The organism is Gordonia sp. LUNF6, from assembly GCF_047041125.1.
Classification (GTDB): domain Bacteria; phylum Actinomycetota; class Actinomycetes; order Mycobacteriales; family Mycobacteriaceae; genus Gordonia; species Gordonia sihwensis.
The window spans coordinates 229,365-344,707 of the sequence record NZ_CP178181.1 but is presented as its reverse complement, the minus strand read 5'-3'; the positions used below and the strand labels follow the sequence as shown (position 1 = coordinate 344,707).

The following is a 115,343-nucleotide window of genomic DNA, read 5'->3' as shown; positions in this document are numbered from 1 at the left end:
CCGACGTCGGCTCTCGACATCGCCGGAGTCCGGTACCTTCCGCTGCGCCCCGAGGCAGGAATCGATCTGTCCGCGGCATGGATTCCCGAGCCGGCGTCTCCCGTCGTCGAGCGTGCGCTGACGGTCCTGCGGCGGATCGCCGCGGAGTGAGCCGGTACGAGGGCGCTGACGGTCCGCCCAATGGCGCCGGTTCGTCGTTCTAGGAACTTGTGCCGTATTCCACCGACGAGAAGGTCCCCGTCGCGAACGACGGGGACCTTCTCGGAGTGCGCCCGTAGGGATTCGAACCCCAAACCTTCTGATCCGTAGTCAGATGCTCTATCCGTTGAGCTACGGGCGCGTAGTGGATCTTGCGATCCGCACTTCTTCAATTGTACCGGGTGCGTGTCCCGGTCGGCGGAGGCGAGAGGATTTGAACCTCCGGTTCCACTTTCATGGAACAACTCATTAGCAGTGAGTCCCATTCGGCCGCTCTGGCACGCCTCCCTGGTGGAGTCCTTTCGGGCCGCCGGGGCAAAACATTACACAGAGGGAGCGTCGGGACGCAAATCGCCGACCGGATGAGCATCGACCCGCAGGTCAGACGTACATTTGAGGGGTGAGCATGCGAATCCGCCCCGATCTGGACACCCTGCCCGTCTACGTCCCCGGCAAGACCTTTCCGGGCGCGATCAAGCTCGCCAGCAATGAGGTGACCGACCCCCCGCTCCCCGGCGTGGCCGCTGCCATCGCCGAGGCCGCAGCGACGGCCAACCGCTACCCCGACAACGGGATGGTGGAGCTCACCGACGAACTGGCCAAGAGCCTGGGCGTGACCCCCGCGGAGATCCAGGTCGGCTGCGGATCGGTGATCCTCTGCCAGAACCTGATCACCGTCACCGCCGGCCCGGGCGACGAGGTGCTGTTCGGCTGGCGCTCGTTCGAGATGTACCCGGTGGCGACGCGCGTCGTCGGCGCCACCCCGGTCCAGATCCCGCTCACCGGCGACGCCGTGCACGACCTCGCAGCCATGGCGGGCGCGATCACCGACCGGACGCGCCTGATCTTCGTGTGCAACCCCAACAACCCGACCGGCACGGTGGTCGAGGCGCAGGCGCTGCGCGACTTCCTGGCCGCCGTGCCGTCAGACATCGTCGTCGCGCTCGACGAGGCCTACTTCGAGTACATGCGGCTGACCGGACCGTTCGCGTACGATGCCCTCGAACTGCGGCGCGAGTTCCCGAACCTGGTGGTCCTGCGCACCTTCTCGAAGGCGTACGGACTCGCCGGCCTGCGGGTCGGATACGCGGTCGGCGATCCGGAGGTGATCACCGCGCTCAACAAGGTGCACGTGCCGTTCACCGTCAGCAGTGTGGCCCAGTCCGCGGCCGTCGCCTCCCTGCGCGCACAGGACGAGCTGCTGGCACGGACCGACGCGGTGGTCGCCGAACGTGAACGCGTCACGGCACGACTGCGCGAGCTCGGCTACCGGGTACCCGATTCACAGGCGAACTTCGTGTGGCTGATGCTCGGCGACGACTCCATGCCGTTCGCGACCGAGTGCGCCGAGTCCGGGGTGATCGTCCGACCGTTCGCGGGCGACGGGGTGCGGGTCACCGTCACCCATCCCGCAGAGAACGACGCCTTCCTCACCTTCGCGGAGAAGTACGCCGGCGCGCGGTCAGAGTGAGGGCGCGATGGCGTTCCACGCCTCGGGCAGGTCGCGCTTCCAGTAGTCCCAGCTGTGCGTGCCGATCAGGCGGAATCCCGAGGTGAAGGGGATGTCGTTGGCGCGCAGCAGTGTCGCGAACTCGAGCGAGCAGCGGTTCGCGCCCACCTCCAGCGCCGAACCGGCAGCGATCTGCGCGTTCTCCGGGCCGTCCTTGGGGTCACGCTTGGCGGCCAGGTCGAGCGGTCCCACCGCACCCGAACCGGACGAGATGTACAACGCCTTCCCGCGCAGGGCGTCCAGCTTGTGGGCGGGATCGTGCTGCACCCAGTCCTTGGAGCCGGGCGCACCCCACATGTTGTCGGCGTTGGCGCCGCTCTTCGCGACGGTCGCGCGGACGTAGGCCTCGTTGGCCTGACCCGACACACGCGGGCAGCCGCTCATCGAGGCGACACCGCGGTACAGCTTGGGGTGGCGGGTGGCGAGGGCGAACGCCGACTGGCCGCCCATGGACAGACCCATCACCGCATTACGTCCGGACCCGCTGAACTTCGCGTCGATCACGGGCGGCAGCTCCTGCGTCAGGAAGGTCTCCCACTGAGGCTTGCCGAGCTTCTTGTCCGGCTTCTCCCAGTTGGTGTAGAAGCTGCCCGCTCCACCGGCAGGCAGGACGACGTTGACGTTGCGCCCGGCGAAGAACGACTCGGCGCCGCCCTTGGTGATCCAGTCGCTGACCTTGTCTCCGCCGTCCGCGCCGTCGAGCAGGTACACGGTGGGCCGCGGACCGGAGCCGCCGGGGCTGAGAACCGTGACCGGCACCGAGCCGTTCATCGCCGCCGACTTGACGGTGAGGTCCACCCGGTGAATGCTCCGAACCTTCTCCGCGACCACGTGCGCCCCCTTGGGAGCGGCGTTGACCGGTGCGGTCGACACCGACGCCAGCATGGCCGCAGCCGCGACGACAGACCCGGCGGTGACCAGCTTCAGTGACATACGATCGCACCACATGGTCGCCCAGCGTACCCGGCGAAAGTGTCGACCGTGTGAACGTCGATGCCGAGCAGCGTGCTGGGCCGGCACTAGGATCGGCGACATGACCGAGACCTCGACGCTGCCGGACGGCCGTCGCCACGCCTTCACCGCGCAGGTCCCCGTCAGGTGGTCGGACATGGACGCCTTCGGTCACGTCAACCATGCGCGGATGGTGACCCTCATGGAGGAGGCACGTATCCAGTGGCTCCTGAGCGCCGGGGACGACTACGCACCGCACATCAAGAGCGCGATGATCGTCCACGTCGACATCCGGTACCGAGCACAGCTGCACCACGACGATTCGCCGCTCCGGATCGGGATGTGGATCAAGGGTTTCCGATCGGTCGACTTCACGATCGGCTACGAGATCGCCGGCGCCGCCGCGCCCGCGGGGGCGCGCCCGGCGTGCGTCGCAACCACTCAGATGGCCGTCGTCGACATCGAGAAGCACAGTCTGCGGCGCCTGACCGCCGCCGAGAAGGACCGTCTGCGCGAGTGGACCCGCTCCTGAGACTCAGGGCTCGTACTTCTCCGGAAGCTGCGCGGGTGCCGCCGTGCCGAGCTGAGCGATGTTGCCCTGCAGGACGTCCCGGTAGATGCGCAGCTGTTCTTCGCCGCTGCGCACCTGCTGCGACAGCCTGCGGGAATGGTCCGCGGACAGTTCGCGGTCGCCGGAGCGCGAGAGCAGATGGTCGATGCGCGCGTCGATGGTGGTGGCACGGTCGAACTCGTTGAGCAGCCGCAACTCGACAGCCGCGGACTCGACGGTCGCACAGATGTCGATGAGAGCGTGGACGCGGTCGATCAGTTCGGTCCACACCGGCCGCAACGCCTCTTCGCGCTCTCTGATGTGGGCGACGAAGCCGGGATCGAAACCGCCGTTGTCCCGAGCGCGGTCGAGATCGACGCGCAACGCCCGCAGCGCCACGACGTCGGAGGCGATCTCGGCGAGTTCGGCGTGCAGGTTCACCTGCACCCGCTGCATCTCGAAGTGGTCCGACAGCCAGGCCGGGTTGGTCCGGATGCGGTCGTAGTAGTGGCCGGCGACGAACAGGAGTGCCTCGTAGCCGTCGGCGAAGCTCGAACCGCGCGACGAGTCCTGCGTGGTGGGCATGGTTCCGAAGACTTCGTCGGCCCAGTGCTCCACCTGCCTGCGTCCGGCGCGCCCGGCGACCTTGTCGACGATTCCCGCCACTTTGTCCAGGGCATCGGTGCCGGCCCAGCGGGCACCCGAGGTGGACAGGTTCGCCACCGGTGTGCAGAGCAGCCCGGCGAAGAGTTGCTCGCGCTCATCGACCTCGAGGTAGACGTTCTCGCGGCGTTCTCGGCGAATGGCCCGCATACCCGACGGAAAGACGCCCTTGCCGGTGACGACCGCGCGGTGCGCCTCGTCGCGCCGGCGGGTGAGCCCGGCCATCCGGGACCGGATGATCGGGACCACGACGCCCGGCAGCATCGTCGACGCCAGTTTGCGCTCGGCGTGCACGATTCCGCGCTGCACGCGCCGCAGTTCACTGAATCCCGACTGCGGAACCGGCATCGGCAGTCCCTGCGAGACGCGGCGGACCACCGTCGCCCGCGCGGTGGGCACGAGATAGCCGGCAGCGATGAGAATGCACGCGGTGTCGGACAGTTCCGCAGGCTGCCCGGGCACCCGCGCATCCGTCGTCCACTGACGGAGATCGGCTGCCGTGACAGCACGCTGCGGTGAGGTCATGGCGCCGATTCTACCCGCGGACCCCGACAGATCGCGTGGGAGAATCCCGCCACAGCGGGGCGGTGAGGCGATGCAGCGACCACGCGACGGGCACGCTGATGACACTGGTCACGACGAAGGCCGCGAGGGTGGATCCGGTGAAGACCGAGTACCCGAGAAGATCCATCGTGAACTCCAGCACCATCACGTGGACCAGGAAGAACTCGTAGGAGATCTCGCCGAACCACACCATCGGCCGACTGCCGCACACCCGGGACCACGCGTCGTCGCCGGGGCCGATCGCCAGGGGACCGACCAGACCCAGGGCCACCACCAGGTAGAGCGTGTGTTTGACGACCGTCGCTCCGGCGTCGGCCGGCACGATCGTCGGCTCTCCGGCGACCGCGCCGCCGCTGATCAGGAACGCACCGACCGCGACAGCGACGCTCGGGATCGCGGGCCACCGCGTCACCGTCCGGGCCAGGACGGCGAGCACCATCCCGCCGACGAACCAGCTCGCGAAGGCGGGCGGCCACATTCGCGCGGTGGGGTCGACGCCGTCGGACCCGTGCACCACCACCGTCCACAACGGCGAGACCAGCAGCAGCCCGCCCAGGCACACGAGCAGCAGGTCGGGCCGCCACCGATCGCGGCACACCAGATGCGCGATCGGCCACGCCACCAGCGGCAGCGCGATGTAATAGGCCACCTCCGCCGCCATGCTCCACATCTGGGTGAGGCCGGTGTGCAGGTGTCCGAGCCCGTACACCTGGGTGAATGTGAGGTTCCGCAGCAGGTCCGACCACCCCTGACCGAAGTCGGACGTGTCCGTGCGCACCAGGAAGATCGCGTACACCGCCAGCACCGTGACCCAGTAGGCGGGCACGATCCGCCGCACCCGATGCCATGTGTAGCGCCGCAGCCCCGGATACTCGGCCGGCGCTCCGGATTGCGTCTCCTGCAACGCCCGCACCCAGGGCGCGAACAGCAGGTAGCCGGAGAGGACGAAGAAGAGCGCGACGCCGACCTCGAAACGAGACAGCAACCGACCCACGTAGTCGTCGGTGTAGTGGCCGGTCCAGTACGCGGCGTGCGTGAGGCAGACCGACAGCGCGGCGACGGTCCGGACACCGGTCAGTGCGGGGACGCGGCGTCGCACCGGGGTCAGATCCAGCCCCGATCGCGTGCGATCCGCGCGGCCTCGGCCCGCGTCGACGCGCCGGTCTTGCCGATGGCCGACGACAGGTGATTGCGCACGGTGCCCGCCGAGAGGTGCACCTGCGACGCGATGGTCGCGACGGTCGCACCCGAGAGCGCGGCGGTGAGAACCTCGGTCTCGCGCGGAGTGAGCGGATTGTCACCGCTGGTGAGGCTCTCGGTGGCCAGCGTCGGATCGATGACGCGGAGCCCGGCGTGGACGCGTCGCACGGCGTCGGCCAGTTCGGCGGCGGGGGTGTCCTTGACGACGAATCCGGACGCACCGGCGTCCACCGCGCGGCGCAGGTATCCGGGCCGGCCGAAGGTGGTGACCACCAGCGAGCGGACTCCGGGCAGTTCCCGCGTGATGCGGGAGGCCGCCTCGATGCCGTCGGCCCCGGGCATCTCGATGTCGAGCAGGCACACCTGGGCGCCGCTGGACCGCGCCGCGTCCACCACCTCGTCTCCCCGGCCCACCTGCGCGACCACCGCGAGGTCGGGCTCGAGATCGAGCAACGCCGCGAGCGCACCGCGGACCAGTGCCTGGTCGTCGGCCAGCAGCAGTCGGATGGTCTCCACCGGTCCCCCTCTCGGAGAAGAACCTACCGTCCCTCGTCCACGCTCGCGGTCACCGTGGTGCCGGTGGCATCGGAATCGACCGTCAGGCGTCCGCCGCCGGCATCGACCCGTTCAGCGAGCCCGCGCAGGCCGTTCCCGAAGGTCAACAGCGGCGAGCCGTGACCGTTGTCGGCGACGGTCAGGCTGTGATCGGTGAGCGTCACGACGCATCGGGTGGCTCCGCTGTGGCGGACCACGTTCGTCACCGACTCGCGCAGCACCCATGCGAACAGCGCCGCGTGCGGACCGTCGTAGGCGTCCGGATCCGGCAGGTCGGCGTCGATCTCCGCCGCCGTCAGCGCGATCTCCGCGGCCGCGACCACACTCGGCAGTTCCGGCGCACGCAGGTTGCCGACCGTCGACCGGACCTCGGCGAGCGCCTGCCGGGCGAGCGCGTTCAGTTCCGCCATCTCCTGCTTCGCCCGCGCCGGATCGAGATCGACGAGCCGGCCCGCGAGCTCGGACTTCACCGAGATCACGGTCAGCGAGTGCCCCAGGATGTCGTGCACGTCGCGGGCCACGCGTTCGCGTTCGGCGACCACCGCGAGCTGCCCGTTCAGCTCCCGCTGGCGTTCGGCGGCGAGTTCCCGGTCGCGCTCGCCGTCGCGCATCACGCGCGAGAACCCCATCGTGATGCCGACGACCAGCAGGACGATCAGGAAGCCGCTGTCGAGCTCCCACCCGAACAATTCCGGTACGACCACCGCCGAGACGAGGACCGCCGCCACCCCGGCCAGCGAATACCCCACCCGCCACGGTGCCGCGAAGGCGACCGCCGCCATCACGAACGGCGCCAAGGAGAACGCGTCCGCGCGCAGCAGCGGCATCAGTCCGATCATCAGAACCGCGAGCAGGGCGATCGCGGCGTTGCGCGCCGGCGCGGAGCGGGGATCGCAGTCGAACATCGAGTACACGCACAGCAGCAGATAGACGACGACGAACACCGCGATGATCGCCAGGGCCAGAGCTTTCATCAGCCATCGCGCGTCGGCGGTGATGATCCCGGCGATCGGATACGCCATGAACAGCAGCCACACGGCCGCGAACAGCCAGCGCCCGCTCCGCCACGGTGAGGTGGGGGCGGGCGCTGCGGTCATCGGTTCCTCCAAACTGGTCCCGGCACGGCGCGAACTACTGCCTGCGCGTGCTGCGGTTGTAGAAGTAGCTTGCCGCAACGGCGAATGCGATGGCCCAGAAGGCGATGTTCGCGATGATCACCCACAGGGAGATCGGGGTGCCGTAGACGGTGACCCCGTGGTCGAGCGGGTACCGCGCCAGCGAGACGACGCCGAACATCGGGGTGAACTCGGCGATCCGCAGCATGGTTCCGTTCAGGGGGACGAAGACGTTGCCCGCGAAGGCCAGCAGCGCGAGCACGCCGCCGAGGGCCTGCATGGCGCCGTCGGACTTCAGAATGCTGCCCAGGGCCAGCCCCAGCGCCGCGAAGACGGCCGAGCCGAGCCACGCCAACACCAGGCACACCGCCCAGACTCCGACCGGGGCGGTGGCTCCGGAGATCGCGCCGACCACGGCCAGCAGCACCACCGGCAGTGCGCTCATGGTCAACGCGAGCGCGACCTTGGTCGAGACGTAACCGGCGGGCCGCAGCGGGGTCATCATCAGTGTGCGCGTCCAGCCGGCCTGCTGCTCGATGGAGACCGCGGCGGCGTTCGACGCCGCCGCCAGGACCGCGCCGTACAACGCCATGCCGACCAGGACGTAGAAGGCGACGTTGCCGCTGCCGACCGTCTCGGAACTCTTCTGGGTGGCGCCGAAGACGAGGTACAGGAGGGCGGGCATCGCGACCGTGAAGATCATCGCTCGCCGGTTCCGCAGAACGCGGCGGATGTCGTTACGGAGATAGACGGTCGACACGCTGCTCGCAGCGAGGGTGGAATTGAGACTCATGGCAATGCCTTTCAGGTCTCGGCGCGTCAGGCGCCGGTGGTCAGCGCGACGAACGCGTCTTCGAGGTTGTGGCTGGCGATCTCGAGGTCGCGGGCACGGGTGCTGGTCAGCAGGTGGCGGGCGAGGACGTCGGAGTTCTCGAGAGACAGATAGATCCGGCCGCCGCGCCGTTCGGTGATCTCCAGGTCCGGGAACACCCGTTGGAGACCGGGCACCGCGTCGTCGTCGAGGACGGCCGAGACGATGCGACGGCTGGCCCGGGCGCGGATGTCGGCGGTGGAGCCGTCCGCGACCACCCGGCCGCTCGCCATCATCACGATGCGGTCGGCGAAGGAGTCCGCCTCCTCCAGATAGTGGGTGGCGAACAGGACGGTGCGGCCGTGCTGGGCGTCGGCTCGCATGGCGGCCCAGAAGGTCCTGCGCGACTCCACGTCCATCCCGGCGGTCGGCTCGTCGAGGACGATGAGGTCGGGATCGGGCAGCAACGCCAGCGCGAACTTGAGTCGCTGCTGCTCACCGCCCGAGCACCGGGAGACCTTGCGAGCGCCGAGATCGGCGATGTCGGCACGGCGCATCACCTCGGGGATGTCGGCGGTGCGCCCGTGAAGCGCGGCGACCGTGGAGACGGTCTCGGCGACGGTGAAGTCGTCGAGCAGTCCGCCGGTCTGCATGACCGCGGCGATCCGGCCGGCGCGCGCCGCCTCGCGCGGATCGCGGCCGAAGACCCTCACCTCGCCGGAGTCGGGTGTGGTGAGGCCGAGGATCATGTCGATGGTGGTCGTCTTGCCCGCACCGTTGGGTCCGAGGAAGGCCACCACCTCGCCGGGCTGGATCTGAAGGTCGATGCCGTCGACGGCCTGGACGGTCTCGCCCTTCGAGCCGCGGAACCGCTTCGACAGGTCGGAGATGGCGATGGCCGGAACCGTCGACGCGGTTCGCGCTGGGGTGAGATGTCGCTGTGTCATGACATTCACTCTTCCGCCGGGGGACGCCGGTCACCCAGAGCGGATGTCATCGGTTCGCCATGACGTTTGTCATGGGCCCGGCACAACGCTTCGCGATCGCGGCAATCGGTGTAGCCCGGGCCGCCGACGGGGCCGGTCGTTGCCCGGGTCACACCGTGCAGGCACAATCGAAGGACGAGGACCTGCGAAAACAGTCGGGAGTTGAACGCGATGAGAGACGGCGCCGGCGTGTCGACTCGCGTCCGCCGTGCCTACGAGCAGTTCCTCGCCGGTGTCTCACCCGCCGACGACTCCGTGCGCTCGCTGGTCCGGGAATCGTGGGAGCGGTCCCGCAGCCGAGGAGTGGATCCCAGTGAGGTGGAACCCGGCCACGACGCCGGTGCCCCCATGTCGGGTGATGCCTTCGACGCCTACCGCTCGTCGCATCGGCTGGCGGCCGTGCGGCCGCTGGTGCAGTCGCTGATGCTCGACGACATCGCCGATTCCGGCGTGGTGGTCGCGCTCACCGACAACCAGGGCCGGCTTCTGTGGGTGGAGGGCGACCACGGCGCCCGTGACGCCGCGGCCCGCATCAACTTCGTCGAGGGCTCGGTGTGGAGCGAGGACACCGTCGGCACCAATGCGCCCGGACTCGCCCTGACGATGAATCGCGGTGTGCAGATCATCGGTCCGGAGCATTTCTCCGGTCCCGTCCAGAACTGGAACTGCGCCGCGGCCCCGGTGCATGATCCGGTGTCGGGCGAGCTGCTCGGCGTCGTCGACGTCACCGGCGGACCCGCGGCCGCGGCACCGTTCGCTCTCGCGGCGGTCCGATCGGTGGTCGCCGCGGTGGAGCGGGAACTGCAATCACGCACCGTCGACCTCGCCGCACCCGAGACCTTCGTCCGACCCGACACGCGCCCCCGGCTGACCGTGCTGATCGACGGCCCCGCCCACTGGCACGACGCCGCGGGCGCCGCCCGACCGCTGTCGCCGCGGCACGCGGAGATCCTGCTCCTGCTGCAGAGCTACCCCGAAGGCCTGGGCACCGAGCAACTCGCGACGATGCTCTCGGACGAGGGGCTCGGCGCGGTCACCGTGCGCGCCGAGATCTCGCGGCTGCGGCGCGACCTCGGCGATGTGATCGCCGCCCGCCCGTACCGGCTCACCGTCGACGCCGGCTCCGACGTCGACGAGTTGCGCGGGCTCATCGCCGCGGGCGATCTGACCGCGGCGGTCCGGGCGTTGGGGCGCGGCGGACTGCTGGCCGAGTCCCTCGCCCCCGGCGTGGTGGAACTGTTCGACGAAGTGCGCGAAGACCTGCGATCGCGCATGTTCGGCACCGGCGACCTCGTCGCACTGAACGCGTGGGTCGCCTCGCCGCACGGCCGGGACGACATCACCGCGTGGAACGCGCTCGCCCAGCGGCTCCCCGCCGGACATCCGCAGCGGGCGGTCGCACAGGGGCGGGTCCGGCTGCTCGATCGGCGGTTCGGAGTGCGGCGCTGAGGGCGCCGGGCGCACCCCGCGCCGCGATGCAACGCGACTGCAACCACATCACCCCTAGTGTGTGATTCACCTCACCGATTGAAGTGAATCCACGAAGGAGTGCAAGCATCATGACCGTCTTCGCAAAGCCCGGAGCCGACGGCTCGCTGATGAGCTACCAGTCCCGCTACGACAACTGGATCGGCGGCAAGTGGGTTCCGCCGGTGAAGGGGCAGTACTTCGAGAACCCGTCGCCCGTCGACGGCAAGACCTTCTGCGAGGTGGCCCGCTCCACCGCCGAGGACATCGATCTGGCGCTCGACGCCGCGCACGCCGCCGCACCGGCGTGGGGCAAGACGTCGGTCGCTGAGCGCGCCGCCGTCCTGAACAAGATCGCCGATCGCATGGAGGAGAACCTCGAGGCGATCGCCGTCGCCGAGTCGTGGGAGAACGGAAAGGCCGTCCGCGAGACACTCGCCGCCGACATCCCGTTGGCGATCGACCACTTCCGCTACTTCGCCGGCGCCATCCGCGCCCAGGAGGGCGGCATCTCCGAGATCGACAAGGACACCGTCGCCTACCACTTCCACGAGCCGCTGGGCGTCGTCGGTCAGATCATCCCGTGGAACTTCCCGATCCTGATGGCGACCTGGAAGCTGGCCCCGGCCCTGGCCGCGGGCAACGCGATCGTCATGAAGCCGGCGGAGCAGACCCCGGCGTCGATCCTGTACGTGATGAGCCTGATCGGCGATCTGCTGCCGGACGGCGTCGTGAACATCGTGAACGGTTTCGGCGTCGAGGCGGGCAAACCGCTCGCCTCGAGCAACCGCATCCGCAAGATCGCCTTCACCGGCGAGACCACCACCGGCCGCCTCATCATGCAGTACGCGTCGGAGAACCTGATCCCGGTGACCCTGGAGCTGGGCGGCAAGAGCCCGAACATCTTCTTCGAGGACGTGATGGCCTCCGACGACGGCTTCCTCGACCGCGCACTCGAGGGCTTCTCGATGTTCGCCCTGAACCAGGGCGAGGTGTGCACGTGCCCGAGCCGCGCGCTGGTGCAGAGCAGCATCTACGACGATTTCCTCGAGCGCGCCGTCGCCCGGGTCGCCGCCATCAAGCAGGGCAACCCGCTCGACACCGACACCATGATGGGCGCCCAGGCGAGCAACGATCAGTGGGAGAAGATCAAGTCGTACCTGGAGATCGGCAAGCAGGAGGGCGCCAAGGTGCTCACCGGCGGCGAGCCCGCCGATCTGGGCGGCGACCTCTCCGGTGGCTTCTACATCCAGCCGACCGTCTTCGGCGGCAAGAACGACATGCGGATCTTCCAGGAGGAGATCTTCGGACCGGTCCTGTCGGTGACCTCGTTCACCGATTACGACGACGCGCTCTCCATCGCCAACGACACGCTGTACGGCCTGGGCGCCGGCGTGTGGAGCCGCAACGGCGCCGTCGCCTACCGCGCGGGCCGCGACATCCAGGCCGGCCGGGTGTGGACCAACACCTACCACGACTACCCGGCGCACGCCGCCTTCGGCGGCTACAAGCAGTCGGGCGTCGGCCGCGAGAACCATCTGATGATGCTCAGCCACTACCAGCAGACCAAGAACCTGCTGGTCGGCTACGCGCAGAGCGCCAAGGGCTTCTTCTAAGCCGGCGTGCGATGAACGAGCCTGCAACCGTCGCGCGCGTGGTTGCCACCGACTCCGCCGTGGAGCTCCTGACCAAGCTGTCGGAGCTTCACGGCGGGCTCATGATCCATCAGTCGGGCGGATGCTGCGACGGCTCCGCTCCGATGTGCTACCCGGTCGGCGAGTATCGGGTCGGCCAGCGCGACGTGCTCGTCGGCGAGGTCGAACTGCCCGAACCGCTGCCCGCGGTGCGCATCTGGATCAACGGCGACCAGTTCGAACTGTGGAAGCACACGCAGCTGATCCTCGATGTGGTGCCCGGCCGCGGAGCCGGATTCTCCCTCGAAGCCCCCGAGGGCGTCCGGTTCCTGTCCCGATCGCGGGTGTTCACCGATGAGGAGAACGCCGCACTCGCGGATTCGCCGCCCCTGACCGGGGCAGACCTGGACGTGTAGCGGCGACCCGCAGAATTTTTGGCTCCCGGAACGGTCTCTGAGACCGTTCCGGGAGCCAAAGTTTTTCCGATCGGAGCTCACCCGGCGAGCAGCACCCCGCCGAGTGCCACACCGGCCACCAGGACGGTGGTCAGCGCCGCCTGGACGAAGGGGCGCCATCCCACCCTGCGCATGACCTCCATGCGGACGCCGAGTCCGAGAGCCGCCATCGCGATCGTCAGCAACACCACCTGCGCCTCGTGCCCCACGGAGATGACCGCCGAGGGCAGCACTCCGGTGGACCGCAGGATCGCGCACACGACGAATCCCACCACGAACAGCGGAACGATGGGAGGCCGCTTGCCCGCTACCCCGGTGGCGCGGCGCTGACGGATGCTCAGCACGGTGACGACCGGCGCGAGCATCATCACGCGGGCCAGCTTCACCACCACCGCGACGGTGAGCGCGCCTCCGCCGATCATCCCGCCGGCGGCCACCACCTGCGCCACCTCGTGGATCGAGCCGCCGGCCCACAGCCCCGCGACCTCGTCCGAGAGCCCCATCGCGTGGGAGAGCAGCGGGATCGCCGGAATCATCAGCGTTCCGAAGATGACGACGGTGCCGACCGCGGTGGCGGTGTCCTCGTCGTCGGCCTCCACCACGCCGTCGACCGCCGCGACCGCCGCCGCACCGCAGATCGACATGCCGCAGGCGATCAACAGCCGGCGGGCGAACGGAATGCCCAGCGCCCGTCCGATGAGCAGACCCCCGACGATGCCGCCGACGACGATCGCGACGACCACCAGAATCATCCCGAATCCGAGTCCGAGCACATCACCGAGAACCAATTGCAGCCCCAGCAGCGCGACACCGATGCGCAGCAGCGTCTTCGACGCCAGCGTCAGTCCGGGCGCCGCGGCGGCAGGCAGCCGGACCACGTTGGCGACCACCGCGCCGATCACGATGGCCAGCAGGAGCGGACTGACCGCAGGCAGGAGCATGGTGATGCCGGTGGCGGCGAGGGCGACCGCGCCGCAGATCAGCAGCCCCGGAACCACGGCGCGGGGATCGGGCCGGTCGCCTCTCCCGGACTTTCCGGCACGATGCAGTGTCTGAGTCATACCTCCACGGTCGGCGAACCGGAGGCGATCGGGAACCCGGAGATCCGATATGCAGACATATCAAATCGATATGGTCATGACCCCGTCCGTCTCGCTAAAGACTGGCCTCCCGGCCGAGCCGGGAGGCGAGCTTCTGCAGCATCAGCAGCCCGGCGCCCATCCGGTCGGCGAACTCCAGCAGCCGGTCGACGGCGGCCGAGTCGGGATTCTCCAGCCGGAAGGCCAGCAGCTCCCGGGCACCCGCGTGCATCACGCGCGCCGTCAGTTCCGGATCGAGCTGGTCGAGCCCGATGTCGGCGACGACCTCCGCCAGGTACTTCCGCACCCGCTCCTGCGACACTTCGAGCCGCCGGCCGAACTCGGCAGGCGCCCCCAGCGGGGGCGACAGAAACAGCCGCCAGCTCGCCGGATTCTCGTCGATCGCCTCGATCAGCCGCGCGAGCACCGCACGCAGTTGCTCGAGTCCGGCGAGACCCTCCGCGCTCGCGACAGCGGCCGCGAAGTCGGCCTGGTCTCGGTCGCCCTCGCGATCGACCAGCGCGACGAACAGTCCGGTGACGTCGCCGAACTGCTGATAGATCAGCGTCCGGTGCACTCCGGCCTCGTCGGCGATGCGGGCGGGGGTCGCGGCGTGAAAGCCCTCGCGGTCGACGATCGCGAGAGCGACGTCGAGAATCTGCTCACGCCGGGCCGCACCGCTCATCCGCCGACGCACGTTCTCCGAAGTCACCCTTGACATCGTAGTTCACACATTGTTAGTTAGTAACTAACAATTTGTTAGTTACCCCGGAGGGCCGCCGTGACCACCTATTACCCCGATCTCGCCGACGTGGTCCGCCGACAAGCCGACGCCCTGCCCGAGGTGTACGGCGACGTCGACTTCAGCGGCGTTCCCTACCGGTTCACCACTGACCCGGACGTCGAATCGGCACTACCGGCGTGGGTGGGCGGCCGGTCCCGCTACCTGTCGGACGAGCGAATCGTGGAGCTGATGACCACGTCGACGATGCTCGGCGACGTGGTCGCCGACAGGTATGCGGCGCTCGCGGCCGACCACAGCGTCTCGGAGCTGATCTCGATGCTCCGCACGGCGTGCCGCGAGGGGATCGACGCCGTCGAAGACGCGCCTTCCGAACTGGCGTCGTTCCTGGAAGCGATGGAGACCACCCCCGACTGGATCGATCTGGACCTGGTCGCCGAAGGCGCCCGCCTGTCGCGAGTGCCGTCCGCGCTGCTCTCGCCGTTCATCACCCGCGGGGCGTTCATCGCCACCTTCACGAATCTGTACGCCGCACTTCCGATGGTGATGACCGGCGCACTGACCGGCAAACGCGCGGCACGGCGGGTCAACGAGACGACGAGCTTCTTCGCGGTCACCACGCTGCCCGGCGCACTCGACCGCGACGGCGCGGGGTTCGAGGCCGCCGCGATGGTGCGACTGATGCATTCGATGGTGCGGTACAACGCCTTGCGCCGATCCGGAACCTGGGATGTCGACACCTACGGAATCCCGATCCCCCAACTCGATCAGGCACCGGCCGGTCTGATGGGCGCGTTCATCCTCGCCCAGCGCGCATTGCGACAGGGTCGCTCCGAGTTCACCCGGGCCGAGCGGGCGACGGTGGAGTTCCACCGGTACCGCTGCTTCCTGCTCGGGCTTCCCGAGGAACTGGTCCCCGCCACGCCCCGGGGAGTGGTCGACGTGTTCACCGGCCGCGCTGCGCTGCTGCGCGCCGGATTCGACGGCTCGTGCGCGTCACTGGTCTCGTCGACGATGAACGCCTACCTGCGCTCGGGACACACCGCCTTCGACCGTGCCGCCGAATCCGTCGAGCGCAGCTACAGCAAGATCGCGTTCATGATCGCGTTCTGCCAGGGGAATCGCCGTGCCGCGGCACGGATGGGCGTCGAGATCGCCGCCGCCGACTTCGCCAGGATCGCGGTCACCGCACCGTTCATCGTCGGTCGCCTCGCGGCCGCCCAGTACGCGACGCGGATCCCGTTCCTCGCCCCGCACGTCGACCGGTACGCGACGCGGATGGTCGAGCGACGGCTCGCCGACTACGGCAAGCCGGAGTTCCGGACCGACCACACCGAGTACGCCGTCGCGCACTGAACGATGCACGACCGCCGGCGCGACCGGGGTACTGTCCAGCCGTGGACTTGCGATCGATCGACCTGGGGGCGCTCGAGTTGCTCGTCGGAGTCGACGACCACGGCAGTCTGAGCGCGGCGGCCCGCGCGTTGCACGTCGCACAGCCCAATGCGTCACGGGCCATCGGGCGGCTGGAACGCCTGCTCGGCGTCCGTCTGCTCGATCGGGTCACCACCGGCTCCCGCCTCACCCCGGATGGGACCGTGCTGGTGCATTGGGCCCGACGCACCGTCGACGATGCGCGCGCACTGCTGGATGTGGCGGCCGGGCTGCTCAGCGATACCGCCGCCGAGGTGACCGTCGACGCCTCGATGACGGTCGCCGAACACCTGATGCCCCTGTGGCTCGGGACATTCCGCACCGACCATCCCGAGACCACCGTGCACCTGCGGGTCCGCAACTCCAGCGCGGTGTTCGAGGCCGTCGCCTCGGGCGCCTGCGACGTCGGCTTCGTCGAGAGCCCGTCGATTCCGTCCGGACTGCACAGCGCGGTGGTCGCGCGCGACCGCCTCGTGCTCGTCGTTCCGCCCGGCCACAAATGGTCGCGCCGTCGGCGCCCCATCGACATCGCCGAACTCGCCGCGACGCCGCTGCTGGTCCGCGAACCCGGATCGGGCACGCGCACGACACTGGAGGTGGCGTTGACCGGATACGACATCGCCCCGCCGATCCTCGAACTCGGCAGCAGCGCCGCGATCCGCACCGCGGTGGCCGGCGGGGTCGGCCCCGCCGTGCTCAGCACCCTCGCCGTCCAGGAGTCCGCGCGCAGCGGCGAGTTGCGCGTGATCGATGTGGACGGGCTCGATCTGACCCGGGAACTGCGCGCCGTGTGGCGACCGCCACGCACTCTCCAGGGCCCCGCGGCCGAACTCGTCCGGATCGCCCGCCGGTCGGCACAATAGATCCGTGACCGCCGACCAGCCCGGCTACGACGCCCTCGCCGACCTCTACGACAGAACGTTTCCGGATCCGTTTCAGACGGCGCTCGAGCGCCGGGCCGTCGACGCCTTCGCGGACATGGTGCTCGAGTCGCGGCCGGATGCGGGGGTCGTCGACGTCGGCTGCGGCACGGGCGGTGTCTCCGCGCATCTCGCCGGACGCGGGCTCAGCGTGTGCGGCGTCGATCCGAGCGCCGGAATGCTGGCGGTGGCCCGACGGAGGCACCCGCAGCTGACGCTCCGGACGGACGACGCCCGGCTGGTCACCGTCGACCTGTCACGGGTGGGCGGCGTCGTGGCGCGGCACAGCCTGATCCACGTACCTCCGGACGAGGTGCGCGAGATCCTCGTCGATTGGTCGGCACGACTGTCCGCCGGCGCCGTGGTGCTCATCTCGACGCAGGCCGCCGACGAGCCCGGTGTGCACGAATTCGATCACGCCGTCGCAAAGGCGTGGCGCTGGCATCCGGACGCGCTCGCCGACGCGGTCGTCGCGGCCGGCTTCGCGGAGATCTGGCGCACGGTGAGCCGAGCGGACGCCGACCACCGCTTCCCCGACGTCCATCTGGCGGCGCGGCGCCCATGACCGATCACGCTCCGGTCCCGCCGTCGCGACCGTCGGTCCGCGCACTACTCCTGTCGCGGCCGTCCACCCGTGGACGCTGGGCTCCGGCACTGCGCGGAGGGCTGGCCTTCCTGCTGCCCGCGCTGACGCTGTACGGGCTGGGATTCGAGCGAAACGCGGTCCTCGCCGCACTGGGCTCGTTCGCGCTGATGTACGGCGAACGTCGCCCGTACCGGATCAGGTGGCGGGTGAACCTCACCACGGGTCTGCTGCTGGTCGCCTCCGCGGCCCTGTTCGGCGCGCTCGGCTCATGGATGGGTCCGGGTGGATCGACGGCTCGCGAGATGACGATGGTCGGCGCGCTCGCGGCGCTCACCGCCGTCTCGGTATTCGGGGTGAACACCCTGCGTCTGGGGCCTCCCGGTCCGTTCTTCCTGGTCTTGGTCGGAGGTGTCGCCGTGGTCGTCTGCCGCGCCGGCGGCTCCGCCGCGACGGTGGCCCTGTGTACGGCCGCGGGCGCGGCCGCCGCGTTCATCGTCAGCATGTCGCCCGGACTGTGGCGCCCGCACGGACCCGAGATCGCCGCCACCGAGACCGCACTGGCCGAGGGCGAGCGCTTCCTCGCCGACAACCGCGAGCCCTCCCGCAGGCACAGTGTCGCGGCGTCGACGCTGAACGCGTGGTCGGTGCTGCACGACGCGGCGCAGATCGACGGCGATCTCGCACATCGTCTCTGGCTCACTCATCACCGCGTTCACGGCGCCGAGGCCGGCGCGCTGATGGCGCCGCTCCCCCGTCCCAGCATCGTGCACCGCCTCAGATTCGGAGCGCGCCTCGACAGCCACGCGACAGTGACGGCCACCCGGGCGACGGTGGCCACGCTGCTCGCGGGCGGGGTCTCGGTCCTCGCCGGCCTGGGACGCCCCGACTGGGCGATCATGGGCGCGGTCCTGGTGCTGCAGTTGGGGCCCGACCGTGTCCGCGGCGCGGTGCGCGGTGTGCACCGCGTGCTCGGAACGCTCGGCGGTCTGGCGATCTTCGCCGTGCTGCACACACTCGATCTGCACGTCGCCGCGCTGATCGTGGTGCTGGCCGTGCTGAACATCATGATCGAGCTGACCGTCACCACCAACTACGCGCTCGCGGTCACCTTCATCACGCCGCTCGCGCTGCTGATGGGAGCGCCGACTCAGCCGCTCGGCGAGCAGATGCTCTCACGCGTCATCGAGACCCTGTTGGGCGTCGCGTTCGCGGTGGCGACGATGTGGCTGCTGTTCCCGCGGATCCACCGCAGCACCCTCCGCTCCGCGGACGAGGCGGCCAGGGCGGCGTGTTCCGATGTGCTGAACCGGGCGAGCACGCATGTCCCCGCGTCGGCGTCCATGCGGGTGTCGCGGCGCGACCTCCAGTGGCAATTGCTGGAAGCCGAGCTGGCCGCGACCGACAGCGCGAACGACGAGCCCGCCTGGGCGTACCGCTACTGGCCCGCCCATGCGGCGGTCCGATCCGTGGGCTACGACACGCTCGGCGCCTGCTGGCGCGCCGGCCCCGACACCCTGATCGGCGAGACGATCCGCGCCGACCTCGCCGACCGCGTCACCGCGAGCCGCACGATCGGCCTCACCCCTCCCCCGACTGAGCGAGGCCCTGAACAGGCAGGTTGAGCAGCCTTCATATAGGCCAGTTGAGCGAGCGCAGCGAGTCGAAACCCTCCTGCCCCAGCGACCTCCAACAGGCCAGTTGAGCGACCTCCAACAGGCTGGTTGAGCAGGCTTCCACAGGCTGGTTGAGCGAGCGCAGCGAGTCGAAACCTACCGACCGCCACACCCCCACTCACCGACCCCCTCAGTACCCCGCATCCGGCTCGACCACCGCCAGCAGCTCCTCGCCCGCTTCGAACCGCCGGATGTTCTCCGCGAGGAAGGGCGCCATCTCGCGCGTGAGCCCGGACGCCGGATTGGCCACGTGCGGGGTGATGATGACGTTGGGCAGCGACCAGAGCGGATCGTCGTCCGCGGGCGGTTCCGGATCGGTGACGTCGAGCGCCGCGCCCGCGATCACTCCCTCCGACAACGCCCGGTGAAGAGCGGCCTGATCGATCAGCGGCCCGCGGGCGATGTTGACGACCCAGCTGTGCGGGTGCAGTCTGCCGAGGGTCTCGTCGTTGAGCAGGTGACGGGTATCCGGAGTGTCGGGTGCGGCGAGCACCACGTGGTCGGTACGCTCCCACACCTCGTCCATTCGGTCGGCGGGCAGCGTCAGCTCAGCGCCTTCGACGGCGCGACCGCTGCGGTTGACGGCGATCACCGAGGCGCCGCACGCCGCCAGACGCGGCGTCAGCTCGCGCCCGATCCCGCCCGCACCGATGATCGCGACCGTCGCACCCCGCAGTGTCCGGACGGCCGGGTCGATCCGTTCCTTCGCCCACCCGTCCCGGACCGCCGTGTTGATCTGCCGCAGCCCGGCCAACAGCAACGCGAGGGCGTGTTCGGCGACGCCCGCTGCGTAGAAGCCCGAGGCGTTGGTCCAGAGTCGACGGCCGTCCAAGACGCCGGCGTCGACGAAGCGTTCGATACCGGCGGTGCTGAGCGCCACCCAGCGGACGGCGTCGCCGAGTTGCGGGAAGCCGTCCGGCCCGCCGATCCAGACGAGAGCCTCGGCGTCGTCGAGCCCGGTCACCTCACTTCCGGCTCCGGTCACCGCCTCCGACAGGTGCCGGTCCACAACCGGTTCGATCGCGATCTTCACGAGCGCCTCCTCAATCTCCGGTCCCACGGTAGACCGAATGCTCTGTTCCGATCACGCGTGCCATTCGTTCGATTCACCATCGGCTCGCATGGCACACTTGCCCGGTCGATGCTGCGACCGAAAAGAGCACTTCATGGAGATGACGGAAATCGCCGGGTACAGGATCCTGCGCACTCTCGGCGCCGGCGGGATGGGACAGGTGTTTCTCGTCGAGCATCCCCGTCTGCCGCGTCGTGATGCATTGAAACTGCTCGACGCGGGTGTCTCGCGGAACAGCGAGTTCAAAGCCAGGTTCCAGCGTGAGGCGGATCTTCTGGCCCAACTGTCACACCCGAACATCGTTACGCTGTACGACCGCGGCGAGTACGACGGCCGTCTCTGGGCCACCATGGAGTTCGTCGAAGGCACCGATGCCGGCCAGTTGCTCGAATCGACTGGCCCGCTGTCGCCTACCCGAGTGATGTCTCTAGTCGCGAGCGCAGGGTCAGCGCTCGACTACGCGTGGCGTAAGCAGCGGATCACCCACCGCGACGTGAAGCCCGCGAACATCCTTCTCGCGATCGACGATCACGACACCGTCGAGGCAGTGAAGCTCGCCGATTTCGGCATCGCAAAAGCGGCCGAAGAGACGACGACCTTGACCTCCACCGGAATCACCGTCGGCACCTTGGCGTATATGAGCCCGGAAGCGATTGAGGGCGCGGAAATCGACAACCGATCAGACATCTACTCACTCGGTTGTACCGCGTTCCATTTGTTCTCTGGGCAGGCTCCCTTCACCGGTAAGACTATGACCGCGCTGATGTCGGCTCATTTGAACGGTGAGCCGCCCAGCCTTTCAAAGTTCGCCCCGCATCTGCCGGCGACGTTGGATTCGGTGTTCACTCGAGTCCTGTCGCGAGAGCCCGACTCGCGATACTCGAGTTGTGCCGAATTCGTGGCTGCGTTGTCCGATGCGCTGGATGGCAGAACAACGCCGCTGACCGGTCCGGCCTACGCCCAGACGATTGTCGGAACGCACTCGGTTCCAGGGCGCCATCCGCACCACCGATCGTCGTCGCGCCGGAACCGATGGATCACGGCGGTCTCGGCACTCGCCGCGACCGCGGTCCTCGCAGTCGGTGGAGCCGCCGCGTACGCGTACTTCCAGCAACGGGACGAGACGCCGACAGCTTCGGCACCCATCACACAGACCACGGTCACGACGCACGTCACATCCACGCCATCGACCACCACTGCTCCTGCGATCGCCACGGTCTACGAGCAGGTCACGCCGACCGAGGAGCCCGAACCCGTGACCGTCACGCCCGAACCCGTCGAAGGGCAGGAGTGCGGGTTGGATCAGTTCGGTGACATCTCCGCTGACGGCACACTGTTCTGCAGCGCAGAGAACGGCGCGTGGACCGACCGTACACACCAGTCTCGTCCTGCTGTGACGTACGGTACTGAGTGTTCCGAACCCGGGGCGCGCGCCCGGATCAGCGGTACCGACGCAATCGCAACCTGTGAGTCCGACACTGACGGGACTCCGACCTGGGGCTACTAGACTCCGACCCTCATCGTTACCGCCGACCGCGTCGTGCGGCCTTGCCGAAGCTATTGCCTGCGATCTTGCCCGCCGCCTCGCGGTTCGCCCGCTTGGCGGCAGCCTTCTCCTTCGCGGTCCGCTTGGGCTGCGGCTCCCTGCCGCGCGACGAGTTCGCCCCGCGACCACGGACGAGTCCGACGAATTCGTCGGCGAGCTGGGACGTGGGCGACGGCCAGACCAGTCCCACCCGGCTGACGGGGGCGTCGAGCAGCGGCCGGTAGACGAGGTCGCGGCGATGGTGCAGCCGGGCCAGCGACTGCGGCACGGCGAGCAGTCCGGTGCCGGCCGCCACGAGTTCGATCGCGTCGGCGGTGGTCGCCGGACGGTGGTCGAGCAACGGCCCGGGCCACCGATCCCAGGTGAGGGCGTCGTCGAGGGGCGACAGAAAGGTCTCGTCGGCGACGTCGTCGGCGCGCAACTCGTCCGTCAGGGTCAGGTAGTGGTCCTTCGGAACCACGACCACAGTGGTCTCGACGTACAGATCGATGGTGTGATGGGGTCCGGGATCGACGGCGTCGAGGGCCTCCGGCAAGCGTGTGACGGCCGCGTCGACCGCGCCGTCGGCGAGCAGCCGCACGCTGTCGGACACGCTGCACGCCACCAACTCGAGCGGCACGTCGGCGAACCGTTCGCGCCATTTGCGTTCCCATTTCGCCGGCGTGACGCCGGGGACGTACGCCAGACGGAAGCGGCGGTGCGCGGCGGCGTTCTCGGCCGAGTCGGGAGTCACGGGGAAAGACTATCGGGGCCGGGCGGTCACGCGCCGCGTCCGGCGACGGCGAGCAGCCGGTCGGCGGGGTGATCGGAGGCGGCGGGCAGCTCCGGACCGAACAACCCGAGCGCGCGAAGGTCCTCGATGATGGGCGTGCCCACATCGAGCAGGTGAGCGACCAGTTCCGCCGGGGGCGTCCATTCCACGCCGAGCGCGTCGGCGAGGTCCTTGCTGTGCAGGGTCAGTTCCAGCAGCCGCAAATGCATCAGCGAGGCGCCGGTGCGCCGCCCGGCCCGGTGATCGACCAGCGCGCTCAGATCCGCGTGCTCGGCCGCCTCCCGCAGTCGGTGCTCCTGTTCCCAGAAGCTGCCGACAGCATCGGCGCCGATGTAGTCGACACCGCGGGTAGCCGCCGTGTCCGCCGCGCTGCCGCCGTCGAGCAGGATGGCGTACCGCTGCGCACCGCCCGCGACATGGTCGACGAGCTGTCGGACCGTCCAGTCGCCGCAGCCGCCGGCGCGGTCGAGATCGCCGTCGACCCGCTCCAGCAACTCCACCCACAGCGTCTCCGCGGAACCGAGCAGTTCGTCGCCGGCCAGTGCTGCGACCACCTCGTCGGCGGTGCGCAGTTGCACGCCGATCGACTCCAGATCGGCCAGCCGAGCCGGCGTGACCTGCGAGGTCGCGTCGGAGATCAGGACGGTGCGGTAATCGAGTTCCGAGGCGTCGAAGAGGGTGGCCCGGGGGCAGTTGGGCAGATTGCAGCCCGCGACCACCACGGTGCTCACGTCGTGGTCACCGAGCAGCGAGTCGAGGGGCGTGCGGAAGAACGCCGACCACCGGGGCTTGTACACCACGTACTCCGCAGCGCCGATCTGCTGCACCGCACCGAATCGCAGTGAATCCCGATCGAACTCGACGGGACCGGGCAGCAGATCTGGGGGAATCTCAGCTCCCGGAGTGCCCGGCGCGACGACCGCGTCACCGGCCTCGACCGCGGCGCGCCGGAGCAGGTCGACGTCGCTCTCCCCCGGGCGGTACGACCGCACGATGTGGACCACCGGCCGGCCGAGCCGACGGAACTCCGCGACCGCCGCCGTCATCGCCGGCAGGGCCTCGCGCGTGCCCGGCACAGCAGCCGGGCCGTCGACGAAGTCCCGCTGGACGTCGATGAGCACCAGCGCCGCGTCGGCCCAGTCGGGAACGAGGTAGTCGGCCACGTCATCGATGGTCGCACAGCGCTGCGCAGAGCGTCAGTCGCCCGCCGGCAGCGGAATGTTCTGAAGGCGCAGCTGCCCGCGGGCGAGATCCTTGCCGGTGGCCTCGTCGCTGATCCGGACGAGCCAGAGCTGCTGCGTGCGGCCCTGAACGATCGGTTCGGCGACCACCCGCGCACGAGTGCCTCGCGACGACCGCAGGAAGTCCGTCGAATTGTTCAGCCCCACCGCGAACTGCCCGCGGTCGGCCACGGCCACGCTGGCGCCGATGCTGCCCGCGCTTTCGACGATGGCCGCGTACACGCCGCCGTGGACCACACCGAACGGCGTGTGGTGCCGCTCGTCGAGATCGGCGTATCCCTCCACGCGCGTGCCGGAGGCCTCGGTGACGACGAGGCCGGAAGCGTCCATGAACTCGCTCGACGTCGACGGAATCGGTGCGGTGTCGGTCATCGTGTCTCTCCTGCGATCGATGTCGGCGACACGTTGCCGCTGACTTCTGATAGAGAAGTTAGATCGCCGATCAACTGACTGTCAACATCGAAGCCAGCTAGACTGGCGACGTGGACTGGCTGGATTTCGACACCGACAACTGCTCCGTCCAGCGCACGCTCGACGTCATCGGCGACCGCTGGAGCGTGCTCGTGCTGCGCGAGGTATTCAATGGTGTGCGCCGGTTCGACCGCATCAAGCAGCACACCGGGATCTCCGACTCTGTCCTGTCCGACCGTCTGCGCAGGCTCCTCGACGCCGGCGTGCTGGTGGCCTCCGAGTATCGGGAGCCTGGGTCGCGGCGCCGGAAGGAGTATCGACTCACCGACGCCGGGCTCGACCTTCAGCCGGTGCTGATCTCCATGCTCCGGTGGGGCGACAAGCACCGCGCCGACCCGGCGGGCCCGTCGCTGAACGTGGTGCACCGCGGGTGCGGCGCTCCGGTGCGCACCGAGATCGTCTGCGACGCCGGGCACCCCGTGCCCCAGCGCGAGGTACGCAATGAACCGGGTCCGGGTGCGCGCAAGCGCGCCACCGGGCCCGTCGTCTGACGCATCCGCGCCGTCAGTCCTCTCCCAGCTCCGGCGGAGCGCTCCGATAGACCGGCGGCGTCTCCGACATCCGGATCGGATTGGCCACCGTCCTGACCGGCGCGTCGCGGCGCGGGTCGTCGACCTGCGCGATCGGTTCCAGTCCGAGCCGATCGGCCAATGCGAACGCCTCGGCGATGTCGTTGACCGGTCCGCATGGGACTCCGACCGCCGCGAATCGGGTGAACCAGCCGTCGGCGGTGTCGGCGCGCAGCAGCTCGGTGAGTTCGTCGATGAGCGACTCGCGATTGGCGACGCGGTCGGAGTTGGTGGCGAACCGCGGATCGTCGGCCATCCCGGGGGCGCCGAGTTCGGCGGTCAGCGCGGAGAACTGGCGGTCGTTGCCTACCGCGAGGATCAGGGGACGGTCGGCCGTCGGGAACGGCTGATACGGCACCACGCTCGGATGCATGTTGCCCATGGCCCGCGGGACCACACCCGCGCCGACGTATCCCGAACCCTGATTGGCCAGTGCCGACAGCAGCGACGACAGCAGGTTCACCTCCACCCGCTGCCCTCGGCCGGTGCGGTCACGGTGGCGCAGTGCCGACAGGATGCCGACGGCCGCGTGCAGACCGGTCACCACGTCGACCAGCGCGACGCCGACCTTCGTCGGCTCCTCCGGCGACGCGCCGGTGATGCTCATCAGACCGCCGACGGCCTGCACCAAGAGGTCGTATCCAGGCAGGTCGTTGTGTCCGCCGAAGCCGGTGATCGAGCAGTAGACGACGCCGGGGTTGACCGCGGCGACTTCGGAATAGCCCAGACCCAGCCGGTCCATGGCTCCCGGCAGGAAGTTCTCGACCACCACGTCGGCCCGTGCGACGAGGTCCCGAGCCGAGGCGAGGTCGTCGGCGTCGCGCAGATCGAGCGCGAGCGAGGACTTGTTGCGGTTCACCGCCTGGAAGTACGTCGCCTGCCCGCCCGCGTACGGCGGCCCCCACGACCGCGTGTCGTCACCCGATCCCGGCCGTTCGATCTTCACCACCTCGGCGCCGAGGTCGGCAAGGAGCATGGTCGCGTAGGGCCCGGCGAGCACTCGGCCGAAGTCGGCGATCAGCAGCCCGTCGAGGGCTCCGCCAGCGCCGTCGCCCGTCACCGGAAGGCGGCTTCGCCGGTCAGGGCGCGGCCGATGGTGAGCTGGTGGACCTCGGACGTGCCCTCGTAGGTGAGCACGGACTCGAGGTTGTTGGCATGCCGGATCACCGGGTACTCCAGGGTGATCCCGTTGGCGGCGAGGATGGTGCGGCATTCGCGGGCGATCTTGATCGCCTCCCGGCAGTTGTTGAGCTTTCCGAGACTCACCTGGGCCGGCTCCACCTCACCGGCGTCCTTGAGCCGGCCGAGCTGGTAGGCGAGCAGGTGTCCCTTACCGACCTCGAGTGCCATGTCGGCCAGTTTGGCCTGGGTGAGCTGGTAGGCGGCCAGCGGCTTGTCGAACACCCGGCGGGTCGACGCGTACTCGATCGCGGTCTCCAGGCAGTCGCGGGCGGCACCGATGGAGCCGAAGATGATCCCGAAGCGCGCCTCGTTGAGACAGCTCAGCGGACCGCTCAGACCCGCCGCCTCGGGCAGCATCGCCGATTCGGGCAGACGCACGTCCTCCAGGACCAGCTCCGAGGTCACCGATGCGCGTAGCGACATCTTGGCGCGGATCTCCGGCGCCGAGAATCCGGGCGTGTCGGTCGGGACGACGAAGCCGCGGATCCCCCGGGCGCCCTGCGCCAGGTCGGTCTTGGCCCACACCACCGCGACGTCGGCCACCGAACCGTTCGTGATCCACATCTTGGCGCCGTTGAGCACCCAGTCGGAGCCGTCGCGGACCGCCCGCGTGCGCATGCCGCCCGGATCGGACCCGAAATCCGGTTCGGTGAGCCCGAAGCAGCCGAGCGCGTCGCCCGCCGCCATCTGCGGCAGCCACTGCTGCTTCTGCTCATCACTGCCCCAGTGATGGATGGCGAACATCGCGAGCGAGCCCTGCACCGAGACCAGCGAACGGATGCCCGAGTCGATCGCCTCGAGTTCCAGGCACGCCAGGCCGTAGGTCACCGCACTCATCCCCGCACAGCCGTAACCGTCGAGGTGCATGCCGAGCACCCCGAGTCCGCCCAGTTCCTTGGCCAGTTCGCGCGCCGGGATCCGCGCCTCGTCGAACCAGCCCGCGATGTGCGGCCGGATCCTCTCCGCGCCGAACTTCCGGACGGTGTCGCGGATCGCCTTCTCCTCGTCGGAGAGCAGTCCGTCGAGGGCGAAGAGTTCGGTGACGGTGCGGGTGTCGGCCATGAGGATTCTCCTGAGTTCGGGGACGAGGTGGCTGCAATGCTTTGCGCAATCGATTGCATATGGTGGAGTGAGAGTATCCATCACGGCGGCGAGCCGTCAATGCCCATCGACGTCAATGCCCATCGACGAGGACCCACCCGATGACAGATCACTCCGGCCCGCGCCGCACGCGCCCGCCGACGATGAAAGAGATCGCCGAACGTGCCGGTGTGCACGTCTCCACGGTCTCGCGGGTACTGCGGCAGACCGAACCGGTCGACGGATGGTCCGAGGCGGCCAAGCGCGTCCGCGAGGTGGCGCAGGAACTCGGCTATCAGCCCAACCTGTGGGCCGCGAGCCTGCGCACCCGGCGCACCACGACCATCGGCGCGGTGATGCCGCGGCTCACCGACGGCGTGGTCGCGACCGTCTACCAGGGCGTGGAGCAGGCCGCACGCGAAGCCTCGTACTCGGTGCTCCTGTCCAGCCCGCCCGACGACCCCGACGCGCAGCGACAGGCGATCGAACTGCTCACGGGCCGTCAGGTGGACGGTCTGATCCTCAGCAGTCTGCACAGCCCGGCGGCCGAGTTCGTCCGCCGATTGAAGCTCACCGTCCCCGCGGTGGCGTTGAACCGCCATGCCGGGTCGGGCCTGCCCTTCGCCGGCGGCGACGACCGTCTCGGCGGCGCGCTCGCCGGGCGGCATCTGCTCGACTGCGGATACCGGCGCATCGCGGCGGTGGGCGGTCCACTGTTCGCGACGACCGGCCACGACCGGCTGTCGGGCTTCCTCGACGCGATGAGCGACGCGGGCGTCCGCATCCCCGACCATCGCATCGCGCACGCTCGAATGGATGTGCAGGGCGGGATCGACGCGGCCCGCTCACTGCTCACCCGCGACGACCGGCCCGACGCCGTCTTCTGCGTCAGCGACACCATGGCGATCGGCCTGCTCGGCGTGGCCCGCGACCTGCGTCTGTCCATCCCCGGCGATCTCGGCGTCGTCGGCTACAACGACATCCCGGTGGCCGCACAGCTCCCCGTCCCGCTGACCACCGTCGTCACGCCCGCACACGAGATCGGTGCAGCGGGAGTGCGCCTACTGCTCGGGATGGTCACCGGCACCGACCCCCAACCGGACGACGTCCGGCTCCCGGTCCGGTTGGTCGTGCGGGGGTCGACGGCGCAGCAGCGTTGACGGGTTCGTCGACGGGTGACATCACTGCCCGTAGCTGTATCGGAGCCCGGCGAAGAGCAACTCGTTGACTCGCTTGCGCATATGACCGGTCAACGATGCGTCCGGCACCTCGCCTGTGACATCGAGCCGCCACGTCAGCCGAGTCCCGCTGCCGCGCGAGGCGAGCTCGAACTCGATTCGGGCGTCCGGGCGCCTCTTCCAGATCGACGACCAGATCACCCGATGTTCGGAAGCGACGATCGTCACTCCTGGAACCGCTTCGTCGTCCAGGAGGCTCAGCCACGGACGCGCGGGCTGTCGTTTCGGATCGATCAAGTCCTCGAACACCGCCCGAGGCGGCGCCGGCAGGTCGCGGGTCCGCTCGCCGATGACGGTCCGAAGCGGCTCGATCACTCCGGACGGCCGTCACCGGGTGCGTCCTCCGACGCCGTCTTGATCCAAGCCAGCGTCGCGGACACGTGCTCGGAGAGTTCATCGGTATGGCGTTCGATACCGCCGAGCAGGACGCGGGCGAACAGCCGTGCGGTGGCCGACGCACCGTCGGGCATCTGGCGACGCTCGCGGAGCACGGTCCCGTCACCGTCGGCGGTCAAGGTGTAGGTCCACACCGCTCCGCTCGATCGCGTATGCCACGCGATCTCCCGGCCGATGTCGAACGTCGTCACGGTGTTGACCGTCGGCCAGAGCGCCAGACCGTTCCGGTTCCATCCGACGAACGTCTCGCCGGCGCGCAGCGGTCCGCGACGACGGCGGGTGGTGGCGAAGAGTTCCGGACTCGCCTGCGTCATCGTCCGGGGATCGATCAGCAGCGACCACACTCGATCAGGTGCCGCGTGGATGCGGATCGACTCGTCCAGGTCGCGCTCAGCACGTTCGGGGTTCACAGTTCGACCATAGAGCCCGCGAGCGCGGCGTTCAGTAGCAGAAGCCGCATTCACCCGATGTCGAGAGCACGGTGAAGCAGTTCGGGCACAGCTTGGGCTTGGGCTCTTCCGGCTTCGGGTCGGCTTTGGGTTTGGCCTTGGCCTTCTTCGGCTTCGGTTCGGCCGCGGCCGCGGGCTTCGTTCCCGGCGCAGCGGACTTGGCCGCCTTCGCCGGCGACTTGGCTGCCTTGGGCGGTCGTGCCGGACCGCGAGCGGCGCGCTTCTCCGCTACCCGGGGAGCCAGCGTCGGGCGGGCACCCGCCGGGATCGTCGCGCCGAAGAACTCGTAGCAGCGGAACCGCACATGCGCCGCATCCGAGTCGAGATCGGCGGGGACGGACCGGCCCGCGACACCGAGCGCATGCGCGTAAGCATCACCGGCTGTCTGGTCGAGCAGCACACACAGTGACGCCAGGAGCGGTTCGCCGTCGTCCTGCCCCTCGGTGACGGCGCCGAGGAGATCGGCGATCCACTTGCGCACCGGAGCGCCGGCCTTGATGCCGGTCTGGCTCTGAACCTGGAATCCCAGCTCAGCCTGGGTGATGAGGGAGCCGTACACGCGCGCGGTCTCGATCAAGGCCTCCCGGGCCGCGACGGCCCACGCGGCGAGGGCGTCGGAGAACGGAACGGGGATTTCGCCGGCCACCCGCCATGCGGGGACTCTCGTGTCGTCGTCGGAGTGCACCCGAAAACGCTACGGCGTCACGCCCCGATAGTCGAATCGCCGGTCCGGGCGGAGCAACACCGCTCGGACCGCCGGCGAAGACAATCCACAGTTGGAATCACTTCCATATTTGGATCTCATTCTATATCGTCGGAGCATGCCTCGAAATGATGCGACCTTTCCTTCGACCGGCGGGACCTGCGCCGGCTGGCTGTACGAGCCCGCCGACGCGGCCGGCACGCCCAGGCCGATCATCGTCATGGCGCACGGTCTCGCCGGCGTGAAGGAGATGCGGCTCGACGCCTTCGCGGACCGCTTCGCCGCCGCCGGATACCGATGCCTGGTCTTCGACTACCGGCACTTCGGCGCCAGTAGCGGTGTGCCACGCCAACTGCTCGACATCGGCAGCCAGCTCGACGACTGGCGCGCGGCGATCGCGTACGCGCGGACTCTGGACGACGTCGATCCCGAGCGGGTGGTGATCTGGGGCACGTCCTTCGGCGGCGGCCACGTGATCCATACCGCCGCGCGTGATCACCGCATCGCCGCAGTCATCGCGCAGTGCCCCTTCACCGACGGACTGGCGTCGTCGATGGCGATTCCGCCGGTCACATCCGCCAAGGTCACCGCACTCGCGGTGCGCGACCTGATCGGCGCCCGCCTCGGACGCACGCCGATCATGGTGCCTAGTTACGGGTGAAGCGCCCTGGGTTTCGTTCCGTGGTTACACGGTCGCGGGCGCGGTCGTCGTGGTGTGAGTGTAGGTCGCTTCGACGTTCGCCGGGGTGCGGTAGCCGAGAGCTTCGTGGAGCCGGGAGGTGTTCCACCAGTGGACCCAGAGCTCAACCTCGCTGACTGACTCCCAGATCCGCTTGGAGTAGATCAACTCCGCCTTGTATAGGCCGTTCACTGTCTCGGCCAGCGCGTTATCGTAGCTATCGCCGACGGTACCTACTGAAGCCGTAACTCCCGCGGCGAGCAGAGCGTCCGAATAGGCGAGCGAAACGTATTGACTACCCCTGTCGGAATGGTGGATCAATCCGCTTTCGTTCCTGCTCACCCCGGTGGACTGCAGTGCATGCTCCAGTGCGAGCAATGGCAGAGACTCCGTGTGGAGCGTGGGCGCGACCGCCCAGCCGACAATTCTGCGACTGAAGACATCGGTAACGAATGCGACGTAGCAGAACCCGGAGAGCATCCGGACGTAGGTGATGTCGGCGACCCAAAGCTGCTGCGGTCGATCCGCGACGAACCGCCGTTCAACGAGGTCCGGGCGCTGGTCATCTCCGTCTGCGGAGCAGGTGGTGACGGGCTTTCGACCTCGGCGAACGCCCTGCAGGCCGGCGATCTTCATCAGCCTCGCGACCTGGTCGCGACCGACGTTCCATCCTGCGTGGCGCATTGCGTGCCACATCTTCCGGACCCCATAGACGCTGTAGTTCGCCTGATGAATCCGCTGCACCTCCTCCGCCAGCATCTCGTCCCGAACGCTGCGAGCGGAGGCCGGCCTGTTCTTGGCAGCGCGGTATCCGCGGGAGGTGATGAACCCACATTCTGTCGCACTGAGGATGCGGCAGATGGCCTCGACCCCGAACTTCTCGCGATGCATGTCGACGAACGCGATCATTTCGTCGTGGGGCGGTCGAGTTCCGCTGCGAAAAACGCTGAGGCGGCCTTCAGGATCTCGTTCGCACGTCGCGCCTCGGCGAGCTCCCGCCGGAGACGGCGATTCTCCTCCTCGAGCGGCTCTCCCGGTCCGACCGGCTCGGTGGCGCCGTAGCGATTGCACCAGATCCGCAGCGTCTCTGTGCCGACACCGAGCTGCGGCGCGACGGCACGGATCGATGCTGCGCGAGGGCCGCCCTCGCGGGCTTGGCGGTCATAGACCATGCGCACGGCACGCTCACGCAGCTCTGGACTGAACTTCTTGGGCATACTCCGATTCTCCTTGCTGAGACTCGGAACGGAACCCAGGGCGCTTCACGGCATCCAACACGGATGGGGAGGCCGAAACCGGTAAACCACCCGACGCCACGCCCGAACCGTACACACATTCTGGCCTTTAACCCCCGTGGAACGCATGGTCACAGACCGACAAAAATACCCCCTGACCTGCGGTGCAGATCAGGGGATATGTGCGGAAGCGGAGGGATTTGAACCCCCGGTGGTTTTACCCACGCTCGCTTTCAAGGCGAGTGCATTCGGCCGCTCTGCCACGCTTCCCTGACCAGCAAGGGTACGTCAGAGTCCGGCCCTGTCGAGCACCACCCCGCTCCCTTCCCACAGGCCCGCCGCGCGAGCGGATCGAACGCGGGAACGACTGCGGTCCGGCCGGCAGGGTGTCCGCCCGACCGGCCGGACCGTCTGGCCTACACCGCCTCCGGGACCGCGACGCGCACGGGCGCGCCGGTGGCGGCCACCGCTTCGTCGGCGGTGACCCCGGGCGCCAGTTCCACCAGCTCCAGGCCGTCGTCGGTCACGTCGATCACCGCCAGGTCGGTGATGATGCGATCCACGACGCCGGCGCCGGTGAGCGGCAGGGAGTTCTCGACGAGGATCTTGGGCGAGCCGTCCTTGGCGCAGTGCTCCATGACGACGATCACCCGGCGCGCGCCGTGGACCAGGTCCATGGCCCCGCCCATGCCCTTGACCAGCTTGCCCGGCACCACCCAGTTGCTCAGGTCGCCGCGCTCGCTGACCTGCATGCCGCCCAGGATCGCGACGTCGACCTTGCCAGAGCGGATCATCCCGAAGCTCGTCGCCGAGTCGAAGAAGCTGGCGCCCGGGATCACCGTCACCGTCTCCTTGCCGGCGTTGATCAGGTCCGGGTCCTCGTCGCCGGCGAACGGGTACGGGCCGAGGCCGAGGATGCCGTTCTCGGACTGCATGACGATCTCCACCCCGGGCGCCACATGCCCCGGGACCAGGGTCGGCAGGCCGATGCCGAGGTTCACGTAGTCGCCGTCGGAGAGTTCGGCCGCGGCGCGCGCGGCCATCTGATCGCGGGTCCAGCTCATGCGGAGACCTCCTCCAGCTCGCGGACCGTGCGACGCTCGATGCCCTTGTCGGCCGCCTGGGCCACGGTCAACGGCAGCACGGCGTCGACGTAGATGCCCGGGAGATGGATCTCGTCCGGGTCGAGATCACCGGGATCGAGGATGTTCTCGACCTCGGCGACGGTGTACTTCGCCGCCATCGCACAGAGTGGGTTGAAGTTGCGCGACGCCTTGCGGAACACCAGGTTTCCGTGGCGATCACCCTTCCAGGCCCGCACGAGCGCGACGTCCGGGCGCAGCGCCTCCTCGAGCACGAACGTCCGCGGCGCTCCGTCCCAGACGAACTCCGCCTGTGGTTTCGGGGCCGACGCCACCGCCACCGCGCCGTCGGCGTCGTGCCGCAGCGGCAGGCCGCCGTCGGCCACCTGGGTCCCGACGCCGGTCTGGGTGTAGAAGGCGGCGATGCCCGCCCCGCCGGCACGCAGCCGTTCGGCAAGGGTTCCCTGCGGCGTCAGCTCGATCTCGACCTCGCCGGTGAGGTACTGGCGTTCGAGCTCCTTGTTCTCCCCCACGTACGAGGCGATCAGCCTGCGGATCTGCCGGTTCTCCAGCAGCAGCGAGTTGCCGATGCCCGGGATCCCGCAGTTGTTCGAGACCACGGTGAGGTCGCGAACGCCGGTGCGTGACAACGCCTCCAGCAACACCGCGGGGATGCCGCAGATACCGAAGCCACCGGAGGCCACCATCATCGAGTCCGATACCGCCGACACCGCGGCGTCGGCGGAGGGTGCGGTCTTGTCCATGTGTCCCCCTTCAGGCGAGTCGGGCCAGCTTCTCGAGCACCCGCTCGGGCTGTGCGGAGGCCGGGATGCCGGTGAGCAGCGCGTCACCGGCGGGGATCTCGTCGTCGTCGGACCAGAACCCCTCCGGCAGAAGTGAGATCGTGGTGCCGTCGCTCGTCTCGACCTGGTCGTCGGTGCGCAGGGCGACCACCCAGTCCAGGTGCGAGGCGATGTTGGTGATCGCGCTGTAGTCCGACACCGACTCGGGCTGGGCGATGGGATCGCCGACGCGAGCCCGGGCGTCGAGAATCACCAGTGCCACCGGGAGTTCCGAGAGTTTGCCGAGCCATTCGGCGATGTAGGTCGACGCCGTGTCGGCGCGATCCGGGTCGATCTCGTCCAGCCCGGTACCGGCGACACCGTGCGCACGACCGAGCCAGCGCGCCGGCGACGGGAGCGAGAGGACCAGCGGACGACGGGCCGCGTCGGCCAGCGTCTTGGCGGTGCGTTGCACACCCGCGACGCCGTCCTCGTCGGCCAGCAGGGTACGGAGCGCATACCCCGTGCGGGAGCGCGCGCCCATCGCGGCGACCAGTTCCGGATCGGCCGCCAGGTGCGCGCCCTGGACCGCGCCGACGTCGAGCCAGGTGGCGTCGGGATCGAGTAGGGCATGGACCTGGCCCTGGTGCCCGGTGAGTGCGGCCAGGTCGGCCCACGGGATCGGCTGCCCCTGGCGGATGACCGCGGTGGCGTAATCGGTGTGATCGATCAGGACCGGACGAGTGCGCCCACTGGCCGGCAAGGCGATCAGAGACTTCAGCGATGACATTGGTTTCTCCAGAATCGGTGTCGACCGGAAGGCCGGGTGCACCCGCGCGGGGTCACGGGTGCACCCGGCCGACCGGATCAGGCCAGTCGTCGGACGTTCTCGCCGTACTTCGACTCGAGCTCGGCGATCCGGGCCTCCAACTGTCCGATCTTGACCTCACGGCGGTCCGGGATCACGATCGGCGGCAGCTCGGCCAGCGGGGCGACCACGCGCTCGGGGCCGTCGATGGTGAAGACCGTGGCGGTCAGCTCCTCGACGTCTCCCCACGAGCCGTAGTAGTGGACGTCGGCCGGCGGCTCGTCCTGGACGAACTCCTTGCAGAACTCGTCGAAGGGCTTGCCGCGCTCCAGGCGCGCCTTGCGGGCGGCATCGCGCTTGGCGTTCGTCGCCTCGACGTCCAGGCGGAAGTTCACCGGGTCGTAGACCACGCCGAAGATGTCCTCGGCCACCTTCTGGGTGATGCGGCCCAGTTCGGCGTCGTGGACCACCGATTCGGGCAGACGCTCCAGCGGATCGCCGTAGCCGCCGCCGGCGCCCTGGCTGATCATGTACAGCTCGCCGTCCTTGGCCAGGTCGAACTGCAGGCCCATGTGGTAGGTCGAGTAGCGACCGTCCTCGAAGGGCTGCTCGTTCATGACCTTCTCGATCGACAGGTCGAACTTCTTCGGGTCCTTGCGGATGTGCTCGTAGACGTTCGTGCCCTTGACCATGCACAGCGGGTATGTGCCGCAACCGTATCCGCCGTACATGCCGTAGATCGAGGAGAACTTGGCGCCGGAGGTGACCGTCATGAAGCCCCACTGCGGGGTGCCCTCGGCGGCGACGATCATCTCGTAGCCCATGCCGCCGGTGAACTTGCCGAAGCCCATGTTGTCACGCACCAGTCGCTTGGAGACCAGCTGCATGAACGGGACCTCTTCCTCCATGACCTCCTGCTCGGCGGTGTCGGCCATCGCGCAGAACAGTGGCGAGACCGCGTCCTCACCGTCGCGGAAAGGCTTTGCGCCACCGGGCATGCCGTTCAGGTCGGCACACAGGTTGCCCACCATGTCGCCGTGCTGGGTGATGCCGCCCCACAGGAAGGTGTTGATCTGGTTGAACCAGTTGGCCACCACGTTGGAGTACTTGTTCGGCGTCGAGAAGCTCATCCGGCTGTAGAGCGCCTGGAAGGCCGAGAACCCGCGGAACGACGCCTGCAGCGACTGGCCCATCGGGGCGTCGTACGACGCGTCGGCCCAGGTCCCCTCGTCGGAGATGATCTCGATGCAGCTCATCGCCGAGGTGCAGCGCGGCAGGTCCGGCCACCAGAACGCCAGGATCGCCTGCATGAACATCGATTTCACCGAACACAGCGGCGAGTTGATGGCCCGGTTGAGGATCTCCGGCCCGGTCCCGCGCAGGTCCACGATCATCTTGTCGCCCTTGATCGTGATCTTGCAGGCGAACTTGATGAGGATGTTCTCCTTCAGCGTCGAGTCCATGAACTGGTCGAAGCGGTAGGTGCCGTCGGGCAATTCGCTGATCCGCCGGCGCACCTCGGCGTCGACGTCCTCGACCGTGACGCGCAGGGCCGCGACGAAGGTGTCGACACCGACCTCGTCGATCACCTTGTCGATGCGCTCCATGATCTTGCGGACCGCGGTGATCTTGACCTTCAGATCGGCCAGCTGCAGCTTGGGGTCGCGCACCGAGTGCTGCAGGAAGGTCAGCAGGTCCCGGCGCAGCTCGCCGCGCTCGACGATCTTGAACGGGCTCATCCGCAGGCCGTCGTCGAACGGGGTCTCCGAACCGGACGGCATGCCGCCGGGCTCGCAGGCGCCGTTCTCACCCTCGTGGATGGTGGCGGCCACCCAGGCGATGATCTCGCCGTCGCGGATGATCGGCATGATCATCGACTGATCGGTGTTGTGCACGTTCCCGAAACGCGCGTCGTTGTGGATGAAGCCGTCACCCTCGTGGACGCCCACCGTGGGCTCGTCCTTCCAGTACTTCATGATGTACCGAATCGGGTGGTGCAGGATCGCGCTGAACGCGATCACGCCGTGGCACGACAGGTAGGAGACGTCGCCGCTCGCGGTGTAGATCGCGGTGGTGAGGTCGCCCCACTTCGCGCCGGGTGCGGCGCCCTGGGCCTCGCACATCTCGTAACCCTCGTCGAGGGCGCCGGCGATGCGCTTGCGGATGCGCTCGACCTCGAGGCGGTCGACGCCGACGGCGATGGCCACCTCTTCGTGGTCGGTACGGGGCGCGATCGCATGGCTGCGCATGATCTCCGGGTCGGGCCCGAGGAACAGCGTGGTCTCGTCCATGAACTTGTCGACCCACTCCTGCTCCTGCGGGGTCAGGACGCGGCTGTCATGGTCGTGAACTGCGGTCATGATGAACTCTTCTCTCGCTTGGAATGGTTTGTGGCTCAGTCCTGCAGGAACCAGACGGCACCCTGGCGGGTGGGCTCGAGGCGCCACTCCGGTTCGACGAGGAACGTGGTGTTCTCGGTGGTGACGATCGCCGGGCCGTGGATGACGTGCTCGTGGGTGAGTGCGCCCTGGTCGTAGACCGGGGTGTCGAGCGCCTTGTCGTGTCCGATGAAGTGGACGTTGCGCCGGGCCACCGGGGTCGGCTCGGTGCGGTCGCCGCCGGCGTAGAGGGAGTCGAAGTTGACCACGTCGCCGTCGACGTAGGACGCCACCCGGATGGTGTTGCACCGGATTCCGGCCTCCGGCGCCGCCGAGGACGCGCCGAAGCGGTGGCTGTAGACGTCGCCGAAGGTCTTGATGATCTCCAGCACGTCACCGACGCCGTTGATGCGGCTGATGCCGTCGAGCGCCACCGCCTGGGTGAGCAGCTGATTGCCGTAACGCATGTCCACCTCGAGGCGGTACTTCACCTCATCGCCGTCGAATCCCTGGCGCACCAGGTCTTCTCGGCCGCGGGCCTCCAGCTCCTCGACCACGGCGTTGAACTCGTCGTACTTGTCGTACAGCGTGCGGGTGGTGGCGTTGTAGAAGGTGACGTGGACGCCACGCTCGTGGAAGTGCAGCTGCTTCATGTTGCCGGCGCCGCAGGCGGAGAACACCGACGAGAAGGGCGGGGCCAGGACCCGGCGGATGCCGGCGTGGCGGGCGATGCCGCATGCGTGCAGCGGGCCGTTGCCGCCGTAGGCGAGCATGGTGAAGTCCTCGGGGAGGTAGCCGCGCACGCGCAGCTCCTTCCCGATCCCGATCGCCATCTGCTCGTCGACGCTGTCCTTGATCACCCGGGCGATGTCGATGACGTCCATGTCCAGCGGATCGCACAGGGTGTCCTCGATCGCCTGGACCGAGCGCTTGGGGTTGAGCTTGATGTACCCGTTGGCGTAGTTCTCGGGGTCGAGGTAGCCGAGCAGCAGATCGGCGTCGGTGACGGTCGGCCGCAGGCCGCCCCGGTCGTAGCACGCCGGCCCCGGGTTCGAGCCCGCCGACTCCGGCCCGATCCTGATCGAGTTGTGGATGCGGTCGTAGCTGGCGATCGACCCGCCGCCGGCACCGAGGGTGTCGAGGTGGACCATCGGCACGCTGACCAGCCACCGATCGATGGTCGGCAGGAAGTCGTAGTGCTTGACGCCGCCCTCCGGCACCAGGCCGATGTCGAAGGAGGTGCCGCCCATGTCGGTGGAGATGACGTGGCCGAGCCCGGTCTCGGCGGAAAGGTGCTCGGCCGCACCGACACCCGCGATCGGACCGGAGTGGATGGTCTGCAGCGCGTCGGTGGAGTTCATCTGCGCCATGCCGCCCGAGTTGTGGATGACCAGCATCGGCTTGTCGTACCCGGAGTCGCGCAGGTTGTTCGACAGCTGCGACAGCGCGTGGAACATGATCTCGTGCAGGAAGCCGTCGATGATGGTCGACGTGGACCGCACGTACTCGCCCTTGCGGCCGGACACCTGATGGCCCAGCAGAACCGGGATGGCGCCGAGCTCGTGGGGCGGGAACTCGTCGAGGATGATCTCCTGGATCGCCAACTCGTGCACGGGATTCTCGGTGGCGTTGACCAGCGAGACGACGATGGCCTCGGCACCCTCGTTGACCAGCTCGCGCACCGTCTTGCGCACGTCCTCCGGGTCGAGCGGCGCGACGATCTTGCCGGCGGAGTTGATGCGCTCCTTGACCGAGCGGATCAGCTGACGGGGCACGATCGGGTCGGGACGCTCGGCGGCCGGCAGGTTCTGCTGCATGGTGTGGTCGAGGCCCTCGCCGTAGCCGCGGCCTCGAGACAGCGGGATGGTGTCCTCGAAGCCGTGGGTGACGATGGCCGCCACCTTCGGTCCCTTGCGCTCGATCAGTGCGTTGGTTCCGAGAGTCGTTGCGTAGCGGACGGAGTCGACCTCGCTGAGCACGGTGTCGCGGTCGAGGCCGGCCCGCTTGCAGGCCAGGTCGAGGGCCTCGTTGAAGCCGAGTGCCAGGTTGTGGTGGGTCGTCAGGGCCTTGGCGTCGACGTAGATGTCGTCCCAGACGAAGAAACAATCGGTGAAGGTACCGCCAATGTCGACGGATATGCGCTTCATGGTGCAGCTCCTATGTGGTGGGTCAGCGGATGTGGCCGATGGCCTTCAGTGCGGCGGTGTACTTCTGGGCGTCCTCGCCGGGTCCGTAGTTGAAGACCTCTTCGGGATCGACGCCGCGTTCCTCCCACTGCTTGCGCAGCGCGGCGACGTCGATGACCATGTCGACGGTCGGCGGATGGCCCGGCGGCAGGTACTCGACCTCGATCTGGGTGCCGCATCCGGGGCAGTAGTACTCCAGGATCCGGCAGTAGGTGGGGTCGGGGCTGAAGGTGTACTCGTAGCGCTCCGGGTCGATGATCGGCTGGTGGATCTCACGCGGATCACGGTCGTACACAAGCGTTCCCGGCTTGTAGTTGTCGTGGGCGGAGCCCATGTCGTGTTCACAGACCCGGCACACCCAGCGTTCGGTGTCCAGATCGATCACGAGGTACTCGGTCATGGGGACTCGCATCTCGAGTCCTCCTCTCAGATGTCGGTGTCTTTCAGGGCGGGGATGTCAGAGGGTGTCGTCGGTGAGGAGCAGGTCTCCGGCGGAGGTGACGCGGAACTGCCAGCCGGGCAGCACGCGGGCGGTGAAGAACGGGCCCTCGACGATGGCCGGCCCTTCGCCGGAGTTGCCGGGCGAGAGCTCGTCGAGCACGTGCACCGGCACCTCGTCGACCTGGTCGGCGCCGCTGCGCACCCGGCGGGTCCCGATGCTCGGCGCCGGGGTCGGGGTGACCTCGGTGTCGGCGGTCAGTTCCGGCTGGGACAGTTCGGCGGTGACGGTGAACCGCAGGGTCGCGAGCTGCTCGGGGTAGTCGACCGCGTCGCCGGGGATGTAGGGCCGCCGCTCGGCGATGTTGCCGTCGATCCCCTCGATGATCAGTTCGCTGGAGACCGTGCAATCGGCGAGGGCGTACCCCTCCTGGAACATGTCGCGCTCGGCCCGCTCGACCAGCTCGGCGTGGGTGGCCGCAGCTGCCTCGGTGGTGGCGACGGGGACCGTGACCTCGTAGGTCTTGCCCACGTTCGAGAACGAGATGCCCAGTGCGGAGAACACCGCGGCGGTGCGCGGGATCAGCACCCGCTTGACGCCCGCGACGCGCGCCGCGCCCGCGGCGCTCATCGGGCCGGCCCCGCCGAAGGCGGCGAGGGTGGTGTCGGCGTCGACCAGGTGGGAGAAGGAACCGGCGACGGCTTCGAAGTACGCCTGCTCCATCCGGACGAGGGCTTCTTCGAGGCCGACCCCGAGCGGCTCGGCGATGGTCTCGGTGATGACCGCCTTGGAACGCTCGGCGTCGAGCTTGAAGGTGCCGTCCAGGTAGGTGTCCGCGTCGAGCACGCCCAGCAGGAGGTTGACGTCGGTGATGGTCGCCTGCTTGCCGCCGAAACCGAAACAGGCGGGACCGGGTGCCGCGCCGACCGACTGCGGGCCGACCTGGATCTCGCCGTCGACCACCTGGATCACCGACGAGCCGCCGACGCCCTTGGAGTGGACCTCGCTCATCGGGTAGGAGATCGGCACGCCCTTGATCGAGCCGCGCTCGCGGGTGGCGACCTGCTCGCCCTCGACCACGCCGACGTCGGTGGTGGTGCCGCCGATGTCCATCATCACGACGCGGTTGAGTCCGTAGACCCGGGCCAGGGCAGCGGTGCCCTCGAGGCCGCCGCGCGGACCGGACGAGTAGGTCTTGAGTGCCACGGACTTGGCGACGCGGGAGGAGGCGCCGTCGTTGCGGTAGACCAGCAGCGGGTTGGCGACCTTGAAGTCCTTGAGCCGGCGTTCGGCGCCGTAGAGGAAACGCTCCATGGTCGGGTGCAGGAACGAGTTGATGACGCACGACCAGGTGCGGCGGGCGTCGTCGCGGTCGCCGGCGAGGTCCCAGCTGTAGATCACCGGGATCGACCCCAGCAGCTGGCGGGGGAACTTGCGGAGCAGGACGTTGCGCAGGCGGCGCTCGTCCTCGGGGTTGGCCGCGGTGACGACGACGCGCGCCGCGCCCAGGGTGGTGAGCCGGTTGACCGACTGGACCAGCTCGAATTCGAGGTTCTCGTCCTCGACGTCGACGGTCAGGTAGCGGTCGGCGATCAGGCCGTCCCACAGGTCGTTCTCCGCGTCGGACTTGCGCATCACCGTGTCGAGGTTCGACAGCGTGGTCAGGATGCCGATCATCGGTCCGCGGCGTTCGACCAGGGCGTTGGTGCCCTGGGTCGTCGAGTACCGGATGTGGTCGGTGGCGTGCAGGATCTTCTCGAGGTCGGCCTGCCCGTAGAGGGATTCCGACACCTTCTCGATGCCGCTGAACAGGCACTCGGACAGGTCGTGTGGCGTGGTCAGGGTCTTGGTGAAGGTGAAGCCCTGGCCGTCCCAGACACAGATGTCGGTCAGGGTTCCCCCGTTGTCGATGTTGATGAGTGTGGTCACTGGGGCGCACTCCTTGGTCCGGGAGTTCTCGATGGAACTCGGTTGGTGTGGACCCGGCGTCGTCGTCGGGTTCGGGAAGTGACGCAGACCATTGTGATGCGTGTCTCACACCCTCGACCTGTCCCAAGTTCGGACACTTTCGGGGTTGTGTCCCGCACCACAGGGATGATGGTTTAGTCATCTTCCGAGGAAGTGAGGAGACGAGCGTGCCCAACGCCACGAATCGAATGCTGCGAACCGCCGCGGCCAGGGCGGATTTCCTCGAATCGGGCAGATCAGGCTCAGCGGGCGTACCCGACATCGTGGCCGCCTCGTGGGAGCGCAGCCAGGCTGCCGGCGTCGACCACTCCCAGCCGTGCACCGACTTCAGCGACGAGATCGACAGCGGCTCCCTGCTGATGCGCTGCGCCCGCCCGGTCCTGCGCCAGCTGGGCACCGATGTCGGCGACACCCCGATGGTGATCGCGCTGACCGACAGCCGCGCCCGCGTGATCCAGCGGATCGACACCTCGGGCGCGGTCGGACGCCTCCTGGACCGGGTGAACTTCGCCCCCGGCTTCCGCTACTCGGAGGACTCGATGGGCACCAACGGGGTCGGCACCGTCTTCGAGGCAGGCCAGCCCATCAGCGTCGTCGGACCCGAACACTTCGCCGAGAACCTGCAGACCTTCGCCTGCACCGGCGCCCCGATCATCGACCCGGTGACCCGCCGCATCGAGGGCGTCCTGGACATCTCCACGCTGAGCACGGGCTGGAGCCCGCTGATGCACACCCTGGTCAAGGCGGCCGCCAAGGACATCGCGCGCAACCTGCTCCTGGACCGCAGCCAGTCCCAACAGGCGATCTTCGACACCTACATCCAGATCGACGCCAAGGCCGGACGCCAGGCGGTGCTCGCCTTCGGAGACTCGGTGTTCATGGCCAACGCCGCAGCTCAGGCACTGTTCTCCAGTGCCGAGCAGCAACTGTTGCGCGACCACGCGATCTTCATGATGGGCCGGCGGGACAAGGCCAGCGACACCATCGCCCTGCCCGACGACCGGCTGGTGACCCTGCGGGGAACCCGCATCCTGGTGGGCTCGGAGGTGGCCGGACTGGTGGTGATCGCCGAGATCGCCTCCGCCCCGCGCTTCGGCCTCCCCGGCAACTTCGACGAGCACGTGCTGCCGCAGATCGCCATCGCAGGACATTCGTCGTCGCGCGTGGTCGGGGACCTGACGCGTCAGCAGCACCAGAGCGTCGCGGTGGGCTCGACCCCGGCCTGGGTCAGAGCCTGCGAACAGGTGCGTCAGGTGCTGACCGAGAACCAACCCGCCGTGGTCATCGGCGAGAGCGGCTCGGGCAAGTTCACCCTGGTCGCCGAGATCTTCCACGACGCCTTCCCCGACGCCCGCAGCGTCAGCATCGACGCCTGCCAGATCGTCGACGAGGGTGACACCGACGTGGATCTGGGCACCATGCTCGCCGGCCAGGCCGGGCCGACCCTGTTCATCATCCGCAACATCGACCAGGCGAGTACCGAAGGCGCCGAACAGATCTCGAACATCCTCAGGGCGCTGGCCGAGCACGAGGAGCCGACGTGGTGCGTGGCGACGCTGTCGGACTCCTCGCTCGACTCGGACCTGCCGTTCCAGATGCTGCTGTCGCACTTCGAGGTCGCGATCACCGTCCCACCCCTGCGGTTGCGCACCGACGACCTGCCCCAGATCGTGGCCTCGGTCCTCCGGCAGATCGCCCCCGAGCGTCGTGTTCGCCTGAGCCCGGCGGCGATGCGTGTAGTGTCGCGATACTCGTGGCCGCGCAACGTCACCCAGCTGACCGAGGCCCTGCAGCATGCACTGCGCCAGCGCCCGGTGGGCGAGATCCAGGAGCAGGACCTCCCCGGGTACTGCCAGACCACGGTCTCGCACAACCTGACCCCGCTCGAGCAGGCCGAACGCGACGCGATCGTGGCCGCCCTGCGCGAGTTCGACGGCAACCGGGTGGCGGCGGCGGCCCACCTCGGGATGGCCCGTTCCAGCCTCTACCGCAAGCTCCGCACGTACGGGATCACCGCCTGACCCTCCTCCCCTCTGCGACGCGCCAAACAGCCACGTCATCCCGAAATACCCTGGGCGACGGCCCTTCCGGGACCCGTCGTCCAGGCGTCTCGGGAGTGGTCCGCGCTGTCCACGGCCCGAGGCTGTCCCAACTTGGGACACGGCGACCCCGGGACAGGCGGCTACCGTCACAGCCATGGCCGAGACCTTTGCTGCCCTGTGGAACCGAGCGGTCCGCGACCACGGTGCGCGCGAGTTCCTGGTGTTCCGGGATCTCGACGGCACCGTCTCCTCCTGTACCTACGACCGCTTCGACGACGTCGTGGGCCGGGTCGCGGCCACCCTGGCCGAGCGTGGCGTCGATGCCGACGCTCCCGTCCACGTGATGCTGCGCAACTGTCCGGCGTTCATCGCGATCTGGCTGGCCGCCGCTCGGCTCGGCGCCTGGTTCGTCCCGGTCGATCCCGGTTCGACCCCGCGCGACGTCGCCCGTCAGCTGCACCGCATCCGTCCCGCGGTGACGATCTGCGCCGAGGAGTTCGAGGAGACGGTCGCCGCCGGCGGCGCCGAGCAGGCGATCGCCCTCGCCGAGACCGCCGCCGACCTCCGGGACGGTTCGCCGCTGGTCGGTTCCGACCTGTGGCAGGAACCTGCGAGCGCGGCACCGGACGACCGGCTCGCGGTCATGTTCACCTCCGGCACCACCTCCGAGCCCAAGGGCGTGGTGCTCACCCAGGCGAACTACGCCCACGTCGGACGGACCATGGCCGACCTGGCACAACTCCGCCCGCATCATCGCTGGTACGTGGGCCTGCCGCTGTTCCACGCCAACGCGCAGTACTACTGCTTCGCCTCGGCGATCGCGACCGGCGCGTCGGTGGCCCTCACCGCACGGTTCACCGCGAGTCGCTGGCCGCACGAGGTCGACGAACTGCAGGCCACCCATGCCAGCCTGTTCGCCGCGCCGATCAGGATGATCCTCGCCCGACGCCGCGACGACGCGCCACGGCTGAGCCTGCACCATCTCTGGTTCGCCCAGAACCTGGCCCTGGGCCACTGGTCGGAGATGGCGAGGCTGTGCGGTGCCGCCCCGCGGCAGATCTACGGCATGACCGAGACCGTCGCCGTGGTCACCGCCAACGACCCCGATCGTCCCACCCATGACCGGATAGGACCAGAGATCAACGGTCGCGCAATCACTCTGATCGATCCGAACACCGGTCGACCGGCCGCCGACGGGGAGCCGGGCATCCTCACCGTGGCCGGGGTGCGGGGTCGCGACCTGTTCGCCGGTTACCTCGACAATCCCACCGCCGACGCCCGCGCCTTCGTCGACCTCGACGTGCCGACGCCCGACGCCGACCATGTGTGGTTCAGCACGGGTGACCTCGTACGGCGTTGCGACGACGGTCAATTGGCGTTCGTCGGACGCATCGACGACGTGGTCAAGGTGTCTGGCGAGAACGTCTCGCTGACCGAGATCGAGGCCGCACTCGCCGAGGCGCCCGGCGTCCTCGAGGCCGCGGTCCTCGCGATCGACGACCCGATCCGGGACCACGTTCCCGCCGCCTGGATCGTGCCGGCCGACAAGGACGTGCCGCCGTCGCCGGAACAGTTGCGGCAGTGGGCCGAACAGAACCTGCAACCCGCGGCGCGGCCGCGCCGGTGGACCGTCATCGACGAGTTGCCGCGCACCTCGGTGGGCAAGATCCGCCGTTTCCAACTCGCAGCACAGGAGAGAGCATGACCAGCACACGCATCGGCATCACCGGGGTGGGCCACACCCGCTTCGGCAAACTAGTCGACGACGACCTGTCCTCACTGGTGTCTGCGGTCACCACCGAGGCCTTGTCCGACGCGCAGGTCGACGCCGGCGAGGTCGACGAGGTCTTCGTCGCCCAGTTCAACAGCGGCCTCACCGATTTCGCCTTCCCGTCCTCCTTGCCGATGCGAGCCGCACCCAGCCTCTGGGGCAAGCCCATGACCCGGGTCGAGAACGCCTGCGCCTCGGGCACGGCCGCCGTCCACCAGGGCGTCAAGGCCATCCTGTCCGGGACGGCCGACACCGTGCTCGTGGTCGGCGTGGAGAAGATGACGCACGTCGACAACGCCACCGTCGGGCGTGCACTGCTCGGCGCCGACCCGCAGCGCGCCGGGACCGATTTCCCCGGCGGCTTCGTGGGCGTCTTCGCCGAGGTGGCAGATCAGTACGCCCGACGCCATGAGATCGACGACCTCGGCGACGTGCTCGGCCGGATCGCGGCGAAGAATCATGCCAACGGGTGCGCCAACCCCTGGGCACAGGTCCGCAAGGATCTCGGCGTCGAGTTCTGTTCGACCGTCTCCGAGCGCAATCCGGTGGTGGCCGGGCAGCTGCGCCGCACCGACTGCTCGCTCGTCAGCGACGGCGCCGCCGCGCTCGTCCTGCAACGGACCCCGTCGTCGGCACTGGCCTGGGTCGAGGGGTTCGCCCACGCCAACGACCACCTCGACGCCGACCGCCGCGACATCACCGACTTCGCCGCCGGCCGGCTGGCCACCCAGCGCGCCCTGGAGATGGCGAAGCTGTCCCTCACCGACATGTCACTCGCCGAGGTGCACGACTGTTTCACCATCGCCGAGCTCATCGTCTACGAGATGCTCGGCCTGACCGAACCGGGTCAGGGACGCCGCGCGATCGAGGAGGGGTGGACCGCCCGCGACGGCCGGTTGCCGGTCAACGTCTCCGGCGGACTCAAGGCGAAGGGACATCCGGTCGGCGCCACCGGCGTGTCCCAGCACGTGATCGGCGCACTCCAGCTGGCCGGTCGCGCCGGGGACATGCAGCTGCCCGACGCGCACCACGCGCTGGTCCACAACATGGGCGGCCTGGCCGTCGCCAACCACGTCACCGTGCTGGACGGTTCCTGACCGGGAAGATCGAAGGCCCCTCGGGCCCACACTCCGCTGTGGAACCATCGACACCGTGAAAGCCATCGTCGTCGAAGCCGAGAATCTGTCCCTGCAGGATGTCCCCGACCCGTCGCCGGCCGTCGGCGAGGTGGTCATCGACGTGGTCGCGGCGGGAGTGAATCGCTCTGACCTCCTCCAGCGCGCGGGCAACTATCCGCCACCGCCCGGGGCGTCAGAGATCATGGGCCTCGAGGTGTCCGGCAGGATCTCGGCGGTCGGGGAAGGGGTCTCGGGCTGGCAGGTGGGCGACGAGGTGTGCGCCCTCCTCGCCGGCGGCGGATATGCGGAGAAGGTCGCGGTGCCGGCAGAGCAGATGATGCAGGTGCCGCGCGGGGTCGACCTCGTCTCGGCCGCCGCGCTCCCCGAGGTCGCCTGCACCGTGTCGTCCAACGTCTTCGACACCGCGGGCCTGTCCACCGGGGAGCTGCTGCTGATCCATGGGGGTTCGAGCGGCATCGGCACCCATGCGACGCAGGTCGCGCACGCGATGGGTGCCCGGGTGGCGGTCACGGCCCGCAACCGCGAGAAGCTCGAGCGGTGCCAAGAGTTCGGCGCGGAGATCCTCATCGACTACACGAGCGAGGACTTCGCCGCAGTCATGAAGGAGCACGGCGGCGCCGACGTCATCCTCGACATCATCGGCGCGAGGTACCTGGCCTCGAACATCAAGGCGCTGGCCACCAACGGCCGCCTGGTCATCATCGGCATGCAGGGCGGCGCCAAGGCCGAACTGAACATCGGGCAACTGATGGCCAAGCGCGCGTCGGTCAGCGGCACCACCCTGCGTCCCCGCCCCGCCAGCGGCGGACCGGATTCGAAGGCCGCGGTGGTCACCGAGACCGTGGCACGCACCTGGCCGCTCATCGAGTCGGGCGACATCCGGCCGGTGATCGACTCCACCTTCCCGCTCGCGGAGGTCGATGCGGCGCACGCGCGCCTCGAATCCGGCGACGCCGTCGGCAAAGTGCTTCTGACCATCGCCTGACGGCCGCGGCGGCATCGCCCTTCGGCGTCAGTCCTCGGTCTCGGCGATGCGCGCGCCGAGGTTGCCGAAGAGCGTGCAGAGCTGCTCGAACTCCTCGGGAGTCAGTTGGTCGACGACGAGTCGGCGCACCGCCCGGTCACGCGTGTCGAGGATCGGCTTGAGCGCTTCCATACCCTCGTCGGTGATCTGCACCCACTTCTGACGGGCATCGTCCTCCACCGACTCCGCGCGCACCACGTAGCCGCGCTCCAGAAAGCGGCTGACCTGGCGCGACACCGTGCTGAGACCGATCTGGGTGGCATCGGCGAGATCGCTGATGCGCAGTTGCGGCGCGGACGCGAGAACCTCGAGCAGTCGCCAGTCCGCCGACGTCAGCGGCGCCGCACGGTCGATCTCGCGGAAGAACGCGCGGTACATCATCCAGCCGCCGCTCACGAACTGCTGCCACAGCTTCTGCTGCTCCGGCGTCAACGCAGGCCCATCAGCGCCGCGCTCAGCGAAATCGCCACCTTCCGGTTCCGCCAAGGTCGTGTCCTCCACCCTCATGAGATTCTCGATCGACCGCCACGACGAGTCACGGTCGGCCGATCACGACCCTACCGGCGGGTGCGCGGTGGCCAAACTCGACGTCCGCCGAACGGATCAACACCGTATGCGCGATCAGCCGAACGAGCCGAGCACCCTCACCAGCTGGTCTACCTCGTACGGAGTGGAGTACGGAGAGAGCCCCACCGTGACGGCGCCGCCGATCTCGTCGACGCCGATCGCCCCCAGCGCGCGGCTGGGAACCTCTGCCAGTGCGGCGATCCCGTTGTCGCTGAGCCGAACACAGACTTCAGTGGCCGGAACACCCTCGACGACGAAGCTGACCACGGGGACCCGGTGCACATCGGGCCCGATGACCCGCACGTTCGACAGATGCGACAGGGAGTTCACCAGGTAGTACAGCAGACGGTGCACGTACTCGAAGGTCGCGTCCATCGACGCGGTGATGCGTTCGCGGCGGGTGCCCGCAGCTGCTTGATCGAGGCCGGCGAGATACTCGATCGACGCGATCAACCCGGCGAGCAGGGCGCCCGGCAGCGGCTCGGGTTCGAGGCGTGCCGCGCCGGCGGCCTTCGGATTCATCGACACGCGGACCAGTGAGCCCAACTGCTCCGGATCGGCGAAGACGAGGGCGGCGACCCGCGGGCCGCCCCACCGCTCGGCGCTGACCAGCACCGCATCGGCGCCGAGCTCGTCCATCGACAGCGGCACATAGGGCGCCGCGGTGGTCGCGTCCACCAGAAGCCGGGCCCGCGCGGCGCGGGCGTGCCCGGCGATCGGACCGATATCGGTGATCGCGCCGTTCACCGACGAGGCGAGAGTGACTGCCACCAGTGAGGTGCGGTCGTCGATGATGTCGGCGAACTGCCAGGTCGGCAGGGTCCCGTCCTCCACGTCGATCTCCGCCCACCGGACCTGAGTCCCGTGGCGTGCCGCTCCGGTCAGCGCCGGCGTCAGAACGGCCTCGTCGTCAGACCGCGAGAGCACGATGTTCCGGTTCAGCCACGCGGACAGGGGCAACGCGTCGGCCAGCGCCGACATCAGCGCCGCTCGAGACGACCCCAGCACCACACCGGCGGGATCGGCGCCGAGCAGATCCGCGACCGCCCGCCGGGCGTTCTCGATCGTCTCCGCCGCTGCGCGAGCCTGGGGGCTACGACTGCCCGCGACCACCGGAAGCGACCGGAATCCGGTCGAGACGGCGGACGCCACCGAATCGGGGATCTGCATCCCGGTCTGCGGATCGAGGTAGATCCAGCCGTCCCCCAACGCGGGAAAGAGCCCCCTGACCGAGGCGACGTCGAACGGCATGCGCACAACGATACTGGCACCGAAAAGGCACAATGGACGCCATGCACCCCGCAATGTTCGGCTCCCCGACACCGGGCGGCCCAGACGACCAGCCCGATTCGGGCTTTCCCCAGCAGCAGTCCATCATCCTCCCCGGCGGACTGCCGTCGAACGAGGAGAGCCGCGATTCCGCGGACGACGACCAGCCCGGCACCGTCGCGTCGATGGTGGAACAGCCCGCGAAGGTGATGCGGATCGGGACGATGATCAAGCAGTTGCTCGAAGAGGTGCGCGCGGCTCCTCTCGACGACGCCAGCCGCAACCGGCTCGCGGAGATCCACCGCACGTCGATCGCCGAGCTCGCCGACGGGCTTGCGCCGGAGCTCCGTGACGAGCTCGACCGGCTGGCCCTGCCCTTCTCGGACGATGTGACCCCGTCTGACGCCGAGCTGCGGATCGCGCAGGCTCAGCTCGTCGGCTGGCTGGAGGGCCTGTTCCACGGCATCCAGACCGCGCTGTTCGCTCAGCAGATGGCCGCCCGCAGCCAACTCGAACAGATGCGCCAGGGCGCGCTGCCTCCGGGAGCTGTGCCACACGACGGGCACAGCACAGGTCAGTACCTCTGAGGCACTTGTATGCTGTGGCCTTGTGTCAGCCGTAGTCAATGACGGCGGAATCCCGCCCGCGCCCCAGGCCTCCGACTCGAAGACGTTCGGTCGTGGCTTCAAGGACCTCGTCGACGGGTTCCGCAACTCCGAGCTGTGGTTGCACCTCGGCTGGACCGACATCAAGCAGCGCTACAAGCGCTCGGTGCTCGGTCCGCTGTGGATCACGGTCGCCACCGGCGTCACCGCCGTCGCGATGGGAATCCTCTACGGCGAGCTGTTCCACCAGGACATCAAGGTCTTCCTGCCGTACGTGACCCTCGGCTTCATCTTCTGGGGCTTCATCGAGACCTCGATCCTCGACGGCTCGGTGGTCTTCTCCACCAATGAAGGACTGATCAAACAGCTCCCCGCGCCCACCAGCGTGCACGTGTACCGGGTGGTGTGGCGCAGCCTCATCATCTTCGCCCACAACATCGTGATCTATCTGATCCTGCTCGCGGTGTTCCCGCAGCCCCTGGGTTGGACGGTCCTGCTCGTCTTCCCCGCGCTGCTGCTGTACGCGCTGAACGCGGTCTGGACGACGATCGTCTTCGGCATCATGTCGACCCGGTTCCGCGACATCGGCCAGCTGCTGACCACCGCCGTCCGGCTCGTCTTCTTCATGACGCCGATCATCTGGTCGGCGCAGTCGCTCAGCAGCACCGGCGCCGACGAGTCGAGCCGGCTGAAGCTGGTGGAGCTGAACCCGATGTACCACTACCTGGAGATCGCGCGCGGCCCGCTGCTCGGCCAGCACGTCGCGCTGTACCACTGGCTGATCGTGATCGGTTGCACAGCCGTCGGCTGGACGGCAGCGATGTTCGTGATGCGCAACTACCGCGCCCGCGTGGCGTACTGGGTCTAGGAGGACCTGTGACAGCCAACACCGACATCCGCGTCGACACCTGGGACGCCTGCGTCGACTTCCCCATCTTCGACGCCAAGACGCGCTCCCTCAAAAAGGCGGTGATCGGCGCCGCCGGCGGCGTGATCGGCGCCAACAATTCCAAGACCGTCGTGGTCGAGGCCCTGCGCGACATCAACCTGCACCTGCAGCACGGCGATCGGGTCGGACTCGTCGGCCACAACGGCGCGGGAAAGTCGACACTGCTGCGTCTGCTCTCGGGTATCTACGAGCCGACCCGCGGATCGTGCCGCGTCACCGGCCGCGTGGCGCCCGTCTTCGACCTCGGCGTCGGCATGGACCCGGAGATCTCCGGGTACGAGAACATCATCATCCGCGGCATGTTCCTGGGGATGAGCCGCAAGGAGATGCTGAAGAAGACCGACGAGATCGCGGAGTTCTCCGAGCTCGGCGACTACCTCGAGATGCCCCTGCGCACCTACTCCACGGGCATGCGCGTGCGCCTGGCGCTGGGCGTGGTCACCAGCATCGATCCGGAGATCCTCATCCTCGACGAGGGGATCGGCGCGGTGGACGCGGAGTTCATGAAGAAGGCCCGCGTCCGGCTGCAGGCCCTGGTGGAGCGTTCGGGAATCCTGGTCTTCGCCAGCCATTCCAACGAGTTCCTCGCTCAGCTCTGCGACCGCGCGCTGTGGATCGACCACGGTCAGATCCGGATGGACGGCGGCATCGAAGAGGTCGTCGGCGCCTACGAGGGCCCCGACGCCGCGCAGCACGTGCGCAAAGTGCTCGACGAACTCGCCGACGAGCGCGACGGCGCCTCCGGCACCCCGGGTTCGGCGTGAGTGCGCCGACCGCCGAGATGGTCGTCGGCGTCGTCGTCACCCATAAGCGCCGCGAACTGCTCGCCGAATCCCTGAAGGTGCTGGCGGCGCAGGACCGGCCGCTCGACCACCTGATCGTCGTCGACAACGCCGCCGAGCCCGAGGTCGGCGAGCTCGTGGCGAGCCAGCCCGTGCCGACCACCTACCTGCCCTCGCGGCACAACCTCGGCGGTGCCGGCGGCTTCGCCCTCGGCATGCTGCACGCGCTGGCGCTGGGCGCCGACTGGGTCTGGTGCGCCGACGACGACGGCCGGCCGGAGGGTCCGGAGGTGCTCTCGACACTGCTGGACTGCGCTCGCCGCCACCGCCTCGGCCAGGTCTCCCCCGTGGTGGTGAACATCGACGCGCCCGACGACCTCGCCTTCCCGCTGCGCCGCGGTCTGGTGTGGCGGCGCAAGCGGTCGGAACTCTTCACCGATACCGAGACACCCGGTCACGACGATCTGCTGCCGGGCATCGCGTCGCTGATGAACGGTGCATTGTTCTCTGCGGACACCCTCGACGCGATCGGCGTCCCCGACCTCCGGCTGTTCTTCCGCGGCGACGAGGTGGAGATTCATCGACGCCTGGCACGTTCGGGGATCGGCTTCGGCACCTGTCTGACCACCGCCTATCTGCACCCCGACGGCAGCGACGAGTTCCGGCCGATCCTCGGAGGCCGGATGCACACGCAGTACCCCGACAACGAGGTGAAGCGGTTCTTCACCTACCGCAATCGCGGTTATCTGATGAGCCAGCCCGGCATGCGGAAGCTGCTTCCGCAGGAGTATGCGCGATTCGCGTGGTACTTCCTCGTGCAGCAGCGCGATCCGGCGGGGTTCCGCGAGTGGATGCGGCTGCGCCGCCTCGGTCGCGCGGAGCGGTTCGGCCGCCCCTGAGCCACGTGCGGAGGCGGATGGGCGGACCCGGTCGCCGGAGATCCGGAAACCTCGTCCCGCACTAGAACGTGTTCTAGTCTGGGGTCCATGCGATTCACCTTTGCCGAAGCGATGACCGACTACACCTACTATCCGGCGCTGGCGCAGGCGGCCGAGCGATCCGGGTTCGCGGGCATGACGATCCCCGACTCCCTCGCCTACCCCAAGGAATCGGACTCGGTGTACCCCTACACCCCGGACGGCAGGCGGGAGTTCCTCGAAGACAAGGACTTCATCGAGACCTTCATCCAGGCCGCCGCCCTCGGCGCCGTCACCAGCACCCTGCGCTTCCTGCCCTTCGTGCTCAAACTGCCCGTCCGACCGCCGGCACTCGTCGCCAAGCAGGCCGCGTCGGTGGCCTGCCTGACCGGCAACCGGCTCGCCCTGGGCGTCGGAACCAGCCCCTGGCGCGAGGACTACGACCTGATGGGCGTCGACTACGCCCGCCGCGGCAAGCGCATGGACGAATGCATGGACATCATCCGCGGCCTGACGACTCCCGGGTACTTCGAGTTCCACGGTGAGTTCTACGACATTCCCGAGATCAAGATGAGTCCGACACCCTCCGAGCCGATTCCGCTCCTGGTCGGCGGGCACGCCGACGCCGCACTGAAGCGAGCCGTGATCCGCGGCGACGGCTGGATGCACGGCGGCGGCGCCCCCGAGGAACTCGACGCTCTGATCGACAAGCTCGGCGCGATCCGCAAGGCCGAGGGCAAGGAGAACGATCCGTTCGAGATCCACGTGATCTCCCTGGATGCGTACACCGTCGACGGGTGCCGCCGCCTCGAGGACAAGGGCGTCACGGACGTGATCGTCGGGTTCCGGCTGCCCTACATCATGGGCCGCGACACCGAGCCGCTGGAGACCAAGATCGCGAATCTGGAGCGCTTCGGCGAGTCGGTGATCGCGAAAGTCAACGGGTGATCGCAGTCGTGCGACGGCCCCACCGGGCGCCGACCGGCCCCGAACCCGGCATTTTTCTGCTCCCTCGCACGTCAGGTACCTTATTCGAATGACCAGCCGTGAACTGACTCGCGCTGAGGCCATCGATCAGGCGATCGGAAAGGTCTTCACGACAGCCGACTACTACGAGGTGGGTCGCGAGAAGATCCGCGAATTCGCCCGCGCCCTGCACGACGACAACCCGCTTCACTGGGACGACGCCAAGGCCCGCGAAGGCGGGCACGCCGCGCTCGTCGCACCCCTGACGATCGTCGCCATCATGGGTGCCAAGGCGCAGGCCCAGCTCCTGGAGAAGGCCGTCCCCGGCGATCTGCTGAAGTCGGGCGTCCTGCAGATCGACCAGCGGTTCGCGTTCCACCGGCCGATCGAAGCCGGCGACCGGCTGTACTGCGACGTCTCCCTCGAGTCGTACCGCACCGTGGCGGGAGCCGACCTGTTCACTGTCAAGACCCTGGTCCGAGACATCGACAAGGGCGTGCTGCAGGAGTCGTGGACGTCGCTGGCCGGTCCCGGCGAGGACGCCGACCGTCTTCCCGACGACTTCGAGGAGATCGTCGACGGCATCATGTTCACCGGCGGCGACCGGCACGTGCAGCCGCTCAGCCCGGCCGAACCGGCGACGATCCCGCCCGAGTCGGATGTGCGTTGGACGACGATTCCGTTCGACTCGCTGACCGAGGGCATGGACCTGCCGGTCCGCGCGCAGCGCTTCACCCGCGGCGACGTCATCAACTACATCGGCGTATCCGGCGATCCGAACCCGATCCATCACAGCGCGAAGGTGGCGCAGGCCGCCGGGCTCGACACCGTGGTCGCGCAGGCGATGTTGACCCTCGGAACCGCCGCCGGTTACCTCACCTCGCAGGTGGGCGACCCCGCGGCCTTCCGCGACATGAGCGCACGGTTCACCAGCCCGGTCTACGTCCCGGCTCACGAACCGGCGGTCGTCGAATACACCGCGAAGGTCAAGTCGCTCGACCCCGAGACCCGTCGCGCCCTGATCGTCTTCGGCGCCAGCGTCAACGGGAAGCGCGTCTTCGGCCGCTGCACCGCGACCGTCCAGTTCGCCTGATCGTCTCAACGCTTATGCCGTATTCCGTTACCCGATTCGGGTAACGGAATACGGCATAAGAGTCTTGTTTGAGAGCTCGCAACGAGTCATTCGAACCGGTTCGTTATATATGCGGTTCCGGCCGTCGAACGCGTCCTGCCCGGCTCCGTCGTTGGCAATAATCGCGGCACAACGATCCCCGACACGGGCCCGGAATCGCCGCGGCCTGAGTCTGTGCTGAGCAGGAGTGCCCCATGTGCCAATTGTGTGACGGATCCGCGGAGTCGAACGAGCACGACTCGCGACCCGGAGTCAGCCGACGCTCATTGCTCGCAGGGCTGGGCGGACTGGTCGCACTCGGCGGAGTCGCGGCGTGCAGCGAAGGCGGCAGCCAGGCCGGTCCCTCCACTGTGCCGTCCAACGAAGGGGCCACGAAAGCACCCCTGGACGCGAGGCTGGCCGTAGTCCTGCTCGGCACCCAGGCCGGTCCGCCGATCGCGCCCGACCGCACAGGCATCTCCACCGCACTCGTCGTGGACGGTGCGACGTACGTCGTCGACTGCGGGAGGTCGTCAGCGACCCAGTACGTTCGCTCAAGCCTCCGACTCGAGCAACTCGAGGGCATCTTCCTGACCCATTTGCACGCCGACCACATCGCCGACTTCTACAATTTCTTCCTCTGCGGTGGCCACATCAAGAACATCGTCGGCGACACCATCGGTGAGCGAGTCCAGGTCTACGGTCCGGGCCCGGCCGGCGGACTTCCACCCAAGTTCGGCGGAGGTACCGCACCCGTCGTCGATCCCGCATCGCCCACGCCGGGGACTCGGGCGATGGTCGATCGACTGACCGAGGCCTACGCCTACAGCGACAACGTCTTCATGCGGGACATGACGGTCCGCGACATCCGGACTTTGATGGACGTCCACGAGATCGCCGTGCCGGACGTGGGCGCCTCGTACCAGAACACTGCGCCGACAATGAAGCCATTTCGCGTATACGAGGACGATCGCCTCCAGGTCAGCGGAATCCTCGTCCCGCACGGTCCCGTCTACCCGTCGTTCGCCTTCCGCTTCGATACCGACCACGGCAGCGTGACCTTCTCCGGCGACACGACCGAGACACCGAACATCCCGACCATCGCCAATGGCACAGACATGCTGATCCACGAGGCGATCAACGTTCAGGGACTGAACCTGAGCCAGGCCGACCGCGACCATATGCTGCAATCGCACGTCGAGGTCCAGAAGGTCGGTGCGGTGGCTCAGGCTGCGCAGGCCAAGCACCTCGTGCTCTCGCACATCTCGAATCTCACCAGCCCCGTCGACTCCGATCAGTGGCGGAGATTCGCGCAGCAAGGGTACGACGGCGAGGTCACCGTCGGATCGGACCTGCAGTCGTTCGTGCTGGCATGAGGCCGGGCCGCGTCAGCGGATCTTGAAGATCACCGCGCGCTGGACGACGAAGTTGATGACGGTCGCGACTCCTTGCGCGATGCAGAAAGCCAGGACGATGAGGAGGAAGCCCGTCCCCCAGGCGTGCATCAGCCAGTTGTAGAGACCGATGTTGACGAAGAAGGTCACCGCGTAGAGCAGGACGACGGCGATGAACCGCGCGGTGCTCGGCTCGGCTCGGAAGGTCCACCGGCGGTTGATCAGATAGGCGATCGTGGTGCCGAGAATGAAGCCCGCCGCTTTGGCCAGCCAGAACGGCGCACCGAACACCTCCTGGAGCAGGAAGGTGAGGCTGAAGTCGAAGACCGCCGAGAGCGCTCCGGTCGCGATGAACCGGATGATCTGGGTCTTGATGTCGACATCGGTCGACGCCTCTTCGTCGTCGAGCGGCAGCTCGATCGGCATCGGTGCGTGACGGGTGTGGAAGTCCTCGTGCTCCGGATGATGTCCGGGCTTCGCAGGATCCTCGTTCACGGGCGACGTATCTGACACCGTGCCAGCCTAGCCCGTGGCCGACCGAGGTCGATATGAGCGAAAGCTGAGAACGCGGTCCCGCAATCGAGCCGTCCGGCTACCGGATTGTGAGGCGGTTGGCTTAGGGTCGTCCACTATGAGCAGTCCCTCCCTCCTCCGTTTCAAGCGATCGGTGGTCGCCCTCACCGTGGCGGCGACTGCGGCCGCCGGCCTCTTCGCCACCGCTCCGGCCGCTCGCGCCGACGACGCCGCCACCGGCGCACCGGTCTGGTCGGGTCTCGACGCCCGGGGCTACAACGGCCCGATCGGCGCACCCGGCACACTGATCCAGAAGACGCCGCTCGCCGGGTCGGTCGACCTGACCGGCGCGTCGAGCGCCTATCGCATCCTCTACGCGACCACCGACGTCCACGGTGCCCCCGCGGTCAGCACCGGCGCCGTCTTCCTCCCGAAGCGCCCGGCACCGAAGGGCGGCTACAAGGTGATCGCCTGGGCGCACGGGACCACCGGGCTCGGCGACGACTGCACCCCGTCGGCCCAGCCACGAAGCGATCGCGACCAGGAGTACCTGAACCACTGGCTGAACCAGGGCTACGCGATCGTCGCGACCGACTACGCGGGCCTCGGCACTCCGGGCCTGATGAACTACCTGAGCAGCAAGGTGCAGGCCCACTCGATCGTCGACTCGGTGAAGGCCGCATCGCACTCCGGCCTGCCGCTGTCGAAGACGTGGGCGATCGTCGGACAGTCGCAGGGCGCGAGCGCGGCGCTCAACGGCGCCCGCCGTGCGACCGAGTACTCGCGCGGATCGGGCCTGGACTACCGCGGCGTGGTCGCCACCGGCACCCCCGCCAACATCGAGCACATCGTCTGGCAGGCCGGTCCCGGCTTCCCTCCGGTCGCGTTGCCCACCGGTCTGAACGTCTACGCCGCCTACATCTGGGCCGGTTTCTCCGACGCCCGGCCCGACCTCAAGCCGCTGTCGATCCTCACTCCCGAGGGGCGTCGAGTGGTGAACGAGGCACGCACCCGCTGCTACCCGGAGATGCGTTCGGTGGTCGAGGGAGCGAAGATCCGCGACTGGTTCCGCAAGCCCGTCACCTCCATCCCAGGCGTGCAGGGCGCGCTGGTGGACTACATGAGCACCCCGTATCGCGGCTACGACCGTCCGATCTTCCTCGGCCAGGGGCTCAAGGACATGGACGTCCCGGCTCCGTCGGCGCTGTCGCTGTACGCGCAGATGGTCTCGGCCGGGCAGCCCGTGGAACTGCACGTCTACCCGACCCAGGATCACTCGGGCACCGTCCTGGCCTCGATGAAGGACTCGACGCCGTTCGTCGCGCGGATTCTGCGCTGACGCCCGGCGCACAGTAGACACTCCATTCGACGACAGAACCCCCGTCCCGGACGGGGGTTCTGTCGTCGAACGGCGCGGAGGCGCGCGGCTCAGGGTTCGGGTTTCACCACGAGGACGGGCTTGCGGCATTCGACGAGCAGGTATTGCGAGGTACTGCCCAGCAGCAGCTTGCCGACCTGGGTGCGTCGCCGCATGCCGATGATGAGCAGTTCCGCCTCGGGATCGTCCATCGCGTTGAGGAGTTCCTCGGCCGGGGTGGTGCCGATCGGCTGCGTGATACGGAACTTCACCCCCGACGACGACAGCCGCTCCTGAATCTGCACGATCTCGTCGGCCTCGGCGTAACGCTGGCCGCGTGCCTCGGAGACCGCGTTGATCACCAGGAGATCGGTCCCGCGGCGGCGCGCCTCATCGATGCCGTGCTCCAGGCAGGTTCGCCCGAACGAGCCGGACGAGTATCCGACGACGATCATGCCCGCCACCTCCCTGGTTCCTGTCACACGTCTCGAGAACAGAATGTAGTCGACGCCGGCGATCACCACAGTCCGCGGCGGCCACAGCCCGACCTCGATACGCAGTGCCGCCCGACACAGCGCCGACTCAAGGATCCCGGACCAGCTGACCGACGAGTAGTCTCTACTCCGATGACGAACACAGCTGTACTCCCGATCGAGACCCGCAAGCTCATGGGGTGGGGCCGGACCATGCCGACAGAAGGCCATGTCCTGTCGACTCCGTACCCGGAGCTCATCGCCGAAGCGGTGGCACGCGTGGCCGACGACAACGCAGACAAGCCCAGCTACCTTCGCCGCGGCGTCATCGCCCGCGGCCTCGGCCGGTCGTACGGCGAGAACGCCCAGAACTCAGGCGGTCTGACGATCGACATGACCCAGCTGACCAGGATCCACGAGATCGACGACGAGACCGGGATCATCGATCTCGACGCCGGCGTCGACCTGGACACCCTCATGCGCATCGCGCTGCCCCACGGCCTGTGGGTTCCGGTGCTGCCGGGCACGCGCCAGGTGACGATCGGCGGCGCCATCGGCTGCGACATCCACGGCAAGAACCACCACAGCGCCGGCAGCTTCGGCAACCACGTGGTCGAGATCTCGCTGCTCACCGCGTCGGGCGAGATCCTGACGCTGACCCCGGGCGGCACCTCCGACGACCCCGACGCCTCCATCTTCTGGGCGACGATCGGCGGCATCGGCCTCACCGGCATCATCCTGCGCGCCAAGATCCAGATGACGCGCACCGAGACCGCGTACTTCATCGCCGACGGCAGCGTCACCAACAGCCTCGACGAGACCATCGCCCTGCACATGGACGGGTCGGAGGAGAACTACACGTACTCCTCGGGCTGGTTCGACGCGATCAGCAAGCCTCCGCGTCTGGGCCGAGGCACCTTCTCGCGCGGGAGCCTCGCGCGGCTCGACCAGTTGCCCGACAAGCTCGCGAAGGACCCGCTGAAGTTCGACGCGCCCACGCTGGTGAACTTCCCGGACATCTTCCCGAACGGGCTGGCCAACAAGCTGAACTTCTCACTGGTCGGCGAGGCCTACTACCGGATGGGCGGCAACTACCAGGGCAAGATCCAGAATCTGACGCAGTTCTACCACCCGCTCGACCTGTTCGGGAACTGGAACCGCGCGTACGGATCGAAGGGTTTCCTGCAGTACCAGTTCATCGTTCCGCCCGAGGCCGTCGAGGAGTTCAAGGGCATCATCTACGACATCCAGGCGTCTGGCCATGTCAGCTTCCTCAACGTCTTCAAGCTGTTCGGCGAGGGCAACCAAGCGCCGCTGAGCTTCCCGATGCCGGGCTGGAACATCTGCGTCGACTTCCCGATCAAGCGCGGCCTGCACGAGTTCGTCACCGAACTCGACCGTCGCGTGATGTCCATCGGCGGACGCCTCTACACCGCGAAGGACTCGCGGACGAGCGCGGAGACCTTCCACGCCATGTACCCCGAGATCGACAAGTGGATCGCCACCCGGCGCCGCGTCGACCCGAACCACGTCTTCATGTCCGACATGGGCCGCAGACTGGAACTGGTCTGACCCGAGCCGGCTGAGTCCGAACCGGCTCGACGAGCCCTACACCGACCGCACGTGAGAAAGCAGACACCCATGTTCAACGCCGTCGGCGTTCCGCAGTCCATCCTGATCCTCGGCGGCAGCTCCGAGATCGGTCTGGCCATCGCTTCGGAGTTCCTCACCCGGGGTCCGATGCGCGTGGTGCTCGCCACCGTCCCGAACGACCCGGCGGCCGCCGCTGCGGCCGAGCAGATGACCGCCGCCGGCGCGTCGTCGGTGGAGCAGATCGACTTCGACGCGCTCGCCACCGACACCCACCGCGAGGTGATCGACAAGGCCTTCGAGGGCGGCGACATCGACGTCGCCATCGTCGCGTTCGGAATCCAGGGCGACGACGAGCAGGCCTGGCAGGACCAGAAGCTCGCGGTCCTCGAGGCCGAGATCAACTACACGGCCGCCGTCTCGGTGGGCGTCCTGCTGGGCGAGAAGATGCGCGAGCAGGGCCACGGTCAGATCATCGCGATGAGTTCGGTGGCCGGCGAGCGCGTCCGCCGCTCCAACTTCGTCTACGGCTCCACCAAGGCCGGCCTCGACGGCTTCTACCTCGGGCTGGGCGACGCGCTGCGTCCCGAGGGCATCCGGGTGCTGGTCATCCGCCCAGGCCAGGTCCGTACCCGCCTGTCCGCGCACGTCGCCGAGGCCCCGCTGACGGTGAACAAGGAAGACGTGGCACGGATGGCCGTCGCCGCGGTCGACAAGGGCAAGGACGTCATCTGGGTGCCCGGCCCGTTCCGCTTCATCATGATGGTGTTGCGGCACATCCCGCGCCCGGTGTTCCGCAAGCTCCCCATCTGACGGCCGGTGGAGACCTCCGCTGCCGACCGGCCCCGGCTCTCCGGTCGTACCCGTGACGTCGTCGAACTCGGCGGCGCGGTCCTCGGTGCGGCGGTCATCGCCTTCGCCGGGCTCAAGATCATCGGCGCAGTCGGCTGGCCTGCGTTCAACACCTCCAATGTCACGCGGGCGCTGACCACGCTCGGGCAGACGGCCTGTCTGCTGCTCGCCGTGGTCGCCGTGGTGTGGTCGCGCTACGGCTCGCGGATCCTGGCCTCGCTGTTGTCGGCGTTCGCGTCCGCCGGGCTGGTGACGGTGACGCTGGGCATGCCGCTCGGCGCCACCAAGCTGTATCTCTTCGGCCTGTCCGTCGATCAGCAGTTCCGCACCGAGTATCTGACGCGCCTGACGTCGAGCCCGCATCTGGCGGACATGACCTACGCGGATCTGCCGCCGTACTATCCGGCGACCTGGTTCTGGCTCGGCGGCCGGTACGCGAACACCCTGGGGTTGGCCGGCTGGGAGGCCTACAAGCCGTGGGCCATCCTGTCGGTCGCGGTGGCCGCCGCACTCGGCGCGGCCTTGTGGAACCGGATGGTCGGCGTGACGGCCGGAACCGCCGTCTCGATCGCCGTGACCCTGGTGACCCTGCAGTTCGCGTCGCCCGAACCCTATTCCGCCACCCTCATCCTGGTCGGCATCCCGATGCTCGTGGTCTGCGCGTACGCGCTGCGCGGCCGGTCGAGACTGGCCGGCGGTCCCACGCCGCTGTCGCAGACGAGTTGGCTCGCGGTGATCGCGGGCGGCGTCTTCATCGGCCTCTCCGCCACTGTGTACACCCTGTTCACCGCGCTCTTCGCCGGCACCGCGGTGCTGATGGCGCTGGTCTATCTGGTGCAGGCCTGGCTGCTGCCGCGCAACAAGACGGTGCCGCGCGAGACGATCTCCGCGGAGCGACGGCCCCGCATAGTCGCGGTTCTCATCCGGCTCGTCGTGATGGGGGTGCTCGCCGGCGCCATCGCGCTCATCGTGTGGGGGCCGTACCTCGTCGAGCGGTTCAGGACCGACGTCGCGGTGAGCGGCAGCGCCGAGCACTACCTGCCGGAGTCCGGTTCGATTCTCGCGCTGCCCATGTTCCATGTGAGCCTGCTCGGCCTGCTGTGCCTGATCGGCTTCGTCTGGATCCTGATGCAGTGCCGCCGGCGCACCATCGCGATGAGCATGGCGTGCACCCTCGTCGGCGTCGTCGGACTGACGCTGCTGTCGCTGGCCCTCACGGCCAAGGGAACCACCCTGCTGTCGTTCCGCCTCGAGCCGGTCAGCACCGCCGTCCTCGCCGCGGCCGGCGCGTTCGGCGTGGTATGGCTCAGCCGGGCGGCGATCGCCCGATTCGGCGACATCCGGACCGTGATCGGAGTGGTGGCAGCGGCCGCCGCGCTGGCCGTCGCCCAGCAGATTCCGTCGGTGCTGTCGGTGGAGATCACCACCGCGTACACCGACACCGACGGCCGCGGCGTGCGCGCCGATCAGCACGCTCCCGGCGCCGAGTCGTACTACCCGAAGATCGACGAGACCATCCGTGCCCAGACGGGCCGGCCGGCCACCGACAACGTGGTGCTGACGGCCGACTTCGGTTTCCTCTCGCTCTACCCGTACTGGGGATTCCAGGGGTTGACCTCGCATTACGCGAACCCGCTGGCGGAGTTCACCGAGCGTGCGGCGACGATCGAGAAGTGGTCACAGGCGTCGACGCCGCAGGAGATGAAGGACAACCTCCGCACCAGCCCGTGGCGGCCGCCGAACGTCTTCCTGTTCCGCTACAGCCCGGACGGATACACGCTGCGACTCGCAGAGGACGTCTATCCCAACGATCCGAACGTCAAGCGGTATACCGTCACCTTCAACCCCGCGGCCTTCGACGATCCGGCGTTCACCGTGACGGAGATCGGGCCGTTCGTTCTCGTCGTGAAGAAGAGCTGATCGCATGGCAGACCTCGACATCACCACCATCGACCACGGTTCGGCCAAGACGCACCTGGTGCACACGAAGTATGTGAACTGGGTGATCCTTCAGTCCGATGAGGGCGTCACGCTGGTGGACGGCGGGTATCCCGGTCACGCCGACGCGGTGGCCGAGTCGCTGCGCCGGGTGGGCAGCGACCTGTCGGAGGTTCATGCGGCCCTGCTGACCCACGCGCACATCGATCATCTGGGCGGGCTGGCGCGGATCGGCCGGACGCGATCGTTCCCGGTCTACGCCGACCCTGCGGAGGTGCCGCATGCGCGTCGTGAGTTCCTCGAGCAGGCGGACGCGTCGACCATCGCTCCGATCGCCTATCGTCCGCGGGTCCTCGGCTGGCTGCAGGGCGTGGTGCGCCTGGGCGCCCTCGACAAGTCCGGCATCGGCGACGCTCAGCCGCTCGGCGACCTCTCGCTGCTACCGGGCTCGCCGACCGCGGTGCCGACCCACGGGCACACCCGCGGGCACAGCGCCTTCCTCGCGGGCGACGGCGAGGTGCTGATCTCGGGCGACGCGCTGATCAGCGCTCACCCCACCACCAAACGCCGCGGACCGCAGTGCCTCGACCACGTCTTCACCCACGACGTCCCCGCGAACGAGGAATCCGTCGCGGCGCTGCGCGACCTCGACGCGGTGATCGTGATGCCCGGCCACGGCCCGATGCTGTGCGGCCGGGTCGCGACCTTCGTCGATCAGGCCCTGAGCCGATAGCCTCGGCCGGGCCCGAAGCGAACCGTCAGCCGCGCGGGGCACCCGCCGGGCGACTGGCGCGGCGACGACGGCGCGGGGCCGCCGAACCCGCATCGGACTTGGGCGTCGAGGACGTGTGGACCGCCTTGGCGGCCGGACGCGACGGCTGCGTCTCGCCGTGGCCCGCGCTGCCGGAACGCGGACGTCCCGAACCGCCGCGAGCCGAAGCACCCCGCCCCGAAGCACCCCGTCCCGAACCGCCGCGACGAGCACCGCCGCCGGATGCGGAACCGGAGCCCTGACCCGACCGGCGACGCCCCTGGCCGCCGCCCTGCCGCTGCGACTGCTGCGGCGCCACCGGCGGCGCCTCGCGGTACGGCGCACGCTCACCCACGAGTTCGTCGACGACATCCGACTTCGCCGTCACCTGCTGGCCGGGAACCTTGATCGCGGCCTTCTGCAGCAGCTTGCGGAGATCGCCCCACTGCTCGGGCAGGCAGATGGTGACCACGTCGCCCGCCGAGCCCGCACGCGCGGTGCGGCCCGAACGGTGCAGGTACGCCTTGTGCTCGGCCGGCGGATCCACGTGGACGACGAGTTCCACACCGTCGACGTGAACGCCGCGCGCCGCGACATCGGTCGCGACGAGGACCTTGGAGCCGTCCGGTGCGGCGAACGAGGCGAGGTTGCGGTCGCGCTGCGCCTGCGACAGGTTGCCGTGCAGATCGACGGCGGGCACGCCTTCGGCGGTCAGCTTCTTGGCCAGCTTCTTGGCCTGGTGCTTGGTGCGGGTGAACAGGATGCGCCGTCCGGTACCGGAGGCGAGCTCGCGAACCAACTCGGTCTTGTCGGCGGCCGAGCCGACGCGGAACACGTGATGGGTCATCTGCGCCACCGGCGAGGTCGCGTCCTCCAGCGAATGCGTCACCGGCGTGGAGAGGAATCGCTTCACCAGCTTGTCGACGCCGTTGTCGAGCGTCGCGGAGAACAGCATCCGCTGGCCGCCCGCGGGGGTGGCGGCCAGGATGCGGGTCACCACCGGAAGGAAGCCGAGGTCGGCCATGTGATCGGCCTCGTCGAGCACCGTGATCTGGACGTCGTCGAGACTGACGATGCGCTGTCGCATCAGGTCCTCGAGACGTCCGGGGCAGGCGACGACGATGTCGGCGCCCGCGCGCATCGCCGACTCCTGGCGGGTCTGCTTCACACCGCCGAACACGGTGGTGACGCGCAGGCCCACGGCCGAGGCCAGCGGCTCCATCGCGGTGGCGATCTGTGTGGCGAGTTCGCGGGTCGGCGACAGCACCAGTCCGGTCGGGCGGCCGGGCTTGCGGCGCACGCCGGCTCCGGCCAGGCGGGTCACCAGCGGCACGGAGAAGGCGAGAGTCTTACCGGAGCCGGTCTTGCCGCGGCCGAGGACGTCGCGGCCGGCGAGAGTGTCGGGGAGCGTGCGCTCCTGGATGGGGAACGCCTCGGCCTTGCCTTCGGCGGCGAGCGCGTCGGCGATGGGGGCGGGCACACCGAGATCGGCGAATGTGGTCATGGGGGTGGGAGCCTTTACATGCGGGCATCCGCGTACGGCACATAGGCGCCGCAGAGCGGATTCAGGTGGCGAACACGCGCGGCGGGCGCGTGTCGGTTCGCCGTATGAAAGTTCGACGCACCCGCGTTGGATCCGGGGTCTGCGTGGAGGCGTTCTACGACGCACGGCGCATTTGCGCCGAATGAACGAGCGTGCGCAGTAGCACGCTCCGACTCGTCCATCCTACGGCATCGGAACCGATAAGCGGTGAACGAGCAGCTCAGAGCCCCATGAGAGCGGCGATTCGGCGCACCGCGAACTCGTATCCGGCGGTTCCGCAGCCCACGATCACCCCCGCGGCGATCGGCGAGATGTACGAGTGCTGGCGGAACGGTTCGCGGGCGTGCACGTTGCTGATGTGCACTTCCACCACCGGCACCTCGGGCACCACGAGGGCGTCGGCCAGCGCGACTGAGGTGTGCGTCCATCCGCCGGGGTTGATGACGATGCCGCCGATCTCGCCGCGGGCGGCGTGGACGGCGTCGATCATCTCGCCCTCGTGGTTGGTCTGCAGCGCCCGGACCGTCAGGCCGAACTCGGCCGCGGTCCGGCGGGTCGACTCGACGACGTCTTCGAGGGTGTCCGCGCCGTAGACCTCTGGCTGACGCACCCCGAGCATGTTCAGGTTCGGGCCGTTGAGCAGCAGAATCGGCGGAGTCTCGGGGGCATCAGACATGGTTGGGACTCTACTCGGCACCGCCGTGCGCCGCCGTGGGCGACGGCTCCACCAGACCGCGCAGCGTCTGCGCGACCGACTCCGGCAGCGGGCGGGACCGCTCCGTCGCGGTGTCGACGTTCACGTACACCAGCCGCACCTCGCTGACCGGCTCCCCGCCCCTGCTCATCGCGAACCGCAAGGAGAAACTCGACCGGCCCACTGACAGGCACGTCACGTCCACGTCGATCACGTCGTCGAACTTCGCGGGCCGGGAGAAGGTGATCTCGGCTTTCACCACGGATGGGTCGAGGCCGTCGTCCAGCAGTCCGGGATACGGGTGGCCGATCGCGCGGAACCACTCGGTCATCGCCACATCGGCGAGTTCCATGTACCGCGCATTGAAGAGAAAGGTCTGCGTATCGGTCTCGTGATACCGAACGCGGTGCTGGTAGGCGATCAATCGTCGGTCCTTTCGCATCTCGGCGATGTGATGCTCTCCCGATACTGCCTCACCCACCGGCCGCCCGACTCTGGTAACGGTGGAGGAGGTCCATCACACGCGGGCCGGTCCGGCCCGCCGCTATTGGAGGGAGGATTCCTTGACTACCGCGCGGAGCACCCACGAGGCCGTCGACGACCGCTACCCCTCGCGGCTCGACGCCAGTGCCACCCACGACATCAACACCATTCCCCGGCCCGATCCGACGGTCTGGGGCGCCACCCCCGGTCCCTTCCCGGCGACGGCGCTCGCCGAGTACGAGCGCAAGGGGTTCCACATCGAAGACGGTCTGTTGACCCCGGCTCAGGTGCAGGAGTGCTGGTCGGAGTTCGACCGGATGACCGACGACGCCGACCTCGCCGACAGCGGACTGCTGATCCGTGAACGGGAGTCCGGGGCCATCCGGTCGATCTTCCGCGTCCACCGGGTCAGCCCGGTCTTCGAGGCCCTGGCCCGCACACCCCGGATCCTCGACCGCGCCCGCCAGATCCTGGGTTCGGAGGTCTACATCCACCAGTCGCGGATCAACGCGATGCCGGGCATGGCAGGCACGGGGTTCTACTGGCACTCCGACTTCGAGACCTGGCACGCCGAAGACGGCCTGCCGGCGCCGCGCACCGTGAGCCTGTCGATCGCGCTCACCGACAACTTCCCGTTCAACGGCGGCCTGATGCTCATGCCCGGCGCCCACCGGACGTTCGTGCCCTGCATCGGCGAGACGCCCGACGGCCATTTCCACGAGTCCCTGCAGGACCAGCGCGTCGGCGTCCCCTCGCCGAGCGCCATCACCGAGCTCGGATACGAACACGGCATCGAGCAGTTCACCGGCGCCGCCGGCGCCGGCCTCTTCTTCGACTCGAACTCGATGCACGCCTCCGGTAACAACATCTCGCCCTACCCGCGGGCGAATGTGTTCCTCGTGTTCAACAGTGTCGAGAACGCGCCCCGCGAACCGTACGGGGGCACCGCACCGCGGCCGGACTATCTCGCCGAGCGCGACGTGACTCCGCTGACCCCGCTGGCGGATTCACCGTTCGCGTGAGGAACGGCCGCCGGCCCGGATCGGGCCGGCGGTGCGCGCGGCGGCGGGGCGGCGGGCACCGCGAACCGCCGGGCTAGGATGACGACCTGTGCCAGCTTTCACCGTCCGACGCGCCCAGATAACCGCGATCGTCACCGGCGCACTGGGCGTCCTCCTGGCTCTGGCCACCCCGCTGCTCCCGGTGAAGCAGACTGTCGCGGAAGTGAGCTGGCCGCAGCACGGCGTCGTGGAATCGGTCTCGGCACCGCTGTTCTCCTACGCACCGATCAACCTGAGCGTCGACATTCCGTGCTCCGCGGTCGGCTCCCTGCCCGCCGGAAAGACGGTGCTGTTCTCGACGACCTCGCCCTCTGCGCCGAAGGCCACCGACCGCGGACTGTTCGTGCGGGTCACCGGCTCGGAGAACCCCAGCGTGGAGGTCGTCACCCGGAACATCCCGATTCTGTCGGCACCGTTGTCGCAGGTGCGCTCCAGTGCATGCGAACAGATCCGGGTCCGCGCCACCTCCGACGAGGTCAGCGCGGCCTTCACCGGCCTGCGCACCGCATCCGGCGAGCCCCTCGAGGCCGCGACCGGATCCGGCAACATCCCCGGCGGCGACCAGCGTCCGCAGGTCACCGGGCTGTTCACCCAGCTCACCGGCCCGGCGTCGACGCTCGACGGTCTCGATGCCCACATGGTGATCGATTCCCGCTACAGCACGGCGCCGACGATCACCAAGTGGATCGCCATCGTCGTCGGAGTGCTCTGCACGCTCATCTCGCTGGCCGCGTTGGCCCGGCTCGACGCCACCGACCGCCGCGGGCACCGCCGGATCTTCCCGGCACGCTGGTGGCGGCTGAACCCTCGCGACTACACCGTCATCGGGCTGCTGGCCGTCTGGCACATGATCGGGCCCAACACCTCCGACGACGGCTACCTCATGACGATGTCGAGGGTGGCCCAGAACAGCGACTACACCGCCAACTACTTCCGGTGGTTCGGCGCGCCCGAATCACCGTTCGGCTGGTACTACGAGGTCTTCGGTCTCCTCAGCCACGTGAGCGTCGCGAGCCCCTGGATGCGGCTGCCCGCCCTCGCCTGCGGGATCGTCAGCTGGCTCATCATCAGTCACGAGGTGATACCGCGGTTGGGACGCGCGGCACGCATCCGCCCCGCCGTGCCGTGGACCGCCGCCGCGGTCTTCCTGGTCGCCTGGTTCCCGTTCAACAACGGCCTGCGACCCGAGCCCATCATCTGCCTCGGCGCCCTGCTGACCTGGTGTTCGGTGGAACGCGCCATCGCCACCGGGAGGCTGCTCCCCGCCGCGGTGGCCTGCGCGGCCGGCGCGTTCAGCATCGCGGCCGGGCCCACCGGCGTGCTCGCGATCGCGGCCCTCGTCGCAGGTGCGCGCCCGATGTTCCTGGCCCTGCGCCGCCGCGCGATCGAGGTCGCCGCGCTCACCGGCCGCGGCCGGTTCCAGGCCTACGCCGCACTGCTCGCGCCGATCGCCGCCGCGGGCACCTTCGTGATCTTCGTGGTCTTCTCCAATCTCACGCTGCGCGCGTTCAGCGAGGCGTCGAAGATGAAGACCGCGCTCGGACCGTCACTGAACTGGTACAACGAGATCGATCGCTACTCGTCGCTGTTCGCGTTCTCCGCCGACGGCGGCATCGCCCGGCGCTTCGCGGTTCTGGCGATGGTGCTCGGCATGACGGTCGCCGGAGCGGTCCTCATCCGCAAGTCACGCATTCCCGGAACCGCTCTCGGACCCGCGCGGCGCATCGTCGGCATCACCTTCGGTTCGCTGCTGTTCCTCATGTTCACGCCTACCAAGTGGACGCATCACTTCGGCGTGTTCGCCGGACTGGCTGCCGCACTGGCCGCCCTCGCCACCATCGCCGCGAGCAGTCAAGCCACCCATTCGCGCCGCAATCGGACGATCTTCGGTGCGCTGGTCCTGTTCGTCGCCGCGCTCGCGATGACTGCACCGAACTCGTACTACTACGCCTCGGCGTGGGGTATGCCGTGGGGCGTCTCGCAGGTCATGGTCGCCGGCGTCCCGCTCGGCGACATCCTGCTCTACGCGGCTCTGGCGCTGCTCTGCCTGGCGTTGTGGTTCCACTTCCGCGAACCGTTCACCGGCACCGATCCGCACCCGGCTCCGCCCGCTCATCCGTCACGGCTGCGCCGCTCGGCCGGCGCCGCGACCCACATGATCGCCGCCGCCCCGCTCGGGATCGTCGCGGGCGTCCTGGTGGTCTTCCTCATCGCGACCGCCGCGATGGCGGGAGTCCGTCAGAGCGACTCCTTCTCGGTGCCGCGATCGAATTTCGCCGCCCTCGCCGGCCGTCCGTGTGCGATGGCCGACAAAGTCCTGGTGGAGACCGATCCGAGTCGCTTCCAGCTCACACCGGTCGACGCCTCACTGGCCGACCCGCTCGCCGGATCGCCGACGCACTCCGATTCCGACAACGGTCCGACCACCGGTTTCACGCCGGACGGCATCCCCGACGAGGTGGAGACGAAGGCCTCTTCGGGTTCGCTCGGAGTTCTGGCCCGGGACGCCGCCTACGACCCCGATCTGCTCATTGCGAACAGCGGGGGCACCGGCGGCGGCACCACCGAGACCGCGGGCGTCAACGGCAGCCACGCCCAGCTCCCGTTCGAGCTCGACCCCGCCCGCACGCCGGTGATGGGCAGCTACGACGCCGACGAGCAGACGCCGTCGTCGCTGACCTCGGGCTGGTACCGGCTGCCCGCCGACTACAAGAGCCGCCCGCTGATCACCCTGTCTGCCGCGGGCGTGTTCCCGTCGCGGAATCTGCGGCTGGAGTACACCGACGCCCGCCTGACGCCGGGGATCAAGGACGATGCGATCGAGTCGACGGGCTCGATCGGCCTCATCGACCCCGGACCGCGGCCCTCGTGGCGGAACGTGCGGATCGACACCGCGTCGCTGCCCGACGATCTGACCGCGGTCCGCATCGTCGCCACCGACAACGACCTCGCGAAGGACCATTTCATCGTGGTCACTCCGCCGCGACTGCCGGAGATGACGACGCTGCAGCAGACCGTCGGCAGCTCCGACCCCACGCACGTCGACTGGACCTCGGGTCTGGTGGTGCCGTGCCAGCGCCCGTTCGACTTCCACGCGGGCGTCGCCGAGATCCCCAAGTGGCGGGTCCGTCCCGGCGCCGACCTGGCCGCGGTGAGCGCATGGCAGGGAGCCCTGGGCGGCGGACCGCTCGGCTGGCTGGAGGTGTCGCAGCGCGCCGACACCGTCGCGACCTACCTGAGCGACGACATCGGCCGCGACTGGGGAGCTCTCGAACGCTATACGCCGTACGACGCCGCGGTGCCCGCCCAGATCGACTACAGCGAGAAGGTACGGAGCGGACTGTGGAGTCCCGCGCCGATCCGCTACTGACACCCGGAGCCGGATACGCGGGATCCTGACGAGACCAGAGGCGCCGAGAACAGAGGCGCCGAGAAGAGAGGTGACGAGGAACAGGCCACCACCGCACGGGACAAAGGGCGGATAACGGGCGGATGTGACGCCCCGCGGCACGTTTGGGCCGTTCCGAGCCCGGTCGACTAACGTCATAGGGCGTGCCAGACCCGACTCCCACTCCGCCGGACGCCGAGCCCGACCGTCCTTCGAGCCCGCTGACGGCGTCGACCGCGCGATGGGTCGCCATCGTGGCGGGCCTCATCGCCGTGGTGGCTGCGATCGTGACTCCGCTTCTGCCCGTGGCGACCACGTCGGCCACCATCTCTTGGCCGCAGGGACAGTCACTGAATCCCGACAACCCGTCTATCGTCGCGCCGCTCATCGCGCAGACCGCCCAGGACGTCGACATCACCCTCGACTGCCGCGTCCTCGCGCAGCTACCCGCAGGCAAGACCACCGTGCTGTCGACGATGCCGCCCGGCGCGCAGAAGGCCGCGAGCAAGGCCCTCACGGTCACCGCTACCGATTCCGCGGTGTCGGTTCTGTTCCGCAGCAATCTGGCCGCAGTCGCCGATCGGGGCGAGATCGCCTCGGGTCGATGCGAGCGTCTGCACATCTTCTCCTCCGCGACCGCGACGGGGGCGCAGTTCGTCGGTCTCGGTCCGGCGAAGATCCTCGAACCCGACACGCGCCCGCAGATCGACGGCCTGTTCACCTCGCTCACCGCCGCGCAGGTGAAGGCCGCAGGTGACGGAATCCGCTCCCGAATCGTCATCGACGACCGTTACGAGAGCCACGCCTCGGCGGCCAAGATCGCCGCGATGGTGATCGCCGTGCTCGCGACTCTCGTCGCACTGTTCGCACTCTGGTGCCTCGACCGCATCCACGGCCACACCGGCGCCCTCATCGCACGAAGCGGCTCCCGGCTGTCGCGACTGCGTCCCAAGGTCTACGACCTGGTCGTCAGCGGCGTGCTGCTGCTGTGGACCTTCCTCGGCGCCGGCGCTCCCGACGACGGTTACATCCTCAACATGGGCCGCACCGCGGGCGAGGCCGGCTACATGTCGAACTACTACCGGTTCTACGGCATCGCCGAGGCACCGTTCGACTGGTACTACAGTTTCCTCGCCCTGTGGGCGAAGGTCTCTCCGACCATCCTGTGGATGCACATTCCGCAGCTCGTCGCCGGCGTCGCGTCGTGGCTGATCCTCTCTCGCGTGGTGCTCCCCCACTTCGGCAAGGCCGTCGCGAGGAACGCATGGGCCGAGTGGACGGTCGGCGCGGTCTTCCTCGCCTTCTGGCTGCCCTTCTGCTCGGGTCTGCGCGGCGAGGCGATCATCGTCCTCGGTTCGCTGCTCACCTGGTGGGCCACCGAGTCGGCCATCACCCGCAGGCGGATCCTGCCCGCCGCACTCGCCGCGACCGTTGCCGGACTCACCCTCGCACTCGCGCCCCAGGGCGTGGTCGGTGTGGCGATCCTCCTCGTCGCCGCACGCCCGATGCTGCACGTTCTGATCGACCGCCGGCGCGAATCGGGACTGCTCGCACTCTTGGCTCCCATCGCCGCCGCCGGGACCGTCGTCGCCGTCGTCGTGTTCCGCGACCAGACGCTGATGACCGTGCTGGAGGCGATGAAGATCCGTTACCAGACGGGCCCCATCGTGCCGTGGCACCAGGAGTTCCTGCGCTATTACTTCCTGTCCGTCGGCACCCCCGACGGCGCGCTCGCCCGCCGGATCCCGGTACTGCTGACATTCGTCGCCGCGTTCCTGGTCGCCGCCGTGCTCCTGCGCCGAGGCGGCATCAAGGGCGTCGCCACCTCGCCCGCTTGGCGGATGATCGGCGCTTTCGGCGTCACCCTGATGCTGCTGTTCGGCACGCCCACCAAGTGGACGATCCAGTTCGGCGTGCTCACCGGTCTCGGATCGGCCCTCGCCGCGCTCGCGGCGATCGCGATCGCACAGAGCGGCGCCCGTTCGCTGCGGAATCTGTCCGCGCTGACCGCGGGACTGCTGTTCGCACTCGCCGCGGCGGCCGCGGGCACCAATGCCTGGCCGTACGCGTACAACCTGGGCATCCCGTGGTTCAACATCGCACCGGTGGCCGCCGGTTTCGAGGTCTCCACCATCCTGCTCGCGCTGGCCGTGGTGGCCGTCGCCGTCACCCTCTGGCTGCATCTGCGCAACGACTACATCGCCAACAAGGGGCTCGCCCATCACGCCGAGGGCGTCCCGGACAGCCCCGCCGACAAGCGCCGGATCGCCCTCGCGTCCACGCCGCTCCTGGTGATCGCCTCCCTGATGGTGGTGGCCACCATCCTGGCCTTCGGCCGCGCCGTGGTCATCCGTCACCCGGCGATGACCGTGGCCTCCAACAACGTCGACGCGCTGACCGGGAACACCTGCGGTATGGCCGATCAGGTTCTCGCCGAACCCGATCCCAACGCGAACATGCTGACCCCGGCCGGCGGCGCGTCGCCGACCGCCGCGCTCACCGGCGCCGATCCGGTCGGGTTCACCCCGGACGGCATCCCCGACGACCTCTCTCCGGACACCCGCAGTTCCCGCGCCGGTCAGATGCACGTGGGCGGTTCCACCTCCAAGCCCTTCGCCATCATCGGCGGTCTCGGCGCCGGCACCACCGGAGGCGTCGGCCCGAAGACGGTGAACGGCTCGACGGCGCTGCTGCCCTTCGGTCTCGATCCGAAGACCACCCCGGTGCTGGGCAGCTACGGGTACAACGCCAACGCACATCTGACGACCGGCTGGTACGAGCTCCCGGCGCGCGACGCGTCGCCGCTGATCGCCTTCGCCACCGCGGGCGCGGTCTCGACCATCGACGCCGACGGCGTGCCGACCTTCGGACAGAAGCTGGTGGTCCAGTTCGGCAAGAAGGGCCCGGGCGGCTCGTTCGTGCAAGTGGGCCCGGAGGTCGTTCCGATCGATCCCGGACCGGTGATTCCCAACCGGCCGTGGCGCAACCTGCGCGTTCCGATGACGCAGGTGCCGCCGCAGGCCGAGGTGATGCGCCTGGTGCTGGCCGACACCAACCTGGGCCCGATGCAATTCATCGGCATCACGCCGCCGCGCGCCCCCAAGTTGCAGACCCTGCAGGAGCTGGTCGGCTCCACCGCACCGGTGCTGATCGATTTCCCGGTGGCCGCGCACTTCCCGTGCCAGCGACCGCTGGCGATCCGGCACGGTGTGGCCGAGGTCCCCGACTGGCGCATCCTGCCCGACTACGTGACGGCCAACTCCCAGTCGAAGACCTGGATGGCCGCCAATTCGGGCGGTCTGCTCGCCGTCACCGAGGGCGCCACGTCGCAAGTCACCGTCCCGACGTATCTGCGCGACGACTGGCATCAGGACTGGGGCTCGCTGGAGAAGGAGTTCCCGCTCAGCCCGGGCGCGGTCCCCGCCGCCATCGTCACCGATCCGGTGCGCACCTGGGGCTGGACGCGAACCGGGTCGATCCGGGTGGAGCCGAGTAAATGACCGAGCGTGACGGGAATGAAGAAACGGTGACCGTGAACGATTCTCCGCAGACCGCCGAGGCCGGAGCGACCGGCCGCCTGCGTCGGCTGAAGACGCGCGACTACCGCAACGCCAAGCTGGTCGCCGCGGTGGCCGGTCTGCTCGGCTTCGTGCTCGCGGCGCTGACGCCCATCCTGCCGATCGATCAGAAGACGTCGGAGCTGCACTGGCCGCAGAACGACGCGGTCACCAACGTCACCGCGCCGATGGTCTCGTACGTCCCGACCTCGATGGACGTCTCCGTGCCGTGTTCACTGGCCCGGAGTCTGCCCGCCGACGGCGGCGTCCTGATGTCGACCGTGCCCAGGCAGGGACGTCAGGCCACCGCGCGCGGGTTGTTCGTCCGCGCCACCGACAAGTCGATCAGCATGATCGTGCGCGACGTGGTGCTGCTCTCGACTGACCGCGCCGCGGCGCAGAGCGACCCCGGCTGCCGCTTCGTGATGACGGGCGACGGCGACGGCGTCACCGCATCGATCGAGGGTGTCGCGCCCGGCGACAGCACGTCTTACCGCACCGACGATCCGGACATGCGGCCGCAGATCCTCGGAGTGTTCTCCGATCTGCCCCGTGACGTCTCACGCGACGGTCTGTCGTTGAACGCGACCGTCGACACCCGCTTCATCAACTCCCCCACGCCGCTCAAGCTGGCGGCGATCATCGTCGGCATCATCGCGACACTGTTGTCGTTGCTGGCGCTCGGGGTGCTCGACGCACGGGACGGCCGCGGGCACAAGCGGTTCCTCCCCGCCGGATGGTTCACCATCCGAGGCCCCGACGTCGCCGTCTTCCTCGTCCTGGCCGTGTGGTGGCTGATCGGCGGCAACACCTCCGACGACGGCTACAACATCACCGTCGCCCGGATCACGAGCGAGGCCGGCTACGCCGACAACTACTTCCGGTACTTCGGCGTCCCGCAGGACCCGTTCGGCTGGCACTTCCAAGTCCTGTCGTGGATGACGCACATCTCGGTCGCCACCCCCTGGCTGCGTCTGCCGAGCCTGCTGTTCGGTCTGCTCGGCTGGTGGCTCATCAGCCGGGAGGTGATCCCCCGGCTGGGTCGGTCGGTGCGCAACAGTTCGGCGGCCGTCTGGACCGGCGCGATGGTGTTCCTCACCATCTGGATGCCGTACAACAACGGCATCCGCCCGGAACCGGCCGAAGCCGTGGGCGCGCTGCTGACCTGGTGCTGCGTGGAGCGCGCGATCGCCACTCGGCGGCTGCTGCCCTACGCGATCGCCGCGATCGCCGCGGCCTTCACCCTGGCTCTCGCGCCGGGCGGTCTGATGGCGGCGGCCGCCCTGGTGGCGGGCCTGCGCGGGATCGTCAAGACGATCGTCGACCGGCGCAGGCGCGACGGACTGCTCCCGATGATCGCGCCGCTGCTGGCGGCGGGCACGGCCGTGCTGTTCATGATCTTCTACGCGCAGGCGCTCGCACCGCTGCTGGAGGGCAACAAGGTGGCGGGCGAGGTCGGCCCCACCGAACAGTGGTGGCAGGAACCGGTCCGCTACTACTACCTGATCCTGCAGACCGGCGACGGCACCTTCCCACGCCGCTTCGGCATCCTGATGATGATCCTGGCGCTGGTGATCGCGATCTTCCGGCTCGCGTCGAGGCGATCGCCGCAGGGCATCGCGCGGGCTCCGATGTGGAGGCTGGTCGCCGTCATCATCGGCACGATGTTCTTCACCTCCTTCACCCCGACCAAGTGGACGCACCATTTCGGCATCTACGCGGGTATCGGCGCGGCGCTCTGTGCGGGCGTGGCGGCGATGATGGCCCCGGCCCTGCTCCGTTCGCGGCGCAACCGCGCATTCTTCGCGTCGGCCGTGTTGCTGGTGACGGCGGTGTCGGCGGCGGGCACCAACATGTGGTGGTACGTCGGAAGCTACGGCGTTCCCTGGTGGGACCGCCCGGTGGCCCTGGGCGGGATCAAGCTGAGTTGGATCGTGCTCTTCTTCGCCGTTCTCACCGCCGCGGTGGGTCTGTGGTACCACTTCCGTGACGACTACGTCGACGACGCGACCCGCACCGGCACCGTCCGTACCGGCTTGGCTCGGTTCAAGTTCTCGCCGTTGCCGGTGATCGCCGGACTGCTGGTCGTCTTCATGCTCGGCTCCTTCGTCAAGGGCGCCTGGGTGCAGCGCGACAGCTGGTCGTGGGCCAAGTCGAATGTGCGCGCGCTCACCGGCGACGAGTGCGGGTTGGCCAACGACGTCCTCGTCGAGGACGATCCGAACGCCGCGATTCTGCATCCGGCGGCCGTCGACGGACATCCCGCGCCGACGCCGCGCGCGGCCCTCTCAGGCCAGAACGTCGGCTTCACTCGAGACGGCATCCCGGCCGGAACGTTCATCGATCCGCTGGAGGAGAAGGACGGAACCGACGAGGACACCGATCCGGCGACCGCACCCCCGACCGCCGGGGGCGGCGCCGCGACCGCGGACACCGCCGACAACGGCACGGACGACACCGAGCAGAATCCGGTGGGCGCCGAGCCGACGGCACCCACCAGCGCCGTCCGGCTGCCCTACGGGCTCGATCCGGCGACCACCCCGGTGCTCGGCAGCTACGGCTCGCCGGGTGTCAACTCGGTGACCACCGGCTGGTACGACCTCGGCTTCGAGGCGGGCCGCGCCCCGGCCGACAAACCGCTGCTGACCGTCGCCGCGGCGGGTTCGATCGAGGCGGTGAACGGCCTGGGCGCCCTCACCCCCGGACGGAAACTGACCGCACAGTTCGGCCGCCGGGAGGCGAACGGCCGGGTGACCCCGCTGGGCCGGGCGCTGACGCCGGTGGACGCGATGGAGCAGAAGTACTGGCGCAACATGCGGTTCGCGTTCGCCGACGCACCGCCGCGCGCCGATGTGGTCCGGCTCAGCGTGCTCGACGACGCCGCCGCGGTCAACGAATGGGTGGCGTTCACGCCGCCGCGCGTGCCCGCACTGCGCACCCTGAACGACGTCGTCGGGCGGACCGACCCGGTGTTCATCGACTGGATGCCGGGACTGGTGTTCCCGTGCCAGCGGCCGATGGCCGTCAGCTATGGAATTCTCGAGATCCCGGACTGGCGCATCATGCCCGACGCCGACGCCACCAAGCGCAACAGCCAGACCTGGTCGGCGGGCGTCAACGGCGGTCCGCTCGGCATCACCGACGGACTGCTCAAGGGCACGCTGGTGCCGACGTACCTGCGCAACAACTGGGGCCGCGACTGGGGCGGCCTGGAACGGTACGCGATGGTGGTCGACGCCGAGCCCGCCGAGATGGTTCACGGGTCGCATCAGGTGAGCGGACTGTACAACCCCGCGCCGATGCGCTCGAAGGGCTACTGAGGCTCCGCTCGGGAGAGTGGTGAGCAGCGGATCGGACCGGCAGCCGCGGGCCGCGGCGTTCTCAGTCGATCCGCAGCTCACCCATCTCGTCCCAGCCGTCGCCGTCGACCTGACGGGAGACGATCTTCGGGGTCGAGACGAGGTGCGGGCGCATCGCCTCCAATCCCGCGGCGAAGTGGTCGCTGGAGACGTGCGGGCCCGCTCCCTCGTCGGTGAAGGCCTCGACGAGCACGTACTCCGACGGATCGTCCAGGCTGCGCGACCACTCGAACCACAGGTTCCCCGGCTCGGCTCGCGTGGCCGCGGTGAATTCGGCCACCACCTCTGGGAACCGGTCGACGCTGTCGGGCTTGACCTGGAATTTGACGACGATGAAGTACATGCGGGTCCTGTCTGGAGTTGGGACGATTGCCGATCCCATTATCGGTCGTCCCGCCTGTACCGGCCACGGATCGCGGCGCCCGGAGGTCAACGGCAGTCGGTGCGCTTCTCGTGCCGGGCCAAGGTGAACAGGTCGATCGCGTCAATCGTCATGAGGGTGTTCCTTCCAGTCTCTTGTCGTTCGTATCGCCCTTCTCGTTCGCATCGCTGCGGTCACGCGCCGCGGCCTCCACGAGCGGCGTGACGGTGCGCGTCCGCCAAGGCGTGCGGCGCGGCAAGAGCACGATCGCCGCCACTGCCGCCAGGGCGAACAACCCGGCGGCCACAGCCAGCCCCAGGGCGTAGCCGCCACTCACCGCCACGGGGTCGACCGACGTCCCCGATCGGTGCGCTGCGATGGTGGCGAGGGCTGCCACTCCGACTGCACCGCCCAGTGGCCTGGAACTGTTCATGAGTCCGGAGGCCATGCCCGCCTCGTGCGGAGCGACGCCGGTTGTCGCGGCGGTCGCGACCGGCGCCAGGACCAGGCCGACACCGACGCTGGTGAGGATCGACGGGCCGAGCACATCGACCATGAAGCTGCCACCTGGATCGATCGTGGCGAACCAGCAGAGTCCGGCCGCCGCCACCACTGCCCCCGGCACCAGCGCGGTTCGCGGCGAGTGCGCCGCCGTGATGCGGACGGCGACGACGGTCCCGGCGATCAGTCCGGCCGTGAAGGGCAGGAACGCCACTCCTGTGGTCCCCGCGCTCAGGCCGAGGATGTTCTGCATGTACAGCGATACGAGATAGAACGCCGCGAACTGCCCGGCAGCTGCCAGGAAGACGATGATGTTCGCGCCCGAGACCCACCGGTCGGCGAGCAGACCCGGACGCAGCAGCGGTGCGGCAGACTTCGCCTCGATCACGATCAGACCCGCCAGGAGCAGCCCCGCGGTGGCCAGCGTCGCGATCGTGATCGCTGATCCCCAGCCGACGGTGTCGGCGCGCACGACGCCGAGCACCAGAAGTACGGCAACGGCGGTCGCGGCGAGCGCGCCCGGCCAATCGAGCCGCTGACCCCGTGCGGACGATTCTCCGGCAGGCACCCCGAGCGGGATGAGCGCGAGCGCCGTCATCACGATCGGAATGTTGACCAGCATGACCCAGCGCCAGCCGGCGTACTCGGTCAAGAGTCCGCCCGCGAGCACCCCCAGCGCGCCGCCGGCCGCATTGACCGCACTCCAGACCCCGAGGGCCCGCACCCGGGCCCTGCCCTCGGGAAACGTAGCGGTGAGCATCGCCAGTGCCGACGGTGCCACCGCCGCGGCACCGAGGCCCTGACCGGCACGGGCCGCGATCAACTGCCACGGCGCGTGCGCCGCGCCGCCGGCAAGGGAGCAGACGCCGAACACGATCAGTCCCGCGACGAAGACCCGGCGGCGGCCGTAGAGGTCGCAGGCGCGTCCGCCCAGCAGCAACAGTCCGCCGAAGACCAGGGCATACACGTGCACCACCCACGACAGATCGAGCGGAGCGAAACCCAGGTCGAGCCCGATGGTCGGGAGCGCGACGGTGACGACGGACATGTCCAGAGCGACGATGAACTGAGCGAAGCAGGCCGCGGCGAGCACCACCGTCGGCTTCCCGATCCTGTTTTTGTACATGTATAAAAACTAACGGCGCGCCCCTCGATTGTCGACCCCTGAGGAATGATGAGGGGCATGGCGCAACCTTCAGTTCCCCGAAAGAGCACAGGCAGGCCACCACGGATATCGCTCTCGGAGATCCTGGACGCGGCGCGCCGCATCGTCGACGAAGACGGTGTGGACCGCCTGACGATGCGGCGGCTGGCGTCGGAGATGGGAAGCGCGCCGATGGCGGTCTACCACCACGTCCGGAACAAGGACGAGTTGCTGGTGATGCTGTTGGACGACTACGCCGCGCAGAACCTGCGGCGATTCGAACCGCCGGAGCGGGCGCGCGATCGCGTCCTGTCCGGGGCCGACGCGATCCACGAGGCCCTCGTCGGCTGCCCGTGGATCGTGGAAGTGCTGACCGCCGACGATCTGCTCTCGACCTCGGCTCTCTGGTTCGTCGAACAGATCGTCGACGGTCTCGTGCAGGCCGGCCTGACGCTCGATCAAGCCGTCCGCGGGTATCGGTCGATCTGGTACTACACGGCGGGTGAGATCGTCGTGAAGACCACCGCGGCGCGCCGGCGGTCGGACGACCGCCGCACCACCTTCCGCGATCAGGTCTTCGCCGACCTCGATCGCAGCGAACTACCGAGACTCGCACAGGCCGCCGACCGCTGGGCGTCACTCACTTCGGCTGACACGTATCGCGAGGGCCTGGCCGCGCTGGTCGACGGGCTGCTTCAGTCGGTGCAGTCCCAGACGTAAGCCCCACCTCACCCGACGGCGGTCCCGACCAGCGAACCGATGCCGTATGTCACCGCCATCGCAATGCCGCCACCGATCACCATCCGCAGTGTCGGCCGCCACGGCGACGACTTGCCGAGGTACGCACCGAGGACCCCGGTGGCCGCCAGTGCCACAAGCACCGCGACCACCGCCACAGGGATGCGCCACTGTGCGGGCGGTACCAGGATCGCGATCAGCGGAAGCAGTGCTCCCACGGTGAACGACACCGCCGATGAGAACGCGGCCTGCCACGGGTTGGTGAGTTCGTGCGGATCGATTCCGAGTTCGGCCTCAGCGTGGGCGGCGAAGGCGTCCCGGTCGCTCAGCTCGGCGGCGGCCCGCCGCGCCGTCTCCGGTGACATGCCCTTCTTCTCGTAGATGCCCGCCAGTTCCTCGAGTTCTTCTTCGGGCTGGTTCCGCAGCTCCCATTTCTCCTTCGCGAGCATCGCCGCCTCGGTGTCGCGCTGCGTGCTCACCGACACGTACTCCCCCAGCGCCATCGACACCGCGCCCGCCGCGAGGCCCGCGATCCCCGCGGTGAAGATCGGACCGCGGTCGGCGGTCGCCGCGGCCACGCCGACGACGATGCCCGCCGTCGAGACGATGCCGTCGTTGGCGCCCAGGACTCCGGCGCGCAACCAGTTGAGCCGGCTCGCCAGCGCGCCGGTGTGGGGCTCGTCGGCATGCCCGCCGTCGGGCGTCGGCCTCGTCTCCGTCGTCATGAATCCATGGTCGCAGCTGGTCAGCGTCCCGGCAAGCAAGGTTTGGCAGGGCTGAGAAGTGTGAGCCGAGGGTTACCCGTGAACTTCCGTAGAGTCCGGCCGCGCGTCCTGACCGGTTCCCGCCGACACCGTAGATTCACTCGCATGGACACCATCAACGGGCTGCCCGCGCACCCGCTTCTCGTACATTTCGTCGTGGTCGCGGTTCCAGTCACCGCACTGGTGGCGATCGCCATCGCCGTATGGCCCAGGGCCCGGATCGCCCTCGGCGTCTTCCCGTCGATCCTCGCACTCGTCACGTTGATCGCCGTGCCGATCACCACATCCGCTGGTGAGGCATTGGAAAAGAAGGTCGGCTCGACTCCTCAGCTGGAGCAGCACACCCAGCTCGGCGACGAGCTGATCCTCGCGGTCGGTCCGCTGTTCGGGCTGATCGCCCTGCTCCAACTGCTGCGGTATCCATTCGTCACCGAACGGATTCCGCTGTCGGACAAAACTATCGGAGTCGTCGACGCCGTCGTGCGAGTCGCGGTCGTCGCAGCGGCGATCGCCTCGCTGGTGATGGTGGTGCTCGTCGGCGACAGCGGTGCCCGCGCGGTGTGGGGCGGTTAGTCTCGCGGCGGCTCAGCTGCCCGACAGAGTCGGATTGCAGAAAACCAGTTTCACTTATAAGTGCAACTGGTTTAGTGTCGAGACAACGACTGGGAGGTGTGTAGCGATGAGTGCAGTGATCGATCGGGGCGTCGGAAAGACCACAGTGACCGTGACGTCAGACCAAGTGTCGCAAGCCAGTGCAGTCGATCTGGCGGCCCTGCGTGCGGCGGTGCCGGCAGAATTGGCTGGAGTCCTTATTGAGGTGCTCCGGATCGTCGCCGCCGGCGGGACGGTAACCGTGGGATCGATGCCGGATGAGCTGACGACCACCGCCGCGGCAGACCTACTCGGCATGTCACGACCGACATTGATGAAGCTGATTCGAGATGAACAGATAGTTGCGCACAAGGTCGGCACCCACACTCGACTGAACACGTCCGACGTTCTCGCCTACCGAGACCGGCTGCGTGAGCAACAGCGGGCAGCGTTGTGGGAGCTACGCGAGTTCGAGCAGGCGGAGGACCTAGACTACTGACACGGCACCTCCTGTCGGCGACTCTGTCCCGCACGGGATCTATTGTGACTTGAGTGACTTCAGGAGTGCCGAACGTGCTGCCGGATGCGAACGTGCTTTATTCGCGAACACTTCGGGACTGGATTTGTCTCCTCGCCGCGAGATCAGGTCCGCCGCTGTTCCACCTGCGCTGGACCGAGGATGTGCTCGCCGAACTGGTTTACCACCTGCGCAAGAATCACCCGCATTACTCCGATCACCAGGTCGGCGGCGTCCGACAACGGATCATCAAAGTCGCGGTGCACGGTCGGATCGAGGGATACGAGGTCGACTCGGCGTTTGAGTACACCGATGAGTACGACGCGCATCTGCACGCCGCGGCTGAGCACGGCCGCATACAATACGTCGTCACCAACGATCGAGGATTCCACCGGTTCGCCGAGGCGAACGACGAACGTCTCGGATACGAGGTATATACCCCCGACGACTTCCTGATGCTCGTCCATCGGGACGCAATCGCCACCGTCCGCGAGGCTCTACTCGACCAGATCACCTACCATTGCCGTCTCGGCAGACCGTTCAACCTCGCCGATCGCCTCGAGGCCGCTCAAGCCCCGACCTTTGCCGCCGCGATCCGCGCGATGATGCAAGCCCCGGCTGTCGCGGAAGCGCTATCCCGCGCGTCGTCCTCGACCTGACCCGCACTGATTGCCCGCTGGGCAGGCGAGTCTCTCATTCCCTCCTGGTCCCCTCTCGTCAGCCAATGAGTGCGCTCGTTGTCAGAGGGGATCGGTAAGATTCGAACATAGAAACACAGCAGGAGTGTTCTCGGACACTGTGCAGGTCGAAAGGGGGTGGGTTCGATGGTCACGTCAGAAGTGCTGCTCCCGGACGACCCGGCCGCCCTCGCCCGCCTGTTGGAAGCTGCGGCAACCAAGTTCGCGTCCCTGCCACTGTCCGCGGTCCCCGAAGACACCCTGCTGGAAACCGTCGAGACATTGGAACGTACTCATCGTCGTCTCGACGGTGTCGACGCCGCGGTGCTGGTGGAGGTCTCCGACCGCGGCGCCTATCGCAAAGCCGGATACCTATCGGTGCACCAGTACCTGGCGCAGGGGTTACGGCTCGGTGACGGTGCCGCCCGATCCCGACGCGTCAGCGCCGCCGGCATCGGACGATTCACCGACCTACAAGGCCAAACCCGCCCACCGGTACTGCCGGCGACCGCGGTCGCGGTCGGCGAGGGAGCGATCGGCGCCGACCACGTCCGCGAAATCGACGCCGTTATGGACAAGATCCCCACCGCCATCGACGCCGACACCCGAGCACGCGCCGAGGCACAGCTGGCCTGGGTCGCCCGCGAGCTGAGTCCGGCCGGTGTCCGCACCGCCGGCATCCGACTGCTCGCACACCTGGACCCGGACGGAACCGTCACCGACGAACGCGACCGCAAACGCCTGCGCGGCTTCACGATCCTGCCGCAGGATCTGCGGCTGATGAGCAAAGTCCGCGGCTACCTCACCCCGGCCCTGCGGGCGGAAATGGAAGCCGCACTGCCGTCGTGGGCCGCACCGGGAATGAACAACCCCGACGACCCCGACTCCCCATCCGGGACCGTCGAATCGGCCGACCCGGCCGCCCTCGCCGCCGCCGTCGAACGCGATACCCGCACACCCGGGCAGCGCACCCACGACGGTCTGCAAGCCCTGCTGCGCGCCTCCCACACTGGTGCTGGGGGTGGTCGGCGGTCGGGTGATCTGGTCATCACCGTCACCGACCACGAATTGGCCGAGCACGCCGGGATCGCGTTGACCGCGACCGGGACCCGGCTGCCGGTGACGGAGTTGATCGAAGTCGCCGCCACCGCGACCCCGCACCTGGCCGTCTTCTCCGCCCACACCGGACAAGCCCTCTACCTCGGACGGGGACGCCGGCTCGCGTCGCGGGCACAGCGGTTGATGCTCTTCGCCCGCGACCGCGGCTGCACCGCCCCCGGCTGCGCGGCCCCGTTCACCCGCACCCAAGCCCATCACTTCCCCGACTGGGCCGACGGCGGACCCACCGACATCGACCACCTCGGCGCCGCATGCGGACGCCACAATCGCTCCGTCGGACCCCGCCCCGGCCAATGGCAGACCACGATCCTGATCGACGGACCCCACGCCGGCAGAGTCGCCTGGCGACCCAGCGGCAACACCAGCCGCGGCGGGACAAGACCGCCCGGATGGCGGATCAACCAGATCCACCACGCCGAACTACTCCCGGACCACGAACCCCAACCGCCGCCCGAACCCAGCGAATCTCGCATCGAGAACTACCTCGACACCCTCCTGGCCGCCTGACCACGAGCAGAGACCGGCCGCGGCCGGAAGGATACCGATCGCTAGATCGGCATCAAGTAGTGCTTGCGCGGGTTCCGCAGCACCTGCTTGTCGCGCAGCTGTGCCAGCGCCTTGCGGAGTTGGAGTCGAGTCTGCGCGGGTTCGATGACCGCGTCGACGTACCCCTTCTCCGCGGCGAGGTACGGGGTCGCCATCATCGCGTTGTAGAAGGCGATGAAGTCCTGCCGGACCTTGTCGGCGTCGTTGGCCGACAGACCCTCGGTCTGCTTGCGGGTCAGCACGGCCGCTGCCGACTCCGCACCCATGACGGCGATCTTGGCCGTCGGCCAAGCGAAGTTGATGTCGGCGCCCAGCTGCTTGGAGCCCATCACCGCATACGCGCCGCCGTAGGCCTTGCGCAAGACCACGGTGATCTTCGGAACGTCGGCCTCCACGTAGGCGTAGAGGAACTTGCCCGACCGCCGGATGGTCCCCTTCTGCTCCTCCACCAGGCCCGGCAGGATGCCGGGGGTGTCGACGAGGAAGATCAGCGGGATGTTGTAGGCGTTGCAGATCCGGACGAAGCGCGTCGCCTTCTCCGCCGAGTCGGTGTCGAGGGTTCCCGCCATGACGCTCGGCTGATTGGCGACCACGCCGACGCTCCGACCGTCCACTCGCGCGTAGCCGGTGAGGATGTTCGGGGCGAACAACTCCCCGACCTCGTGGAAGGCGCCGTCGTCGAACAGTCGGATGATGATGTCCCGCATGTCGTAGCCGGCATTGTCGTTGTCGGGCATGAACGTGTTGAGGCTGAGGTCCGACTCCGTGATCTCCGGCTCCAGACCCGGGTTGATGATCGGCGGCTCCTCGTGTGCGCTCGACGGCATGTACTGCAGGTACTCGCGGACCCACTCGAATGCCGCCGCCTCATCCGGTGCGATGTGGTGGATGTTGCCCCACCGCGCCTGGTTGTGGGCGCTGCCGAGGTCTTCGGCCGAGATCTCCTCACCCGTGGTCTGCTTGATGACGTCGGGCCCGGTGACGAACATGTAGCTCTTGTCCTCGACCGCCACCAGGATGTCGGTGTTGGCAGGCGTGTACACCGCGCCGCCCGCGCATTTGCCGAGGATCACCGAGACCTGCGGCGCCAGACCCGACAGCAGGTCGTTGCGGCGTCCCATCTCGGCGTACCAGGCCAGCGATGTGACGGCGTCCTGAATGCGGGCGCCGGCCGAGTCGTTGATACCGACCATCGGGCAACCGAGCTTGCCCGCCCACTCCATCAGCGCCGACACCTTGCGGCCGAACATCTCACCGACGGTGCCGCCCATCACGGTCTGGTCGTGACTGAAGGCGGCCACCGGCCGTCCGTGGACCAGCCCGTGACCGGTCACCACGCCGTCGCCGTAACCGGTCTCCCCGGCTCCCGGCATCTTGGCGAGCGCACCGACCTCCACGAAGGTCCCCGGGTCGAACAGCAACTCCAGCCGTGCGCGCGGCGACAGGATGCCCTTCTTGGCGCGCTTGGCGATCGCCTTCTCGCCCCCGGGTTCCTTCGCCAGTTCGAGCTTCTCGCGCAGATCGGCGAGCTTGGCAGCAGTCGTGTCAGTCACTACGTGTGCCCTTTCCGTCACTTCTCGGTACTGATATCTGCCATGCGGCGGGCCAGGTCGGCTGCGACCTTCGCGACGTAGGGCTCATCCACGATGGCCAGGTGGTCGCCGCCGATGTGAATGATCTCCAGATCGTCCACCACCTCGCCCCAGCGCCCGTCCTCATCGATCTCGGCCCACTGCGGCTCGAGTTCGATGGCTCCGTCGTGCATCTTGTCCGCGCGGTAGAGCACCACCTTGCCGTCGTACGGAGTGGGATCGATCTCGGTGAGCGCACGGTTGTCGAGGAACGACGTCCGCTGATGCTCGATGATCCCGCCCGGAATCTTGGTCCCCGACATCGACATCATCTCGGTGATGATCGCGAACTGCTCGTTGTCGTCGGCGGCGACGAGCCGGTCCATCGGGATCGGCACGTCCTCGTCGAGCCCGTAGGTCTTGATCGCGAACGCCTTCCAACGCTCCAGCCGCGCTCGCTTGTTCTCCGGGGTGTCGGGCACGTCCCGGGTCGGGCGCACCACGTCGATCAGTCCGACGAAGGCGATCTCCTCGCCCTCCTCGCGGAGCAGCTGTGCGGCGCCGTAGGCCAGCGCCCCGCCCAGAGACCAGCCCACCAGCACATACGGACCGTGCGGCTGCACCTCGCGCAGGCGCGGCATGTACTGCCGTACCCGCTCTTCGATGGTGCCCTCGACTCGGTCGAAGCCGATCACCGGCTGGTCGTCCGGCAGCCGCTTGAGCAGTGCCTCGTAGGCCGAGGTGTTGCCGCCCGCGGGGTGGAACACCAGCATCGGCGTCGGGTCGCCCGCGGCGGTGTCGAACGTGTGCTTCGGCGTGCCGTCGGAATTCTTCGGGACACGCAGGAACCGCACGAAGCCGTCGATGTCGGCAGACGCCTCCATGTGCTGACGGACGTAGTTCGAGAGCTCCTCGATCGTCTCCGAATCGAGGACGTCCTCGACGTCGATCTCGCCTCCGGTGCGCTCGTTCAGCCGCTCGGTGAGCTTCTCCGCGGTCTCGTCGTCGAGCACCGGCAGCTTGTTGAAGACGCCACCGGCCGACTTGCCGGTCACCACCGCGTACGCACCGTAGGTCAGGCGTTCGGCAGCATCGCGCGGCGGCACATCGGTGCCCGAGGCCTCCGCAACCGACGCCTGGTCGGTGATGGTGGGAGCCTGTGCGGGCGGGGTGTCGGTGGCGGTCTCGGCCATCTTGGGCGCTTCGGTCACCTGGCTCCGACTCGACTCCTCGCTCGCGCTCGTCGTCGGCTCAACGGGCTCGACCTGCTCTGCAGGCTCCGGCGCATCGGGCGCCTGTCCCTTCAAAGCATCCTTGGCCAGTTCCGCATCGATGTAGGCGTTCAGCGCGGCGGTGTCGAGTTCTCCGCCGCCGGTGGCCTTCTCCAGGTCGTCGAGCTGATCGCGGTGGGTGACCGCGAAGGCGACGAACTTCTCGACGTCCGACAGATCAGCCTGTCGCATCGCCTGCAGCTGCAGCTGCGGGATCTCGAACTCGTACTCGACGCGGTTCTTGATGCGAACCGCCATCAGGGAGTCGAGGCCCAGTTCGATGAGGGGGATCTCCCGCGGCAGGTCCTCGGGGTCGTAGCCCATCGACTCACCGACGATGACCGCGAGGCGGTCGCCCACGCTCTCTCCCGAGTCCGGGCTCCACCGGTCGCCGATCACGTCGACGACCTCGTCCTCGACGACCACCTTCTCGTCGACGAAGCCGGAGGCCTTCGCGGCCTCGGCAGGCGTCTGCGCGTCCGCGCCGGTCGCGGACGGCACCGGCTCGCGCACCGTGCCGCCGGTCACCGCGGCCTGGTAGAGCAGCGCGAATCCGCCCTGCGGACCGGCGTGCACACTGATCGCCGCGCCACCCGGGTGGCCGGTGAGCGTGGTCGTGACCGTGCCGTCGGTCGGGAAATCACCGAGAGACTCGACTGCCGCCACCGCGGCGCCGGAACCGAGCACCTGCTTCGCCGCGGCGAGCACCAGCTCCCGCGGATCGGTGACCGCCGCGGCGTTGACCTCCCAGGCGTGCCTGCCGTCGGGCAGCGCGACGTGCGCGCCCGGCACCGAACCGGCACCCGAGCCACCGGAGATCACTGCATCGATCCAATACGGCTTGCGCTCGAACCGCGTTCGCGGAATGTTCGCGAACCGCTGATCCGGTCCAGTGCCGAACAGAGCCGCCACATCCACCGGATGCCCGTGGACGTACAGCTTCATCAGCGCGTTGACGAGCCCGTAGCTCTCGTCCTCCTTGCGGCGCAGCGTCTCGATCAGCTCCGCGTCGTGCACCCCGGCGCCGAACGTGGTGGCGGCCACCGAGATCAGGACGGCGGGATTCGGCGAGAGTTCGACGAACGTGCGGTGCCCGGCCTCCACCGACTTCGCGATCGCCTGGGCGAACCACACACTGTGGCGCAGGCCCTTGAGGTAGTAGTCGATCGTGAACACGTCGGGGGTGCCCGGACGGTAGAAGGTCTCGCGGTCCACCGAGCTGTAGACGCCGTACTTCAACGGCTGCGGCTCGATGCCGGTGATCTCGTAGGAGAGTTCACCGAGCAGCGGGTCCATCTGCGAGGTGTGGCTCGCGCCCTTGGTCTGCAGCTTGCGGCCCAGCTTGCCCTCGGCCTCGGCACGCGCCACGATCGCGTCCACCTGCGGTCCCGGACCGCCGATCACCGTGTGCGTGGGAGCCGCGTAGACGCAGATCTCGAGGTCCGGGTAGTCCACGAGGACGTCGTTGATTTCTTCCGCGCTGTACTCGACCAACGCCATGAAGCGCACCGCGTCGCCGGTCAGCATCGCCTCGCCCTCGCCCATCAAGCGCGAACGCTGGCAAATCACCCGCGTGGCGTCCTCCAGCGACAGTCCGCCGCTGATGTAGGCAGCCGACGCCTCGCCCATCGAGTGCGGAACAAGGACGCCGGGCTCGGCGCCGTAGTGGCGCATCGTGTCGGCCAGCGCCACCTGGATCGTGTAGATGCCGATCTGCGCGGTCTCGATCTCGTACGTCCGCGCATCGTCGAGGAAGATCTCGACCATCGAATACCCCAGCTCCCGCTGGATGTAGGCGTCGACGCGGTCGGCGTACTTCGCGAACACCGGGTTCTCGGTGTACAGCTGCTTGGCCATCTTGCGATGCTGCGAGCCGAAACCGGAAAGCAACCACACCGCGGACGCGGCGTCGGGAGAGTCGCAGGTGTAGACGAAGGGCAGCGACTTACCTTCGGCGACCGCGCGCATGCCCTTGACCGCGTCCTCGTACGTACGAGCCATCACCACCGAGCGCGTGCGGCCGTGGTTGCGGTGAGCCAGGGCACGGCCGATCTCCGCCAGCGGCGTCTGCCTGCCCTCGTCCGACTCCAGCCACTCGACCAGCTCCGCGGCGGCCTTGCGCCGGCGTGAGGCCAGAAAACCGGAGATCACCAGGGGCACTACAGCGCCGGGGACGGCGGCCGGCGCGAAGCCCTCCGCCGGATCGGCCTCGGGTGCCTCCGCGGCCACCGGCTCACGCTTGGCCTGAGCCGCGAGCACCGCCCGCTCGGCCTCGGTGAGGAAGTCGTCGTCGAGATCGTCGGGCACCGGGACCCCGGCGGCGGCGTCGGCGTCGGCGGGCGAGGCCGCGCGGTCTTCGAAGTCGGACGGCAGCACCTCGCGGACCACGACGTGCGCGTTGGTTCCGCCGAAACCGAATCCGGAGACACCGGAGACGGCGTGCCCGGAGTACCGCGGCCACTCGGTCGGTTCGGTGATCACCCGGAGGTTAGTGGCCTCGAACTGGATGTACGGGTTGGGTCCCGCGTAGTTCAGCGAAGCGGGGAGTCTGTCGTTCTGAAGCGAGAGCACCACCTTGGCGAGCGCACCGGCGCCCGCCGCCGACTCCATGTGACCGAAGTTGGTCTTGGCCGAGCCGAGCAGCATCGGCGCGTCGCCGCTGCGGCCGCGACCGACCACGCGGCCGAGCGCATCGGCCTCGATCGGGTCGCCGAGCACGGTTCCGGTGCCGTGCGCCTCGACGTAGTCGACGGTGCGCGGGTCGATGGCGGCGTCGGCGTACGCCGAGCGCAGCACCTCCACCTGGGCTTCGGGATTCGGCGCGAAGATGCCGTTCGAGCGTCCGTCGGAGTTGACCGCGGAACCGGCGATCACCGCGAGAACGGTGTCGCCGTCGCGGCGGGCGTCGGCCATCCGCTTGAGGACGAAGACGCCGCCGCCCTCGGCGCGGATCATGCCGTTGGCGTCCGAGGAGAAGGCCTTGATCCGACCGTCCGGCGCCTGTGCGCCGATCTGGTCGAAGCCGAGCGTCGCGGCCGGGGTGATGAGCATGTTGACGCCGCCGGCGATGACGACATCCGAATCACCGTTCCGCAGGCTGCGCACGCCCTCGTGAACGGCGACCAGCGACGACGAGCACGCCGTGTCGATGGCGAGCGACGGGCCGTGGAAGTCGAAGAAGTACGACACTCGGTTCGCGATGATCGACGTCGCCGTACCGGTCAGCGCGTACGCGGCCGTCTCCGATGCGCCTTCGCCGAGCCCGAGGGTCGCCAGCAACTGGTAGTCGTTGGTCGAGGTGCCCATGAAGACGCCCACCTGGCCACCGCGCAGGTCACTCGGCGGGATGTGCGCGTGCTCCAGCGCCTCCCACGTCAGCTCCAGTGCGAGCCGCTGCTGCGGGTCGACGTTCTCCACCTCGCGCGGGCTCATCTGGAAGAAGTCGGCGTCGAAGCCCGTCACGTCGTCCAGGTAGCCGCCGCGGACGTTGCCCTTCTCGATGGCCTCGGCCAGTCGCGGGTCGGCCTTGAACTCGAGCCACCGGTCGTCCGGCAGATCGGTGATGCCGTCGACGCCGCTGATCAGCGCCTCCCAGGTCGACTCCGGGGTGGTGCCCGCCTTGGGGAACCGGGTGGCCAGGCCGACGATGGCGATATCGTCGTCGGCCGATCGCTCACGCTCCCAGAACCGGTCGGCCTCGACGTCGAGTCCCTCGTCGGGATCGCCTTCGATGATCCGCTTGGCCAGCGACGCGATCGTCGGGTGGTTGTACGCGGCGGTCGCGGTGAGGATGACCCCGGTGAAGTCCTCGACGTCGGCCGCGAGCGCGACGGCGTCCCGCGAGGCCAGTCCGAACTCCTCCATCGGGCGGTCGTCGGAGATCTGCTCGACGGCCACACCCGTGGCCCGCGACACCCAGTTGCGGAGCCAGTCGCGCAGTTCGTCGACGGTCAGGTCGCCGACGGTCTCGCCGTTCGAGACGGCGCGGCCGGCCGGGGACTCAGTGCTCTCGGAGGGCCCGGTGCGCTCGGTGGGCCCAGTGGTGTCGGAGGGCGCAGTGCTGTCAGACGGCGCGGTGTTCTCAGTTTCAGACATCGTATTCAGCCTACCGGTGGCGTTAATCATTTCGTTACTCAGCAAAAGGCCCGGTATGTCACGGCGTGACATACCGGGCCGGTCGCCGTCTCATGCGTCGGCGTCGGGGAACGCGGTCTGCTGGTACCCGCCGCGCAGGGTTCCGTCGATGTACGCGGCCTTGGTGGCGCGGCGTGCGATCTTGCCGCTGGACGTGCGCGGAATGGAACCGTTCGGGACCAGCAGCACGTCGCGGGCCATCACGCCGTGCCTGCCGGCGATGGTCGCGCGTACGGCGTCGGCCACTTCCTGCGGGTCGGCTTTGCGTCCGGGACGCTCGGCGACGATCACCAACTGCTCGGACGAGTCGTCGGGATCGCGGGTGAGTCCGCTGAAACCGCCCTCGAAGACCTCGTCGGGCAACTGGTTGGCCGGCACCGCGAATGCGGCGACGAAGCCCGGACGGATCGCGACGCTCGCCTCCTGGGCGCTCGCCTCGAGATCCTGCGGGTAGTGGTTGCGGCCGTCGACGATCACCAGGTCCTTGACTCGCCCTGTGATGTACAGGTCGCCCTCGTACCAGACGCCGAAGTCGCCGGTCCGCATCCAGCGGTCGTTGTCGGGTGCGCCCTCGGCGTGGCTGCCGCTCTCGAGCCGCTTGGCCAGCCGGTTGTGGAAGGTCTCGACGGTCTCCTCGTCCTTGTTCCAGTAGCCCTCGCCGATGTTCAGTCCGTTCAGCCAGATCTCACCGACCCGCCCGTCGGCCTGCTCCTCGCCCGTCTCCGGGTCGACGATGGCGGCCCACTGGCTCAGCGCCACCTGACCGCACGAGACCTGCGCCACGGCGCCCTCGGCCTCCGAGTCGACCGGCACGAATTCGCCCTGATTTAGCTTCTCGCGGTCGACGTACCGGACGAGCGCCTCGTTGTCGCGCTGGGTGGCAGAGACGAACAGCGTGGCCTCGGCCATGCCGTAGCAGGGTTTGATCGCCTTGGGCGAGAGCCCGTACGGCGCGAAGGCCTCGTTGAACTTGCGCATCGAACTGACGGTGACCGGTTCGGAACCGTTGATCAGGCCGATCACGTTCGACAGGTCGAGCGTCTCGCCCTCGTGGGGCAGACCGCGCAGCGCAGCGTGCTCGTAGGCGAAGTTGGGGGCCGCGGCGTAGGTCGGGGCGTGGTCGTCGACCGCCGCCAGCTCGCGGATCCAGCGGCCCGGGCGGCGCACGAAAGCCATCGGGCTCATGATCGTGACGTAGCGGCCGCCCAGCGCGGGCAGGATCACGGTGAGCAGACCCATGTCGTGGAACAGCGGCAACCAGGTGACGCCGCGGGCGTTGCGGTCGATCTCGATGGTGTCGTAGATCTGCAGACAGTTCGCTGCCACCGCCCGGTAGGTGATCTCCACGCCGGCGGGCACGCGGGTCGAGCCGGAGGTGTACTGCAGGTAAGCGACCGAGTCGAGGCTGTTCCGGTCGGCCACCGGCGGCACCCAGGAGGCGCCCACCGAGTCGGGAACCGCGTCCACCGCGATCACGCGGGGGCGCTCCTTGGCCGGACGGTCGGCGAAGAAGTCGCGCACCGCCTCGGCCGATTTCGTCGAGGTGAGGATCGCCGAGGGCTTGCAGTCCTCGAGGACACCGATCAGCCGGTCGGTGTGGCCGGGCTCGTCGGGACTGAACAACGGCACGGCGATATTGCTCGCGTACAGCGAGGCGAAGAAGCCGATCACGTACTCCAGCGACTGCGGCGCGAGGATCGCGACCCGGTCACCCGGCTGCGTCACCTGCTGCAGCCGCGCGGCGACGGCGCGCAGACGCTTGCCGAACTGCGCCCAGGTGAGGTCGATGCGCTCACCGTCCCGCTCCCGGCTGAAATCGAGGAAGCGGTAGGCCAGGGTGTCGGCCTGTTCCCGAACGTTGCGCTCGACATAGTCGACCAGCGTCACGTCGTCCTCGAAATGGAGGTTGCCGGTCTCGTCGAGGAACTGCTCGAACTCGGTATTCAGCATCCGTTAACTCCTGTTACCCGCACTCTTGCACGGCCTTGGGTCAATTGATCCGCACGCGTCCCCCCGTGGCACCACGGTGCCCAGCCCCCCGAACGTACGAAAACCTCGGTCAGTTTACTCTCCCCGCAGAAGCGGGATGACAGGCGCGAACGCGTCCATCTGCGTCGGGAATACTCCCACGTAGCTCATCGTGGTCCGGCGGCGGACTTCACGGATCTGCTCGGCGATCTCCTCGAAGGAGCCGAAGGCCAGGTACGGCGACGAGAGGATGTCGTCGACGGTCAGCTCCACATCGCGCGCGATGTTCGGCGGATACCCCTGCTCCAGAGCCTTGAGCGCCATCTCCGCGGTGGCCACGCGATCGTCGGTGACGACGATGGTGGCGATGGTCCAGTTCAGTTCGATCTGATCGAACCGGTCGCCGGCGGCCTCGCGGATCCGGTCGACGCGCTCGATGGTCTTCTCGATCGTCATGTCCGACAGCCGGAGCTTGCCCTCGCGGGTGGTGCCGGTCGCCACCGAGATGATGTCGGCGTGCTTGGCGGCGAGCGCGAGCATCTTGGGACCTCCGCCGCCGACCGCGATCGGCGGTCGCGGCCCCTGGCGCGGTCGAGGCGACCCCTCGAGGCCCTTGATCTGGTAGAACTCGCCGTCGAAGTCGACGGTCTCGCCTCGCATCAGCTTGTCCAGGATCGTCAACGACTCGTCGAGCCTGCGGATCCGCTCGCCGGGCGTGCCGAATTCGATGCCCGCCTTGTCGAACTCCTCTTTCATCCAGCCCGAGCCGATGCCCAGCTCCAGCCGGCCCTTCGACAGGACGTCGATGGTGGTGGCCTCCTTGGCCAGCACGGCCGGATGCCGGAAACCGTTGGCCAGCACGGACGTCGCGAGACGGATGGTGCTGGTGGCCTGCGAGAGCGCACCGAGGGCCGCGAGCGGCCCCACCTGGTTGCCCATGTGATCCGGTATCGCGAAGGTGTCGTACCCGTACTCTTCAGCGGTCTGGGCGAGCTTGACGAATTTCCGGGCGCCGCCCTCGTCCTTGTTGCCCTCGCCGCCCGCGCCGAAGCGGAACTTCCGAAGTCCGTCGGCGGTGTGCGTCGACGAGTCTTTGGCAGTCGTCACGAAGCGTTCTCCTCATAGGTCTGCGGCCCGCTGCGCGGGCCCCAACCCGAGAAGGCTATCGCAGGCAGTCGCATCGCCCAAGCTGACCGGCACTGATACCGCCCCTGTCGGGCGGCGCGGGTCTCGGGGAGCCGGTCTCCGGTTCAGGTGTGCTCGGGATGCGGCGCACCGGAGATCAGCTTCGAGGCCCACGCGGTCATCCACTGCGTGGCGCTCTGTCCGCTGTTCGACTTCCAGTACCGGGTGGTCGCGTACAGGGCGTGCACCGGGTTGCCCGCCGCGTTCGCCAGCTTGCCGATCGCACTCAGCGGATCGTTGACGGTCGGCGAATCGCAGATGAGGTCGCCGGGCGCGCAGATCGAGTAGACGCGATCGGAGAGGTCGCCGAAACCGCCGCTGCGAGCGCCGGACAGCGTGGTTCCGGGAACCATGCTGCCGAAACCGCCGAGTGCGATCTCGGCGCCGACACCGGCCGGGCTCGGCGCCACGTCGTGCTGACCGCCCGGCTGACGACGGCCGTCGGCGATCATCCCCACGCCCAGGACCAGGTCCTGGTCGGCCGCCGGGATAGGACCGCGGCCGTTGGCGATATCGCTCGCGACATCGCCGGTGATGACCGCGCCCTGGGAGAAGCCCATCAGCACGTACCGCGTCAGCGGGCAGTGCGCATGCGTCTTGCGGAGCTTCTCCTCTGCACGCCGGGTGCCCTGAGCACGCGAATCGTCGTAGCTCGCCTGACGGTCCGCCAGGTTGGTCGGATTTCGGAACTGCGCCTTGTACGGCACGGTGTACACCTCGGTCCGCGACCGATCGAACTTCTCCTCCAGCGGCGAGGAGACCTTCAGCATCAGCGACTTCGGGTTCGCGGTGGGATGGTACGGATCGTCGCCCGCCTTCGACTCCCATGTTCCCGGGATCACCAGGGTCAACACGTCGGGACAGTCGGCCGGTTGCGCCTGCGGACGGTTCGACGGCGCCGTGGTGGTGGTGCCCGGCTGCCCGGGCCCCGGCGGAGGGGGCGGCGGCTTGAGCCACTGATAGATCAGGAATCCGATCAGCAGCGCAGCGACGATCGCGAGGACGAGCACGATCAGCAGCAGCCGCCCGATTCGGCGGCGCTTCAGCACAGGTTCTTCTCTGCCGCGGTGATCACCTTGTCGGACTTCGTGTTCGCCTCGGCGTCACTCTTGGTCATCGGGCCGATCGCGGCACGCACGTACGCCTTCACCAGCATGGGATCGGCCTTCTGCGACTTCGCGTCGCACACGTAGTGACCCATGGTCAGCGCCACGTTGTTGTCGTCGTCGCCCATGAACGAGACGTTCTGCTTCTTCAGATCCGTCAGATACGCCTTGTCCTTGTCGCTCAGCTTGATGCCGCTCGGCGGCGGTGATCCGCCCGGGAAGTTGCCCGGCGGAGTGGTGGACGAGTTCGGCTTGGTCTCGGGCGGCGACACGGCGGCCTTCGACGCCCCGCTCTCGGCCTGCTTGGACGCCTCAGCCGATGCGGACGCCTTGCTCGAATCCGATCCGGGCATCGTGGTGGTGGTGACTGGCGCGGTGCCGATGGGGGCGCTCGCGGTCGACGAATCGCTGCACGCGGTGAGCGCGCCGACCGCGACGGCGAGCGCTCCCGCCGCGACGGCGAGCCGGAGGTACTTGGCAGTCATGACGGCAAGCCTACCGCCGTCGAGCGGCCCGACCCGCCGCGCAAAGGGGTTCACCTGCGAAGACATGGCAATTCCTCAGACGAAACTCAGGCAGTGGTGGTGCGGGTCACTCGACCCGGGCACCGCCCTGCGGAGTCCAGGTGATCTTGCCGCGTTCGAAGGTGTTGAACTTGACGCCGTCGCGGCCGGTCTGCTCGTCGCTGGTCGGCAGTCCCAACCGGTCCGCGGCGGGCACGTACGCGCCGCCGATCGCGCCGCCGACCACCTTCGGTCCCTTGGGTCCGGTGAAGATGCGTCCGTTGCGGAAGTCCTGGGCACTGCCTCCGGGCACCGGGTACTGCGGGGTGAGGCAGCCGCCGAGATCCTTGACCTGCGGCGCCTTCTTGAAGGCGTCGCCCACCTGGCACGCCACCTTGTCGCCGCTGAGTCCCAGCGCGCTCGCGGCCTGCGGCCACGCCTGTGCCATTTCGAACTCCCAGTAGGGCCAGGTGTGCGTACCCGACGGCCGGTAGACGGCCTGCCCCGGGATGCCCAGCTTGTTGAGGCGGGAGGCGAACTGCTGGCTGGTGACCCGAGAGAGGACCTCCAGGCCCACGCCGGAGTAGTTGGTCGCCAACAGCGGGATGTCGGAGGGCTTGTCGTGGGGGCCCACCACGCCGTTGCCCGACGAGATGTACAGGCTGGTGCCCCGCAGCTTGGATGCGAGCACGTACGGGTCGTGCTCCTTCCAAGCCGGGTCGCTCGGCGGTCCGAACATCTTCATCGAGTCGTAGCCGCCGCCGTCGCGCAGGGCGAACTGGACGGCCTGCGGCATTCCGTACGACGACAGCTGGAGAATGCCCGAGAAGGACGCCGCGAACCGGTAGAAGCCGGGGTTGCGGGCAGCGAGCATCATCGCCGCCGAACCGCCCATCGACAGACCTTCGATGCCGCGCACGTCGGTGGATCGCCACTGTCCCTCGAGGATCGGCGGCAGCTCGTGGATCAGGAAGGTCTCCCACTGGTAGTTCTTACCGCGGTCGGGTTCCTTCCAGTCGGTGTAGAAGCTCGACTCTCCGCCGACCGGCATGATCACGTTGACGTTCTTGTCCTGATAGAACTGTTCGGCGTTGGTGTTGATGAGCCAACCGCTCTGGTCGTCCTGCGCCCGCAGTCCGTCCAGCATGGTCAGCTGAGGGAACTTGGCGCCCGGGTTCGAGAACCAGTCGCGGGCCAGGAGGATCTGAACCTGGATGTCGGTGTTCATCGCGGGCGAGTGCACCCACAGCGCCACGCGGTGCGAGCTGTACCAGTACGTCTTGGTGACCACGGCCGGCGGTGCCGGCTTGGCCGGAGCGGGCTTGGCTCCCGGCTTGTCGCCGGTTTTGGCGTCCGGCTTCGCGCCCGGCTTGGCGGGGGCGGGCTTGTCGGCGCCCGGCTTGGGCGCGGGCTTGGGAGCCGGCTTGGCGGGCGCCTGCTGCGGCGGCTGGGGCGCCGGATCGGCGAACGCGGGCCCCGCACCGGCGGCGACCATCGATACGGCCACGGCGAGACTCGCCGCGCCTCGTCTCGCGGTCGTCGTCTTGGTCCAGATCTTCACTGCGTACTCCTCACAAGTCCCCGGCCGTGCCTTCTCGCGCCCACGCGACACCGGGCGTCTCCCGTGTTTTTACACGGGAAATCCTCAGTTCGGTGCGCGCCACGCTGTGACTCGTGTGAATTATGTGACTGAAGTGTCTAAGACGTCCCGGAATGACGCGACCGAACCAGCCCCGCCCGGCCCCCGCCCGGCCACAGTCGGCCCGACTACGGACTGAGCCGCGACATCGCGGATGCGATGTCGCGGCTCAGGCGAGATGTGCTCTAGCGCGCGGCCAGTGGGATCAGTTGAAGAATCCCCGGGCCTTGGCGTTCCACAGCATGTCGCTCCAGTAGCCCCAGGCGTGGGTGCCGTTGGCGGAGTACGACATCACCGGGACTCCCTGGACGAAGGCCGCAGCCTCGAAGGCCTTGGCCTGCGCGAACGCCAGGAGCTCGAGCGGCGTGCCCTTGAACAGGTCGTCGAAGGTGTTCTGCGGGTAGTTGTAGCGGCCGAACAGACCGTTACCCGAGCCGACGAAGATCTTGAGGCCGTGCATGCGGTTGATGAGCATGAACGGATCGTTCTGCGTCCAACGCGGGCTCCACGGCGGACCCCACATCGCGTCGACGTTCCACGGCTGCGGCTCCACGTCCAGCATGGCCAGACGGAGCGCGGTGCGCATGCCCGGCGCCGACAGCGTCAGGTAGCCCGACAGCGAGCCGGCCGCGTAGTAGAGGTCACGACGCTGCGCGGCGTGCGTCAGCGCGGCACCGCCGCCCATCGACAGACCCATGATGGCGTACTTGCCGCCCTTGCTCGCGAAACCCTTGCTGCGCAGAGCCGGGACGAGGCGCTTGTCGAGCACGCAGCCCCACTTGTACGCCTTGCGCTGGCCGTTGAAGTTCGACGGCGCATCCCAGTCGGTGTAGAAGCTGGCGGGACCGCCCACCGGCATGACGACGTTGACGCCGCGATCGGCCATCGCGCGGGCGTTGGTCTCGATGTCCCAGCCGCTGCGGTCGTAGCGCGCACGCATTCCGTCCAGCAGGATCACCGTGCGGGTGTTGCCGGGCTTGCGCCAGGCCTGCACCTTCACCTGACCGGGGGCCATCGACTTGTTGCCGAAGGCGCCGTTGGTCGGCATGCCACAGGCGTCGATCCAGAACCCCGCGTACGACGCGGCGCTCGCCTGACCCGCTCCGATGGCGGTACCCATCAGCCCCATGGCAGTGAGCACTGCGACGAGGACCGCGGTGAACCGGCGATGGCCGGCCTGCGGTTTGCTCTTAGCTACGCGCATTGACTGCATTCTCCCTAACTCTGCTTTGCACTCACCGGCGGTCCTGAGACCACCTGTGAACCTCTTCGGCACGCGTGGGCACCGTCGTTGACGTCACAAAAGTCACATCTGCAACTGGATAGAGCGAGCCTATTCGACTCTCCCACCCTCACCAAACCCTGTGATCGCAATCACATCGCCTGGTCAGTCGACTTGTGCACAGCCGCTCCGTGGGCCTTCACCCTCGTTGCGGCCACGCCGTTTCTATCGTGCAACCGAGCAAGGACGTTACCGTTTCGATATCTGGCCCGCCAATCGGTGAGAGCTATCTGACACATGTCCGTCTCAGCTTCACCTGAGGCGGCTCTCAGTTATCCGAGGTCAGCCCCTTGGGCATCGCCAAGCCGCACCGCTCGATCTCGTATTTCGGTTCGCGGGCGATCCGGTAGGAATTGAACTCTGCGGCCTGCCGCAGGTTGTGCCGGAATCGGGCGAATGTCCAGGTGCCCTTGTACGAGGCGAATCGCGCTTCGGTCATCGGGCAGGTCAGTGCCACGCGGGCCATCTTCACCTCGTCCCGGTCGATGAACGCCGGGAAACCCGAGACGCTTCCGCTCTCGGCGACCACCCATTCGGTCGGCAGATGCTTGTCGTGCCCGATGCGCCCGTCGGTCAGCCGCGGCGTGTGCGCCGCCAACGGATACGCCAGGCCCATCTGGTCCACCACCCGGACGTCGAGCGGAGCGTTCATGCTCGTCATGCCGAGGTTGAGGAAGTACACCGTGGTCTGTCTGGGGATCCCGGGCTTCAAGTGCTCGGGCAGCGGAGCCACGTACCACTCGTCGAAGTTCGCCGACGGGAGGATCACCCCGCCTCCGGCGGCCTCGGTCTGCCGGATCTTCTCGACCATCGCGCGCATCCGCGGATACTCGAGGTAGTCCTCTGCGGTGATCGGGTTCTCGTTGCCCATGTTCGTCACATAGAAGCGACGCTCGTCGACGATGCCGTCGCGGCCGATGTCCATACCGGCGTTGGGCAGCACGGTCTGATTGACCGCCACCCCCCACCACACGGTGGTGACGACGCCGCCGAGCAGCAGCAGCCCGGCGCCGAGCTGGTACCGCGACCGCGCGCTGGAGAGCGAGGCGGGAATCGTCACCGGGATCACCATCACCGGCAGCAGCAGAATGAACAGCGGCGCCAGCAGGACGCGGCCGTGCATGAAGTCCCCGCCCTGCCGAATCCAGTACAGGCCGAGGATCAGCCCGGCCACCAGCGTCGTGACGACGACGGCGTTCTGGGACTGCACGTGGTCGACGGCCGACGACCACGTGCGACGGAGCCGCTGCATCGGCGGGACCGGCGGCGCCCCGAGGATCTCCGGCGCATCGGCATCGTCGGCGGGGGCCGCCGAGACGGCAGACGCCGCCCGAGGAGCCTCGCGGCGAGCCAGGTACGCGCCGACGGCGAGCAGTACGCCCGCCACGATCGCGACGATCACCGGCAGCAACAGGGTGTACGGGGTGAACAGGTTGTCCAGGTAGGCGAAGCCCTGCTTCCACTTGGAACCGCTCGCATCCTTCGCGATCGCCGGATTCGGCACCAGGACGGCGTAGTAGCCCATGCGGAAGATCTGATAGCCGATCGGGACGGCTCCCGCGACCACCACCATCGCCACACGCATGCGCCAGCCGATCCGCGAGACGAACAGCACCAGCAGGACCAGTCCGCCGAAGACCGTGATCTCCGGACGGATCAGCGGCGCCATGCCCGCGGTGAAAGCCAGGAGCAGGAAGGCGATCCGCGACCGCCGGCTCCCGTCGTCCGGGTCACGCCGGCCCCAGGCGAGGAACTGGCACCACAGCGCGGCGATCCAGAAGATCACCAGACCGTTCTCGAGGCCGGACGTGGCGAAGTCGCGCGCGGGCGGAATCACGATGTACACGATCGCGCCCAACGGCAGCAGCAGTGTGAGCCCCGGCCCGAGCACCCGGCGACCGTACAGGCGCGCCGTGCCGTACATGGCGAGCGGCAGCGCGGCCACCGACAGCACCAGCGCCACCCAGAGTGCGACGTACTCGGTGTGCTCGGCGCCGGTCACCCAGCTCCAGAACCAGATCAGGTAGGTCCACGCGGTGGAGGTGTTGGCCTCCACCCGTTCACCGGCGTTGAAGACCGGTCCGTTGCCCGCGAGGAGGTTGCGCACGGTGCGCAGGACGATGAGGCCGTCGTCGGCGATCCAGCGGCGCTGCCACGCACCGATCGCGAACAGCACGGTGACGGCGAGGGCTCCGATCGAGAAGCTGGCGATCGGTGCGATCAGCCTGCGCCGGTCGCCGCGGTTCGCGGGCCGTCCGCCGTCGCGGGGCTCGTCGAGGGCCTCCGGGCCATCGGGGTCGTCGGAGACGACCGGGATCACCGTCGTCGGATCATCGGACCGGGACTCATCAGAGCGGGACATAGACCGCAACACCCACCAGCACGACCCACGCCACCGCAAGGAATTGCAGCACCCGATCGCCGAGCGCGATGTCCTCCGGCTCGCCGGCCTGGCCGCCGTCGACGTCGACGGCGTAGCGGAGGATCGCGACGGTGAACGGCACCATCGAGATGGCGTAATAGACGTTCTGCGAGTGGATGCCGTCGAAGGCCCACAGTCCGTAGCAGAGGACGACGGCGGTGGCCGAGAGCGTCCACACGAACCGCAGGTACGTAGTGGTGTAGTACTCGAGCGACTTGCGGATCTTGGCCCCGGTGCGCTCGGCCAGCTGCAACTCGGCGTAGCGCTTGCCCGCGGCCATGAACAGCGAACCGAAGGCCATCACCAGCAGGAACCACTTGGACAGGTCGATCTCGGCGGCCACGCCGCCGGCGATGGCGCGCAGCAGGAAGCCCGACGACACGATGCAGATGTCGACGACGGCCTGGTGCTTGAGCCCGAAGCAGTAACCGAGTTGCACGCCCAGGTACACCGCGATCGTCACGGCTGTCTGCCAGTTGGCGATGAACGCGATGCCGATCGATCCGGCGGCCAGCACCACGGCGAGCACGAAGGCGAGGTTGCGCGGCACCACGCCCGCCGCGATGGGCCGGAAGCGCTTGGTGGGATGGTTGCGGTCGGCTTCCACGTCGAGAGCGTCGTTGATGAGGTAGATCGACGACGCGACCAGGCAGAACGAGATGAACGCGATGCCGACGTTCAGCATCCGGTCCGAATCCTTGAGGACCTCGGTTCCGGCCGCCAGCGGCGCCGCCAAGACCAGGACGTTCTTCACCCACTGGCGCGGGCGGAGTGCCTTGATCAGACCCGTCGCCAGATTCTTCGGCGGACCGGGGACGCCGTGCTCGATCGGCTCCTCGCTCATCGGTGCTTCCTCACTTGCTCGAGTCTCGGTTGCGGGATTGTGCATCGGCGGCGATCACCGCTCCCGCGGTCACTGCACCGACAAGAGCGCCGGCGGCCACATCGGAAGGGTAATGGACACCCAGAACCAGACGCGAAAGCAGCATCGGCGGAACCACCGCGGCGGGCACCAGCACCTGCGCGACGGGACTGCCCGCGGCCCGCCCCAGCAGAATCGCCGCAGCGGTGGTGGACGTGGCGTGACTGGACGGGAAACTCAGCCTGCTGGGGGTCCCGACGCCGACGCGGATGTCGGGGTGGCTCGGACGCCTGCGGCGCACCACGCGCTTGATCACCACGGACGCGGCATGCGCCACGAATGCGCCGGCACCGGCTTCCAGGTAGCGGCGGCGCGCGACCTCGTCGCCACGTCGGTGCGCGGCGTAGGCGCCGGCCCCGGCGAGCGCCAGCCAGCCCAGCGAGTGCTCTCCGAAATGCGAGAGTCCGCGTGCGCCGGAGAGCACGCCGGGCCGGTCGGCGATCGCCGACTGAACGGCCACCAGCATCGCCGCCTCGCCGGTCGCGGGTTCCGGCGCGGCGATCTGATCAATCGATTCCGAAGACACGGGCCCAGCTCTCCTTGCTCACCAGATCGTCATGTGCGGCGCGGTACTCGTCCCGCTTCGCGTCGAACTCATCGCGCAAACGCTTGACGAGAGCCGCCGACTCCCTTGCCAACGACAGCATCTTGTCGCGATCACGCTGGCGGTAGACCACCCCGCGACCGTCGGCGGTGGTGACGGTGACGCCGTCGACCCGGCCGAGCGAGAACCAGCGCGCCTCGATGGGCGGATAATTGGCCTGCGGGACGCTGTGATGCCGGGGATCGGCCGGGCGCACGTTGTTCACGACCGCCGCGGCGAGTGCCTTCACCTTCGCGACCGGGCCGGTGGGGACGTCTGCGCCCAGCGCCGTGGCCTCCCCAGTGGCGGTCGGCAGGTCGGTGGCCGAGGGAAGCACCACCGCGTCGGGGTAGCCCTTGCGGATCTGCGCCACCTTGCCCAGGGCGGTGGGCAGCAGCGACCGGATGTGCTCCGGCCCGGCGAGGAAGTCGCGGATCGCCTCGTTCTGGATGGCGACCGTGGAGTACTCCAGGCACAGGAGGTGCTTCGCGGTGGCCTTGGCCATCGACTTGAGGATGCCGTCGATGGAGCCGTCGGTGTAGATCGACGCGACCACCAGGCGGTTGCGCAGATGGAAGTACGCCTGCCAGTCGATGGCGTCGTCCTTGTCGCTCCACGCCATATGCCAGATGGCGATGCCCGGGATGGTCGCGGTCGGATAGCCCGCCCGCTCGGCACGGAGCGCGAACTCCCAGTCGTCCCACTTGATGAACAGGGGCATCGGCAGGCCGATGGTCTCCGCGACCTCGCGGGGGATCATGCACATCCACCAGCCGTTGCCCTCGACGTCGATGCGCCGGTGCAGGTTCTTGGAGTTCTCGCGATCGCTGAGCGGATACTCGGCGAAATTGTGGTCGTACTCGACGAACGGAGCGGCGGTCCACATGAACCGGTTGCGGTCGATCACCTCCCCCATGCAGTGCAGATGGCTGCGATCCTGCAGGTTCAGCATCTGACCGCCGACCAACATCGGCGACTTGGCGAAGCGCGACATCGCGAGCGCACGCAGGATCGAGTCCGGCTCGATCATGATGTCGTCGTCCATGTACAGGATGTACGGGCTGTCGGTGAGCCGCAACGCCTCGTACATGATGCGCGCGTAGCCGCCCGACCCACCGAGATTGCCCTGGTCGAAGATGTGCAGACGATCACCGAGGCGCTCGGCGGCGGCCGAGTAGCCGTCCTCGTCGACCACCTTGCGGGTGCCCTGGTCGGGCATCAGGACGGCGTCGATCACGGCGTCGACCATCGGGTCCGAGGTCAGCGCGCTCAATGCCGCGACCGCGTCGGCCGGGCGGTTGAAGGTCGGAATGCCCACGGTGACGCGGTCGGTGCCGGCCTGTGCGGGCTCGATCGGTGCATACCACCCGGCCGAGAGGATCTCGGTGTCCGTGTCGGTGGTGATGTCGAACCAGATCCAGCCGCCGTCCTCGAACGGGCCGAGGTCGGTCTGAAACTCGAACACGCCGGTCCCGTCGTCCCCGAGCGGAACCAGATCGCCGCCGATCGCGATACGGGAGCCGTCGATCTTGGATCGGTAGAGGTCCACGCGCGCATTTCCGCGCACCTCGACGCGCAGGACCACCGAGTCCAGGACGCTCCAGCGGCGCCAGTACGAGGCGGCGAAGGCGTTGAAGTAGGTCGCGAAGCTGATCTCCGAATCGGCGCCGAGCCGCACGCTGGTGCGGTCGGGCGCGTGGGCGCGCGAGGCGTTGCTCGGCGACTCCACGAGGTACAGCGACCGAACGTCCAGCGGTTCACCGGGACGCGGGAAGATCACGCGCTGAAGCAGGCTGACCGCTCCGGATTGCTGTGCCTGAGTCATCGGGCCGCTCCCTCGGCCAGCGGCGCACCGTCGCGCAGGTGCGGCGCCAGCGTGTTGTCGAACATGGTCAGCGCGCTGGCGATGGCCATGTGCATGTCCAGGTACTGGTAGGTGCCGAGGCGACCGCCGAAGAGCACCTTGGACGAGGCCGCCTCGGCTTTCGCCAATTCGCGGTAGGCGTTCACCATGGCGCGATCGTCCGGGGTGTTGATCGGGTAATAGGGCTCGTCGTCGTCCTTGGCGAAGCGGCCGTACTCCCGCATGATGACGGTCTTGTCGGTCGGATAGCTCTTCCGCTCCGGGTGGAAGTGGCGGAACTCGTGGATCCGCGTGAACGGCACGTCGGCATCGTTGTAGTTCATCACCGGGGTGCCCTGGAAATCGCCGGTCGGCACCACCTCGAGCTCGAAATCGAGCGTGCGCCAGCCGAGCCGGCCCGCCGAGTAGTCGAAGTAGCGGTCCAGCGGGCCGGTGTAGACGACGGGTGCGTCGGGACTCGCGGCGCGCAGCTCGTCGCGGACGTCGAACCAGTCGGTCGACAACCGCACCTCGATGCGCTCATCGGCCGCCATGTTCTCCAGCCACGCGGTGTAGCCGTCCACCGGCAGACCCTCGTAGGTGTCGTTGAAGTAGCGGTTGTCGAAGTTGTAACGGACCGGCAGACGGGTGATGTTGCCCGCCGGGAGGTTCTTCGGATCGGTCTCCCACTGCTTGGCGGTGTAGTGCTTGATGAATGCCTCGTAGAGGGGACGGCCGATCAGGCTGATCGCCTTCTCCTCGAAGTTCGCCGCCGCATCGGTGTCGACCTCGGACGCCTGTTCGGCGATCAGCGCACGCGCCTCGTCGGGGGTGAAGTAGCGGCCGAAGAACTGGGACACCAGGCCCAAGCCCATCGGGAACTGGTAGGCCTGGCCGTTGTGCATCGCGAAGACTCGATGCTGGTAGCCGGTGAAGTCGGTGAACTGGTTGACGTACTCCCACACACGCTCGTTGGACGTGTGGAACAGGTGCGCGCCGTACTTGTGGATCTCGATGCCGGTCTCCGGCTCCGCCTCCGAGTACGCATTGCCACCGATGTGGTCACGCCGTTCGACGACGAGCACTCGCTTCCCCAGTTGCGTCGCTGCGCGTTCGGCGACGGTCAAGCCGTAGAAACCCGAGCCGACCACGATCAAGTCGTAGGTGCTGTTGTTCGTCACGACTGTTCAGCCTATCGGACCGATCCTGAGTATTCCCGCAGCGAGCACGCGCGACGGCCCGCCCGGCGGTGTGAGATTCGTCCGTGAAAGAGGCCGTGAGAACCGTCAGCCCAGGCCGTCCCGCGTGGGGAAACCGAGCGCGGCGAGGCCGCCCGCGTTCAGGAAGTCGGTCAGCGACTGGCCCATCAGCGCGTGCACGCCGGTGAGCGGGCTGAAGTAGATGACGCCGTTCTCCAGCACCTGCACCAGACCCGGCAGTCCCTTGCCGTCGGTGAGCAGTTCCGGTTTGGCGACGGTGCCCGTGGAGCCCTGCGAGTTGTCGCTGCGCTCCAGATTCACCTGCTTCAGATCCACCTGCTTCGCGGTGAGCTGCTTGAGTCCCTCGGTGACCAGTTTCTCCAGCATCGGGGTGACCTCGCCCACGATGCCGGTCACGTCGGGCAGTCCCACCGCCGACAGCCCGGGCACGATCTGGTTGAGGACGGCGCCCAGCGGGCTGAGGTCGAGCAGTCCCCCTCCCGGCGAGTCCGGTCCCACCTGCGGCTTGACGATCTTCGGCATCGATTTCTGGCCCCGCACGGAGAACCAGTCCGATTTCAGTTGCAGCTTGACCCGCGCGTCGTTGCCCGAGGCCTCCACCGTTCCGCCGGTGCCGGTCACCCGGACCTTGACGACGCGGCCGCCGCCTTCGCCGAGACCGTTGGCCTCGATCACCTCGAAGCTCTTGAGCGACCCGACGCCGAACGCGGAGCCGATGCTCGACGCGCTGACGGTCGCGGACCACGAGTGGTCGGGTGCGATGGAGTCGCCCGCATCGCGGACGGCCGGGAAGAGTCCGCCCGCGGTGTACCCGCCGGTGGAGGCCGAGAACTCGGTGAGAGCGGGTTTGCCGTTCAGCAACCGGATCTGCCCGGCGGTGGCGTCGGCGGCCCGGCTGGTCCGGGGATCCTCGCCGGAGGCGCCGTGATACATCTGGGACGCCTGGGTGTTGTCGATCTTGCGACCCGCGGCCAGTCCGGCCAACACATAGGAGCGCGCCGCGACCGCCTGCGCCTTGAGGGCCTCGAATCCGCCGGTGTCACCCCAGGACGGCATCGACTCCTTGGGGATCACACCCTTGACGTAGTCGTCCACGTGCAGCTTGTTGTAGACGCCGCCCGGACCGATGCCGATGGAGCCGCGGTACTTGTCGCCCCCGTTGCAGAAGGTCAGCAGTTCCTGGTCCGGCCGGTTGGTCCCCGGGTTGATCGGGTCCACCTGCGTGGCCGGAACAGTGCTGACGACGGCGCCGCCGCAGCCGTCGGTAATCGTGGCCGTACCCCCGGACAGGCTGACCGCCTGCCCGGGAGCGACCGTCTGCGTGCCTACGCGCATTCCGGCAGCCGCATGAACACCGACCGACGCCTTCTCGCTCAGCGAGACCGTGACGTCGGGGGTGCTCACCTTCCCCGCGACTGTGTTTCCGTAGTAGTGCCGGAGGATCTGATCCGCCGACCACCCCTGCTTCGCGTAGCCGTACGCACCCCACTGGCCCAGACCGCGTCCGTGCCCGTGCCCGTGCCCGTCGAGGACGATCGGCGTGTTCGCCGCCAGGGCGACCCCGTCGGAGGAGAACACGTCGGTGCCGCCGACGACCAGACCACCCGCGAGCAACGCGGGCGCCAGGCCCAGGGCAGCGAAGGTCAGAGTTCGCTTCTTGGCTCGGCTCGGTCGAACATTCGGCAACTGCACAACCCCTTATGGCGGGACCACTGCATGCGTGTGGCCCGTGTGACTAGTGGGACTCCTGTGACAGTAGTGACCAGACTGCGGACACGACAAGTTCAGACGGTCACAACCGAGTCACGCTTTTAGAACCAGCGTTCGAGGACCTGGGCGACACCGTCGTCGAGGTTCGACGAAGTCACTTCGTCGGCCGCCTCCGCCGCTGCCGGATCGCCGTGCCCCATCGCCACGCCGTGCGCCGCCCACCGCAGCATCTCGGCGTCGTTGGGCATGTCGCCGAACGCTATCGGTGCCCGTCCGTCGACGTCCGAATGCTCCACGAGCCACGCGAGCCCTGCGGCCTTGTGCGTTCCGGCCAGTGAGAACTCGATCAGGCCGGTGTCGATCGAGAAGGTGATCTCCGCCAGGTCGCCGACGCGCGGCGCCACCGCCTCCGCCATCGCGCGCGAGGACATGCTCGGCATTCGTGCCAGCAGCTTGACCGCAGGCGACGCGGCGACCTCGTCCTGGCTCACATAGACGTGATCGGGATTGAGCCAGGCGTGTTCGTAGCCCGGCGTCGCGACGAACGGCGGCGTCGCGGTGTCGTAGGCGGAGCCTCCGGCCCGCTCCGCGGCGAGCCCGCATCCCGGCAGTACGTCCGCGCAGATCTCGGCGATCCGAGCGAGTGCGCCCGGTTCGAGGGTCGCGGCGTGCAGCACCGTGTCGGCGGCGACGTCGTACACGATGGCGCCGTTGGCACAGACCGCGTAGCGCACGGCGGCGGGGGTGTCCGCGAGTTGATCGGTGATCTCGGGAATCCAGCGTGGCGGGCGACCGGTAGCCAGAACCAGTTCGACGCCGCGCTCACGGGCGCGGCGCAGCACCGAGACCGTGCGGCCGGAGATCCGGTTGTCGTCGTCGATCAGGGTGCCGTCGACGTCCGAGGCGATCATCGTCGGAGTCGGCGAGTCGGTGGTCATTCGGATCGGCTCCCCCGTTTGGCTGCGCGACGTCGCGCCTTCTCCGCTGCTTCCGCGTCCTCGATCACCAGTGCCTCCGCGGGTGTCGGCGCACTGCCGCCGAGTCTCTCCGGCAACCAATCGGCACCGGCGGGCGCCTCCGGGTACCGGTCCTGCGCCCGGTGCAGAAGGACGGTCATCGTCTCGCGCAGTCGGGCCGTGCCCACGGCGGGATCCTCGTCGGCGGAGAAGGTCATCGGCGCACCGAACTCGACGTCGATCGGGATGCGATGGAATCCGATCCGGCGCTTGGCGCCCTTGGTCCATTGCCGCTGTGCGCCCCAGACGATCGTCGGGATCACGGGTACGCCGGCCTCGGCCGCCATCCGCACAGCTCCCGACTTGAACTCCTTGAGTTCGAAGCTGCGGCTGACCGTCGACTCGGGGTACACGACGATGAGTTCACCGCCGCGAAGCGCGTCGACGGCGGATCGATATGCGTCCCCGCCCGCTGAACGGTCCACCGGCACCGCCCTGGCGTGTTTGACGAGAAATCTCATGATGCCCAGGTCCATCACTTCGGACTTGATGAGGTACCGCCCGCGTCGACCGCGCCGGTGGAGCCCCAGACCGGCCGGAATGAAGTCCACGTAGCTGGTGTGGTTGATCACCACGACACCCCCGCCCGCGGCGGGAACGTTCTCGAGGCCGAAGTAGCGACGCCGAACCCCCTGCGCCAGCATGATCGATCCGGCGATCCCCTCGAGGGTTCGATAGACCGGCTCCATCGTCAGTCCGCATCTCCGGACGCCTCGCGCCGAGCCCTCTTCGCCGCCTTGGCCTCGGCATCCGCGCGGTCCATCGCGTTGGCCTCCTCGAGCGTGGGGGCACCGCCGCCGCGCGCCGCGGGCACCCAGAACTCACCCGCCGGGTACTCGCCGTAGCCGTCCTGCAGTTCGGTGAGCTTGGCCCGCATGGAGTCGAACAACCGCTGAGTCAGTTCCTCCGGCGTGCCCTCCGGCCTCAGGGGCTCGCCGACCCCGACCATGATCTTGAATCCGGTCCGGCCGAGCTGCCGCGGATGTCCCTTGGTCCAGATCCGCTGCGCTCCCCAGATGATGGTCGGGATGATGGGCGCGCCCGACTCCAGCGACATCCGCGCCGCTCCGGACTTGAACTCCTTGAGTTCGAAGCTCCGGCTGATCGTCGCCTCCGGGTAGACGCCGACCAACTCACCGCGCTTGAGGTAGTCGACGGCGTCGCGATAACTCTGCGCACCGTTGGCGCGATCGACCGGGATGTGCTTCAGGGACCGCATGATCGGTCCGCCGACGGCGTTGTCGAAGACCTCTTTCTTGGCCATGAAGCGGACGTACCGCCGCGGCTTCTGCAGGAATGCGGGAATGCCCGCGAAGGTGAAGTCGAGGTAGCCGGTGTGGTTGATGGCCACCACCCCGGGACCGTGGGCCGGCATGTTCTCCACACCGGAGATATCGAACTTCAAGCCCTGGGCGAGCCAGAGCAGACGGGCGGTGGACACGACTCCGGCGTACACGGGTTCCATGTCAACAGAGCTTAGTCACCGGCTCCGACACCGCAGGACTCCGCGAGGCGTCGTCGCCGGCTCCCGCGCTCATGCGAGCGATCGACTGATCACCAGCCGCTGGATCTGGTTGGTGCCCTCGAAGATCTGAGTGATCTTCGCTTCGCGCATGAATCGCTCCACCCGGAAGTCGCGCGTGTAGCCGTTGCCTCCGAACACCTGGACCGCGTCGGTGGTCACCTTCATCGCCGCATCCGTCGCCACCAACTTGGCCACCGACGCATTGCGCGAATACGGCAGTCCGGCGTCTCGGCGCCGTGCCGCGTCCAAGTACGTCGCCCTCGCCGAGTCGACGGCCGCGGCCATGTCCGCGAGCAGGAAGCCGAGCCCCTGGTGGTCGATGATCTTGCGGCCGAAGGTCTCGCGCTCCTTGGCGTAGGCCACCGCTTCGTCGAGGGCCGCCTGTGCGATGCCGGTCGCGACCGCCGCGATGCCGAGGCGTCCCGAGTCCAACGCACTGAAGGCGATCTGGAGTCCCTGGCCCTCCGCACCGATCCGGCGCTCGGCCGGCACCAGCGCACCGTCGTACCGGGCGGAGGTGGTCGGCACGGCGGCCAGGCCCATCTTCTCCTCGGGGCGCCCGAAGCTGAGGCCCTCCGTGCCGTCCGCCACGAGGAAGCAGGAGATTCCCTTGGACCCCTCGCCGGTCCGGGCGAACAGGTTGTAGAAGTCCGCGACGCCGCCGTGGGTGATCCACGCCTTCTCGCCGGTGATCCGGTAGTCGTCGCCGACCGCCTCCGCGCGGCATGCCAGGGCCGCGGCATCGGATCCGGCCTGCGGTTCGGACAGACTGTACGCACCGATGCTCGCCCCGCCGAGCATCTCCGGAAGCCAGCGTTCCTGCTGTTCCCGGGTGCCGAAGGCGAACAGCGGATGACATGCCAGGCTGTGCACGCTCACTGCGACGCCGACCGCCGCCCAGCGCGCCGCGATCTCCTCGAGTACCTGCAGGTACACCTCGTACGGTTGGCCTCCGCCGCCCCACTCCTCGGGATACGGGAGGCTGAGCAGCCCCGCCTCGCCGAGCTTCGCGAACACGCCCTCCGGATACTTCTCCGCCTTCTCGTGCTCGTCGACGATCGGAGCGAGCACCTTGTCCGCGATGTCGCGCGTCAGGTCGATCAGATCGCGGGCTTCTTCGGTCGGCAGCAGGCGGTCGACGGGCACGTCGGACTCCTCGGGATTCGAAAGCGAACAGTACTGGGAACGGTTTCAGAGTACTGCCGGGCCGGCAGTACTACAAGACAAGGAGCAGTACCCCTGGTCAGTACTATCGAACCCATGTCCGCGCCGACCGATCCCGACTTCGCCACGCGACGCCGCTCGCAGTTGTTCGACGAGTTGCTCGCGATGTTCCTCGAGGAGGGCTTCGCCCACTTCACCCTCGACGCCATCGCCGGGCGCCTGCGGTGCTCCAAGTCGACGCTCTACACGCTCGCCGCCAGCAAGGGCGAACTGGTCCGCGCGACCACCATCCACTTCTTCCGCCGGGCCACCGACGACGTCGAGGCCGCCGTAGCGGAGGCCGCGTCGCCGCGCGAGAAGATCACCGCCTATCTGGAGGCGGTGGGCGACGCACTCGGCGGGGCCTCGCCTGCGTTCATGACCGATCTCGCCGCCTTCGCTCCGGCGAGAGAGGCGTACGAGCAGAACACCCGGATCGCGGCGGCGCGCGTGCGGGAGCTGATCGACGAGGGCGTCGCCACCGGCCAGTTCCGGGACGTGCACGCGGCTTTCGCCGCCGACCTGGCCGCGACCGCGATGGTCCGGATCCAGCAGGGCGACGTGCGCGCGGCCACGGGCCTCGACGACGCCGGCGCCTACCGCGAATTGGCGGCGCTCCTCACAGCGGGGATCAGCGCCTGACCCGGATCATCCGCGGCCAGGTCAGCGCCCAGGCGACCGGTCCGGCCATCGCATCCAGAAGTCCAACTCGAGCGGTCCGGTGCCGGGTTCGGCCCGGTACGGCTCGAAGTCGGTGATCCCCTCCGCGGCGAGCACGTCGTCGTCGATCAGGCACCGGCCGGTGAACTCCGCCGCGGGCTTGGTCAGGACCGCGTACGCGGCGTCGCTCATGATGTCGGCACTGCGCGCACCCCGGAGCATCTCCTCGCTGAGGAGATTGCGGACCGCCGCGGTCGCGATCGAGGTCCGGGGCCACAACGTGTTCGCGGCGATGCCGTCCGCGGCGAGCTCCCGCGCGAAGCCGAGCGTCAGGATGGTCATGCCGAACTTCGACACGGTGTACGCCGCCCCGACCTGATCGAACCATTCGGGCGCGAGGTCCACCGGGGGCGAGAAGGTCAGGATGTGCGGGTTCTCCGACTTCCGCAGGTGCTCGATCGCCGCCTTCGAGAGTGCGAACGTGCCGCGCGCGTTGATGTCCTGCATGAGGTCGTACTTCTTCATAGGGATGTCGTCGGTGGCGGTGAGATCGATCGCCGATGCGTTGTTGACCACGATGTCTATGCCGCCGAACCGCTCCACCGTCTGCGCCACGGCGCCGGCGACGGACTCGTCGTCGCGGACGTCGCCCACGATCGGCAACGCCCGCCCGCCGGCCTCCTCGATCGCCGCGGCCGCGGTGTAGATGGTCCCGGGGAGCTTCGGGTGCGGCTCGGCCGTCTTGGCGAGCAGCGCGATGTTCGCGCCGTCGCGCGCCGCGCGAATCGCGACAGCCTCGCCGATGCCGCGGCTGCCGCCGGAGATGATGAGCGTCTTGCCGCGCAGTGAACCCGTCTCGGTCATGGTCGCCTTCCTGTCCACCGATCCGAGCCGTGACGGCCCAGATCGATCGTTCGTATTCGATCCGAACGTAGAAGGCTCGGACGCGTTCCGTCAATAGCCCGATCCACGCACTTCAAGCCCGTTAAAACAGACCGTCAGTCCTTTCGTGAACCGCTCCGATCGCACACGGCAGATTTAGTATCCTTAAATCCATGAACGATGATTCGGCGTCGGCCGCCACTATCGAAGCCGAGCTGGGATCGCGGATCCGAGCGGCACGCCTAGCTCAGCGGCGGACTCTCCGCGATCTCGCCGCGGCGGTCGGCGTCAGCACGGCCACGCTCAGCTTGATCGAGAACGGGCGATCCGGGCTTCGCGTGGCTCGGCTCGCCCGGATCGCCGACGCACTCGGACTTCCGCCGGCGGCGCTCCTGTGCCCCGAAGTCCCCGAACCGCCGGCTCCGGGGCCGCCCACAGCCGGCGGCATCCTGCCCGACGACGGCGACTGGCGACGGTACCGCCCACTCGTCCTCGATCCCGTTCTCGCCGCAGCGCTCGACGAGATCGTCGAAGTGGGATACCACGGCGCGACCATCCGCAGCATCGCGAACCGGTGCGGAAGCACGGTCTCGGCTCTCTACACCAGGTATGAGAACAAGCAGCACATCCTGATGACGCTGCAGGAGCTCGCCGTCAGCGCGGCGACCGACCGCGGCGCCGTCGCCCGCGCGGACGGCCGGAACCCCGTCGAACGCTTCTGCTTCCTGGTGGAGCATCTGGCATTGCTGCACACCTACCGGCGCGAGCTCGCGTTCATCGGCACCAGCGAACTGCGCAGTCTCGATCCGGAGAATCGGCGCCGGATCGCCGGACGCCGCACCGATCTGCAGCACATGGTGGACGAGGAGGTCGACGCCGCCGTGCGCGCGGGGCGGTTCCACCCGGACCATCCGCACGAGGCCTCGCGCGCGGTCGTGACCATGTGCACGGCGATCTCCGGCTGGTGGCGACCGGGCGGCCCGTTGTCGCCGGAGCGGGTGGCACAGTTGTACGTCGGCTTCGCACTTGACCTGATGCGCGCCGATCCGCGATAGCGACGCCGGTCACGGCGCGACGATCTGCCCCCACCGCCGACCGTGCTCGGCGATACCCTGGAACAACAGCCCCTGCGCCACCCGAAAGGCAGCACCCCGTGCAGATCACCAGCATCGGCCACGCCGGATTCCACATCCAGACCGCAGCCGGATCGATTCTCTGCGATCCCTGGGTCAACCCCGCGTACTTCGCCTCCTGGGTGCCCTTCCCCGACAACTCCGATCTGGACTGGAAGGCGCTCGGCGACTGCGACTACCTGTACGTCTCGCACCTGCACCGCGACCACTACGACGAGCAGAACCTGCTCGAGAACGTGAACAAGGACGCGACCGTGCTGCTGCCGGACTACCCGGTGCCGGATCTGCGCCGCGAGCTCGAACGCCTCGGCTTCACGAAGTTCGTCGAGACGCAGGACTCCACGAAGCACACCGTCTCGGGACCCAAGGGCGATCTGGACATCATGATCATCGCGCTCCGCGCGCCCGCCGACGGCCCCATCGGCGACTCCGGTCTGGTGGTCGACGACGGCGAGACCGTCTGTTTCAACATGAACGACGCCCGCCCGATCGATCTCGACGTGATCGCCGACGAGTTCGGCCGCGTCGATGTGCACCTGCTGCAGTACTCCGGCGCCATCTGGTACCCGATGGTCTACGACATCCCCCGCAAGTCGAAGGCCAACTTCGCGATGCAGAAGCGCCAGCGCGGCATGGACCGCGCACGCTCGTACATCGAGCAGGTCGGTGCCACGTGGGTGGTCCCGTCGGCCGGGCCGCCGATGTTCCTGGACGACGACCTGTTCGGTCTCAACGATTTCAACACCGGCAGCGATGCCGACAAGGCCAGCATCTTCCCCGATCAGGCGGAGTTCCTGGAACAGATGCGCACGCACGGCACCGACGACGGGGTCAAACACCGCGGACTGATGATGGTCTCCGGGTCGGCGGCCGACTTCGCGGGAGACGAACTTCGCGAGATCGTGCACCCGTATCCCCCGGAGACGGTTTTCGGCGAGAACAAGAAGGCCTACCTGGAGGCGATGAAGGAGAAGTTCGCTCCGGTCATCGCCGCGCAGAAGGCCACCTGGGCCTCGCCCGACGGACCGTCGCTCCTGGAACCGCTGCGCGAGAAGTTCGAGCCGATCATGAAGCAGTCGGACCTGATCTGCGACGGCATCGGCTACCCCGTCGGTCTGGTGGTGGGAGAAGAGACGTACGTGC

At 68.4% G+C, this 115,343-nt stretch carries 96 protein-coding genes, 3 tRNA genes, 2 pseudogenes and 1 other annotated feature (2 of these 102 cut by a window edge); of the genes and pseudogenes, 42 read left to right on the top strand and 59 right to left on the bottom strand.

Translation table 11 applies throughout. The features are described from left to right. Nucleotides 1-150, top strand: the 3' portion of a protein-coding gene (locus ACK8HH_RS01590; RefSeq protein WP_006897464.1) for a LysR substrate-binding domain-containing protein. It extends 735 nt beyond the left edge of the window; only the last 150 of its 885 coding nucleotides appear in the window; its start codon lies off the left edge, out of view; it ends in the stop codon at nucleotides 148-150. Between the two features lie 117 nt (nucleotides 151-267). Here the strand turns inward: ACK8HH_RS01590 and ACK8HH_RS01585 are convergent. Next, nucleotides 268-340: transfer RNA gene (locus ACK8HH_RS01585), tRNA-Arg, on the bottom strand. A gap of 57 nt (nucleotides 341-397) precedes the next feature. Continuing rightward, nucleotides 398-486, bottom strand: a tRNA-Ser gene (locus ACK8HH_RS01580). A gap of 112 nt (nucleotides 487-598) precedes the next feature. Here ACK8HH_RS01580 and hisC point away from each other — a divergent pair. After that, nucleotides 599-1,669: a histidinol-phosphate transaminase gene (gene hisC, locus ACK8HH_RS01575; protein WP_039867811.1), complete on the top strand. Its 1,071-nt coding sequence runs from the start codon at nucleotides 599-601 to the stop codon at nucleotides 1,667-1,669. Here hisC and ACK8HH_RS01570 read toward each other — a convergent pair. After that, nucleotides 1,661-2,641, bottom strand: a complete 981-nt coding sequence (locus ACK8HH_RS01570; protein ID WP_006897466.1) for an alpha/beta hydrolase — start codon at nucleotides 2,639-2,641, stop codon at nucleotides 1,661-1,663. The genes hisC and ACK8HH_RS01570 overlap by 9 nt on opposite strands. 100 nt (nucleotides 2,642-2,741) lie before the next feature. Here ACK8HH_RS01570 and ACK8HH_RS01565 point away from each other — a divergent pair, with 100 nt between their 5' ends. Further along, entirely contained in the window at nucleotides 2,742-3,191 is a 450-nt protein-coding gene (locus ACK8HH_RS01565; protein ID WP_006897467.1) for an acyl-CoA thioesterase, read from the top strand. A 3-nt stretch (nucleotides 3,192-3,194) separates the two neighbouring features. On the opposite strand, the gene ACK8HH_RS01560 is transcribed toward ACK8HH_RS01565, so the two are convergent. From ACK8HH_RS01560 to ACK8HH_RS01535, 6 genes are read right to left on the bottom strand one after another with little or no spacing between them, the layout of a single operon-like run. Continuing rightward, nucleotides 3,195-4,397, bottom strand: a complete 1,203-nt coding sequence (locus ACK8HH_RS01560) for a hypothetical protein (RefSeq protein ID WP_006897468.1) — start codon at nucleotides 4,395-4,397, stop codon at nucleotides 3,195-3,197. Between the two features lie 10 nt (nucleotides 4,398-4,407). Next, entirely contained in the window at nucleotides 4,408-5,535 is a 1,128-nt protein-coding gene (locus ACK8HH_RS01555; RefSeq protein ID WP_006897469.1) for an acyltransferase family protein, read from the bottom strand. A 5-nt stretch (nucleotides 5,536-5,540) separates the two neighbouring features. After that, nucleotides 5,541-6,152, bottom strand: coding sequence for a response regulator transcription factor (locus ACK8HH_RS01550; protein WP_006897470.1), 612 nt, complete (start codon nucleotides 6,150-6,152; stop codon nucleotides 5,541-5,543). 23 nt (nucleotides 6,153-6,175) lie between these two features. After that, nucleotides 6,176-7,288: a sensor histidine kinase gene (locus ACK8HH_RS01545; RefSeq protein WP_412475484.1), complete on the bottom strand. Its 1,113-nt coding sequence runs from the start codon at nucleotides 7,286-7,288 to the stop codon at nucleotides 6,176-6,178. Between the two features lie 34 nt (nucleotides 7,289-7,322). Then, nucleotides 7,323-8,099, bottom strand: a complete 777-nt coding sequence (locus tag ACK8HH_RS01540) for an ABC transporter permease (RefSeq protein WP_006897472.1) — start codon at nucleotides 8,097-8,099, stop codon at nucleotides 7,323-7,325. Between the two features lie 26 nt (nucleotides 8,100-8,125). Next, nucleotides 8,126-9,064, bottom strand: coding sequence for an ABC transporter ATP-binding protein (locus ACK8HH_RS01535; protein ID WP_006897473.1), 939 nt, complete (start codon nucleotides 9,062-9,064; stop codon nucleotides 8,126-8,128). A 210-nt stretch (nucleotides 9,065-9,274) separates the two neighbouring features. Here ACK8HH_RS01535 and ACK8HH_RS01530 point away from each other — a divergent pair, with 210 nt between their 5' ends. The 3 genes from ACK8HH_RS01530 (at nucleotide 9,275) to ACK8HH_RS01520 (ending at nucleotide 12,620) form a co-directional block, all read left to right on the top strand. Further along, on the top strand, nucleotides 9,275-10,552 hold the full coding sequence (locus tag ACK8HH_RS01530; protein ID WP_412475706.1) for a transcriptional regulator: 1,278 nt from the start codon (nucleotides 9,275-9,277) through the stop codon (nucleotides 10,550-10,552). 110 nt (nucleotides 10,553-10,662) lie between these two features. After that, a complete protein-coding gene (locus tag ACK8HH_RS01525; protein ID WP_006897475.1) occupies nucleotides 10,663-12,186 on the top strand; it encodes an aldehyde dehydrogenase family protein in 1,524 nt (507 codons plus the stop codon). Between the two features lie 11 nt (nucleotides 12,187-12,197). Continuing rightward, nucleotides 12,198-12,620, top strand: coding sequence for a DUF779 domain-containing protein (locus tag ACK8HH_RS01520; protein ID WP_045537907.1), 423 nt, complete (start codon nucleotides 12,198-12,200; stop codon nucleotides 12,618-12,620). 77 nt (nucleotides 12,621-12,697) lie between these two features. Here ACK8HH_RS01520 and ACK8HH_RS01515 read toward each other — a convergent pair whose 3' ends face one another. Together ACK8HH_RS01515 and ACK8HH_RS01510 are read right to left on the bottom strand one after the other, a co-directional pair. After that, nucleotides 12,698-13,720, bottom strand: coding sequence for a YeiH family protein (locus ACK8HH_RS01515; RefSeq protein ID WP_412475483.1), 1,023 nt, complete (start codon nucleotides 13,718-13,720; stop codon nucleotides 12,698-12,700). 94 nt (nucleotides 13,721-13,814) lie between these two features. Next, on the bottom strand, nucleotides 13,815-14,450 hold the full coding sequence (locus ACK8HH_RS01510; protein WP_231650119.1) for a TetR/AcrR family transcriptional regulator: 636 nt from the start codon (nucleotides 14,448-14,450) through the stop codon (nucleotides 13,815-13,817). A gap of 69 nt (nucleotides 14,451-14,519) precedes the next feature. Here ACK8HH_RS01510 and ACK8HH_RS01505 point away from each other — a divergent pair, with 69 nt between their 5' ends. Genes ACK8HH_RS01505 through ACK8HH_RS01490 form a run of 4 tightly spaced genes read left to right on the top strand, consistent with a single transcriptional unit; the run spans nucleotide 14,520 to nucleotide 19,042 of the window. Beyond that, nucleotides 14,520-15,836 (top strand): oxygenase MpaB family protein, encoded by a 1,317-nt coding sequence (locus ACK8HH_RS01505; protein WP_006897479.1) that lies wholly within the window; start codon nucleotides 14,520-14,522, stop codon nucleotides 15,834-15,836. A gap of 41 nt (nucleotides 15,837-15,877) precedes the next feature. Next, the gene (locus ACK8HH_RS01500) at nucleotides 15,878-16,777 is read left to right on the top strand and encodes a LysR family transcriptional regulator (protein WP_006897480.1); all 900 of its coding nucleotides are present in this window, start codon (nucleotides 15,878-15,880) and stop codon (nucleotides 16,775-16,777) included. Between the two features lie 4 nt (nucleotides 16,778-16,781). Continuing rightward, nucleotides 16,782-17,399 (top strand): class I SAM-dependent DNA methyltransferase, encoded by a 618-nt coding sequence (locus tag ACK8HH_RS01495; protein WP_006897481.1) that lies wholly within the window; start codon nucleotides 16,782-16,784, stop codon nucleotides 17,397-17,399. Further along, nucleotides 17,396-19,042: an FUSC family protein gene (locus ACK8HH_RS01490; protein ID WP_412475482.1), complete on the top strand. Its 1,647-nt coding sequence runs from the start codon at nucleotides 17,396-17,398 to the stop codon at nucleotides 19,040-19,042. Before ACK8HH_RS01495 ends, ACK8HH_RS01490 begins: the two co-directional genes overlap by 4 nt. 181 nt (nucleotides 19,043-19,223) lie before the next feature. On the opposite strand, the gene ACK8HH_RS01485 is transcribed toward ACK8HH_RS01490, so the two are convergent. After that, entirely contained in the window at nucleotides 19,224-20,126 is a 903-nt protein-coding gene (locus ACK8HH_RS01485; RefSeq protein WP_045537913.1) for a D-isomer specific 2-hydroxyacid dehydrogenase family protein, read from the bottom strand. Between the two features lie 133 nt (nucleotides 20,127-20,259). On the opposite strand from ACK8HH_RS01485, the gene ACK8HH_RS01480 reads away from it, so the two are divergent. Continuing rightward, on the top strand, nucleotides 20,260-21,672 hold the full coding sequence (locus tag ACK8HH_RS01480; protein WP_375003121.1) for a serine/threonine protein kinase: 1,413 nt from the start codon (nucleotides 20,260-20,262) through the stop codon (nucleotides 21,670-21,672). Nucleotides 21,673-21,688: 16 nt separating this feature from the next. On the opposite strand, the gene ACK8HH_RS01475 is transcribed toward ACK8HH_RS01480, so the two are convergent. The 4 genes and pseudogenes from ACK8HH_RS01475 to ACK8HH_RS01460 all read right to left on the bottom strand — a co-directional run bounded on the left by ACK8HH_RS01475 (nucleotide 21,689) and on the right by ACK8HH_RS01460 (nucleotide 24,096). Continuing rightward, nucleotides 21,689-22,444 carry a LysR family transcriptional regulator substrate-binding protein gene (locus ACK8HH_RS01475; RefSeq protein WP_006897485.1) on the bottom strand — a complete coding sequence of 252 codons (756 nt, stop codon included), beginning with the start codon at nucleotides 22,442-22,444 and terminating at the stop codon, nucleotides 21,689-21,691. Between the two features lie 26 nt (nucleotides 22,445-22,470). Next, the gene (locus ACK8HH_RS01470; RefSeq protein ID WP_231875662.1) at nucleotides 22,471-22,983 is read right to left on the bottom strand and encodes a TIGR03086 family metal-binding protein; all 513 of its coding nucleotides are present in this window, start codon (nucleotides 22,981-22,983) and stop codon (nucleotides 22,471-22,473) included. Between the two features lie 33 nt (nucleotides 22,984-23,016). After that, nucleotides 23,017-23,646, bottom strand: a pseudogene (locus ACK8HH_RS01465) (cysteine hydrolase family protein); the annotation flags it as partial. Between the two features lie 33 nt (nucleotides 23,647-23,679). Then, complete coding sequence (locus ACK8HH_RS01460; RefSeq protein ID WP_006897487.1) at nucleotides 23,680-24,096, bottom strand: PaaI family thioesterase; 417 nt, start codon at nucleotides 24,094-24,096, stop codon at nucleotides 23,680-23,682. A 110-nt stretch (nucleotides 24,097-24,206) separates the two neighbouring features. Here ACK8HH_RS01460 and ACK8HH_RS01455 point away from each other — a divergent pair, with 110 nt between their 5' ends. Next, complete coding sequence (locus ACK8HH_RS01455) at nucleotides 24,207-24,686, top strand: winged helix-turn-helix transcriptional regulator (RefSeq protein WP_412475481.1); 480 nt, start codon at nucleotides 24,207-24,209, stop codon at nucleotides 24,684-24,686. 13 nt (nucleotides 24,687-24,699) lie between these two features. Here the strand turns inward: ACK8HH_RS01455 and ACK8HH_RS01450 are convergent, their stop codons facing one another. Beyond that, nucleotides 24,700-25,824 carry a CaiB/BaiF CoA transferase family protein gene (locus ACK8HH_RS01450; RefSeq protein WP_006897489.1) on the bottom strand — a complete coding sequence of 375 codons (1,125 nt, stop codon included), beginning with the start codon at nucleotides 25,822-25,824 and terminating at the stop codon, nucleotides 24,700-24,702. After that, a complete protein-coding gene (locus ACK8HH_RS01445) occupies nucleotides 25,821-27,008 on the bottom strand; it encodes an acyl-CoA dehydrogenase family protein (protein WP_006897490.1) in 1,188 nt (395 codons plus the stop codon). The genes ACK8HH_RS01450 and ACK8HH_RS01445 overlap by 4 nt, the downstream gene beginning before the upstream one ends. Nucleotides 27,009-27,148: 140 nt before the next feature. On the opposite strand from ACK8HH_RS01445, the gene ACK8HH_RS01440 reads away from it, so the two are divergent. Continuing rightward, complete coding sequence (locus ACK8HH_RS01440; protein WP_062366143.1) at nucleotides 27,149-28,186, top strand: LacI family DNA-binding transcriptional regulator; 1,038 nt, start codon at nucleotides 27,149-27,151, stop codon at nucleotides 28,184-28,186. Nucleotides 28,187-28,207: 21 nt separating this feature from the next. Here ACK8HH_RS01440 and ACK8HH_RS01435 read toward each other — a convergent pair whose 3' ends face one another. The 3 genes from ACK8HH_RS01435 to ACK8HH_RS01425 are packed head-to-tail and all read right to left on the bottom strand — an operon-like array spanning nucleotide 28,208 to nucleotide 29,794. Next, on the bottom strand, nucleotides 28,208-28,579 hold the full coding sequence (locus ACK8HH_RS01435) for a hypothetical protein (RefSeq protein WP_082083923.1): 372 nt from the start codon (nucleotides 28,577-28,579) through the stop codon (nucleotides 28,208-28,210). Then, a complete protein-coding gene (locus ACK8HH_RS01430; RefSeq protein ID WP_062366140.1) occupies nucleotides 28,576-29,070 on the bottom strand; it encodes an SRPBCC family protein in 495 nt (164 codons plus the stop codon). The genes ACK8HH_RS01435 and ACK8HH_RS01430 overlap by 4 nt, the downstream gene beginning before the upstream one ends. A 31-nt stretch (nucleotides 29,071-29,101) precedes the next feature. Continuing rightward, on the bottom strand, nucleotides 29,102-29,794 hold the full coding sequence (locus ACK8HH_RS01425) for a hypothetical protein (protein ID WP_045537928.1): 693 nt from the start codon (nucleotides 29,792-29,794) through the stop codon (nucleotides 29,102-29,104). A 136-nt stretch (nucleotides 29,795-29,930) separates the two neighbouring features. On the opposite strand from ACK8HH_RS01425, the pseudogene ACK8HH_RS01420 reads away from it, so the two are divergent. Next, nucleotides 29,931-30,470: pseudogene (locus tag ACK8HH_RS01420) on the top strand (alpha/beta hydrolase); the annotation flags it as partial. Nucleotides 30,471-30,497: 27 nt separating this feature from the next. Here the strand turns inward: ACK8HH_RS01420 and ACK8HH_RS01415 are convergent. The 9 genes from ACK8HH_RS01415 to ACK8HH_RS01375 all read right to left on the bottom strand — a co-directional run bounded on the left by ACK8HH_RS01415 (nucleotide 30,498) and on the right by ACK8HH_RS01375 (nucleotide 41,330). Further along, a protein-coding gene (locus ACK8HH_RS01415) for an IS3 family transposase (RefSeq protein ID WP_412475480.1) occupies nucleotides 30,498-31,708 on the bottom strand; the annotation gives its coding sequence in 2 pieces (ribosomal slippage) (nucleotides 30,498-31,429 and nucleotides 31,429-31,708; 1,212 coding nt in all). Continuing rightward, nucleotides 31,306-31,439 (bottom strand) — a sequence feature (AL1L pseudoknot). It overlaps the preceding gene by 134 nt. 203 nt (nucleotides 31,709-31,911) lie before the next feature. Beyond that, nucleotides 31,912-31,996: transfer RNA gene (locus tag ACK8HH_RS01410), tRNA-Ser, on the bottom strand. Nucleotides 31,997-32,142: 146 nt separating this feature from the next. Continuing rightward, complete coding sequence (locus ACK8HH_RS01405; protein WP_045538152.1) at nucleotides 32,143-32,790, bottom strand: 3-oxoacid CoA-transferase subunit B; 648 nt, start codon at nucleotides 32,788-32,790, stop codon at nucleotides 32,143-32,145. After that, nucleotides 32,787-33,572, bottom strand: a complete 786-nt coding sequence (locus ACK8HH_RS01400) for a CoA transferase subunit A (protein ID WP_045538153.1) — start codon at nucleotides 33,570-33,572, stop codon at nucleotides 32,787-32,789. Before ACK8HH_RS01400 ends, ACK8HH_RS01405 begins: the two co-directional genes overlap by 4 nt. A 10-nt stretch (nucleotides 33,573-33,582) precedes the next feature. After that, nucleotides 33,583-34,380: a hypothetical protein gene (locus ACK8HH_RS01395; protein ID WP_062367978.1), complete on the bottom strand. Its 798-nt coding sequence runs from the start codon at nucleotides 34,378-34,380 to the stop codon at nucleotides 33,583-33,585. Between the two features lie 77 nt (nucleotides 34,381-34,457). Then, complete coding sequence (locus ACK8HH_RS01390; RefSeq protein ID WP_062367977.1) at nucleotides 34,458-36,758, bottom strand: hydantoinase B/oxoprolinase family protein; 2,301 nt, start codon at nucleotides 36,756-36,758, stop codon at nucleotides 34,458-34,460. A gap of 35 nt (nucleotides 36,759-36,793) precedes the next feature. Then, the gene (locus ACK8HH_RS01385) at nucleotides 36,794-38,923 is read right to left on the bottom strand and encodes a hydantoinase/oxoprolinase family protein (RefSeq protein WP_045538156.1); all 2,130 of its coding nucleotides are present in this window, start codon (nucleotides 38,921-38,923) and stop codon (nucleotides 36,794-36,796) included. A 22-nt stretch (nucleotides 38,924-38,945) separates the two neighbouring features. Next, nucleotides 38,946-39,374 carry an acetone carboxylase subunit gamma gene (locus ACK8HH_RS01380; RefSeq protein WP_006900985.1) on the bottom strand — a complete coding sequence of 143 codons (429 nt, stop codon included), beginning with the start codon at nucleotides 39,372-39,374 and terminating at the stop codon, nucleotides 38,946-38,948. Nucleotides 39,375-39,419: 45 nt separating this feature from the next. Beyond that, on the bottom strand, nucleotides 39,420-41,330 hold the full coding sequence (locus ACK8HH_RS01375; RefSeq protein WP_045538157.1) for a hydantoinase/oxoprolinase family protein: 1,911 nt from the start codon (nucleotides 41,328-41,330) through the stop codon (nucleotides 39,420-39,422). Nucleotides 41,331-41,536: 206 nt separating this feature from the next. Between ACK8HH_RS01375 and ACK8HH_RS01370 the strand changes: the two genes are divergently transcribed. From ACK8HH_RS01370 to ACK8HH_RS01355, 4 genes are all read left to right on the top strand, one after another. Continuing rightward, entirely contained in the window at nucleotides 41,537-43,390 is a 1,854-nt protein-coding gene (locus ACK8HH_RS01370; protein WP_062367976.1) for a sigma-54-dependent Fis family transcriptional regulator, read from the top strand. A 175-nt stretch (nucleotides 43,391-43,565) separates the two neighbouring features. Continuing rightward, on the top strand, nucleotides 43,566-45,116 hold the full coding sequence (locus ACK8HH_RS01365) for a class I adenylate-forming enzyme family protein (protein ID WP_412475479.1): 1,551 nt from the start codon (nucleotides 43,566-43,568) through the stop codon (nucleotides 45,114-45,116). Then, entirely contained in the window at nucleotides 45,113-46,279 is a 1,167-nt protein-coding gene (locus ACK8HH_RS01360; protein ID WP_412475478.1) for a thiolase domain-containing protein, read from the top strand. The genes ACK8HH_RS01365 and ACK8HH_RS01360 overlap by 4 nt, the downstream gene beginning before the upstream one ends. A gap of 55 nt (nucleotides 46,280-46,334) precedes the next feature. After that, on the top strand, nucleotides 46,335-47,306 hold the full coding sequence (locus ACK8HH_RS01355; protein ID WP_062367973.1) for an NAD(P)H-quinone oxidoreductase: 972 nt from the start codon (nucleotides 46,335-46,337) through the stop codon (nucleotides 47,304-47,306). 27 nt (nucleotides 47,307-47,333) lie between these two features. On the opposite strand, the gene ACK8HH_RS01350 is transcribed toward ACK8HH_RS01355, so the two are convergent. Beyond that, on the bottom strand, nucleotides 47,334-47,831 hold the full coding sequence (locus tag ACK8HH_RS01350; RefSeq protein ID WP_231875775.1) for a MarR family winged helix-turn-helix transcriptional regulator: 498 nt from the start codon (nucleotides 47,829-47,831) through the stop codon (nucleotides 47,334-47,336). A 135-nt stretch (nucleotides 47,832-47,966) separates the two neighbouring features. Beyond that, on the bottom strand, nucleotides 47,967-49,163 hold the full coding sequence (locus ACK8HH_RS01345) for an aminotransferase class V-fold PLP-dependent enzyme (protein WP_412475477.1): 1,197 nt from the start codon (nucleotides 49,161-49,163) through the stop codon (nucleotides 47,967-47,969). A gap of 32 nt (nucleotides 49,164-49,195) precedes the next feature. Here ACK8HH_RS01345 and ACK8HH_RS01340 point away from each other — a divergent pair, with 32 nt between their 5' ends. From ACK8HH_RS01340 to ACK8HH_RS01310, 7 genes are all read left to right on the top strand, one after another. Then, the gene (locus tag ACK8HH_RS01340; protein WP_006897093.1) at nucleotides 49,196-49,768 is read left to right on the top strand and encodes a bacterial proteasome activator family protein; all 573 of its coding nucleotides are present in this window, start codon (nucleotides 49,196-49,198) and stop codon (nucleotides 49,766-49,768) included. A gap of 22 nt (nucleotides 49,769-49,790) precedes the next feature. Beyond that, nucleotides 49,791-50,654 carry an ABC transporter permease gene (locus ACK8HH_RS01335; RefSeq protein WP_006897094.1) on the top strand — a complete coding sequence of 288 codons (864 nt, stop codon included), beginning with the start codon at nucleotides 49,791-49,793 and terminating at the stop codon, nucleotides 50,652-50,654. 8 nt (nucleotides 50,655-50,662) lie between these two features. Beyond that, nucleotides 50,663-51,499 carry an ABC transporter ATP-binding protein gene (locus ACK8HH_RS01330; protein ID WP_006897095.1) on the top strand — a complete coding sequence of 279 codons (837 nt, stop codon included), beginning with the start codon at nucleotides 50,663-50,665 and terminating at the stop codon, nucleotides 51,497-51,499. 17 nt (nucleotides 51,500-51,516) lie between these two features. After that, the gene (locus ACK8HH_RS01325; RefSeq protein WP_346077423.1) at nucleotides 51,517-52,416 is read left to right on the top strand and encodes a glycosyltransferase family 2 protein; all 900 of its coding nucleotides are present in this window, start codon (nucleotides 51,517-51,519) and stop codon (nucleotides 52,414-52,416) included. An 87-nt stretch (nucleotides 52,417-52,503) separates the two neighbouring features. After that, entirely contained in the window at nucleotides 52,504-53,382 is an 879-nt protein-coding gene (locus ACK8HH_RS01320) for a TIGR03619 family F420-dependent LLM class oxidoreductase (protein ID WP_006897097.1), read from the top strand. Nucleotides 53,383-53,470: 88 nt separating this feature from the next. Further along, nucleotides 53,471-54,493, top strand: coding sequence for a fused (3R)-hydroxyacyl-ACP dehydratase subunits HadA/HadB (locus ACK8HH_RS01315; RefSeq protein ID WP_412475476.1), 1,023 nt, complete (start codon nucleotides 53,471-53,473; stop codon nucleotides 54,491-54,493). Nucleotides 54,494-54,726: 233 nt separating this feature from the next. Continuing rightward, nucleotides 54,727-55,887, top strand: a complete 1,161-nt coding sequence (locus ACK8HH_RS01310) for an MBL fold metallo-hydrolase (RefSeq protein WP_412475475.1) — start codon at nucleotides 54,727-54,729, stop codon at nucleotides 55,885-55,887. Nucleotides 55,888-55,899: 12 nt separating this feature from the next. On the opposite strand, the gene ACK8HH_RS01305 is transcribed toward ACK8HH_RS01310, so the two are convergent. Further along, nucleotides 55,900-56,400, bottom strand: a complete 501-nt coding sequence (locus ACK8HH_RS01305) for a GtrA family protein (protein ID WP_006897099.1) — start codon at nucleotides 56,398-56,400, stop codon at nucleotides 55,900-55,902. A 136-nt stretch (nucleotides 56,401-56,536) separates the two neighbouring features. Here ACK8HH_RS01305 and ACK8HH_RS01300 point away from each other — a divergent pair, with 136 nt between their 5' ends. Further along, a complete protein-coding gene (locus ACK8HH_RS01300) occupies nucleotides 56,537-57,757 on the top strand; it encodes an alpha/beta hydrolase family protein (protein WP_006897100.1) in 1,221 nt (406 codons plus the stop codon). An 89-nt stretch (nucleotides 57,758-57,846) separates the two neighbouring features. Here the strand turns inward: ACK8HH_RS01300 and ACK8HH_RS01295 are convergent, their stop codons facing one another. Continuing rightward, nucleotides 57,847-58,230, bottom strand: a complete 384-nt coding sequence (locus ACK8HH_RS01295) for a universal stress protein (protein ID WP_039867714.1) — start codon at nucleotides 58,228-58,230, stop codon at nucleotides 57,847-57,849. A gap of 171 nt (nucleotides 58,231-58,401) precedes the next feature. Between ACK8HH_RS01295 and ACK8HH_RS01290 the strand changes: the two genes are divergently transcribed. The 4 genes from ACK8HH_RS01290 to ACK8HH_RS01275 all read left to right on the top strand — a co-directional run bounded on the left by ACK8HH_RS01290 (nucleotide 58,402) and on the right by ACK8HH_RS01275 (nucleotide 63,361). After that, a complete protein-coding gene (locus ACK8HH_RS01290) occupies nucleotides 58,402-59,820 on the top strand; it encodes an FAD-binding protein (protein WP_006897102.1) in 1,419 nt (472 codons plus the stop codon). A 69-nt stretch (nucleotides 59,821-59,889) separates the two neighbouring features. Next, a complete protein-coding gene (locus ACK8HH_RS01285) occupies nucleotides 59,890-60,651 on the top strand; it encodes a decaprenylphospho-beta-D-erythro-pentofuranosid-2-ulose 2-reductase (protein ID WP_006897103.1) in 762 nt (253 codons plus the stop codon). A 6-nt stretch (nucleotides 60,652-60,657) separates the two neighbouring features. Next, entirely contained in the window at nucleotides 60,658-62,610 is a 1,953-nt protein-coding gene (locus ACK8HH_RS01280; protein WP_006897104.1) for an arabinofuranosyltransferase, read from the top strand. Nucleotides 62,611-62,614: 4 nt separating this feature from the next. Beyond that, nucleotides 62,615-63,361 (top strand): MBL fold metallo-hydrolase, encoded by a 747-nt coding sequence (locus tag ACK8HH_RS01275; protein ID WP_006897105.1) that lies wholly within the window; start codon nucleotides 62,615-62,617, stop codon nucleotides 63,359-63,361. 25 nt (nucleotides 63,362-63,386) lie between these two features. On the opposite strand, the gene ACK8HH_RS01270 is transcribed toward ACK8HH_RS01275, so the two are convergent. From ACK8HH_RS01270 to ACK8HH_RS01260, 3 genes are all read right to left on the bottom strand, one after another. Next, complete coding sequence (locus tag ACK8HH_RS01270; protein WP_006897106.1) at nucleotides 63,387-64,883, bottom strand: DEAD/DEAH box helicase; 1,497 nt, start codon at nucleotides 64,881-64,883, stop codon at nucleotides 63,387-63,389. 259 nt (nucleotides 64,884-65,142) lie between these two features. Continuing rightward, nucleotides 65,143-65,598, bottom strand: coding sequence for a type II 3-dehydroquinate dehydratase (aroQ, locus tag ACK8HH_RS01265; RefSeq protein WP_006897107.1), 456 nt, complete (start codon nucleotides 65,596-65,598; stop codon nucleotides 65,143-65,145). 10 nt (nucleotides 65,599-65,608) lie between these two features. Next, nucleotides 65,609-66,097, bottom strand: a complete 489-nt coding sequence (locus tag ACK8HH_RS01260; protein WP_231650338.1) for an acyl-CoA thioesterase — start codon at nucleotides 66,095-66,097, stop codon at nucleotides 65,609-65,611. 82 nt (nucleotides 66,098-66,179) lie between these two features. Here ACK8HH_RS01260 and thpD point away from each other — a divergent pair, with 82 nt between their 5' ends. From thpD to ACK8HH_RS01240, 4 genes are all read left to right on the top strand, one after another. After that, nucleotides 66,180-67,121, top strand: coding sequence for an ectoine hydroxylase (gene thpD / locus ACK8HH_RS01255; protein ID WP_006897109.1), 942 nt, complete (start codon nucleotides 66,180-66,182; stop codon nucleotides 67,119-67,121). Between the two features lie 88 nt (nucleotides 67,122-67,209). Continuing rightward, entirely contained in the window at nucleotides 67,210-70,530 is a 3,321-nt protein-coding gene (locus ACK8HH_RS01250) for an arabinosyltransferase domain-containing protein (RefSeq protein WP_278125786.1), read from the top strand. Nucleotides 70,531-70,712: 182 nt separating this feature from the next. Continuing rightward, the gene (locus tag ACK8HH_RS01245) at nucleotides 70,713-74,048 is read left to right on the top strand and encodes an arabinosyltransferase domain-containing protein (protein WP_006897111.1); all 3,336 of its coding nucleotides are present in this window, start codon (nucleotides 70,713-70,715) and stop codon (nucleotides 74,046-74,048) included. Next, complete coding sequence (locus ACK8HH_RS01240) at nucleotides 74,045-77,425, top strand: arabinosyltransferase domain-containing protein (protein WP_278125784.1); 3,381 nt, start codon at nucleotides 74,045-74,047, stop codon at nucleotides 77,423-77,425. The genes ACK8HH_RS01245 and ACK8HH_RS01240 overlap by 4 nt, the downstream gene beginning before the upstream one ends. Nucleotides 77,426-77,486: 61 nt before the next feature. On the opposite strand, the gene ACK8HH_RS01235 is transcribed toward ACK8HH_RS01240, so the two are convergent. Both ACK8HH_RS01235 and ACK8HH_RS01230 read right to left on the bottom strand, forming a co-directional pair. After that, nucleotides 77,487-77,807 carry a putative quinol monooxygenase gene (locus ACK8HH_RS01235; RefSeq protein ID WP_045539212.1) on the bottom strand — a complete coding sequence of 107 codons (321 nt, stop codon included), beginning with the start codon at nucleotides 77,805-77,807 and terminating at the stop codon, nucleotides 77,487-77,489. Between the two features lie 148 nt (nucleotides 77,808-77,955). Next, on the bottom strand, nucleotides 77,956-79,452 hold the full coding sequence (locus ACK8HH_RS01230; protein ID WP_278125781.1) for an MFS transporter: 1,497 nt from the start codon (nucleotides 79,450-79,452) through the stop codon (nucleotides 77,956-77,958). Between the two features lie 57 nt (nucleotides 79,453-79,509). On the opposite strand from ACK8HH_RS01230, the gene ACK8HH_RS01225 reads away from it, so the two are divergent. Then, nucleotides 79,510-80,190 (top strand): TetR/AcrR family transcriptional regulator, encoded by a 681-nt coding sequence (locus tag ACK8HH_RS01225; RefSeq protein WP_278125778.1) that lies wholly within the window; start codon nucleotides 79,510-79,512, stop codon nucleotides 80,188-80,190. A gap of 8 nt (nucleotides 80,191-80,198) precedes the next feature. On the opposite strand, the gene ACK8HH_RS01220 is transcribed toward ACK8HH_RS01225, so the two are convergent. Continuing rightward, complete coding sequence (locus tag ACK8HH_RS01220; protein WP_006897116.1) at nucleotides 80,199-80,933, bottom strand: VIT family protein; 735 nt, start codon at nucleotides 80,931-80,933, stop codon at nucleotides 80,199-80,201. 144 nt (nucleotides 80,934-81,077) lie between these two features. On the opposite strand from ACK8HH_RS01220, the gene ACK8HH_RS01215 reads away from it, so the two are divergent. From ACK8HH_RS01215 to ACK8HH_RS01200, 4 genes are all read left to right on the top strand, one after another. Then, nucleotides 81,078-81,545, top strand: coding sequence for a DUF2231 domain-containing protein (locus tag ACK8HH_RS01215; protein ID WP_006897117.1), 468 nt, complete (start codon nucleotides 81,078-81,080; stop codon nucleotides 81,543-81,545). Nucleotides 81,546-81,651: 106 nt separating this feature from the next. Beyond that, nucleotides 81,652-82,062, top strand: coding sequence for a helix-turn-helix domain-containing protein (locus ACK8HH_RS01210; protein WP_006897118.1), 411 nt, complete (start codon nucleotides 81,652-81,654; stop codon nucleotides 82,060-82,062). A gap of 74 nt (nucleotides 82,063-82,136) precedes the next feature. After that, nucleotides 82,137-82,739 (top strand): PIN domain-containing protein, encoded by a 603-nt coding sequence (locus ACK8HH_RS01205; protein ID WP_006897119.1) that lies wholly within the window; start codon nucleotides 82,137-82,139, stop codon nucleotides 82,737-82,739. 165 nt (nucleotides 82,740-82,904) lie between these two features. Continuing rightward, nucleotides 82,905-84,383, top strand: a complete 1,479-nt coding sequence (locus tag ACK8HH_RS01200; RefSeq protein ID WP_278125775.1) for an HNH endonuclease signature motif containing protein — start codon at nucleotides 82,905-82,907, stop codon at nucleotides 84,381-84,383. Between the two features lie 41 nt (nucleotides 84,384-84,424). Here ACK8HH_RS01200 and ACK8HH_RS01195 read toward each other — a convergent pair whose 3' ends face one another. The 18 genes from ACK8HH_RS01195 to ACK8HH_RS01110 all read right to left on the bottom strand — a co-directional run bounded on the left by ACK8HH_RS01195 (nucleotide 84,425) and on the right by ACK8HH_RS01110 (nucleotide 111,468). After that, entirely contained in the window at nucleotides 84,425-85,975 is a 1,551-nt protein-coding gene (locus ACK8HH_RS01195; protein ID WP_006897121.1) for an acyl-CoA carboxylase subunit beta, read from the bottom strand. A gap of 17 nt (nucleotides 85,976-85,992) precedes the next feature. After that, nucleotides 85,993-91,359, bottom strand: coding sequence for a polyketide synthase Pks13 (gene pks13 / locus ACK8HH_RS01190; protein WP_412475474.1), 5,367 nt, complete (start codon nucleotides 91,357-91,359; stop codon nucleotides 85,993-85,995). A 90-nt stretch (nucleotides 91,360-91,449) separates the two neighbouring features. After that, the gene (gene fadD32 / locus ACK8HH_RS01185; RefSeq protein WP_062367838.1) at nucleotides 91,450-93,348 is read right to left on the bottom strand and encodes a long-chain-fatty-acid--AMP ligase FadD32; all 1,899 of its coding nucleotides are present in this window, start codon (nucleotides 93,346-93,348) and stop codon (nucleotides 91,450-91,452) included. Nucleotides 93,349-93,462: 114 nt separating this feature from the next. Next, complete coding sequence (locus ACK8HH_RS01180; protein ID WP_006897124.1) at nucleotides 93,463-94,473, bottom strand: LLM class F420-dependent oxidoreductase; 1,011 nt, start codon at nucleotides 94,471-94,473, stop codon at nucleotides 93,463-93,465. 143 nt (nucleotides 94,474-94,616) lie between these two features. Continuing rightward, on the bottom strand, nucleotides 94,617-95,600 hold the full coding sequence (locus ACK8HH_RS01175) for a cutinase family protein (RefSeq protein ID WP_045539322.1): 984 nt from the start codon (nucleotides 95,598-95,600) through the stop codon (nucleotides 94,617-94,619). After that, nucleotides 95,594-96,142 (bottom strand): DUF732 domain-containing protein, encoded by a 549-nt coding sequence (locus ACK8HH_RS01170; protein ID WP_039867708.1) that lies wholly within the window; start codon nucleotides 96,140-96,142, stop codon nucleotides 95,594-95,596. The genes ACK8HH_RS01175 and ACK8HH_RS01170 overlap by 7 nt, the downstream gene beginning before the upstream one ends. A gap of 106 nt (nucleotides 96,143-96,248) precedes the next feature. Continuing rightward, complete coding sequence (locus ACK8HH_RS01165) at nucleotides 96,249-97,721, bottom strand: alpha/beta hydrolase-fold protein (RefSeq protein WP_278125768.1); 1,473 nt, start codon at nucleotides 97,719-97,721, stop codon at nucleotides 96,249-96,251. A 283-nt stretch (nucleotides 97,722-98,004) separates the two neighbouring features. Then, nucleotides 98,005-99,003: an alpha/beta hydrolase gene (locus ACK8HH_RS01160; RefSeq protein WP_006897128.1), complete on the bottom strand. Its 999-nt coding sequence runs from the start codon at nucleotides 99,001-99,003 to the stop codon at nucleotides 98,005-98,007. Between the two features lie 346 nt (nucleotides 99,004-99,349). Then, nucleotides 99,350-101,443 carry a hypothetical protein gene (locus tag ACK8HH_RS01155; RefSeq protein WP_412475473.1) on the bottom strand — a complete coding sequence of 698 codons (2,094 nt, stop codon included), beginning with the start codon at nucleotides 101,441-101,443 and terminating at the stop codon, nucleotides 99,350-99,352. After that, nucleotides 101,430-102,347, bottom strand: coding sequence for a decaprenyl-phosphate phosphoribosyltransferase (locus ACK8HH_RS01150; RefSeq protein WP_006897130.1), 918 nt, complete (start codon nucleotides 102,345-102,347; stop codon nucleotides 101,430-101,432). Before ACK8HH_RS01150 ends, ACK8HH_RS01155 begins: the two co-directional genes overlap by 14 nt. A 10-nt stretch (nucleotides 102,348-102,357) precedes the next feature. Then, nucleotides 102,358-102,951, bottom strand: coding sequence for a phosphatase PAP2 family protein (locus tag ACK8HH_RS01145; protein WP_006897131.1), 594 nt, complete (start codon nucleotides 102,949-102,951; stop codon nucleotides 102,358-102,360). Beyond that, entirely contained in the window at nucleotides 102,932-104,833 is a 1,902-nt protein-coding gene (locus ACK8HH_RS01140) for a glycosyltransferase (protein WP_062367834.1), read from the bottom strand. The genes ACK8HH_RS01145 and ACK8HH_RS01140 overlap by 20 nt, the downstream gene beginning before the upstream one ends. Next, on the bottom strand, nucleotides 104,830-106,032 hold the full coding sequence (glf, locus tag ACK8HH_RS01135) for a UDP-galactopyranose mutase (RefSeq protein WP_062367833.1): 1,203 nt from the start codon (nucleotides 106,030-106,032) through the stop codon (nucleotides 104,830-104,832). The genes ACK8HH_RS01140 and glf overlap by 4 nt, the downstream gene beginning before the upstream one ends. A gap of 105 nt (nucleotides 106,033-106,137) precedes the next feature. Beyond that, nucleotides 106,138-107,757, bottom strand: coding sequence for a SpoIID/LytB domain-containing protein (locus ACK8HH_RS01130; RefSeq protein WP_006897134.1), 1,620 nt, complete (start codon nucleotides 107,755-107,757; stop codon nucleotides 106,138-106,140). Nucleotides 107,758-107,882: 125 nt separating this feature from the next. Next, the gene (locus tag ACK8HH_RS01125; RefSeq protein WP_412475472.1) at nucleotides 107,883-108,719 is read right to left on the bottom strand and encodes an HAD family hydrolase; all 837 of its coding nucleotides are present in this window, start codon (nucleotides 108,717-108,719) and stop codon (nucleotides 107,883-107,885) included. Further along, the gene (locus ACK8HH_RS01120; protein ID WP_412475471.1) at nucleotides 108,716-109,486 is read right to left on the bottom strand and encodes a lysophospholipid acyltransferase family protein; all 771 of its coding nucleotides are present in this window, start codon (nucleotides 109,484-109,486) and stop codon (nucleotides 108,716-108,718) included. Before ACK8HH_RS01120 ends, ACK8HH_RS01125 begins: the two co-directional genes overlap by 4 nt. Before the next feature lie 2 nt (nucleotides 109,487-109,488). Then, on the bottom strand, nucleotides 109,489-110,262 hold the full coding sequence (locus ACK8HH_RS01115; RefSeq protein WP_006897137.1) for a lysophospholipid acyltransferase family protein: 774 nt from the start codon (nucleotides 110,260-110,262) through the stop codon (nucleotides 109,489-109,491). 69 nt (nucleotides 110,263-110,331) lie between these two features. Beyond that, nucleotides 110,332-111,468, bottom strand: coding sequence for an acyl-CoA dehydrogenase family protein (locus ACK8HH_RS01110; protein WP_006897138.1), 1,137 nt, complete (start codon nucleotides 111,466-111,468; stop codon nucleotides 110,332-110,334). Nucleotides 111,469-111,582: 114 nt separating this feature from the next. Between ACK8HH_RS01110 and ACK8HH_RS01105 the strand changes: the two genes are divergently transcribed. Beyond that, entirely contained in the window at nucleotides 111,583-112,167 is a 585-nt protein-coding gene (locus tag ACK8HH_RS01105; RefSeq protein ID WP_006897139.1) for a TetR/AcrR family transcriptional regulator, read from the top strand. Nucleotides 112,168-112,188: 21 nt separating this feature from the next. On the opposite strand, the gene ACK8HH_RS01100 is transcribed toward ACK8HH_RS01105, so the two are convergent. After that, the gene (locus ACK8HH_RS01100) at nucleotides 112,189-113,049 is read right to left on the bottom strand and encodes an SDR family oxidoreductase (protein ID WP_006897140.1); all 861 of its coding nucleotides are present in this window, start codon (nucleotides 113,047-113,049) and stop codon (nucleotides 112,189-112,191) included. Between the two features lie 191 nt (nucleotides 113,050-113,240). On the opposite strand from ACK8HH_RS01100, the gene ACK8HH_RS01095 reads away from it, so the two are divergent. After that, complete coding sequence (locus ACK8HH_RS01095; RefSeq protein ID WP_062367831.1) at nucleotides 113,241-114,122, top strand: helix-turn-helix domain-containing protein; 882 nt, start codon at nucleotides 113,241-113,243, stop codon at nucleotides 114,120-114,122. 98 nt (nucleotides 114,123-114,220) lie between these two features. Next, nucleotides 114,221-115,343, top strand: partial view of an MBL fold metallo-hydrolase gene (locus tag ACK8HH_RS01090; protein ID WP_062367830.1) — the 5' portion only. Its footprint extends 455 nt past the window's final position; the window shows 1,123 of its 1,578 coding nt (coding positions 1-1,123); it begins with the start codon at nucleotides 114,221-114,223; the stop codon falls past the right edge of the window.

Bases quoted from the DNA above. Each gene is read 5' to 3' on its own strand.
- ACK8HH_RS01570 (WP_006897466.1), bottom strand. From the start codon at position 2,641: ATGTCACTGAAGCTGGTCACCGCCGGGTCTGTCGTCGCGGCTGCGGCC.
- ACK8HH_RS01565 (WP_006897467.1), top strand. From the start codon at position 2,742: ATGACCGAGACCTCGACGCTGCCGGACGGCCGTCGCCACGCCTTCACC.
- ACK8HH_RS01560 (WP_006897468.1), bottom strand. From the start codon at position 4,397: ATGACCTCACCGCAGCGTGCTGTCACGGCAGCCGATCTCCGTCAGTGG.
- ACK8HH_RS01545 (WP_412475484.1), bottom strand. From the start codon at position 7,288: ATGACCGCAGCGCCCGCCCCCACCTCACCGTGGCGGAGCGGGCGCTGG.
- ACK8HH_RS01540 (WP_006897472.1), bottom strand. From the start codon at position 8,099: ATGAGTCTCAATTCCACCCTCGCTGCGAGCAGCGTGTCGACCGTCTAT.
- ACK8HH_RS01535 (WP_006897473.1), bottom strand. From the start codon at position 9,064: ATGACACAGCGACATCTCACCCCAGCGCGAACCGCGTCGACGGTTCCG.
- ACK8HH_RS01530 (WP_412475706.1), top strand. From the start codon at position 9,275: ATGAGAGACGGCGCCGGCGTGTCGACTCGCGTCCGCCGTGCCTACGAG.
- ACK8HH_RS01525 (WP_006897475.1), top strand. From the start codon at position 10,663: ATGACCGTCTTCGCAAAGCCCGGAGCCGACGGCTCGCTGATGAGCTAC.
- ACK8HH_RS01520 (WP_045537907.1), top strand. From the start codon at position 12,198: ATGAACGAGCCTGCAACCGTCGCGCGCGTGGTTGCCACCGACTCCGCC.
- ACK8HH_RS01515 (WP_412475483.1), bottom strand. From the start codon at position 13,720: ATGACTCAGACACTGCATCGTGCCGGAAAGTCCGGGAGAGGCGACCGG.
- ACK8HH_RS01490 (WP_412475482.1), top strand. From the start codon at position 17,396: ATGACCGATCACGCTCCGGTCCCGCCGTCGCGACCGTCGGTCCGCGCA.
- ACK8HH_RS01480 (WP_375003121.1), top strand. From the start codon at position 20,260: ATGGAGATGACGGAAATCGCCGGGTACAGGATCCTGCGCACTCTCGGC.
- ACK8HH_RS01460 (WP_006897487.1), bottom strand. From the start codon at position 24,096: ATGACCGACACCGCACCGATTCCGTCGACGTCGAGCGAGTTCATGGAC.
- ACK8HH_RS01445 (WP_006897490.1), bottom strand. From the start codon at position 27,008: ATGGCCGACACCCGCACCGTCACCGAACTCTTCGCCCTCGACGGACTG.
- ACK8HH_RS01440 (WP_062366143.1), top strand. From the start codon at position 27,149: ATGACAGATCACTCCGGCCCGCGCCGCACGCGCCCGCCGACGATGAAA.
- ACK8HH_RS01405 (WP_045538152.1), bottom strand. From the start codon at position 32,790: ATGAGCTGGACCCGCGATCAGATGGCCGCGCGCGCCGCGGCCGAACTC.
- ACK8HH_RS01400 (WP_045538153.1), bottom strand. From the start codon at position 33,572: ATGGACAAGACCGCACCCTCCGCCGACGCCGCGGTGTCGGCGGTATCG.
- ACK8HH_RS01395 (WP_062367978.1), bottom strand. From the start codon at position 34,380: ATGTCATCGCTGAAGTCTCTGATCGCCTTGCCGGCCAGTGGGCGCACT.
- ACK8HH_RS01390 (WP_062367977.1), bottom strand. From the start codon at position 36,758: ATGACCGCAGTTCACGACCATGACAGCCGCGTCCTGACCCCGCAGGAG.
- ACK8HH_RS01385 (WP_045538156.1), bottom strand. From the start codon at position 38,923: ATGAAGCGCATATCCGTCGACATTGGCGGTACCTTCACCGATTGTTTC.
- ACK8HH_RS01380 (WP_006900985.1), bottom strand. From the start codon at position 39,374: ATGCGAGTCCCCATGACCGAGTACCTCGTGATCGATCTGGACACCGAA.
- ACK8HH_RS01365 (WP_412475479.1), top strand. From the start codon at position 43,566: ATGGCCGAGACCTTTGCTGCCCTGTGGAACCGAGCGGTCCGCGACCAC.
- ACK8HH_RS01360 (WP_412475478.1), top strand. From the start codon at position 45,113: ATGACCAGCACACGCATCGGCATCACCGGGGTGGGCCACACCCGCTTC.
- ACK8HH_RS01345 (WP_412475477.1), bottom strand. From the start codon at position 49,163: ATGCCGTTCGACGTCGCCTCGGTCAGGGGGCTCTTTCCCGCGTTGGGG.
- ACK8HH_RS01340 (WP_006897093.1), top strand. From the start codon at position 49,196: ATGGACGCCATGCACCCCGCAATGTTCGGCTCCCCGACACCGGGCGGC.
- ACK8HH_RS01325 (WP_346077423.1), top strand. From the start codon at position 51,517: ATGGTCGTCGGCGTCGTCGTCACCCATAAGCGCCGCGAACTGCTCGCC.
- ACK8HH_RS01320 (WP_006897097.1), top strand. From the start codon at position 52,504: ATGCGATTCACCTTTGCCGAAGCGATGACCGACTACACCTACTATCCG.
- ACK8HH_RS01315 (WP_412475476.1), top strand. From the start codon at position 53,471: ATGACCAGCCGTGAACTGACTCGCGCTGAGGCCATCGATCAGGCGATC.
- ACK8HH_RS01310 (WP_412475475.1), top strand. From the start codon at position 54,727: ATGTGCCAATTGTGTGACGGATCCGCGGAGTCGAACGAGCACGACTCG.
- ACK8HH_RS01300 (WP_006897100.1), top strand. From the start codon at position 56,537: ATGAGCAGTCCCTCCCTCCTCCGTTTCAAGCGATCGGTGGTCGCCCTC.
- ACK8HH_RS01295 (WP_039867714.1), bottom strand. From the start codon at position 58,230: ATGATCGTCGTCGGATACTCGTCCGGCTCGTTCGGGCGAACCTGCCTG.
- ACK8HH_RS01290 (WP_006897102.1), top strand. From the start codon at position 58,402: ATGACGAACACAGCTGTACTCCCGATCGAGACCCGCAAGCTCATGGGG.
- ACK8HH_RS01285 (WP_006897103.1), top strand. From the start codon at position 59,890: ATGTTCAACGCCGTCGGCGTTCCGCAGTCCATCCTGATCCTCGGCGGC.
- ACK8HH_RS01275 (WP_006897105.1), top strand. From the start codon at position 62,615: ATGGCAGACCTCGACATCACCACCATCGACCACGGTTCGGCCAAGACG.
- ACK8HH_RS01270 (WP_006897106.1), bottom strand. From the start codon at position 64,883: ATGACCACATTCGCCGATCTCGGTGTGCCCGCCCCCATCGCCGACGCG.
- aroQ (WP_006897107.1), bottom strand. From the start codon at position 65,598: ATGTCTGATGCCCCCGAGACTCCGCCGATTCTGCTGCTCAACGGCCCG.
- ACK8HH_RS01240 (WP_278125784.1), top strand. From the start codon at position 74,045: ATGACCGAGCGTGACGGGAATGAAGAAACGGTGACCGTGAACGATTCT.
- ACK8HH_RS01235 (WP_045539212.1), bottom strand. From the start codon at position 77,807: ATGTACTTCATCGTCGTCAAATTCCAGGTCAAGCCCGACAGCGTCGAC.
- ACK8HH_RS01230 (WP_278125781.1), bottom strand. From the start codon at position 79,452: ATGTACAAAAACAGGATCGGGAAGCCGACGGTGGTGCTCGCCGCGGCC.
- ACK8HH_RS01225 (WP_278125778.1), top strand. From the start codon at position 79,510: ATGGCGCAACCTTCAGTTCCCCGAAAGAGCACAGGCAGGCCACCACGG.
- ACK8HH_RS01220 (WP_006897116.1), bottom strand. From the start codon at position 80,933: ATGACGACGGAGACGAGGCCGACGCCCGACGGCGGGCATGCCGACGAG.
- ACK8HH_RS01215 (WP_006897117.1), top strand. From the start codon at position 81,078: ATGGACACCATCAACGGGCTGCCCGCGCACCCGCTTCTCGTACATTTC.
- ACK8HH_RS01210 (WP_006897118.1), top strand. From the start codon at position 81,652: ATGAGTGCAGTGATCGATCGGGGCGTCGGAAAGACCACAGTGACCGTG.
- ACK8HH_RS01200 (WP_278125775.1), top strand. From the start codon at position 82,905: ATGGTCACGTCAGAAGTGCTGCTCCCGGACGACCCGGCCGCCCTCGCC.
- pks13 (WP_412475474.1), bottom strand. From the start codon at position 91,359: ATGTCTGAAACTGAGAACACCGCGCCGTCTGACAGCACTGCGCCCTCC.
- fadD32 (WP_062367838.1), bottom strand. From the start codon at position 93,348: ATGCTGAATACCGAGTTCGAGCAGTTCCTCGACGAGACCGGCAACCTC.
- ACK8HH_RS01170 (WP_039867708.1), bottom strand. From the start codon at position 96,142: ATGACTGCCAAGTACCTCCGGCTCGCCGTCGCGGCGGGAGCGCTCGCC.
- ACK8HH_RS01160 (WP_006897128.1), bottom strand. From the start codon at position 99,003: ATGCGCGTAGCTAAGAGCAAACCGCAGGCCGGCCATCGCCGGTTCACC.
- ACK8HH_RS01155 (WP_412475473.1), bottom strand. From the start codon at position 101,443: ATGTCCCGCTCTGATGAGTCCCGGTCCGATGATCCGACGACGGTGATC.
- ACK8HH_RS01150 (WP_006897130.1), bottom strand. From the start codon at position 102,347: ATGAGCGAGGAGCCGATCGAGCACGGCGTCCCCGGTCCGCCGAAGAAT.
- ACK8HH_RS01140 (WP_062367834.1), bottom strand. From the start codon at position 104,833: ATGACTCAGGCACAGCAATCCGGAGCGGTCAGCCTGCTTCAGCGCGTG.
- ACK8HH_RS01125 (WP_412475472.1), bottom strand. From the start codon at position 108,719: ATGACCACCGACTCGCCGACTCCGACGATGATCGCCTCGGACGTCGAC.
- ACK8HH_RS01120 (WP_412475471.1), bottom strand. From the start codon at position 109,486: ATGGAGCCGGTCTATCGAACCCTCGAGGGGATCGCCGGATCGATCATG.
- ACK8HH_RS01115 (WP_006897137.1), bottom strand. From the start codon at position 110,262: ATGGAACCCGTGTACGCCGGAGTCGTGTCCACCGCCCGTCTGCTCTGG.
- ACK8HH_RS01105 (WP_006897139.1), top strand. From the start codon at position 111,583: ATGTCCGCGCCGACCGATCCCGACTTCGCCACGCGACGCCGCTCGCAG.
- ACK8HH_RS01100 (WP_006897140.1), bottom strand. From the start codon at position 113,049: ATGACCGAGACGGGTTCACTGCGCGGCAAGACGCTCATCATCTCCGGC.
- ACK8HH_RS01095 (WP_062367831.1), top strand. From the start codon at position 113,241: ATGAACGATGATTCGGCGTCGGCCGCCACTATCGAAGCCGAGCTGGGA.